Source organism: Sphingomonas sp. NFR04 (assembly GCF_900114095.1).
Lineage (GTDB): Bacteria > Pseudomonadota > Alphaproteobacteria > Sphingomonadales > Sphingomonadaceae > Sphingomonas.
The window spans coordinates 742,665-852,871 of the sequence record NZ_FORV01000001.1 but is presented as its reverse complement, the minus strand read 5'-3'; the positions used below and the strand labels follow the sequence as shown (position 1 = coordinate 852,871).

Here is a 110,207-nt window from a genome sequence, read left to right as displayed (position 1 = left end):
CGCCAAGGCGATCAGCATCAACGCCCTCGCAGCGTCGCTCGGGCGCCCGTTCGAGACGATGCGGCGGCACATTCATGCGCTGTGCGCGGCAGGCCTGTGCGAGCGTGGCCCTGCCGGGGTGACGGTGCCCGAGGCGGTACATGCGCGCCCCGAGATCGTCACGCTGTTCCGCGGCAACCACGATGCGCTGGTGGCGATGATCGAGGACATGCGCAGCTTCGGCGTGACGCTGCCGGAGACGCGTGCGCACGTCTGCTATGACTGGCACACCGGGCTCGCCGCCGCGCACGACGTGCTGCTGACCGGCATCGAGTTCCACGCGCATCGCTTCCAGTCCTGGACCGATCTGGTGCTGGCCAACGCGATCCTGTGCGCCAATGCGCGCCCGCTCGTCGAGAATCGCGATCTTGCGCTCGCCTATGCCGAGTTCGGCACCGCGCCGCCCGACGGCCTGTGCCAGCCGGTCTCGACCGGATCGGTCGCGCGGGCGCTGGGCCTCCCCCCGTCGACCGCACACCGCCGCGTCGCCGCAATGATCGAGAGCGGCTGCCTCGCCCGCCGGTCGCGCGGCGTGGTGCTCACCGAAAGGGCGATGACCGACCCCGAGCGGATCGAGGAACACCGGACGAGCATGCTGCACGTCCGCCAGATCCTGATCCGCCTGGCGGCCGGCGGCTTCCGCTTCGACCAGCCCGCCGCCAACTATCTCGACGGGCGCCCCGCGCCGCTGCAGATCGCGTAGACGCGCGCGGCCGGGGATTCTACAGCCCGGCCATGACCTTCGCGCTCCCCGGTTTCGATTGCGACTCGTTCGTCCGCGCCACGCTGGCCGAGGATCTCGGCAGCGGCGGCGACATCACCGCTGCGGCGGTGATCCCCGCTGAGGCACGCTTCGAAGGCGTGATGGACAGCCGCGACCCGATCACCGTCGCCGGGCTGCCGATCGCCGAGGCGTTCTTCCGCGCGCTGGATCCCGACGTCGCGCTCGAACGGCTGGTCGAGGACGGCGCGCAGGTCGCCCCCGGCACCGCGCTGCTGCGGCTGCGGGGCAAGGCGCGGGCGATGCTCACCGCCGAGCGGTCGGCGCTCAACACCGTCCAGCATCTCAGCGGCATCGCGACGATGACGCGGACCTATGTCGATGCGATCGCCGGCACCGGCGCGACGCTGCTCGACACCCGCAAGACGCTGCCGGGCCTGCGCGTGCTCGAGAAATACGCCACCCGCATGGGCGGCGCGACCAACCATCGCATGGGCCTGTGGGACGCGGCGATGATCAAGGACAACCATGTCGCCATCGCCGGATCGGTGGAGGCGGCGGTGGCGCGCGCGGTCGCGGCAGGAATCGAACGAATCATCGTCGAAGTCGATCGGCTCGACCAGATCGAGCCCGCGCTCGGCGCCGGCGCGACGCATCTGCTGCTCGACAATATGGGTCCGGCGATGCTGCGCGAGGCGGTGGCGCTGGTCGCCGGGCCGGTGCCGACCGAGGCCTCGGGCGGGGTGCGGCTCGATACGATCCGGGCGATCGCCGAGAGCGGCGTCACCTATGTCAGCGTCGGCCGGCTGACCCAGTCGGCCCCGGCAGCCGATATCGGCCTCGATTTCGCGAGCGTGTGAGGGAGATGGGCATGAAGGCGGTATTGGGAAGCGTGGTCGGCCTCGCGGCGCTGTTGCCGGGAGCGGCGCTGGCACAGGCGCAGATGTGCATGGCGCCGAGCAAGGTCGAGCGGCCGCTGCCCGACCTGCCCAGCGCCAAGGAGCCGCAGCGCATCCTGCCGATCGGCAGCTACACGCTGGCGCTGACCTGGGCGCCGGGCTTCTGCCGCGCGCATGGCGACGAGCCCGGCAAGGCCTTCCAGTGTGGCGGCAACAACCACTTCGGCTTCACGCTACACGGGCTGTGGCCCGACGGACGTGGCAAGCTGTGGCCGCAATATTGCAAGGCCACCCCGATCCTGCCGCCCGCCTTGATCCGCAAGACGATGTGCGCCACGCCTTCCGAGCAGCTGATCCAGCACGAATGGGCCAAACACGGCACCTGCATGCAGACGACGCCCGAGGCCTATTTCCAGCGCTCCACCAGCCTGTACCGGGCGATCCGCTATCCCGACATGGAGGCGCTATCGCGCGGCGCCGTTACCGTGGGCGACTTCAAGCAGGCCTTCGCCGCGAAGAACCGCGCGATCCCGGCGAGCGCGATTCGGGTGACGACGACCCGGGAGGGCTGGCTCGACGAGCTGTGGCTCTGCCTCGACACCCGCTTCCGCTACGATCGCTGTGAGGCCGGGACCGGCGGGGCTGCGGACGATGCGGCGCTGAAGATCTGGCGCGGGCGGTAAGGCAAAACGTCTAAGCCCCTCCTCCTTGGAGGAGGGGTAGGGGATGGAGGGATTCCAGAACGTCGGTCGGTCTCTGCGAGACACTGCCCCACCCCAACCCCGCATCAGGTGAACAGCGCCTCGCGCTGTTCAGGCGCTGCCGGGGGCAGCGCTGACCTGATGCGCCTGAAGGAAAGGGGCTAGAATAGGTAGAACTAGCCCTCGATCACCACGCTCGCGGGATGGTGCTTGTCCAGATAGCGCTTGATCAGCCGCACGTTGCGGGTGTTCGAGCGGAAGAAGAAGTCGGGCACCGCGCCGACGAACGGGATCATCCCCAGCGCCCAGTCGACGCCGATATTGCCCGCCATTCGCGCGATCGTGCGCTTGGGCATGCCCAGATTGCGCGCTTCCCAGGCCAGATAGGCACCCATCGCCGCCGCCACGCTGGGGCCCACCGCCGGCACGAAGTCGAGCAGCACGTCCAGCCCCAGCTTGCGGCGGGTCCCCGGAATGGTCACCAGGCCTTCCAGCAGATGCTCCATCGCCTCGATCCGCTGGCGCACCGCCACGGCATCGGTGCCGATCGGCAGCCGCTGTGCGAAACCCTCATTCAATCTCGTTGCCCGTGCCATTCCCTGACCTCACTGCTTGCGCAGGTGATTCAACGGGTGCCAGGCGCGCGCGTTCCCCTGCCAGTTGGACAGGCGCAGCGCGACGATCGACCAGCGCAGCGGGCGCGCGATCGGGAGGAAGGCAACGTCGCTCGCCAGCATCGCATCGGCCTCGGCGATGCGATGGGTGCGGTTGTAGAGATCGGGCGCGTCGCGCGCTGCCGCGATCAGCGTCGCGGTGTCGTCGGAGCAGGCGCGGCAGGCGTTCGCCAGATACCAGCGGCCGCTGTCATAGGGCGCCACGTCGTCGACCAGCTCGAGATCGGCGCGCGGATCGCCCAGTCCCACGCGGTGCGGGGTGAGCCCGATGGCGATCATCGAGGAAGCCAGATGGCCCCAGAGCAGCGTCGCGCCTGCGCCGGAGGGCAAGGCGAGGGTGATGTCCACCGGCCCGCGATGCACCGCCTGCCATTCGCGCACCCGCTGGCTGGCGAGCGCGCGGCGCTGGTCGGGCGCGACCGTCATCCAGCTGCCGGGGGCAGGGGGTGCTGCCGAATCCATCTGCGCGGGGAGGATCGTCTCGGCGGGTGCCCAATCGGGGGCGATGGCCGAGGTGAGGGCATTGCGATCGATCGCCATGGCGATGGCCGCGCGGTTCTGCGGGGTGGAGAGAAAGCCGTCGCGGTGGAGCACCGCCAGTCCGAACAGGCCGACCGCGGCATCGACCCGGACATTCTCCGGCGCGATCCCCGCCGCCTCGATGATCGGCCAGTCGACCAGCGACCCGCCGAGCACCAAGTCGGACGCGCCCGCGCGGAACCGGGCGATGGCCGCCGCCGCGCGCTCGCCGCGCAGCCGGACATATTCCTGCGGGGCGGGCGTGACCTTGGGGTCGTCACCGGGCTCCTCTGCCGGGCGGAGCAACAGCCCATCGCGCTTGCCCGCCACGATGCGGAACGGCCCCGATCCGGCGAAATTGCGCCCGCGGAACACCGCCATTTCGGGCTGGGCAAACAGGTTGAGCAGGTCGGGGCGGGGGCTCTTCAACCGCACCTCGATCACCTGCGGGGTCATTTCCACGATCTCGTCGATCACCGCGAGATAGGGCGAGAGGCGGCTCTTGCTGTTGGCCGCGATCGCGCGGCGCAGCACCCGCACAATCTCACCGGCGGTGACCGGCTGGCCATCGGGCCACGCCGCCTCGCCCAGGCGGAAGATATAGCTGCGCGCATCGTCGAACACCGCCCAGCGCTCGGCCAGCGCCGGCTCGATTTGGCCGTTGTGATCGAAGCGGACCAGGCCCTCTGCGGTTGCGGCCAGTGCGACGGCCTGCGCCGTATCGATCGCGGTGATGCTGGGATCGACCAGCAGCCGATCGCTGCCAATCGCGCTGACGACCACCGGCGTCGTGTCCTTGCGCTGCCCCGCAGGCCCCCCGCACGCGGTGGCGGTGAGCAGCAGGGCGATCACGGGCAGGCACAGGCGTGGCATCGGCGGGTCCCTGGCGGTGAAACCCAAGCTCTATGGGAGTGGGCCCATGCTGCCAACCCCGGTGGGTTCCGCGGGCGCACTTCGCCGCCTATCAGGCTGACATGGCATCGAATCGGCTCCATTCGAACCCGGTCGTCGCGTCGGCGATCACGCTCGCGCTACGCAGCTATCTGGCGGTCCGGACGGTCGGCTGGTTCGTCACCCGCCCGCAGACGCGCGGCGTGCGGGCGATCGCGCTGACACCGGCAGGGCAGGTGATCCTCGTCCGGCACAGCTATATCCCAGGCTGGCATCTGCCGGGCGGCGGCCAAGAGGCCGGCGAGACCGCCGAGCAGGCGGTGCTGCGCGAGCTCCGCGAGGAAGCCGGCATGGTGTCGCATGGCGCGGTGCGCGTGCTCGGCACGTTGCAGCATCGCCCCAATTTCCGGCGCGACACCGTGACGATCGCGCTGGTCGAGCAGGTCTCGTTCGCCTTTCGGCCGTCGCTGGAGATTGTGGAGGCGCGCGCCTTCGACCTGGATGCGCTGCCCGCGGACGTCACCACCGGCACCGTCCGCCGCCTCGCCGAATGGCGCGAGCGACGCCCGGTTGCGACGGACTGGTAACGCGCCTCCCGCTTGCCAGGCTGGCGTTCGCGGACTACCCGGCGCACATTCGGCTACGGACTTCGTCCGCAGCCGAACCATGATCGCGCTGGTGCCCTGAGAGGGGCTTAAAAGGGAACGCGGTATGGGCGCTTGCGCCCGAAGCCGAGGCTGTCCCTGCAACTGTAAGCGGCGAGCGAGATGCGCGGGCTTCCTTTTACGGAAGCAGCCACTGGGCCCCGAGCCTGGGAAGGCGTGCATCGAGCGACGACCCGTAAGCCAGGAGACCTGCCAGCGAGAGGTCGCTCTTGCCCTGGCCCAGGGGATGGCCGTGGCACGGTTCTCCGTCTGAGCGACGAACGAGCGGTGGAGGCCGCATCGGTTCGTCTCGTGGCGCTCCCCGGCGTCTGCGCCCGAGGCGTGCCGGCCGTTCGCGAACGGCAGGACTCCGCCGCGTGTCGCACGACGCCCGGAGAAGACGCTTGAGAGCATTGCTATTTTCCAGCCTGGCGGTGGCATCCGCGGGCCTTGCCACCCCGGCATTCGCGCAAGAGGCGGAGGGCGAAGACATCCTCGTCTTCGGGCGCGGCGAGACCAAGGTCGGCGTCGCCCAGGCGGCGAGCGAGGGCACGGTTTCCGGCGCGGACCTGCTGGTGCGGCCGCTGCTGCGCGTCGCCGAACTGCTCGAGGCGGTGCCCGGCATCATCGCGGCCCAGCATTCGGGCAGCGGCAAGGCCAACCAATATTTCCTGCGTGGCTTCAACCTCGACCACGGTACCGATTTCACCACGCTGGTGGACGGCGTGCCGATGAACCTGCGCTCGCATGGCCATGGCCAGGGCTATCTCGATCTCAACGGCCTGATTCCGGAAATCGTCGGGCGTGAGGACTTCGGCAAAGGGCCGTATCGCGCCGAGGGCGGCGATTTCGCGCTGGCAGGGGCAGCGGCGATGGCCACGATCACGGGGTTCGAACGGCCCTGGCTGTCGGTGGAGGGCGGTTCCTATGGCTATCGTCGCATCGCGGCCGGGGGTTCGGCGAAGGGCGTGGGCGCTGGCACGCTCACCCTGGTCGGCCAGCTGCGCGCCTATGACGGGCCGTGGCAGGCGCCCGAGCATCTCCGCCACGCCTCGGGCTTTGCCAGCTATGCGGCGCCGCTGGGCACCGGCACGATCGCCGCGACACTGCACGCCTATCACGCCAGCTGGCGCCCGACCGAGCAGATTCCCGAGCGCGCGATCGGCACCCCGGCCTGCCCGGACGTGTTCTGTTCGCCCGATCCGAGCGCGCGGGGCCGGACGACGCGGCTGATCGGCAATGTCGCGATCCGCCAGCAGGGCTGGGACGGCAATGTCTATGGCCAGTTCTACGACTGGTCGATGACGTCGAACCCGACCTATGCCGATCCGGACGGCACCAGTGCACAGATCCGCCAGTTCGACACGCGGTGCATTCTGGGCGGACGCGGCGAGAAACGCTGGCAGCTCGCGTCGGCGCTGGCGCTGTCGGTCGGCGGCGAGGGGCAGTACGACCATATCGGCGATGTCGGGGTGGCGCGGACCGACCAGCGGAGGCCGCTCTTCTCGCTCGGCCGCTATCATGTCGAGGAAAGCTCGGCCGCGATCTATGGCGAGGCGCGCTGGACGCCGCTGGCCGGGCTGCGGCTGATCGCGGGCTTGCGCGGCGATGGTTACCGTTACGCCGTCCGCGCACGCGATGCCGAGGCGGCGGCGCTGGGGACGGGCACGGGAAGCGACGGCATCGTCTCGCCCAAGGCGTCGCTCGCCTATGCGCTCACCCCGCATCTGGAGCTGTACGGCAATTGGGGGCGGGGCTTCCATTCCAACGACGTGCGCGGCGCGGTTAACGTCGAGACGCCCGTGCCGGTGCTGGTCCGCGGCACCGGCAAGGAGCTCGGCGCGCGCTGGCAGCGCGGCGGGCTGACGCTCACCGGCAGCTACTGGTGGCTGGCGGTGGGCAGTGAGCTGCGCTTCGTCGGCGATTCCAATGCGGTCGAGCCGACGGGTGCGAGCCGGCGGCGCGGCTATGAACTGGTCGCCTTCTGGCGGCCTGCGTCTTGGCTGGCGATCGACGGCAACATCGCCGCCAGCCATTCTCGCTACGACAATGGCGATCGTATTCCCAACGCCTTCGAGAATGCGGCATCCGCCGGCGTGGCGGTGGTGCGGGGCGGCTGGGAGGCGAGCCTCCGCGTCCGCCACCTCGGCCCTTATCCGCTGATCGAGGACGATAGCGCGCGGGACAAGGGCAGCACGGTGGTCAACCTGCGCGCGGCGCGGTCGCTGGGCCGGCTCCAGCTCTATGGCGAGCTGCTCAACCTGCTCGACAGCCGCGACAAGGATATCGCCTATTATTACGAATCCTACCTGCCCGCGGTCGATCGCGGCGGCCCGGTGGAGGGGCGGCTGAGCCGCCTCGTCGAGCCGCGGACGTTGCGGCTTGGCGCGCGCGTGCGCTTCTAGGGGCCGGGATGCGACAAGGCCCGGGTGTCGGCGTCGATGCCGATACCCGGGCCTTTTCAGCGTGGAATCAACGCCATGCTGGTGCGGACGGCGGGACTCGAACCCGCACGCCTCGAAAGGCAGAAGATTTTAAGTCTCCGGCGTCTACCGGTTCCGCCACGTCCGCGTGGGCGGCAGGCAAGACGCTGCCGCACGCCGCGTGTCAAGCGCGCATCACATGTTGAGGCGGATGCGCATCTCCTTGCCCGGCTTGAAATAGGGGACGCGCTTGGCGTCCACTTCCACGGACTCGCCCGTCCGCGGGTTGCGACCCGTGCGCGCATCGCGCGCCCGCGTCGAGAATGCGCCGAAGCCGCGAAGCTCCACGCGCCCATCTTCACTCAGCCGGCCGACAATCTCGTCGAAGAAGATCGAGACGATCTTTTCGACTTCCCGGATCGAAAGACCCGGATTTTCCTGTACCAGCAATTGAACCAACTCAGACCGGATCATCCGGGCCCCTCCCTTGGCGAAACGCGCCCCCCAATGGCCGCGCAACGGCTATCCCCAAGGAAACCTTAGCGCTTTTTCCCAATCTGCAGCAACCAGAAGATGTGGTTGATGCTGTCCTAAAATCAAAAAAGAAGGGCCCGGGAACCGCTTTCGCGGCGCCCGAGCCCCTCTTCAGGTCGCAAAATTAGTTGTTCTGGCTGCGGGCCTTGAGGGCCTCACCCAGAATGTCGCCCAGCGACGCGCCCGAGTCGGACGAGCCATACTGCTGCACGGCCTGCTTCTCTTCGGCGATCTGCATCGCCTTGACCGAGAAGGTCGGCTTCTTCGAACGATCGAAGCCGGTGACCATCGCGTCGAACTTCTGGCCGACCTGGAAACGCTCCGGGCGCTGCTCGTCGCGGTCGCGGCCGAGATCGGTGCGCTTGATGAAGCCGGTCGCGCCATCGTCGCCAACCTGCACTTCGAGGCCCGCGTCGCGGACTTCGAGGACGGTGACGGTGACGACCGAGTTCTTGCCCAGACGATCGGCACCACCGGTCGAACCGGCAGCGGCGACGCCGCCACGCTCGAGCTGCTTCATGCCGAGCGAGATGCGCTCCTTGTCGGCTTCGACGGCCAGAACGATCGCGGTGACAGTCTCGCCCTTGCGATGCAGGGCCAGCGCGTCTTCACCCGAGATGCCCCAGGCGATGTCGGACATGTGGACCATGCCGTCGACGTCGTTGTCCAGGCCGATGAACAGGCCGAACTCGGTGGCGTTCTTGACTTCGCCCTCGACGGTCGAACCGACCGGATGCTCTTCGGCGAAACGCTCCCACGGATTCTGCTGGGCCTGCTTGAGGCCGAGCGAGATGCGGCGCTTTTCCTGATCGACCTCGAGGACGACCACATCGACTTCCTGCGAGGTCGACACGATCTTGCCCGGGTGGACGTTCTTCTTGGTCCAGCTCATCTCCGAAACGTGGACCAGGCCTTCGATGCCCGGCTCCAGCTCGACGAACGCGCCGTACTCGGTGATGTTGGTCACGCGGCCCGAGAGCTTCGCGCCGACCGGGTACTTCACGCTCGCGCCATCCCACGGATCGCTCTCGAGCTGCTTCATGCCCAGCGAGATGCGCTGCGTGTCACGGTTGATGCGGATGATCTGAACGCGGACGGTGTCGCCGATGTTCAGCACTTCCGACGGATGGTTGACGCGCTTGTAGCTCAGGTCGGTGACGTGCAGCAGGCCGTCGATGCCGCCCAGGTCGACGAACGCACCGTAATCGGTGATGTTCTTGACGACGCCGTCGATCACCTGGCCCTCGGCGAGGCTCTGGATCAGGCCCGAACGCTGCTCGGCGCGGGTTTCCTCGAGCACCGCGCGACGCGACACGACGATGTTGCCGCGCTTGCGGTCCATCTTGAGGATCTGGAAGGGCTGGGCGATGTCCATCAGCGGGGTGACGTCGCGCACCGGGCGGATGTCGACCTGGCTGCCCGGCAGGAAGGCCACGGCGCCGTTGAGGTCGACGGTGAAGCCGCCCTTGACGCGGCCGAAGATGACGCCTTCGACGCGGGTGTTCTGCGCGAATTCCGCTTCCAGCTTGTCCCAGGCGGCTTCGCGGCGGGCGCGGTCGCGGCTGAGCATCGCTTCGCCGTTCGCGTTCTCGACGCGATCGACATAGACTTCGACTTCGTCGCCGACCTTGAGGTCCGCCTTCTGGCCGGGGGCTGCGAATTCGCGCAGCGGCACGCGGCCTTCGGACTTGAGGCCCACGTCGATGACGGCGAGGTCGTTCTCGATGCCGGTGACGGTGCCGATCACGACGCGGCCTTCAAAGCCGTCCGCCTGACCGAAGGTTTCGTCGAGCAGTGCCGCGAAATCGTCGCGGGATGGGGTTGCCGTAGTGGCCATAGAAAAGAGGTTCCTAACGTTCGTTTTTCCGGCCAGCCGGTTGGATCCGGCGGTCTTGAGGGCCAGAATCGCCGCGGCGGCCGAATGCCGTTCGCGACATCCCTTGCGCGGGTTCCAGTGGAGGACGAGCAAGTCGCGTCGAAACGCGAAAAGGGCGCATGGAAGCACGGCTTCCAGCGCCATCCCCCACGAGCACCCGCCCGCAGGATGCGCGCGCCTTACTGCGGATGGGGTGGAAACGCAAGGTTTTCGGGGGTGGGACACCTTCTTAGCCCCTCCTCCTTGGAGGAGGGGTTGGGGGGTGGAGGGATTCCAGAACAGAGGTTGGTCTCTGCGAGACACTGCCCCACCCCCTCCCCTCCCCTGAAGGGGAGGGGCTTAGAAGGCTCAGCCCGCTACCTTCCGCTTCTCGACGATCTCGATCGCCCGCTGCACCGCCGCGTCGATCGACAGGAAGCTGGTATCCAGCGTCACTGCGTCCACCGCCTGCACCAGCGGCGCCTCGCTGCGCTTCGAGTCGCGCTCGTCGCGGGCGCGGATGTCTGCCAGCACCTTGTCGAGGCTGACGTTGATGCCGTTCTTGCGCAGCTCCAGGTGCCGGCGCTGGGCGCGGATCATCGGGGTGGCCTTCACGAACAGCTTCACGTCCGCATCGGGCGCGATCACCGTGCCGATGTCGCGGCCGTCGAGCAGCGCGCCGCCGGGCTGCTGGGCGAAGCGCTTCTGCCGGGCGAGCAGCGCGGCGCGCACCAGCGGATGCGCCGAGACGATCGAGGCGGTCTGGCCCACCTCGTCGGTGCGCAGGAACGGATCGGCCAGCAGCGAGTCGTCGAAGCTGCAGGCGGCGACCGCGTCGGCTTCCTTGGCAGGGTCCAACCCTTCGCGCAGTACCGTTGCGGCAACGGCACGATAGAGCAGGCCGGTATCAAGATGCGGCAAGTTGTACTGGCGGGCGAGGGCGCGTGCGATGGTGCCCTTGCCCGAAGCTGCCGGGCCGTCGACTGCGATAATCATGCGGTTCCCTCGCGAGACCGGCGCCGCGCGTCAAGGGACTTGCCGTGAACTTGTCGCATCAGCTGTTGGTCAGTGCGTCCAGCGTGGCGAAGAAGTTCGGATAGCTGGTGGCGACCGGCGCGACGTCGTCGATCGCGATCGGCTGTTCGGCGGCAAGCGCGGCGACGGTCATGCTCATCGCGATGCGATGGTCGAGCAGCGTCGCGACCTTGCCGCCGCCGGCGAGCGGCTTGCCGGCCGAACCCTGGATGGCGAGTCCGTCCTCAAACTCCTCGGTCACCACGCCGCAGGCTTCGAGCGCGGTGCGCATCGCGGCGATCCGATCCGATTCCTTCACCCGCAGCTCGTGCGCGCCGCGGGCGACGGTGCGGCCCTCGGCGAGCGAGGCGGCGACGAACAGCACCGGATATTCGTCGATCATGCTCGGCGCCAGATCGGCGGGCACGTCGATCGCCTTGAGCGGCGCGTGGCGCACGACCAGGTCGGCTACCGGCTCGCCGCCGACGGTACGGGCGTTGGTCTCTTCGATGTCGGCGCCCATCAGCCGAAGCGCGGTAATCAGGCCGGTGCGCGTGGGGTTCATGCAGACATTGGCGATGGTGATTTCCGAGCCCGGCACGATCGAAGCCGCGACCATCCAGAAGCCGGCCGAGGAGGGATCGCCCGGCACGACGATATCCTGCGGCTTCAACTCGGCCTCGCCGGTGATCGAGATGATCTTGCCTTCGGGAGAGTCCTCCACGGTCAGCTCGGCGCCGAAGCCGCGCAGCATCCGCTCGCTATGGTCACGGGTGGGGACGGGCTCGATCACGCGGGTGATGCCGGGCGTGTTGAGGCCGGCCAGCAGCACCGCCGACTTCACCTGCGCCGAGGCGACGGGCAGGGTATATTCGATCGGCACCGCCGGGCACATGCCACGGAGCATCAGCGGCAGGCGACCGCCCGGGCTGGCGGTGATCTCGGCGCCCATGCGGGCAAGCGGCTCGATCACGCGGCCCATCGGGCGGCCCGAGAGCGATGCGTCGCCGGTGAACGTCGCGGTGATGCCATGGCTGGCGACCAGGCCCATCAGCAGGCGGGTCGAGGTGCCGCTATTGCCCATGTCGAGCGCCTGGGCCGGCTGCTGCAGCCCGCCGACGCCGACGCCGTGGACGCGCCAGGTGCCGTCCTCGCCGCGCTCCACCTGTGCGCCCATCGCCCGCATGGCCGCGGCGGTGGCGAGCACGTCCTCGCCCTCCAACAGGCCTTCGATGCGGCTTTCGCCGACCGCAAGCGCGGAAAACATGATCGCGCGGTGGCTGATCGATTTGTCGCCGGGGACGGTAACGGTGCCGCGCAGCGGGCCGCGGGCGGAGAGGGTGAGAGGGCGGGGATCGGTGTTCGACATGGGCGCGGCTTTGACAGGCGGCTTGCAGCATGGCAAGGCGCGCCCCACTTTCCGGGATCACATCCCGAAATCTCCGAACACAGCGAAAGGCGAAGAGGCAACACATGGTGAAGCCGGAATGGGGCACCAAGCGCAGCTGCCCGAAGTGCGGTACGCGCTTCTACGATCTGACCAAGGACGAGCCGGTCACCTGCATCAACTGCGGTTTCGCCTGGGAGCCCGAGCCCATCCTGAAGTCGAAGCAGCCGCTGCCGTTCGAGGCAGTGAAGGCCAATCCCGACAAGCCGGAAGCGGAAGATTCCGATCTGGTGGGCGATGACGATCTGGACATCGGTGCGGACGACGAGGAGCCATCGCCGGACGACGACGTCGATCTGGGCGGCGACGACGACCTGGGCGTGGAGACCGTCAACGACGACGACGAGCAGTAAGTTCGAAAAAATCTGGCAAGCGCGAAAAAGGCGCTTGCCAACCCCGCGAGGCCCTTATAGAGGGGCCGCCTTCCCGGGGAATGGGGCCGTAGCTCAGCTGGGAGAGCGTCGCAATGGCATTGCGAAGGTCAGGGGTTCGATCCCCCTCGGCTCCACCATTTCCCCCGGAATTTCCTGGCTAGGCCGGGCGTCGGATCGGCGAGATCGATCCTTTCCACACAGAATGAGAGTGCGCATAGCCTAGCGGAGCTGCTCCTCCAGGCTGCGGGTGCGATCGGTCGTCTCGGCGCCGGTGTGCAGGGTCGAGGCAGGCTCGATCAGCAGGATCCAGCATTCCTCGTCCGCAACCGGATTGTGCCGTACGCCCTTCGGGACGGTGAGGAAGTCGCCCTGCCGCAGCGTCGTCGCGCCATCCTCGAACTCGATGCGCAGCGTGCCCTTCACGACGTAGAACAGCTCGTCCTCCGCATCATGTGCATGCCAGACGAGCTCGCCCTTCAGCTTGGCGGCCTTGAGCAGCTGGTCATTCACGCGGCCGATCACCTTGGGGGACCAGTATTCGGTCACGCGTTCAAACGCTTCGACGAGATTTGCAGCAGGCAACATGGGTGGTTCTTTCTGCCGATCGGGCGGTTGGCGATGCGGCCGGCCTAATCCATCGCCGTGGCGGCGCCAATTCCGGTGCGCGCGCGGGGACGGGCGGGTGGCAAGGATGCCACCCGCCGCATTGTCATGCAGCATCGAGCGTTGGATAGTCGGTATAGCCCTCCGCGCCGCCGCCTGCGTAGAATAGTGCGGGCCGCGCCGCGTTCAGGGGGGCGCCCGTCTTCAGCCGCGCTGTCAGATCGGGGTTTGCCAGCGCCATCATGCCCAGCGCTTCGATATCGGCGAGGCCCGCTGCCACGTCGGCACCGATCTGCTCACGCTGGCGGCCGGGGCGATTGAGGACGAGGGTGCCGCGGAAGAGCCCGCGCAGGTCGCCGAGCAGCGGATCCTCGCCCCGCACGAACAGTAGGTGCAGATAGGCAAGGCCCATCGTGCCGAATGCTGTCGCGAGGTAGCGGTAGAGATCGTCATTGTCGGTGCCCTCGGCGATGCCGCCGGTCGGCACGCCAGGCGAGAGGCGGATGGCAGTGCGCTCCGGACCGATGGCATCCGCTACGGCGCGGACCACCTCGATCGCGAAGCGCGCGCGATTCTCCATCGAACCGCCATATTGGTCGGTGCGATGGTTGGCGTTCGGTGCCAGGAACTGGTGCACCAGATAGCCATTGGCCCCGTGGATCTCGACGCCGTCCGCACCCGCTTCGATCGCGCGCCGCGCGGCATGGGCGAAATCCGCGACCGTCTGCTCCACCTCGGCAGGGGTGAGCGCGCGCGGTTCCGGCACCGGCTGCATCCCCGTCATCGTGAACATGTCGTCCCCCGGAGCGATCGCCGAGGGCGCGACGGGTTGGCGGTGATGCGGCGTGTTGTCAGGATGCGCGCGGCGGCCGACATGCATCAGCTGGAGGAACAGACGCCCGCCGGCATCGTGCACGGCATCGGTCACCTTGCGCCAGCCGGCAACATGCGCGTCGGTGTAGATGCCCGGCGTGGCGAGATAACCCTGGCCGTCGTCCGAGGGCTGGGTGCCTTCGGTGATCAGCAGGCCCATGCCGGCGCGCTGGGTATAGTAGAGTGCGGCGAGGTCGCCCGGCGTGCCGTCGGGCTTGGCGCGGCTGCGAGTCATCGGCGCCATGGCGAGCCGGTGCGGGAGTTGCAGCGTGTCGGTGGCGAGCGGAGTCCAGATGTCGGTCATGATACGTCTCCTGGGGGATGTGGGGATCAAAGGCGGCCGTCGGCCAGCAGTTCGCGGGTGCGCTTGAGCGTGGAGAGCAGCGCGGCCTTGTAGCCGCGGTCGCTGTCGAAGCTGGCCTGCTCGGCCTGTTCCTCGGGACTGCCCGGCGCCTTGTCGCGCAGGCCGAGATAGCAATAGAAGCGGAGCTGCAGTGCGCCCGCTTCGTCCTCGAACAGTTCGTTGACGATAGCACCTTCGCGCGGACCCTTCGCCTGGAAGAAGGTGACCTTGCGCTGCGGCTCCAGTGTGATGATCTCGCGCAGATCGGCGCCGGCGATGGTTGCCTCGCGGACGAAGTGGGTGGCGCTTTCCTCGGTCACGTCGCAGCGCGTGCAAAGGCCCTCGGGGAGGAACAGCCGGGCATCGCGTGCCTTGGCTTCGAGTCCCTTCCAGACCTGGTCGCGGGTGAGCGGGGTTTCGCCGGCGGCGTTCACGGGGACGGTGGCGGTCGAGTAGATCATGGCGGAGGTCCTTGGCTGGCCTTGATTGGCTGACCCCGAAATTAGTGATCCACAGGCGATCCAATAGCCGCTATATCTGGACGCGCCGTCTCATGGGTGGAACGAATGGACCTGCTGGCGCTAGCCGATTTCAACCTCGTCGCCCGGCATGGCGGATTCGGAAAGGCAGCGCGGGCGACCGGCCGGCCCAAGGCGACGCTGTCGCGCCGCGTCGCCGAGCTGGAGGCAGCGTTGAACCTCCGGCTGTTCGAGCGCGGCGCGCGCACTCTCCAGCTGACCGAGGAGGGCAGGGCGTTATTCGCGCGCACCGGCCAGTTGCTCACCGAACTGGAGGAGACGGCGGCGGCCATCGCCTCGGGCGGCGATCGTCCGCGCGGACGGCTGCGGATCAGCGCGCCCCTGCTCTTCTCGCAGGCGGCGATGGGCAAGATCGCGGCGGGCTTCGCGCTGGCCTATCCCGAGGTGCGACCGGAGATCATCGTCGAGGATCGCCCGGTCGACATGATCGAGGAAGCCTATGATCTGGTGATCCGGGTCAACCCGCGGCCCGACGTCAGCCTCGTCGGCCGCGCCTTCCTCCACGACCGGCAGGTGGTGGTCGCCGCGCCCGGGCTGGCGCTGCCGGCGGCGGGGGAGACGGTGCCGGCGCTGGTGCGCGGGGCGCTGGGCGGGGCGGATCTGTGGAACCTCGACACGCCGGACGGCCTCGTCGGGTTGCCGGTCATGCCGGTGCTCGCCATGTCATCGAACATGATGCTGCGCGACGCGGTGCGGATGGGGGTCGGCGCGGCGCGGCTGCCGCTGTCGCTGGTGAGCGGCGACATCGCCAGCGGTCGGCTGGTGCTTTGGGGCGATCTTGCCGGGGCGGCGGTGGCCTTGTGGGCGCTCTACCCGTCGCGGCGGCTGCTCAGCGCGCGCGTTTCGGCCTTTCTCGACTATCTGAAGGCGGCGTTCCCGAATGGCACGCCGGAGGAACTCGCCGCGTTCCTCGATGGCTGAACCGCGACAGGCGCACCTACTTGGCCCCAACCGCGGGGTGAGAGAGCCTATACCAGCGTTCGATTTCGCCGCCGTATCAACCCTGCCAAAACTCGTAGCGATCGATCGGGCGCGCTGCGTGCGCTGCCGGATCGGCATTGGTTCGGAGGAGCGCGGGGATGAGCGGAATCGAGACTATGCTGGGCGTCACGCGCCGCGAACTGCTGGAAGGCGCGCTGGCGGTGGGTGCTGTCGCGGCGCTCGCGCCGGCGGCGCAGGCGATGGCGCAGGGCCATTCACATCATGGAGATACGAACATGGCGACGATCACGGTCAAGGACGGCACGACGATCTTCTACAAGGACTGGGGGCCCAAGACCGCCCAGCCGATCGTGTTCCACCATGGCTGGCCGCTGAGCGCGGACGACTGGGACGCGCAGATGCTGTACTTCCTGCAGCAGGGCTTCCGCGTGATCGCGCATGATCGCCGCGGCCATGGCCGCTCGACCCAGACCGACACCGGCAACGACATGGCGACCTATGCGTCCGACGTTCTGGAACTGGCCGAGGCGCTCGACCTCAAGAACGCCGTGCATATCGGCCACTCGACCGGGGGCGGCGAAGTCGCGGCCTATGTCGCGCGTTCCAAGCCGGGCCGTGTCGCCAAGGCGGTGCTGGTCGGCGCGATCCCGCCGATCATGCTCAAGACCGCCAACAACCCCGGCGGCCTGCCGATCGAGGTGTTCGACGGCTTCCGCGCCGCCCTTGCCGCCAACCGCGCGCAATTCTACCTCGATGTGCCGTCGGGCCCGTTCTACGGCTTCAACCGTCCGGGTGCGAAGGTCTCGCAGGGCGTGATCCAGAATTGGTGGCGCCAGGGCATGATCGGCGGCGCCAAGGCGCAGTATGACTGCATCAAGGCCTTCTCGGAGACCGATCAGACCGAGGATCTGAAGAAGATCCAGGTGCCGGTGCTCTTCATGCACGGCGACGACGACCAGATCGTGCCGATCGCGGATTCGGCGATGCTGGGCGTGAAGCTGGTCAAGAATGGCGAGCTGAAAGTCTACAAGGGCTTCCCGCACGGCATGCTGACCACGCACGCCGATGTGCTGAACCCCGATCTGCTGGCGTTCATTCGCAAGTGATGCGCTGACAGCAGGGCCGCGCCTGCTCCATCGGCAGGCGCGGCCCTTTTTGCGTGTGCGGACGGTTAAGCATGTTCGGCAACCGCTCGTTCACACCTGGCTGCGACACTGGCGCATCGGAGTAGCGCCATGATCGCCACCAACATTGCCCTTACCGGGGTCCAGGCCAGCGTCGCGCGGATCAACGTCAGCGCGCAGAACGTAGCCAACGCCAACACCACCGGCGAGACCGTCAAGGCGGTGACGGCGGCGAATGCGATCGGCAAGACGGTCAACCATGCCTATCAGCCGATCGCGATCTACCAGGCGGCCGCTGCCGCGGGCGGCGTCAATGCCAAGCCGGTGCCGGCGGTGCCGGGCACGGGCCCCCGCTACGATCCGGAATCGGAGGATGCCGATGCGGATGGGAACATCGAGGCGCCCGACGTCGATTTCGCGAGCGAGGATGTCGAGCAGCGCAAGGCGCTCTTCTCGTTCCGCGCGAACCTCTCGGTGATCAAGACCGACGACCAGATGATGGGTTCGCTGCTGGACATGCGGGTCTGAAGAGGTACGGCCCGCTTCCCTGAAGGAATCGTCATTCCCGCGAAGGCGAGAATCCATTTGCCAGGATGTTGCGGGTAGAACCGCGCCATCAGCGCCAATGGATTCCCGCCTTCGCGGGAATGACAGGATATAGTGCTGTGGGGGATGCCCCTCTCCCCGGAGGGGGAGGGGCTGCCCGCCTTCAGGCCAGAGTCAGGCCGACATTGACGTTGCCGCGGGTCGCGTTCGAATAGGGGCAGACCTGGTGGGCGGCGTCGACCAGCTTCTGCGCTTCTTCGCGGTCCAGGCCGGGCAGGGTGACCAGCAGATCGGCGGTGATGCCGAAGCCGCCTTCCGAACGCGGGCCGATACCCACCGTCGCGGTAACCGTCGTCTCGGCCGGAACCTTGATCTTCATGCCCGCACCGACAGCCTTGAGCGCGCCGATGAAGCAGGCCGAATAGCCAGCGGCGAACAGCTGCTCGGGATTGGTACCGTCGCCGCCGGCGCCGCCCAGTTCCTTCGGGGTCGACAGCTTCACTGCCAGAACGCCGTCTTCCGAGCGTGCGCTGCCGTCACGGCCGCCGGTTGCAGTTGCCTTGGTGGTGTACTTCACATCGACCGACATCGGGTGTCTCCTTCAGTTACTGCGATAATCCTTATCGCGATAAAGACCAAATAGGTGAGGCCGAGCCCCTTGTCCAGCGGATTCGTTATCGCGATATATGATTTTGTCCCGCCGCTGTCCGGCGGGGAGGAGTTTCTGCCCATGCCAGCCCCGCTTCCGCTCGACGGCCAGCTCTGCTTCTCGCTCTACAGCGCGAGCATGGCGATCACGCGCGTCTACAAGCCGATCCTCGATCGGCTGGGGATCACCTATCCGCAATATCTGGTGCTCCACGCACTGTGGGAACAGGACGGCCGCACGGTGGGCGCTATCGGCGAGCGGCTGGCGCTCGAATCGAGCACGATCACCCCGCTGGTGAAGCGGCTGGAGGCCGCCGGGCTGGTCGAGCGCAAGCGCAACCCGGAGGACGAGCGCCAGGTCCAGGTGTTCCTCACCGACCAGGGCCGCGCGATTCGCGAGGAGTGCGGCTGTCTGGGCGAGGCGATACTGGAGAAGACCGACCTGACGCTGGAGCGGCTGGCGGCGCTCAACCGCGAGGCGCAGGCACTGCGCGACTCGCTGGCGCGGGCGTGAGGGCCTCCAGTCCCTTCGCACCCTACACCGTCATCCCCGCGAAGGCGGGGATCCATTGCCGCTGAACCCGCGGTTCTATTCCAAAGCGTCCTGGCAAATGGATTCCCGCCTTCGCGGGAATGACGATGGATTTTGTGGTACGGCTGGCACGCGATCCCAGGTTTGCTGCGCCGTCCCACCACGCTAAGGGACGAACACGCCCCCCCCCCACATCTGCTGGAACCCCCGTTTCGATGCTGCGCCTGTCCGGACTTTCCCTGCCCCTCGACCATCCCGCCGATGCGCTGGCCCCGGCGATCGCGGCGCGGCTGGGCGTGGCGCCGGCCGACGTGCGCGGCTTCACCATATTTAAACGCGGCAATGATGCGCGGCGGCGCAGCGCGATCCTGCTGGTCTACACGGTCGACGTCGACCTTGTTGACGAAGCCGAAGTGCTGGTGCGCCTCGCGGGCGACAAGGACGTGCGGCCGACGCCGGACATGACCTACCGCCCGCCGGTCCAGGCGCCGCAAGGCTGGCAGGGCCTGCGCCCGGTGGTGATCGGCGCGGGCCCCTGCGGGCTGTTCGCCGGCCTGATCCTCGCCCAGATGGGCTTCCGCCCGATCATCGTCGATCGCGGCAAGATCGTGCGCGAGCGGACCAAGGACACCTGGGGCCTGTGGCGCCGCTCCGAGCTCAACCCGGAGTCGAACGTCCAGTTCGGCGAGGGCGGGGCGGGTACCTTCTCCGACGGCAAGCTCTATTGCCGGGTCAAGGACCCGCGCTTCCTCGGCCGCAAGGTGCTGGAGGAGTTCGTGAAGGCCGGCGCGCCGGACGACATCCTCTGGCAGGCGCACCCGCATATCGGCACCTTCCGCCTCGTCACGATGGTGGAGAGCATGCGCCGCACGATCGAGGAACTGGGCGGCGAATATCGCTGGCAGACCCGCGTCGACCGAATCGAGCTCGACGCCGAGCGCAAGATGCGCGGCCTGCACTTGCACGACGGCAGCTTCCTGGAAGCGACCCACGTCGTCCTCGCGGTGGGCCATAGCGCCCGGCCGACCTTCGAGATGCTGCATCAGGTGGGCGTGCATCTGGAGGCTAAGCCCTTCTCGATCGGCGTTCGGATCGAGCATCCGCAGAGCTGGATCGACCGGGCGCGGTTCGGCAAGTGCGCCAAGCATCCCGACCTCGGCGCGGCCGCCTATGCGCTGTCGCACCACTGCGCAAATGGCCGCACCGTCTACAGCTTCTGCATGTGCCCCGGCGGGCGGGTGGTGGCGGCGACCTCCGAGGAGGGCCGCGTCGTCACCAACGGCATGAGCCAATATTCGCGCGCCGAGTTCAACGCCAATTCCGGCCTCGTCGTGGCGATCGATCCCGCGCGCGACTATCCCGGCGGTCCGCTGGCTGGCATCGAGCTCCAGCGGAAATGGGAGGACGCGGCCTTTATCGCCGGCGGCTCCAACTACAACGCGCCGGGGCAGCTGGTCGGCGACCTGCTCGCAGGGCGCCCCTCGACGGCGCTGGGCCAGGTGGTGCCGAGCTACAAGCCGGGGGTAACGCCCACCGATCTTTCCGCCTGCCTGCCGGACTTCGTGATCGAGGCGTTCCGCGAGGCGCTGCCGGTATTCGGCCGCCAGATCGCCCGCTACGACCATCCCGAGGCAGTGATGACCGGCGTGGAGACGCGCACCTCGTCGCCGCTGCGGATCACGCGGGGGCCGGATTTCCAGAGCCTCAACACGCCGCAGCTGTTCCCGGCGGGCGAAGGGGCAGGCTATGCTGGCGGCATCCTTTCGGCAGCGATCGACGGCATCAAGGTTGCCGAGGCGGTCGCGAAGAGCATCATGGCGGATTAACCACGGCATTTTGGCTTTATAAGAAATCGTGACTTCGCCGCGTCTATAATGGGTGGCGAAGGGAACGATTGTGCAGGATTATCGCGAAGCCGCGCGACTGGACGCGCTGCATCAACTGAAGCTGCTCGACACGCCGCCGAGCGAGCATTTCGATCGCATCACTCGGATGGCGGCGCAGATTTTCGACCTGCCGATCGCGGCGGTGTCGCTGACCGACAGGGACCGGCAATGGTTCAAGTCGCGTGTCGGAGTCGAACATGACAGCATCCCGCGTGACAAGGCGCCGTGCTCGGAAGTCGCCGAGGCGCGGGACCTGGTGGTGATCGAGGACTTCACGACGCATCCCTGCTACTCCGACAGCCTGCTTGCCGAGCATGGCACGCGCTTCTATGCCGGGGCGCCGCTGGTGACCAAGGACGGCTATGGGCTCGGCGCGCTCTGCGTGCTGGGTGCCGAGCCGCGCATCGCCAAGCCCGAGGAACTGGCAGCGCTGACCGATCTCGCCGCGATGGTGATGGAGCAGATCGAGCTGCAGCATTCGTTCGGCCGGATCGACCCGATCAGCGGACTGCCGACCCGCGCGCAGTTCCGCGACGACCTCGCCGATCTCGCGCTCGACTGCCCCGGCCAGGCGCATGTCGCGGTGGTGGCCGATCTTGCGCGCGACGATCAGATCGCCAAGATCGTCGGCGCGATGGGCGCGGCGCGGCTGGACGAAATGGTGCGCGAGGCGGCGCATGCGATCCAGGCGGCATTGGGCGCAGACCGCACCGCCTATCATGTCGGCACCACCCAGTTCGCCTTCCTCTCCCCGCCGGACGTCGATGTACAGGCCTATGTCGCCGTGCTCGAACGCGGTTTTGCGGCGATCCGCGCCACCTCCAGCGTTCGGTTCGTGACCAGCGTCGCGATCGGGGTGCGGCCCTTCCGGCTGGGCGAGGTGCCGCCCGAGGACGTGCTGCGCGGCGCCGCCAGTGCGGCGCAGGACGCGCGGCGCAATGATGGTGCGATCGCGCTCTTTTCCGCCGCGCGGGACAACGAGATGCGCCGCCATTATGATCTGCTCCAGGATTTCGGCGCAGCGCTGGAGTCGGGGGACCAGTTGCGACTGGTTTTCCAGCCCCGCGTCGACCTTGCGACCGGTCGCTGCCTAGGGGCGGAGACGCTGCTCCGCTGGCGACACCCGACGCTGGGCGACATATCGCCCGCCGAGTTCATCCCGATCATCGAACAGACCGCGCTGGCGCGCCCCGCCACCCAATGGGTGGTGGAGCACGCGCTCGACCAGCTCGCGTCGTGGAGTGCTGCGGGGCTGGACCTGACGCTCTCGATCAACATCTCGGCCGCCAACCTGATGGAGGCCGATCTGATCCAGCGCATCCAGCTGGCGCTGATCACGCGGCAGCTGCGCCCGTCGCAACTGGAGATCGAGCTCACCGAAAGCGCGATGATGGCGCAGCCGGAAAAAGCGCTGGCGATGCTGCGCGAACTGGCCGAGGCCGGCATCGCGCTGGCGATCGACGACTTCGGTACCGGACACAGCAGCCTGGCCTATCTGCAGCAGGTGCCTGCGCACGTGGTGAAGATCGACCAGGCGTTCGTCCGCGGCCTCACCGCCGCCTGGGGCGCCGATTACGTGCTGGTCGAGACGATGGTCGGCCTGCTCCACAAGCTCGGCCGCCGCGTGGTGGCGGAAGGCGTGGAGACCGAGGATGCCGCGGCGATTCTCGCGGGCATGGGCTGCGAGGAAGCGCAGGGATACTGGTTCGCGCGGCCGCTGGAAGTAGCGGCCTTCGCGGAGTGGATCGCGGCGCGAAAGGCGCTTGCGGCTTGAGTGTTTCCTCCCCCGGCGTGCCGGGGGAGGGGGACCGCGCCGCACCGCGGCGTGGTGGAAGGGGCGCGCCGCTAGGCGCGGCCGGCGGTCGGCCCCCTCCACCACCGCCTTCGGCGGCGGTCCCCCTCCCCCGGTTCGCGAGGGAGGAAATGCTCATGGTGTTGGTGGGCTAAGCGGCTTCGTTGAACTGCAGCGCCGCCAGCCGGGCGTAGAGCCCGCCTTGCGCCACCAGCTCGGCATGGGTGCCCGTCTCGACGATCCGTCCGCCGTCCATCACGATGATCCGTCCTGCCGCGCGCACCGTCGCCAAGCGGTGGGCGATCACCAGTGTGGTGCGGCCCTGCATCAGGTGCTCGAGCGCGTCCTGCACCAGCTTCTCGCTCTCGGCATCCAGCGCGCTGGTCGCCTCGTCGAGCAGCAGGATCGGCGCGTCGCGAAGCAGGGCGCGGGCAATGGCGAGCCGCTGGCGCTGGCCGCCCGAAAGCCGCGCGCCGCCCTCGCCGAGGAAGGTGTCCAGCCCGTTCGGCAGGTTGCGCAGGAACTCGGCGGCGTTGGCCGCCTCGGCCGCGGCCCAGATCGCATCGTCGCCCGCTTCCCATGCCCCGTAGCGGAGATTGTCGCGGGCGCTGGCGGCGAAGATAACCGTTTCCTGCGGCACCATTGCGATGCGGGCGCGGACGTCGGCCGGATCGGCCTTGGGGATGGCGACGCCATCGACCCGGATCTCGCCGCTTTCGGGATCGTAGAAGCGCTGGAGCAGCTGGAACAGCGTCGACTTGCCGGCGCCCGAGGGGCCGACCACCGCGACCGTCTCGCCGGGCGCCACGAACAGCGAGAAGTCCTGCAGCGCCGAGACTTCGGGCCGCGTCGGGTAGCGGAAGGTGACGGCGTCGAACGCGATTGCGCCCTCGGCCGGGCTGGGCAGCGCGACCGGGTTGGCCGGTGGCGCGATGTCCGACTCCTGCTGGAGCAGCTCGGCGAGCCGGCTCGCGGCGCCCGAGGCGCGGAGCAGGTCGCCATAGACTTCGGTGAGCGCGCCGAACGATCCGGTGACCAGGCCCGCGGTGATGACGAAGGCGGTGATCGCGCCGCCGCTGATCTGCCCGGCGGCGACGCCCGACACCGCATCCCACATGATCAGCGTGATCGCGGTGAACAGCAGGCCGATCACCAGCGCGGTCATGATCGCGCGGAGGGCGAAGCGCTTCTGCGCGGCGGCGAAGCTGCGCACCACGGCGTCCTGGAAGCGCTGGCTCTCGCGGCCCTCCTGCCCGAAGGCCTGGACGATCCGCATCGCCCCCAGCGTTTCGGAGGCGATCGCGCCGATATCGGCCACCCGATCCTGGCTCGCCCGCGAATATTGCCGCACCCGTCCGCCCAGCCAGACGATCGGCAGCACAGTGAGCGGCATGCCGACGATCAGATAGGCGGCGATCTTGGGCGACAGCACGAACAGATAGATCACCCCGCCGATGCCGGTCAGCAGGTTGCGCAGCGCGATCGACACGGTGGAGCCGACCACCTGCTCGACCAGCGCGGTATCGGAGGTGAGTCGCGAGGCGATTTCCGAGGGACGGTTTTCCTCGAACCATTTCGGCGGCAGGCGCAGCAGATTGCGGTGCACTGCAACGCGAAGGTCCGCCACGGTCCGCTCCGCCACCCAGGAGATGAAGAAGAAGCGGATCGCCGTCGCCACCGACAGCAGCAGGATCACGCCCAGCAGTCCCTCGAAATAGACGCCGATGCGGCTGGTATCGACCCCCTTGGCGAAGCCGTTGTCGACGATCTTCTGGAAGGTCCGCGGGATCCACAGCGTGGCCAGCGACGAGGTTACCAGCGCAATCGACGCGATGACGATCTGCAGCGGATAGCGGCGGGTGAACTGCCAGATGACGAGCAGGCTGCTGAGCTTGCGGCGTGGCGGCGGCGGGGTCGTGTCGGCCATGGTAACAGCGACTAGCGCGGTTCGCGGGGCAGGGGAACCACCTCCGCTTCTCTCGGTTCCGCATAGGTACGACGTTGCGACGCACAACGCCGCCGTCTATATGAGTGGTAAGACAACCCCCGCTGCAGGGATCGGGGCACGGGGAAGGAATTTTATGCTGTACGACGCTTACGAATTCCAACGTTCTATGCTCGCAGGCGCGAGTGCTCTGGCCAATTTTGGCGCCGGCCTGCTCAACAATCCGGCCAATCCGTTTGCCTATTTTGGCGGCGGACCAGTGATGGCCTCCGCGCTGGAAGTGTTCGCGCACGCCTCGGCGCCGCGCGGCAAGCCGGACTTCGCGCTCGACTTCACCGAGATCGACGGCCGCCGGGTGGAGGTGCGCGAAGAGATCGTGCTGCGCAAGCCGTTCGGCCAGCTCAAGCGCTTCGTGCGCGACGGCGTCGAGGGCGGCCCGAAGCTGCTGATCGTCGCGCCGATGTCCGGCCACTATGCCACGCTGCTGCGCGGCACGGTGCAGCGGATGCTGCCGGTGGCCGACGTCTACATCACCGACTGGCGTGATGCGAAGCTGGTGCCGACCAGCGAGGGCCGCTTCGACCTCGACGACTATGTCGATTACGTGATCGACTTCCTGGCGCATATCGGCGCCGAGGGCGCACCGCGTCCGCACATGCTGGCGGTGTGCCAGCCCTCGGTGCCCTGCTATGCCGCCGCGGCGGTGATGAGCGCGGACAACCATCCCAATCGCCCGGCGACGCTCACCATGATGGGCGGCCCGATCGATACGCGCGAGGCGCCGACCGCGGTCAACACGCTGGCGACCGAGCGGCCGTACAGCTGGTTCGAGCACAACGTCATCGCCACGGTGCCGATGACCTACGCGGGCGCGGGCCGGAAGGTGTATCCGGGCTTCCTGCAGCTCGCCGGCTTCATGACGATGAACCTCGGCAACCATCTCATTTCGCACTGGGAGATGTTCAAGCATCTCGTCCAGGGCGACGACGAGAGCGCCGATTCCACGATGAAGTTCTACGAGGAATATCGCTCGGTCTGCGACATGACCGCCGAATTCTACCTTCAGACGATCGCCACCGTGTTCCAGACGCATGCGCTGCCCAAGGGCGAGATGCTGCATCGCGGCCGCAAGGTCGATCCGGCAGCGATCACCGACATCGGCATCCTCGCGATCGAGGGCGAGCGCGACGACATCTCCGGCATCGGCCAGACCAAGGCGGCGCTGACCATCGCGACCAAGCTGCCGGAATCGCACAAGCAATATCATCTGGCCGAAGGCGTTGGCCATTATGGCATCTTCAACGGCTCCAAGTGGCGCAACCGCATCGCGCCGGTCGTCGAGCAGTGGATGGCCACGCACGGCGGGTGAGCCGATTGCCAACCCTCTCCCCACCGGGGAGAGGGCCGTAGCTACCCAGAAAATACACCGTCATCCCCGCGAAGGCGGGGATCTATTGGCGCTGAAGCCGCGGTTCTTTCCCCGAACGTCCTGGCAAATGGATTCCCGCCTTCGCGGGAATGACGGTTGATGTGTGGGCGGTCTGCCCCATCCCCCCACGAGGGAGGATGGGATCGGCGGCCTCAAATCCCCCCTTCGTCCAGGCTGAGCAGCGTCGCGTTGCCGCCGGCGCTGGTGGTATCCACCGACACCGCCCGCTCCGCGCAGAAGCGGTGCAGATAGTGCGGGCCGCCCGCCTTGGGGCCGGTGCCCGATAGGCCCTCGCCGCCAAAGGGCTGCGAGCCTACTACCGCGCCGATCATCGAGCGGTTGATGTACAGGTTGCCGACGCGCGCCTCCGCCTCAACCAGCTCGGCCGAGCGCGCGATGCGGCTGTGCAGGCCCATGGTAAGGCCGAAGCCCTTGGCGTTCACCCGTGCCACCGTCTCGCCCAGCGTGCCCGCCTTCCAGGTGGCGACGTGGAGGATCGGGCCGAACCATTCGCGGGTCAGGTCTTCCGGGCGGTCGATGCGGATCATCGTCGGCGGCACGAACAGCCCGGTGGCAGGCACCGGCACGGTCTTGATCCACTGGGCCTTGGCGCTGTCGCGATAGGCCATCAGCTTGTCATAGGCCGCCTGGTCGATCACCGGGCCGATATCGGTGCGCGGATCGGCGGGGTCGCCGAGGATCAGCAATTCCATCGCGCCGCGCAGCATCTCGATCACGCCCTCGGCGATCTCCTCCTGCAGCAGCAGCAGGCGCAGCGCCGAGCAGCGCTGCCCCGCCGAGCGGAAGGCCGAGGTGAGCACGTCGGCCACCACCTGTTCGGGCAGCGCGGTGGAATCGACGACCATCGCGTTGATGCCGCCGGTCTCCGCAATCAGCGGCACCAGCGGGCGATCCTCGCCTTCGAGCAGCGACGCAGCGATCTTCTTGGCGGTCGGCGTCGAGCCGGTGAACGCCACGCCGGCGATGCGCGGATCGGACGTGAGCGCGGCGCCTACTTCCGGCCCGCCGGTCACCAGCACCAGCGCGTCCTCCGGCACGCCCGCCTGATGCGCGAGGCGCACGGCGGCGCGGGCGATCTCCGGCGTCTGCGGCGCGGGCTTGGCGACCACGGCGTTGCCCGCGACGAGCGCCGCCGCGGTCTGGCCGAGGAAGATCGCCAGCGGGAAGTTCCACGGCGCGATCGTCGCCCAGACGCCGCGACCTTCCATGCGCAGTTCGTTGCGCTCGCCCGTCGGCCCGGGAAGGGTGATCGGGGCGAGGCCGGTGCGGGCCTGGAGGGCGTAGTAGCGGCAGAAATCGGCAACTTCGCGGACTTCGCCGAGCGCGTCGGGGAGGGTCTTGAAGGCCTCCTTCACGGCCAGCGCCATCAGCTCGATGCGGTTCTCCTCGAGCAGGTCGGCAAGGCGCTCGAGGATCGCGGCGCGGGTGGCGAGCGGGGTGGCGGACCAGCCGGGGAAGGCGGCGGTTGCGCGGTCGATGGCACCACGTACAAGCCCCTCCCCTTCAGGGGAGGAGTTGGGGGTGGGGGCTGAGCTGGGAGCGAGTCCTTCGCTTGAGGCTACAGGCCCCACCCCAACCCCTCCCCTGAAGGGGAGGGGCTTTTGCTGGATGGCCATCGCGGTATCCGCCAGCACCGTCCGCTCGGCGAGATCGATCCCGCCCGAATTCTTCCACGCACCAAACAATTCCACCGGCAACGGAATGCTCGGGTGCCGCGTGCCGCCCACCGCCGCGATCTTCTCCACCGGATCGGCGAGCAGTTCCGCTTCGCTCAGCTGCTCGTCGGCAAGCTGGTGGACGAAGCTGGAGTTCGCGCCATTCTCGAGCAGGCGGCGGACGAGATAGGCCAGCAGGTCGCGATGCCCGCCCACCGGCGCGTAGATGCGGCAGTGATAGCCTTGTTCGTTGACCAGCCGCTCGTACAGGCCTTCGCCCATGCCGTGGAGGCGCTGGAACTCGAAGTCGCGGCTGTTGCCGGCCCAGTCGAGGATGGTGGCGACGGTCAGCGCATTATGGCTCGCGAAGGCCGGCACGATGTTTTCCGCCGCAAGCATGTCGCGCGCGCAGGCAAGGTAGGAGACGTCGGTCGCCGCCTTGCGGGTGAACAGCGGATAGTCGGACAGGCCTTCCACCTGGGTGCGCTTGATCTCGCTGTCCCAATAGGCGCCCTTGACCAGCCGGACGTGCATCGGGCGGCCGAGATCGTCGGCCCAGCCGATCACCGCGCGGGCGCGCTTGCCATAGGCCTGCACCGCCATGCCGAAGCCGTTCCAGCCCTTCAGCTCCGGCCGCCGCGCGACCGAGCCGATGATGTCGAGGCTCATCTCCAGCCGCTCGCTCTCCTCGGCGTCGACGGTGAGCGGGATGCCCTGCGCCGCCGATTCCGAGGCCAGCTGCGCCAGCATGTCGGTGAGTTCCGGCACGCAGCGATCATATTGCGCGACTTCGTAGCGCGGGTGGAGCGCGGAGAGCTTCACCGAGATCGAATGCCCCGCCTTGGGATCGCGGCCGACCGCGCGGATCGCCTCGAAATAGGCCTGGAAATAGCGTTCGGCATCGGCCTTGGTCCGCGCCGCCTCGCCCAGCATGTCGAAGCTGGCGGTGAAGCCCTTATTCTCCGGCTTCTTCATCCGCTTCATCGCCTCGTCGATGGTGCGACCCATCACGAAGACCTCGCCCATTCGCTTCATCGCCGCGCCCACCGCCTGGCGGACGAAGGGCTCGCCGGCGCGCGAGATCAGCCGGCGGAGCGCCCCGGTCTTCTCGTCGCCGACCAGCGCGCGGCCGAGCATCAGGCCCCAGGTGGCGGAGTTCACCAGCACCGAGTTCGACTTGCCCGAATGCGCCTTCCAGTCGGCATCGCCCAGCTTGTCGGCGATCAGCAGGTCGGCGGTCTCGGGATCGGGGACGCGCAGGAAAGCCTCGGCGAGGCTGAGCAGCGCGACGCCCTCGGACGAGTTGAGCCGATATTCCTGGAGGAACTGGTTCACCCAGCCGCGGGTCTGCGCCGCGCGCAGGTCCGCCAGCGCCGCCAGGGCATGATCCATCACCCGCTCGCGCGAATCGGGCGTGAGTCGCGCGCGCTCCAGAAGCGGTTTTAGAACATCGGGTTCGGCCGCGCGGTGCAGCTTGGCCATCAATTCGCGGTGGTGTGACGGTACGGCAGTCGGCATTTTCCAGTTTCCGGTCGGCTAAAGCTTGCAGGGAGGCGGGTGGCCCCACTAGATATGGCGTGCCTATGAAAGATAATTACGCGAGAGGATAGTGTTGGCGGCGACCCTCACCCCGCAGGCGATGGCCGAACGGATCGGCGCCGAGCATGTCTCGGACTGGGTGGAGGTCACCCAGGCGATGATCGACCAGTTCGCGGAAGCGACGGGCGACCACCAGTTCATCCATGTCGATCCCGTGCGCGCGGCCGAGACACCGTTCGGCGGCACGATCGCGCATGGCTTCCTCTCGCTGTCGTTGATGCCGGTGCTGGCGGCGCGCACCGATGCGCCCGCCATCGAAGGCGCGCGGATGGGCGTGAACTATGGGGGGAACAAGGTGCGGTTCCTCACCCCGGTTCGCTCGGGCAAACGGGTGCGCGGGCGGTTCACGCTGAAGAAGTTCGTCGAGCGGCAGCCCGGCGTCTGGGAACAGGTGCAGGAATATCAGCTCGAGATCGAAGGCGAGGAGAAGCCGGCGGTAATCGCCGAGTGGATCGCGCTGGTGTACACGTAACGCAACGTAGCCCCTCCCCTTCAGGGGAGGGGTTGGGGGTGGGGGATGAGCGATCCGCCAGCCCTTCGCTGTTAGAAAGTGCCCCACCCCAAACTCCTCCCCTGAAGGGGAGGGGCTTAAGAATTCAGAAGAGAGGAACCCTATGCGCTCCGCAGTCATCGTTTCCACCGCCCGCACGGGCATCGGCCGGGCCTATCGCGGGGCGTTCAACGCCACGCCGGCCCCGACGCTGGGCGCGCACGCGATCCGCGCCGCGGTCGAGCGGGCGGGCATCGAGCCGGGCCAGGTCGACGACGTCGTGTTCGGTGCCGCGCTCCAGCAGGGCAGCCAGGCGCCCAACATCGCCCGCCTTGCGCTGCTCCGCGCCGGCCTTCCGGTGGAAGTGCCGGGCATGTCGATCGACCGCCAGTGCGCCTCCGGCCTGATGGCGATCGCCACCGCCGCCAAGCAGATCGTCGTCGACAATATGGACATCACCCTGGGCGGCGGCGTGGAATCGATCAGCATCGTCCAAACCCCGCAGATGCGCGTCGAACCCGATCGCTCGCTGATCGCGATGCACAACGATACCTATGTGCCGATGCTCCAGACCGCCGAAGTGGTCGCCGCGCGCTACGGCATCGGCCGTGACGCATGCGACGCCTATGCGCTCCAGTCGCAGCAGCGCACCGCCGCCGCGCAGGCAGCGGGCAAGTTCGACGACGAGATCGTGCCCGTCACCGCGACGATGAACCTGGTCAACAAGGAGACCAAGGAAGTCTCGCAGAAGGAGATCACGCTTTCCAAGGACGAGGGCAATCGCCCCGAGACGACGCTGGAAGGCCTGCAGGCGCTGCAGCCGGTGGTCCCGAACGGCACCGTCACCGCGGGCAATGCCAGCCAGCTGTCGGACGGTTCTTCGGCCGCGGTGCTGATGGAGGAGAAGCTCGCCGAGAAGCGCGGGCTCACGCCGCTGGGCCGCTATATCGGCATGGCGGTGGCGGGCACCAAGCCCGACGAGATGGGCATCGGCCCGGTCTATGCCATCCCCAAGCTGCTCGAGCGCTTCAATCTGAAGATGGACGATATCGGCCTGTGGGAGCTCAACGAGGCGTTCGCGGTGCAGGTGCTCTACTGCCGCGACAAGCTGGGCATCCCCAACGAGCTGCTCAACGTCAACGGCGGGGCAATCTCGATCGGCCATCCCTATGGCATGTCGGGCGCGCGGATGACCGGCCATGCACTGATCGAAGGCAAGCGCCGCGGCGCGAAGTACGTCGTCGTCACCATGTGCATCGGCGGCGGCATGGGTGCAGCGGGTCTTTTCGAGACGCTGTAACTACTTGACCGGAGGGTGCGGCGCGCTGCACCCTCCCTCCATGACAGCAGCCAGCTATCGCGACGGGGTGTCGCTGCGGAACGGCCTCCGCGCCATCGGCCAGAGCTTCGTGTTCCACGGCCGCTCGACCCGCAGCGAGCTGACCAGCGCGCTGATCCTGATTGCGATCGGCGAGCTGCTGCTGTTCCTCGGCTTCCATTTCCTCCATCCGCCGACGGCGCTGGGCGTCACCGTCTTCTGGCGCCGCGTGGCGGTGGAGGAGGCGCTGGCGCTGCTGCTGTTCGTGCCGCTGATCGGGCTGATCGTGCGGCGGCTGCACGATGTCGGTCTGCCGGCGATCCCCGGGTTGCTGCTCGCGGCGATCGGCGTGGCGGGGGATCTGGACCGCACCCAGGTGGCGATCGGCCTGCATCCCGGCGTGCCGATGCTGCCGCTGGCGGGGCAAGTCGCGCTCGCGATCCTGGCAGTCGCGCTCTATTGGTCCCCGGCGATCGGCGCCAATCGTTTCGGTGCGGACCCGCGCGCCGCGTGAAATGGGTGCGTAAAGCACACTAATCGTCGCTTATTTATTGCTACGGTAACCATTGTTAGCGATATCGCCTGTCCGAGTTTCGAGAAGAAGCCGGCAGGGGAGAGAGGGCTCGATGGAAGATGGCGTGGCGCTGGTGGCCGATATCGGCCGACAATCGGTTCGCTTCGGCCTGACCGGCGGCGGCGACGACGCCGAGCCGCGCGAGATCAAGCGCTTTTCCAACGCCGACCATCAGACCTTTACCAGCGCCCTGGTGGCGTATCTTTCCGGCGTGGGCCTGCGCGATGCGCGACTGCCCAGCGTGCTCGCAGTCGCAGGCGCGGTGCGGGGCGACCTGATCAATCTCACCGGCAGCCGCTGGTACATCTCGCTGGCGGGCGTGGAGGCGGTGCTGCGCGAAAAGCCGGTCGCGCTCAACGAATGCGCCGCCAATGCGCTTGCGCTCACGCGGTTGCCGCCGACAACGTTTACTGCGCTCCCCGGTGCGGCGCCCAAGCCGATCACCCCGGGCGGCAATTACGCCGTTATCGGCGTCGGCACCGGCCTCGGCGTCGCGGCGCTGATCAGCGCCGATGGCCGCCATGTGCCTGTGCAGAGCGAGGCAGGGCATATCGGCTTCGCGCCCCAGAACGGCGACGAGGAGCGGTTCGCCACCTTCTGCAAGGCGCGCGGCGGGCTGGTCGAGGTCGAGACGCTGCTCAGCGCCAACGGGCTGCTGCTGGCCTATGAGGCGCTGTCCGGCGGCAAGCGGCTGCCCGCGCCCGAGGATGTGACCCGCAATGCCGGCCGAGATCCGATCGCCGGCGCGGTGGTGCGCATGTTCGTCGAGCATCTCGGCGCGTTCGTCGGCGATCTGGCGCTGACCTTCGATGCGTGGGACGGCGTGTTCCTCACCGGCGCGATCGCCCGCGCGCTGGAGCCGCAACTGAAGCAGCCGGGCTTCCGCAGGCGGATGGAGGCGCGCACCGCCTTTCGCCGCCAGCTTGCCGAAACCCCGGTGGCACTGGTCAACCGCGCCGACCTCGAACTGATCGGCGCCGCCGCTGCGATCCGGAACGCCTGAGCGGACCTGCACGTTACCCGCAGGTATCCAAACTCGGGAGACGATCATGGCCGACAAGGTCGAACTGAAGAAGCATTTCTGGTCCAAGCTGGCGGACAGCCCCTTCATGATGGCGGGCCTGCAGGACGGCCAGCACAGCGAACCGCTGACCGCGCAGCTTGACGAGGATCAGGTCGACACGATCTTCTTCTTCATCGGCAAGGACAATCGCATGGCCCAGGGCGGCAAGGCGATGCTCCAGTTCGTGTCCAAGGGGCATGACTTCTTCGCCTGCCTCTCCGGCACCGCGCGCGTCGACAACGACTTCGCGATGATCGACAAGCTGTGGAACAGCCAGGTCGAGGCCTGGTTTCCGGGCGGCAAGCAGGACCCGAATCTCGCGCTGCTCCGCGTCGACATCGACGATGCCGAGCTGTGGGAGACCGATATGTCGCTCACCGGGAAGGTGAAGATGCTGTTTGGCGGCACGATCAAGTCGGACGAGACCGGCAGCCACGCCAAGGTCGAGACGACCGCGGAGCGCTGAACCCACATTGACCTGCGGACGCGGCCGCGCGATTCAGGGACATGGGTCCTTCGCTCGCACACCGCGTCCGCACCGAGGCGCATGCCGTATGGCTCGCCATCCGCGATCCGCGTACGCCCCTGGCTGCGCGGATCGTTGGCATATTGGTCGCGGCATATGCGTTGTCGCCGATCGACCTGATCCCCGATTTCATCCCCGTGCTCGGGCTGGTCGATGACGCCATCCTGATCCCGCTGGGCGTATGGCTGTTCGAGCGGCTGATCCCGGCCGAGCAGTTCGCCGAGCACCGTGCGGCGGCCGAAGAAGCGAGCCACCGACCGGTGAGCTGGGGCGGGATTGCCATCGTGCTGGGGGTATGGGCGCTGCTGGCGTGGAGCGTGTGGAGCTGGCTGGTGACGAAGTATGATTGAGGATTTGATCGCCTCATCCCTCCAACTTCGTCATTCCCGCAAAGGCGGGAATCCATTTGCCAGGACGCTGGGGGCTGGAACCGACGATTCAGCGCCAATGGATCCCCGCCTTCGCGGGGATGACGGCGGATAGCGCAGGGGCGGCCCCTCAGCGCTCGCCGTCTTCCTTGTCGACGCGCATCACCGGCGTCACCTCCGGATAGGGCATGATGATCCGCCCGTCGGGGGCCGCGGTGTAGGTGGTCTGGGTCGGGTAGGGGATGCTGATCCCCTCGTCCGCCAGCCGGCGGACGATGCCGATCAGGATGCGGTCGCGAGTGGGGTGGCCAACGTCCCAGCTGCCGGTCGCGACCTCGGCAATCAGCTCATAATCGATCGAGCTGTCGCCGAATCCCGAAAAGCCGTTGCGCACCGCGGTCGCGCCGTTCGCCTCGACGATCTCCTTGAAGATGTCGTGCAGCTTTTCCAGCTTCTCCGGCGGCGTTTCGTACGCCACGCCGATCTTGAACGGCAGCCGGATGCGCGTGCGATCGGTGAGGTTCTGCAGTTCCTTGTCGAGCAGCTGACGGTTCGAGATGATGTGCATCTCGCCGTCGAACGAGCGGACACGGGTGGACTTGAGGCCGATTTCGGCCACCGTGCCGCTGGTCTGGTCGAACTTGATGTTGTCGCCGACGCGGAAGGGGCGGGTGAACAGGATTGAGAGCGCCGCGATCAGGTCGCCGAAGATGCCTTGCGCGGCAAGACCGATGGCGATGCCGCCGACGCCCAGACCGGCGATCAGGCCGGTCACGTTCACCCCGACATTGCCGAGCACCATCACCAGCGCGATGGCGAACAGCGCGATCGAGATGAGCAGGCGGATGATGCCGACGGCGCTCGCCAGGCTTTCGCTGGGGCTATCGCCGCGGGTGCGATGCTCGATTAGCCCGAAGATTACCTCGCGGATCCAGATCGCGACCTGGAAGGTGACCGCGATCGTGAACAGGAAGGTGATCGTCTTGTCGAGCAGCGGTGGTGTCTCGGCGACGTTCACCACGAGCCGGATCGCGGTCATCACGATGAAGAAATTGTTGGTCCGCGAAATCGTGCGGCCAAAGATCGTGTACCAGTTGGCGCCGTTGCCATCGCTGTTCCGGCACAGCCGCATGCCCCAGGAGCGCAGCGTGTGGAGGAACAGCGCAATGCCGACCGCGATGCCGATCGCGACCAGTATGCTCAGCCAGTGATCGGCGATCCAGTCGGGCGTGTCGCCGATGAACGCCTTGAGCTGGCTTTCGAAATGGGTCGGCTTGGTGCGTGCGGTGATCAGCATCGGGTCTCGTCAGGCTGCCTTGGCGGGCTGTTCGGCCGGATCGGTCTCCAGGAAGACGATCAGGCCGCGTTCGTAGCGGTCGAGGTACTGTGTCGTGCGGGGCAGGCGCAAGCCGGCACGGAACAGCGCCTGCCCCGGCTTGTCGCGCGCAAGCTCGATCAGCCGCGGATGGACATAGGATTTGCGGGCGATGGCGGGGGTGTTGCCCAGCGCCTCGGTGACCGGTTCCAGCAGCGTCTTCAGGCCGACATAGTCCTCGGCCTGCGCCAGCGTGCGGAAGGCGATCACGCTCGCCCCCCAGGTGCGGAAATGCTTGGCGCTGAAATGCTCGCCCATCGCCTCGCGGATATAGGCGTTCACGTCGCTGGAGGTGACGGGGTGCGCCTCGCCCGCGTCGTCGATCCAGCGGAACAGGTTCTGGCCGGGCAGATCCTGGCAGCGCTTGACGAAGCGGCTGAGCGACTTGTCGGTCACCGTCATCACCCGCAGCTTGCCGGACTTGGCGCGGAACTGGAGCTTGAGCGTGCCGCCGGCGACCTTCACGTGGCGCTTGCGCAGCGTGGTGGCGCCGAAGCTCTTGTTCTCCTGCGCATAGGTCTCGTTGCCGACACGGATCGAGCCGAGGTCGAGCAGGCGGACGACGGCGGCCACCGCCTTGTCCTTGCACAGCCCGCGCAGCCGGAGATCGCTCTCCACCTTGCGACGGAGGCGGGGCAGGCGCTCGCCGAACATCCCGCAGCGATCGTACTTCGCCGCCTCCTGCGCCTCTCGAAAGCCATTGTGGTAGCGATATTGCTTGCGGCCCTTCACGTCATAGCCGGTTGCCTGGATATGGCCGTTCGGATCGGGGCAGAACCAGGCGTTCTCATAGGCGGGCGGCAGGCCGATGGCGTTGAGCCGGTCGATCTCGTCGCGGTCGGTGATGCGGGTGCCGTCCGCGTCGAAATAGCCCCAGCCATGGCGCATCTTGCGCCGGGTGATGCCGGGGGCCTGGTCTTCGACATAGACGATGTCGGCGCTGTCCATCGCGGTTCCTTGGGGCAGAGCCTAGGCAAATGCGCCGCAGCAACAATTCGTTCCGGAACAAGGGGCAGGGGCTCCGGGTTGGCCAGGCATAATTCGAATGACGGGAAAGGATGCCCCCATGGCCAATCTCCAGAATGCGCGGGTGCTGATGCTCGCCACCGACGGCTTCGAGGAGTCGGAGCTGTTCGAACCGCGCCAGGCGCTGCTCGATGCCGGCGCGCAGGTGACGCTCGCCTCGATCAAGACCGATCCGATCACCGGCGAAAGCGGCGGCGAGAAGGGCAAGAGCATCACGCCGGACACGACGCTCGACCAGGTCGAGCTCGATCAGTTCGACGCGCTGGTGCTGCCGGGCGGTGTCGGCAATCCGGACAAGCTGCGGATGAACGAGAAGGCGGTCGAGATCGCCCGCAATTTCATGGATTCGAAGCGGCTGGTCGCGGCGATCTGCCATGCGCCGTGGCTGCTCGCCGAAGCCGATGTGGTCGCCGGGCGCCGGCTGACCAGCTGGCCGTCGATCCGCACCGATCTTGCCAACGCCGGCGCCGATGTGGTCGACGAGGAAGTGGTGAGCGACGGGAACCTGATCACCAGCCGCAAGCCCGACGATATCCCCGCCTTCAACCGCGCGGTGATCGCCGCGTTGGAAGACGTGACCGCCCCGGCCTGAACCCGAGGGCGTTGATCCAGCGCTGTGCGGGGCGCTCCACCCAGCGGTGGAGCGCCACCGACGCGGCGAGGACCAGCACCAAGTACAGCGCCGCGAGTGGCCAGCCGATCGTCGCGGTGCGGACAAAGGCGAGCTTGAAGGCGAACCACAGCAGGAAGTGGCTGAGATAGGTGGCGTAGCTGATCTCGCCGAGGCGGTGGAGCAGCGCGCCTTCCAGCGCATTGCCGCGCTGCCCGGACGCGGTTGCCAGTGCCCATAAGATCGCCGCCAGCAGGGCCGGTGCCACCGCGGTTTCCGGCATTCCGGCAGCCCAGGCGGCTGCAAGCATCGCCGCTATAGCCAAGGCATTGTGCCCGGGGCGCTCTGCCCGCTGGCGGTTCCACAGCGCATACAACATGGCACCGGCCGTGAACTCCAGCACGCAGCGGATCAGGCCGACATTCTGAAGATCCTGGCCCAGCTCCGTTGCACCGCGCAGGACGAAGACGCCGTGCAGCAGCGCGAACAACGCCGCGAGGATCGCGATCAGGGTGACGGCGCGTCGGCGGCGCCAGTCGATGGTGACGACCCATAGCGGAAAGAGCAGATAGGCCATCAGCTCGCAGGAGATCGACCAGGCGGGATCGTTCCAGCAAAGCGGGTTGGTGAAGCCCCAGGCTTGCACTAGCAGCAGGTGCGCGGGCAGCTCGGCCATCGGAAACTGCTGCGTGGCATGGCCGGTGGTTCGCAGCAGGAGGGCGAGCAGCAGCGCGACCCCGAGCATCGCCGCGTGGAGCGGCCAGATTCGCGCGATCCGTCGCCGCAAGAAGTCCAGAATGGCGGGGCGCCCACCGCCGTGCAGGCGCTCGCCATAACCGAAGGCGAGCACGAAGCCGGACAGCAGAAAGAAGAAGTCGACCGCAAGATAGCCCTTGGCGACCAGGGCCTGGGCTGCCGCGGGCAGGTCGGCGAGCGCGCCGCGCAGGTGGTAGAGCACCACCCACCACGCAGCGACGCCCCGCGCGGAGGTAAGCGCACGCAGCTCTGCCCGCCCGCTCATGCGGCGGCGGCGCGCGCCTGGCGCAGCGGTCGCCAGTCCGCCGCCGCACGCTTGCGGGCGCAATAGGTGTCGAGCCCGATCTGCGCGCCGATCAGCATGTAGATGAAGGGCTGAAAGGCGATCGCCACGAACGCCGCGCCGAGCAGGTAGACGATATGCCCGTTCTGCAGCGCGGCGGCGAGCGGCGCGATCCAGGACTCGTCACCCTCGGCGCGGGCATAGCGGCGGCGCAGCACCTCCATGCGGAACAGCCCGGACAGGTTGATCAGCAGCCACAGCGCGAGGCCGGGATAGCCCTGTTCGCCCAGCATCTCGAAATAGGCGCTGTGATAAGCGCGCGCCTTGTCGACCTCCAGCGAGCGATCGACCACCGCCACGCCACCCTGGTCTTCCACTGCCACCTTCTCGTAGCGGATCTGGTTCTGGCGATAGGCCTCGAACCCGCCGCCCAGCGGATGGCTGCGGGCATAGTCCATCGTCCATTGCCACACGGCGAGGCGCGTGGAGGCGGAGGCATCGCCCTGATAGGTCTTGATCGTCCCCATCCGCTCGGTGAAGGCGGAGGGCAGGAAGGGGAGGGCCGCCAGCGCCATCGCCCCCACGCAGCCGAGATACAGCAGCTTCTTCTGGCTGTCCCGCAGCATCAGCAGCGCGACCAGCCCGATGCACAGCAGCCCGGTGCGCGTCGAGGTGCCGATCGGGATCAGCAGGCAGGCGAAGCACAGCGCATAGGCGAAGGCCTTCATCCGCCAGTCGGGCGCGAAGAGCGTGCCGTGGCGGGTGAACCACAGGATCAGCGGCAGGATGGCGATCGCGACGGTGGAGATGGTGCTGCCCTCGTACAGCCCCGAATTGTTCGATACCATCAGGTTCAGCTCGCCATAGCCGCCGCCGGAAATGATGGTCTTGATCGCGCCGACGATGATGATCGAGCTGGCCGACAGCACCATGAACAGCAGCAGCGCCTCGATCCGCAGCCGGGTGCGCAGGGTAAGCGGCAGGAAGGCGGCGAAGGCCAGCGCCTTCCACACCCAGTCCCATTTGTCGCTGGCCTCGACCGGGAAGTCGGCGTGCAGCGTGGTGAAGCCGCAATAGCCGATCAGCGCCACGATCAGCAGCTGGCGGGGCGCCACCCGCACGTCGCGCTTGTCGTCGAACAGCAGGAACCCGCCCAGCGCCAGCGCCGCCGCCATCGCCGAGATCGGCAGGGAATTGAGCAGGAGATAGGTCAGCCGCTGGGGGGCGACGATGTCGATATAGGCATAGACCAGCACGAACAGGAACGGCTTGCGAAAGCCGCTGCCGAACAGCGTCGCCAGGAACAGGACGAAGACATAGTCACGCACCGGGCTTGCCCCAGCGCCCGCGCTTCTTTTCCCGGGGCGCGGCGTCCTCGCGGTCGAGATCCGGTCGGCGGAGCAGCAGGAAGGCCGCGAGCAGCATCAGCCCATGGGTGAGCGCAAGCGAGAGATTGTCGATCATCGGGCGGGCCGTTCCTTCCGCGCCCCTCCTAGCGCAGGCGCAGTTGACGTGCCGTTAAGCGCAGCGTGGCATGCAGGCGGGCATGCGAGTCCTCCATCTTCTGGATCATGGCCTGCCGCTCCACAGCGGCTATGCGTTCCGCACCCGGGCGATCCTGAAGGCGGAGCTGGCGCGTGGCTGGGACGTGGCGGCGGTCACGGGACCGCGGCATGGCCCGGCACCCGCCGAGGAGGAAATCGTCGACGGCCTGCGTTTCTTCCGCACGCGCCCGGTCGCGTCGCGGCTGCCAGGCTGGAGCGAGTGGCGCGAGATCGACGCCTTTGCGCAGCGGGTGCAGCAGGTGGTGAAAAGCTTCCGCCCCGACGTGCTCCATGCCCATTCGCCGGTGCTCTGCGCGCTGGCGGGCCTGCGGGTGCGGCGGTGGAGCGGGGTACCGCTGCTGTACGAGATCCGCGCCTTCTGGGAGGATGCGGCCGTGGGCAACGGCACGGGGCGTGAGGGGAGCTTGCGCTACCGCGTCACCAAGGCGCTGGAGACCCACGCCGTCCGCCAGGCGGACGCAGTCGCGGTGATCTGCGAAGGCCTGCGCGGCGATCTGATCGCGCGGGGCATCGATCCGGCAAAGATCGCCGTCTCGCCGAACGGTGTCGACATGGAACTGTTCGGCCAACCCTTGCCCCAGGATGCCGCACTGGCCGCGGAACTCAAGCTGGCGGGGGCCGAGACGATCGGCTTTATCGGCAGCTTCTACGACTATGAGGGGCTGGACGTGCTGATCGCAGCCATGCCGGCGCTCGTCTCGGCACGGCCCGCCATGCAGTTGCTGCTGGTCGGCGGCGGTCCTGCCGAGCCTGCGTTGCGCGCCCAGGCGGCTGCGTCATCCGCGGCGGACCATATCCATTTCCTCGGCCGCGTGCCGCACGACATGGTCGAGCGCTACTACAGCCTGATCGACGTCCTGGTCTATCCGCGCAAGAAGATGCGGCTCACCGATCTCGTCACGCCGCTCAAGCCGCTGGAGGCGATGGCCCAGCAACGGCTGGTCGCAGCGTCCGACGTGGGAGGGCATCGCGAGCTGATCGAGGACGGCGTCACCGGCACTTTGTTTCCGGCAGATGACCCGGCCGCGCTCGCAACGGCGCTTGAAAATTTGTTTTGCATGCGCAATCAATGGGATGTACGCAAAACAAAGGCCCGCGCGTATATCGAGGCCGAGCGCAACTGGTTTGTAAATATTGCCGTCTATGACGGTTTGTATGAAAACCTTGCCATAAAGATGGCATGAGAACCACGTGGTCGCACACGTATCGGGTGAACGCATGACGGTGCCGCTCGTCCCCTTTGCCGCCCTTTTGCTCGGCGGCGTATCGGCTCTGGCCGTGGCCGCCCTGCCGGCGGCGGACCTGCATCTGCCGACGATCGAAGCGGCGGGCGCAACGCCCCAGCTGACCGGTTTTTCCACGCTTCTGTTTGCGGTCGCGGCCGGTACGATCGGGGCGGGCACGGGAGCGCTGGCCGCGCGCTGGTTCACGCGACGCGATCCTGTCGTCGCTTCGCCGGGAGATCTGGATTCCCTGCCGGCCCCGATCATTCGTCGCGCCGATGCCCATCCCGACGCGCGCCCGCGCCCACCGCTGCGCGCGAGCCACGATCTCGACATGCCTGCCTGGGCGCTGCCCAAGGTGCCGGTGGAGCAGGAAGCGGCGGCAGTCGAATGCGACCTGCCCGTCGATCTCGACCAGCCGCTCGCCGCCTTCGATCCCCAGGCGATCCCTGCGGTGCCGCTGCCGCCCCCCGTCCCGCCGCGCCGCGAGCGGGCGGCGAGCCCCGCCCAGCGGACGCCGGCGAGCCGCGACCCCGGCGACCGGCTGGTCCGCCCCGAAACCGACGCTTCGGTGCACGCGTTGCTCGAACGGCTGGAGCGCGGCGTGGTCCGCCGCAACCAGGCGTCGCCGGTGCGCGGGCGGGTGCGCACCGATCGCGGGCTGGATGACGCGCTCGCTGCATTGCGCAGCCTCGCCCGCCAGGCCTGAGCGCCGCCTCAGCACTCCTCGACGGTCAGCGCCTCGATCGCAGCACGCAGCACGCCGTCCACCGTCTCCACCGTCGCCACCTGCAGATCCGCGACGAGATGGCCGCTGATCGGCAACTCCAGATCGGGCAGCGCGACGAACCAGGCCTGGGCGACGACGCTCGCATCCAGCTCCAGCACCAGATGATGCCGCGCACCGCTGAAGGTGACGCTCGCCCATGGCACCCAGCGTGCTTCGACGATCCGCAGCGAGCAGCTTTCCGCGGCCGCCGCGGCGATCAGCGCCCGTTCGAGCCGCGACCCGACGTCGCGCCGCCGCGCCGCCCGGGCGTCCAGGCCGGCGGGGCGGCGAGGAAGGCGCGCAGCCGCGCCGTCAGGTCCGGCCCCGGTACGCGGCCCTGCCGCAGATCGCCGACCAGTCGCGGATCCCCCGCCGCCAGACGCCCGAACCGCGTCGCCGGCATTCGCGTCCGTACCAGGAACGCTTCGATTTCCCCATGCAAGGACACCCATGTCCTCCTCCTTCGACTCGGATGATCACGATATGTTCTCATCTGAGTCTTGCGTAGGAAAAATCCTAAGTGTAGGAAAGGGGGTATGGAAGCCGATGTACAAAGGGCAAATTTTGCGAAGCTGGTGGCCGCGAAAGGGGTTCGCCTTGCCACCCTGTCGCGCGTGCTGGGGCGCAACCCGGCCTATCTGCAGCAATATCTGATGCGCGGTTCGCCGCGCGAATTGCCCGAGCGCGACCGCGCGCGGCTGGCCGAATATCTGGGCGTCGACGAGACGCTGCTGGGCGGCCGTCCGCAGGCGGAGCTGGTGAAGGTGCCGCGGATCGACCTGGGCGCGTCGGCGGGGCCGGGCGGCTGGGCGGAGGAGGAAACCTTGCAGGCTCCCTTTGCCTTCCCGCCGCTGCTGCTGCGCCAGCTTGGCGTTCGCCCCGAGGCGGCATCGATGGTGCGCGTCGCGGGCGATTCGATGGCGCCGACGCTGAACGACGGCGACGAGATCCTGGTCGACCGCGATCGCTGCCGGATCGATGCGCGCGGCATCTTCGTGCTGCGGGTGGAGGGTGAACTGCTGGTCAAGCGACTGCGGCCCGCGGTGGGCGGGGTGGAGCTGGTGAGCGACAATCCGGCCTATCCGGTGCGGCTCGCGCGTGCCGGGCGCTTCCAGCTGATTGGGCGGGTCGCCTGGCTCGGGCGCGCGTTGTGAGCGCGGACGCGCACATTGCCGCGTTCATCCGGGAGCATCTGCCGGTCGTTGCGGTACCCGGCGTGCCGGAGCTGCGGCTGCACAAGGCAGGGCCCGCGAGCGGCGTCGGCCGGCTGGGCGACGCGGCTCCCTATTGGGCCTATTGGTGGGGCGGCGGGCTGGCGCTGGCGCGGCATGTGCTGGACCATCCCGCGCAGGTCGTGGGGCGCCGTGTGGTCGATCTCGGCGCAGGTTCGGGGCTGATCGGAATCGCGGCTGCGCGGGCCGGCGCGGGCAGCGTAATGGCTTCCGAGATCGACCCGCATGCGCGCGCCGCCATCGCGCTCAACGCGGCAGTCAATCAGGTCACGCTGGCAGGGATTGTCGGCGACATCACGGACGGCCCAGCGCCCGACGCCGATCTGCTGCTCGTCGGAGACGTGTTCTACGCGCCCGAGGTAGCGGCGCGCGTTACCGCCTTCCTCGATCGCTGTGTAGCGGCGGGCCTGGAGGTGCTGGTCGGCGATCCCTGGCGATCGCCGCTGCCGGTCGAACGGCTGACGCTGCTGGCGCGCTACGACGTCGCCGAAACCGGCATGGCCAAGCCCGCGGGGGTATTCGCCTATCGCGCCGGGTGAGGCCGGGGGCGGTCACCCCCGGCTCCCTCTTACCAGACGTGCACCCGCGCTTCGGGCGCGAGGTACAGCGCGTCGCCCGGCTTGACGCCGAACGCCTTGTACCATGCGTCCATGTTCCGGACGATGCCGTTGACCCGGTACTTGTCCGGGCTGTGCGGATCGGACAGCAGCTGCGCCCGCACCGCGCCTTCGCGCGCCTTGCCCTGCCAGCTGGCGGCATAGGCGAGGAAGAAGCGCTGGTCGCCGGTCAGGCCGTCCAGCACCTTGGGCTCGCCGTGGCGGGCGACATAGCGGCGATAGGCGGCATAGGCGACTTCGAGCCCGCCCAGATCGGCGAGGTTCTCGCCGAGGGTCAGCTGGCCCTTGATGTGGACGCCGGGGATCGGCTCATAGGCGTCGAACTGCTTGACCAGCGCCTGGGCGTGCGCGGTGTAGCGCTCGGCCGATTGCGCCGTCCACCAGTCCCGCAGCTTGCCGCCGGCGTCGAACTGGCGGCCTTCGTCGTCGAAGCCATGGCCCATCTCGTGGCCGATCGTGGCACCCGTCTCGCCATAGTTCACCGCCGGATCGGCGGCGGGGTCGAAGAAGGGCGGGGAGAGCTGGGCGGCCGGGAAGGTCACTTGGTTCATCACCGGATCGTAATAGGCGTTCACCGTCTGCGGGGTCATGTCCCACAGGGTACGGTCGACCCGCTTGCCGAGCCGCGAGAGCTGCAGCTTCCATTCGAACTCGTCCGAGGCGAGATCGTTGGCCAGCGGATCAGTGGCGCTGACCGGCATCGACGCATAGTCGATATATTTCTCCGGATGGCCGATGCGTGGGTCGAAGGCGGCCAGCTTGGCGAGCGCTTCCTTGCGGGTGGGTTCGTCCATCCAGACCGCCGCCTTGATCTTGTCCGCATAGGCGGCGCGCAGATCCTCGACCAGTTCCTTGGACAGCGCCTCGGCGGCAGGACCCCAGTGGCGCTCGGCGTAGATCTTGCCGATCGCCTCGCCCAGTGCGCCGTTCACCACGCGCACGCCGCGCTTCCAGCGCTCCGACTGTGCCTGCACGTCGCGCAGCGTATGGCCGTAGAAATCGAACTGCGCGGCGTCGAACGCCTTCGGCAGCACCGCGGCATGATCGCTGATGAAGCGGAAGCGCAGCCAGTCCTTCCAGGTGGCGAGCGGCACATCGCCGAGGCGCTTGGCGGCAGCCGTGACCGCGGTCGTCTCGCGCACGACGACGGTGGGCATCTTGGCCAGACCCATATGCGCGAGCACCGCATCCCAGTCGAACTCGGGCGCCAGCTTGGCGAGCTGAGCACGATCCATCGGGTTATAGGTCTTCTGCGGGTCGCGGCGCGCCTCGGGTGTCCACTGGTCCTTGGCGAGGCTGGTCTCGAGCGCGAGGATCGCATCCGCCTTGGCCTCGGCATCGGGGATGCCGGCCAGCTGCTGGATCTTGACGATATAGGCGCGGTACGCCTTGCGGATCGTCTCGTACTTCTCGCCGGGCAGCAGATAATAGTCGCGGGTCGGCAGTCCGAGCCCGGCCTGTCCCGCCATCACGGTGTAGCGGGTCGGGTCCTTCTCGTCGGCCGAGATACCGATGCCGATCGGGCTGGCATAGCCCTGGTCGGCCATCAGCAGCTCCAGCGCGCGCCGGTCCTGCACGGCGTCGATGCGGGCGAGATAGGGCTTGAGCGGCGCGGTGCCGCGCGCTTCGATGCCCGCCTCATCCATGAAGGCGTGATAGTAGGTGGCGACCTGGCGCAGCACCGGATCGCTGGGCGCCGTGCCGGCATCCTCGATCAGCTTGCGCACCTCGACCTCGGTCTCGTCGGGCAGGTCGTAATTATAGCCGATCCGCGCCTTGTCCGGCGCGATCGGCGCGTCGCGCAGCCAGCTGCCCAGCGCATAGGCATAGAAGTCGTCGCCCGGCTTCACGCTGCGATCCATGGTGGTGAGATCGACGCCCCAGGGGCCGTACTTGGCCGTCGCGGCGGTCTGGGCAAGGGCAGGGGAAGCGAGCAGCGAAGTGCCGAGCAGCAGCGCTGCGAGACGCGGAAGACGCATGGAGGCGGAGTCCTTCTGGGTGATATAGCTGGCTAGCACGGTGATCGGGCGCGCTCAATCGTCTCTCGCGACGTTGCGGCTTCGCGAAACGAGGGTTTTCAAACACTATCGTCATCCCCGCGGAGGCGGGGATCCATTCGCCAGTGCGGTGGGGGGAAAGAACCGCAGCACCAGCGCCGATGGATCCCCGCCTTTGCGGGGATGACGGCATGGTGGCAATGTTCTCGCAGCAGCGCTGCCACACGCGCAAAAGAAAAGGGCGCCCGGATCGCTCCGGACGCCCCTTCTTCAGCCGATCCTGAAAGGATCAGCTCGAATAGTACATGTCGTACTCGACCGGGCTCGGGGTCATTTCCCAACGGGCAACGTCGGCACGCTTGATCTCGATATAGGCCTCGATCTGGTCCTTCGAGAACACGTCGCCCTTCAGCAGGAAGTCGAAATCGGCTTCCAGGCTGTCCAGCGCCTCGCGGAGCGAACCGCACACGGTCGGCACTTCGGCCAGTTCTGCCGGGGGCAGATCGTACAGGTTCTTGTCCATCGGGTCGCCCGGGTGGATCTTGTTCTGGATGCCGTCCAGGCCCGCCATCAGCAGCGCCGAATAGCAGAGATACGGGTTGGCCAGCGCGTCCGGGAAGCGGAACTCGACGCGCTTCGCCTTGCTGCCGGTGCCGTACGGGATGCGGCACGAGGCCGAGCGGTTGCGGCTCGAATAGGCGAGCAGCACCGGCGCCTCATAGCCCGGGACCAGACGCTTGTAGCTGTTGGTCGACGGGTTGGTGAAGGCGTTGAGCGCCTTGGCGTGCTTGATCACGCCGCCGATGAAGTAGAGGCAGGTGTCGCTCAGGCCCGCATAGCCGTTGCCGGCGAACAGCGGGTTGCCCTTTTCCCAGATCGACATGTGGGTGTGCATGCCCGAGCCGTTATCTTCCTTGATCGGCTTCGGCATGAAGGTCGCGGTCTTGCCATAGGCCTGGGCGACCTGGTGCACGACATACTTGTAGATCTGCATGCGATCGGCGGTGGTCACCAGCGTGCCGAAGGTCAGGCCCAGCTCGTGCTGCGCGGCGGCGACCTCGTGGTGATGCTTGTCGCAGGGCAGGCCCATTTCGAGCATGGTCGAGACCATCTCGCCGCGGATGTCGACGGCGCTGTCGACCGGCGCGACCGGGAAATAGCCGCCCTTGGCGCGCGGACGGTGGCCGAGGTTGCCGGCTTCATATTCGCGGCCCGAATTGCCCGGCAGCTCGATGTCGTCGATCTTGTAGTAGCTGGTCGAGTAGCTGTTCTCGAACCGCACGTCGTCGAACATGAAGAACTCGGCTTCGGGACCGACATAGATGGTGTCGCCGATGCCGGTGGTCTTCAGATAGCTCTCGGCCCGCTTCGCGGTCGAGCGCGGGTCGCGGGCATAGAGCTCGCCGGTCGACGGCTCGACGATGTCGCAGACCAGGATCAGCATCGGGGTGGCCGAGAACGGATCGATCCACACCGCGTCCAGATCCGGCTTCAGGATCATGTCGGACTCGTTGATGGCCTTCCAGCCTTCGATCGACGAACCGTCGAACATCAGGCCGTCGGTCAGCTCGTCCTCACCGAGGACCGACGCGACCATGGTCAGGTGCTGCCACTTGCCCTTGGGGTCGGTAAAGCGCAGGTCGATCCACTCGATCTCCTGATCCTTCACCATCTTCAGGATGTCACTGGCCGAATTCGCCATCGTAATGCCCTTTCGCTCTCTTTCGTGTGCCCGACGAATCGGGCAATAAAATTTCTCGTGCGGCGGCCTCATCGCCCCCGCCTTACGCTGCGTCAAACGGCGTTTTCGTTCCGCTCCCCGGTGCGGATGCGCAGCGCGGTTTCGACCGGGATCACGAAGATCTTGCCGTCGCCGATTCGCCCGGTCTGCGCGGCTGCGGCGATCGCCTCCACCACGCGCTCGGCCAGCGTGTCTTCCACCACCACTTCCAGCTTCACCTTGGGCAGGAAGTCGACGACATATTCGGCGCCGCGATAGAGCTCGGTATGGCCCTTCTGACGGCCGAAGCCCTTCGCTTCGGTGACGGTGATCCCCGAGACGCCCACTTCGTGCAGCGCCTCCTTCACTTCATCCAGCTTGAACGGCTTGATGATGGCTTCGATCTTTTTCACATGGTCCCCCAGGCAGCGGTTTCGGGCCGCGACAGGTCTGATTCCTGGGTGTTTAGCAACCTGCATGCCAGAACGGGAATAGCCAGCGTGCCCCCACGCGCCGAACGGATTTCGGCGCAGGAATTTGCCCGATAATCGGGCACCACCTGCCCAATCGCTCGGCAGATCAGGCGACGCGGACCTCGAGCACGAAGCGATCGATTGCGTCGGACAGCGCTTCGGCACCGAAGAGCAGGCCGCCGGAGAGATCGGCAATGGCGTCGGCGTTTCCCGAGGCTGCCTGCGCGGCGGCGCGGACCTGCTCGATATCACTCTGCACCGCGCGCGTGCCGGACACGCTTTCGGCGACGTTGCGCGCGATGCTGCGGGTCGCGTGATGCTGCTCGCGCACCGCGCATTCGATGCTGGAGGAAAGCCCGGCGATGCCGGTAATCGCCTGCTCGACCTGTGAGTGGTTGGTGGTGACCCGGTCGACCACGCTGCGGATGCCGGCCACCTTGGTGCTCACGCTCTGTGCGGCATGGCGCACCTGGCCGGCAAGCGCCTTGATCTCGTTGGCGACCACGGTGAAACCGCGGCCGGCCTCGCCTGCGCGTGCCGCCTCGATCGCGGCGTTGAGAGCGAGCAGGTTCACTTGCCCGGCAATCTCGCCGATCGTTGCAGTGACCGCGCCGACATTCTCGGCAAAAGCGTCGAGCTCGGCGGTGCCCAGCCGACTGTCGTCGACCAGCGCGACGGCTTCGGCGGCCGAGGCCCGCGCCGTGACCGTATCCCGGCCGATCGCGTCGAGCGTTGCGGCCAGGGCTTCGGATTCCCGGGCGATGGCAGCGAGATTGTCGTGGCTCTGCGCTACTGCGGCGGCGAGTGCGGTTGCCGAGGCGCTGTTGGCGCTCGCGCGCTCGACCGTCGCGGCAGCGCTGGAACGGAGCGTGCCCGCCAGATCGCGCAGCTGGCCCGCCATTGCACCGACTTCCGCCTCGATCCGCTCGCTGGCGGCCTCGATGCGCCGGGCGCGGGCGGTCTGCTCGGCGGCCTCGCGCACCCGGTCCTCGGCGGCGAGCTGGATGATGCGGCGGTTGCTGATCGCGGCGAACAGCTGGCCGCCGCGGGTAAGGATCATGCCTTCCTGCCCGTCGGCGGCCGAATAGGCATCGACCAGCGCGCGCGGCGACTGAGCATAATCGGCGACGGGGCAGGGGCGCACCATCGATTCCAGCCGCCGGCCATAGGCCGGGTTGCGCAGCAGCGCATGGCCATAGGGATTGAGCAGCAGCCGGCGCACGTCCTTTTCGAACACCGCGCCCAGCGGTTGATGACGGGCATCGAGCACCGGCAGCAGCCGCAGCGTCGGATCGTCCTGGAAGCAGCGCACCGCCTCGCCGAGCGGGGTCTCCAGCGTCAGCCAGGGCGGCGCGCGCTCGGCCTCGGTGAGCCACGCGAAGAGGAAGCGGAGATGGGCGGGCATGTCGAGCATCGCCGCCTCCGGTAGGGCACGGCGGTAAACGAGCGATTAGTGTTTGATGACAGGTTTACGACATTCGCCCATGAAATCTTCGCACATTTGCGGCTGAAGCTGCGCGTGAACGTTAACCGGCAGACGATCACGCGCTGGACAGGGGAAACTTCGATGCGGTCGCCGCCGATGAATGCACCAGCCGAATTGCGTCGGCGGATCGCCGGTAGCGTTGCGTCGGCGGGCGCGCGTTCGGTGGTGGTGGCGCGGGGCTCGTTGGTGCTTTTGGCGCACGGACTTTCGGCGGTGCAGCCGGAGCAGCGCGGCGAGTGCTGGATCGAGACGGATGGCGCGACGCTGACGGCGGAGGACACGATGGCGCTGCTGCGGCATTGGTCGACCGGGGCCCCTTTCGCACACGGCGTTTAGCGCAGCGAAGCGCTACTTTCTGGACGCGGGCGGCTTCTGATGGCAGAGGGCCGCCTTTCTTTATTTCCAGTCCCGGTATCGCCATGCGGGCGGCCGGGCCGACAGAGCGTTACGAGGACCCGCTTTCATGACCGTCGACACGCGCGCGCCCGCGCTGCTTCCCGAACATCCCGCCTTCGCCACCGCCAAGGTGCTGTGGGTCCGCCACTGGAACGAGCATCTGTTCAGCTTCGCGATCGAGCGTCCGGCCAGCTTCCGCTTCCGCTCGGGCGAGTTCGTGATGATCGGCCTGGAAGGCGAAGGCGGCAAGCCGCTGATGCGCGCCTATTCGGTCGCCAGCCCGTCCTGGGCCGAGGAGCTCGAATTCCTGTCGATCAAGGTGCAGGATGGTCCGCTGACCTCGAAGCTGCAGAAGATCGTGCCCGGCGACGATATCTATCTCGGCAAGAAGTCGACCGGCACCTTGGTCGCCGACGCGCTGCTGCCGGGCCGCCGCCTGTTCCTGCTCTCCACCGGCACCGGCCTTGCGCCGTTCCTCAGCGTCGCGCGCGATCCCGAGATCTATGAGCGGTTCGAGCAGGTGATCGCGGTGCACAGCGTGCGCCGGGTGAGCGACCTCGCCTATCATGACGAGCTCGCCGCCAAGCTGGCCGACGATCCGCTGATCGGCGAACAGGCCGCCGCCCAGTTCCATTATGTGCCGACGGTAACCCGCGAGCCCTTCCACACCAGCGAGCGGATCGGCACGCTGCTGGAGAACGGCAAGCTGTTCGAAGGCGTGCCCGGCGATGCGGTGCTCCATCCGGAGACCGACCGCGTGATGCTGTGCGGATCGATGGACATGATCCGCGATTTCGCCACGCTGCTCGAAGGCAAGGGCTTCAAGGAAGGCTCGAACAACGCGCCGGGCGATTTCGTGATCGAGCGCGCCTTCGTCGGCTAACGCCTGACGCACCCACTAGCGTCTCCTCCACCGCGAAGCGGGGGAGGGGGACCGCCGCCGAAGGCGGTGGTGGAGGGGGGAACGCCCCTCCCGCCGCGGCTGACCCCCTCCACCATTTGCTCGCGCAGATGGTCCCCCTCCCCCGGAGCTGCGCTCCGGTGGAGGAAACACTCAGGCCGCCAGCGCCGTCGTTCCGCTCACCGCGCGGATGTCCGCCGCAAGCTGGTCGACCCGCGCCGGATCTGCATCCCAGGCGAACATGAAGCGGGCGCCCCCGCCGATGAAGGTGTAGAAGCGCCAGCCGCGCGCGCGCAGGCCTTCCAGCACCGGCTCGGGCGCGCGGACGAAGACGCCGTTGGCTTCCACCGGGAACATCAGTTCGATGCCCGGCAGCCCGTCGATCTGTCCCGCCAGCCGCTGCCCGCAGGCATTGGCGTGGCGTGCATTGCGGAGCCAGGCGCCGTTTTCCAGCATGCCGACCCAGGGCGCGGCGAGGAACCGCATCTTGGAGGCGAGCTGTCCGGCCTGCTTGCAGCGATAGTCGAAGTCCTGTGCCAGCGCGCGATCGAAGAAGAGCACCGCTTCTCCCACCGCCATGCCATTCTTGGTGCCGCCGAAGCAGAGCACGTCGACGCCGGCGCGCCAGGTGATCTCGGCCGGATCGCAGCCCAGCGTCGCCACGGCATGGGCGAAGCGCGCGCCGTCCATGTGCAGCTTCAGGCCCAGTTCGCGGCAGACGGCCGAGAGCGCCTTCACTTCGTCCACCGTATAGACCTGGCCGGTCTCGGTCGGCTGGGTGATCGTCACCACGCGCGGCTTGGGGAAGTGGATGTCGGAGCGGCTGGTCGCCACCGCGCGCACCGCCGCCGGGGTCAGCTTGCCGTCCTCGCTCTGCGCGACGAGCAGTTTCGAGCCGTTGGAGAAGAACTCCGGCGCGCCGCACTCGTCGGTTTCGACATGCGCCGCCGCCGAGCAGATCACGCTGTGATAGGATTGGCAGAGCGCCGCCAGCGCCAGCGAATTGGCCGCGGTGCCGTTGAAGGCGAAGAACACTTCGCAATCCGTCTCGAACAGCGTGCGGAAGGCGTCCGCGGCGGTGTGCGTCCAGCGATCGTCGCCATAGGCGGGGGCGTGGCCTGTGTTGGCGGCTTCCATGGCTGCCCATGCCTCGGGGCAGATTCCGGCATAATTGTCGCTGGCGAATTGCTGGGCTTCGGTCGTCACGCTGTACTGCCTTCTTCCTGTTCCAGGAGGCGGGGCGACGACAGGACATGTGGCGTGGACACCGTGTTGCCGGGTTCGGCCACATCCCTCCACTTGGTCATGGAGGCACCACCTTGCACGGGGCAGGTTGGTGCCGGGCGTCGGCCCGACTCTTGATGCTGCAGCAGCGAATAACGGAAGTTGCGAAGCGGCGCAAGATTGTTGCGGGACGCTACTTCATGCGGCGGGGGCTGCCTAGGCTACGCCGTCATCCCCCCGAAGGCGGGGATCCATTGGCGCTGAATCGGCGGTTCTTGCCCCGGCGCACAGGCGAATGGATTCCCGCCTTCGCGGGAATGACGACGATTTTGCGCGACCCGACAGCCTCAGTACGGCGGCTGGTGCAGGCCTTTGGGGCTGGTCGTGAAGATCTCGCAGCCGGTTTCGGTGATGCCGATCGAATGTTCGAACTGCGCCGAGAGCGAGCGGTCGCGGGTCACCGCCGTCCAGCCGTCGTCGAGCAGCTTCACGTCCGGCCGACCGATGTTGATCATCGGCTCGATCGTGAAAAACATGCCCGGCCGCAGCTCGGGGCCGGTGCCCGGGCGGCCGACATGGACCACTTCGGGCGCGTCGTGGAACACCTGGCCGAGTCCGTGCCCGCAGAAATCGCGCACCACCCCGTAGCGATGCTTCTCGGCATGGCGCTGGATGGCGTGGCTGATGTCGCCGAGATGGTTGCCCGGCTTGGCCTGCTCGATGCCGAGCATCAGGCACTCATAGGTCACGTCGACCAGCCGGCGCGCCTTGATCGGCACGTCACCGACCAGATACATCCGGCTGGTGTCGCCGTGCCAGCCGCCGAGCAGCGGAGTCACGTCGATATTGACGATGTCGCCGTCCTTGAGGACCCGGTCGCCCGGGATGCCGTGGCAGACGACATGGTTGATCGAGATGCAGCAGCTGTGCGTGTAGCCGCGATAGCCGAGCGTCGCGGGCACGGCCCCGGCGGCAACGGTCATCGTGCGGACGATGTCGTCCAGTTCCTGCGTCGTCACGCCGGGGACGACATGCGGCACCAGCGCGTCGAGGATCTCGGCGGCGAGGCGGCCGGCCTTGCGCATGCCTTCGAAGCCTTCCGGGCCATGGAGCTTGATCGCATGGCTGCGCGCCTGCGGCATGTCCGCCGTCACGTTCACATATTCGGTCATGCTTGCGATATAGGAGACCCGGGCGCAAAGGGCGAGAGGGCATGGGAGGATGCGGATGCAGGAATCGAGCACGGCGTGGCTGGAAGGCGGATGTGCCTGCGGCGAGGTGCGCTACCGCGTCGCCGCCGATCCGATCCTGGTCAACAATTGCTACTGCACCCTCTGCCAGCGCCAGACCGGCTCGACGAGCGTGGTCAACCTGTTCATCGAAACCGAGAAGCTGGAACTGCTCGCGGGCGAGACCAGCAGCCATGTCGTCAAGGCGGGCTCCGGTGGCCGGCACGAGATCGTCCGCTGCGCGACGTGCGGCACCGCGCTGTGGAGCTTCTACCCGCGGTTGGGTCGGCTGGGCGCCGGCGTGCGCGTCGCGACGCTGGACGAACCGGCGCGCATCCGGCCGGATGCCGCGATCTACACTGCCGATCGCATGCCATGGGTGACGCTCCCCGAAGGCGTGCCGCAGTTCGAGGGCGCCTATGATCCGGCGACGTTCCTGCCGCCCGATCGGCTGGCCCGGATGCGCGCGCTGGCCGAGCGCAAGCGGGCGGCGACCATCTGATGGCCCCGCGGATATGGACCGCCGCCCTGGTGGTGATCGGCGACGAAATCCTGTCGGGCCGAACCCAGGACAAGAACATCGCCCAGCTCGCCACCTGGCTGAACGCGCAGGGCATCCGCCTTGCCGAGGTGCGGGTGGTGGCGGACCAGCAGGCCGCGATCGTCGAGGCGGTCAACACGCTGCGTGCGCGCAACGACTATTGCTTCACCACCGGCGGCATCGGCCCGACGCATGACGACATCACCGTCGACGCCATTGCCGCGGCGCTGGGCGTGCCGGTGGTGGTGCACGAGGGCGCGCGCGCGGCGCTGGCCGACTATTATGCCAGCAAGGGCGGGCTCACCGAAGCGCGGCTGCGGATGGCGCGGGTGCCCGAAGGCGCCGAGCTGATCGTCAACCGCATGTCGGGCGCACCGGGGATCCGCTGGGGCAACATCTTCATCCTGGCGGGCGTGCCGCACATCGCGGCGGGGATGCTCGATGCGCTCACCGGCACGCTGGAAGGCGGCCTGCCGGTGGTGTCGCGAACGATCGGCTGCTGGGTGGCCGAAAGCGAGATCACCGACCTGCTGGGCGATACCGAGCGGGCGCATGACGGCGTGTCGATCGGCAGCTATCCCTTCTTCCGGGAAGGGCGGGTCGGCGCGAACTTCGTCGTTCGCGCGACCGATGCGGCGCTCGTCGACCACGTCCTTGCGATCCTCGCCGAGGGGCTGGAAGCGCGCGGCTTCGAAGCGGTCGACGGCGGGATCTGATCCCCGAGCTGCGCCGGGCGCGGCGCCTCGCGCACCAATGATATCAAAAAAAAGAGCGGCACTCCGAAGAGTGCCGCTCCCATTCCGTCATCCCCTAGGGGAGTGATCAGAACTTGAAGGTTGCGCCCACGTACAACATGCGGCCGTACAGGTCGTAGGTGTCCGCCACCGTCTGCGTGCCCGGCCAGGTGACCTGGTTGGTGTCGCCGAACACCGGCGGCTTGGTGTCGAGCAGGTTGTTGACGCCGGCATACAGCTCCATCTGCTGCTTCTCGCCGACCATCACCTTGCCCTGCAGGTTGTGGTAGAAATAAGCGGAGATGCGCTGCGGGTTGGCGCTGGCGAGGTTGTCGACCAGCGGACCCATATAGTCGAGGCGGTAGTTCAGCTGGAACTTCGGGGCGCTGAACGTGACATTGGCCACGCCCTTGTCCTTGAAGCCCGAACCCAGACGGCCGCAGCTATAGCAATCGGCCTGGCCCAGCTCGTTCTGCGGCGCGGCGCCCGGGAACGGCGTCTGCTGCTGCTTGAAGCGATGGTTGTACATCACGTCGAAGTCGAAGCGCGATGCGCCGACCGGCACCGCATAGCGCGCTTCAACGTCGATCCCCGACACCAGGTACGAGCCGGTGTTGAAGTTGATGGCGTTGACGCGCGTGATGAAGCCGTTGCTGTCACGGATCACGTTGTTGCAGAACTCGGCGTTGCCGGTGGCAAGGCATTCGTCTGCCGATACCTGCTGACCGATGATGCCAATCGCGTTCTTCACCTTGATGGTGTAGTAGTCGACGGTCATGCTGAAGTTCTTGAAGAACGTCGGCGTGATCACGGCACCCGCGGTGAAGGTGTCGGCGGTTTCTTCGCGCAGATTGGCGTTGCCGCCCAGCAGACCGTCGATCGTCTGGATCTGTGCCGTGCTGTACGCGAATGCGCCGCGGGTGGCGATCGTGTTGGCGATGCCCGGGATGTTGCGGCATGCCGGGTTCAGCGCGCCGGTGGGTGCGCCGTCGCCTTCGCCGCCGCGCTGGTCGCACGGGTCGACCACGGCCGGGAAGGTCTGGCTCAGCGACGCGAACAGCTCACCGATGTTCGGTGCACGGGTCGCGCGCGAGTAGACGCCGCGGAAGCGGATGTCCGAAGTCGGCGCGAAGGTCGCACCGCCCTTGAAGCTCCACACGCCGCCGACGGTCGAGTAGTCGGCGTAGCGCGCTGCGCCTTCGAGGCCGAGATACTTGATGCCCGGACGGTCTTCGACGATCGGGGCGACGACTTCGACGAAGCCTTCCTTCACGTTGAAGCTGCCGCGGGTGTTGGTGATCTGGTTGCCCGCGCTCAGGCCCGCCTGGGTGAACGGATCGAAGGTCTCGGTGCTCTTCTCGTGGCGATATTCGCCGCCGAACGAGATCGCGACCGGGCCGCCCCACAGAGAGAACAGATCGCCGTTGATGCTGCCGGAGACGACGTCCTGGTTAACCTTCGCCAGATAGTCGTAGGACACGTTGGTGCCGTTGACCAGCTGCACGGTGCCGCCGTCGACGAGCGTCACATTGCGGGTCGGGCCGGTATACTTCTGCAGGAACTGCGCGGCTGCCGCCGTGACGGTGTTGGCGCCGAAGATGTTGATCGGTACGCAGCCCGCCGCGCGCGCCGCCGCATCCGAACAGCGGACCGTGCCATCGGGGCCGATCTCGTTGCTCAGTGCCGCGCCGTAGTTCGGCGTGTAGATCGACTGGGCGGTGGTGTGGTCGCGGCTTTCCGAGTGCTCGTAATAGATGTCGTACGACCAGTTGGTGCCGGCGGTGAACTGACCCTTCGCACCGAGCACGCCGCGATAGAAATCGCGCTCGTTCTTGTTGCTGCGGCTGAAGATGTCGTTCGAACGACGACGGAACTGGACCACGTCGACGCCGTTGGCGATGGCTGCGTCGCGAATCGCGGCCGGAACATAGGGGCTGCTGATCGGAATGCCCGCATAGGCCGAACCGTCAAAGTTCAGTGCCGCGCCGGCGCTCGTGTTGTCGATCGCCGACGGCTCGAGCGAAGCGTTCGAGTTGGTGCGGCTGTACTGGCCCTGCGCGTAGAGCTTGAACGCATCCGAGAAGTCGTAGTGCGCCAGCACCGCGCCCTGATACCGCTCGACCGGCACCGAGAGAAGGCGGTCACCATTGCGGTTGTACCCGTCGACATTCGCGCCCTGATAGCCCTTCAGGTTGTTGTTCGGGCCGAAGGTGAAGGTGGAGGGGTTGCCGGCCGCGAACTGCGTCACGCCCGGAGCGCTGACGTCGAACAGGCCCTGCGCGGGGTAGGAGCTGCGGTTCGGCAGATCGCGCGACGAGAAGGCGCGGTCGCGCGAGCGCAGGCCGTGATCGTTGTCGTAGCTGAAGTTCGCGGTCACGTTGCCGCGGCCGCCGCCGAAATTCTGGCCGCCGGTGATCGTGACATACTGGCGCGCTGCGTCGCCCTTGTCCGAAAGGGTGTTCTGCGCACGGACGCGCAGGCCCTGGAAGTCGTTCTTCAGGACGAAGTTGACCACGCCCGCGATCGCTTCCGAACCATAGACGGCCGAGGCGCCGCCGGTGACGACTTCAACGCGCTGGACCAGGTCGGTCGGGATGTTGTTGACGTCGACGGCCGAGCTGCCGGCGATGCCGAGCGTACGACGACCGTCGATCAGCACGAGGGTGCGCGACGAGCCGAGGTTGCGCAGGTTCACCGTTGCGGTGCCGTTGCCGGTGTTCGAGAAGTTCGAGCTGGTGCGGCTGACATTCTGGCCGACCGACGGCAGCGTGGCGAGCACGTCCTGGACGTTCGACGCGCCGGTCTGCTCGATGCGCTCGGCGCTGACGACGGCGACCGGGGTCGACGACTGGAGGTCGGGGCGCGCGATGCGCGAGCCGGTCACGACGATTTCGGAGCCGGCACCCTGCTGTGCGGCATCGGCCGTGCCATTCTGGTCCTGGGCAAATGCGGGCGCGGCGAACAACGCCACGGCGCCCATTCCTGCCAGCGCCGTGCCGGCGCGAAGGGCATACGCGATACGAGACATACCTACTTCTTCCTTTGCTGCGCGCGCCGGCGTTCCGGACGGAGGGGCACGCGCTCTCCCTACAAGGTGTCGGCAGCGCTGCTGGCGACGACACTGCGGCGGCGCATGAGCCGCTGTAACCAAGGTGTAAAGAAGGTCTCCGTCGGCGGCATGGCTTTGTTTTGGTGTTGTGGCTTATGCAACACAGTTGCGGTTGCACCAGACGTGAGGAAGGTAAGAAATCTGCTATATTCGATGTGTTTACGCAGTAATATTTCACTGTTACCTAACGGCAACAATCTGTAACGCGAAGTAGCATGGCGTAACACCACGATAGGACCATCGCTGCCAAGGGCTGCGTGGCCGGCATAGGGGCATGCATGGGGAAGGAACGCCGCAGGGGCGGGGTCAGGCGCGCGCGGAAAGCAGCTGCCGTGCGCGGGCGGCGTCCTCGTCCATCTGGACGGTGAGGGCCTCGAGGCTGTCGAACTTGGCCTCGGGCCGGAGATAGGCGATCAGCTCGACCTCGAGCGTCTGGCCGTACAGGTCGCCGCTGAAATCGAAGAAGAAGCTCTCGAGCAATTCGATCGGCGGATCGAAGCTGGGGCGGATGCCCAGATTCGCCACGCCGTTCAGCACGCGCCCGTCCGGCAGGCGCCCGCGGACGGCGTAGATTCCGTATTTCGGGCGGAGATACTTGCCGACCTGCATGTTGGCGGTGGGATAGCCGAGCTGGCGGCCCAGCTTGGCGCCGCCCTCCACTTCCGCCGCGATCGCGAACGGACGCGTGAGCAGCGCGGCGGCGGCGCCCGGGTCACCGGCCTGCAGCCGCTCCCGGATGCGGCTGGAGGAAACGATCTGGCCGTCGAGCGCCACCGCGCCCACCGTCTCCGCGGTGAAGCCGAGGTCGCCGCCCAGCGCGGCCAGAGTCGCGACATTGCCTTCGCGGCCCGTGCCGAAAGTGAAGTCCTCGCCCGTCACCACGCCGGCGGCGCCGACCGTCTCGACCAGTTGCTCGGCGAACTGGCGCGCGGTGAGGCGGGCAAGGGTGGCGTCGAAGTGGAACACCAGCATGCCGTCGGCGCCGGCGGCGGCGAACAGGCGCTCGCGCTGGTCGAGCGTGGTCAGCCGGAAGGGCGGGGCGTCGGGCTGGAAGAAGCGGCGCGGATGCGGATCGAAGGTCGCGACGATCGCCGGGCGTCCCTCGGCGCGGGCACGCGCCACCGCGCGGCCGACGACCGCCTGGTGCCCAAGATGGAAGCCATCGAAATTCCCGAGCGCGACGATCGCGCCCCGGAGAGGAAGCGGAACCGCCGAGCCGCCGTCCAGCCGCTGCATGCGGTGGCTATAGGGATTGGCCGGGGCGATGCCAATGGGGGGGGAGCGCGCGCATACTAAAGCCCCTCCCCTTCAGGGGAGGGGTTTGGGGTGGGGCTGTGTCTCACCGAGACTAACAGGCGTTCTGGAATCCCTCCACCCCAACCCCTCCTCCAAGGAGGAGGGGCTTAGATTTTGGAACGCCGCATCCCCACCCGCAGCACCCGCAGCACATTACCCCCCATCACCTTGGCGATCTCCTGCTCGGAAAAGCCGCGATCGACCAGCGCCTGGGTCACCACCACCAGCTGCGACGCGTCGAACCCGGTCGTCACCGCGCCGTCGAAGTCCGAGCCGAGGCCGACATGGTCGATTCCCACCAGGTCGCGGAGATGCGCGATCGCCGCCGCGACGGCGTCGGGGCTGGTCGAGCAGACCGCCGCCTCCCAATAGCCGATCCCCACCACCCCGCCGGTGCGGGCGATACCGCGGATCTCGTCATCGGTGAGGTTGCGGTTGACCTTGCAGGTTGCCTGCACGCCGCCATGGCTAGAAACGACCGGCCGCCGCGCCATGGCGAGGATGTCGGCTACCGCCGCATGACTGGCATGGGCGACATCGACCACCATGCCGAGCGCCTCCATCCGCCGCAGCACCTGCCGGCCGAGCGGCGTCAGCCCGCCCTTGGCGGTCCCATGCATCGAGCCCGCCGCTTCGTTGTCGAAGAAATGCGCGAACCCGGCCATGCGGAACCCCGCCGCGTAGAGCCGATCGAGATTGGCGGGATCGCCCTCCAGATCCTGCAGACCTTCGATCGAGAGCAGCCCGCCGGTCACCTTGTGCCCGGCGGCGCGATCGGCGAGCAGCCGGTCGAGCTCGGCGGGGGTGCGGATCACGCGCAGCGTGCCGGCCGAGGCGGCGGCGGCACGCTCCAGCTTCTCCGCATGCCAGAGCGAGCGCTGGAGCAGCGAGCCCCAGGTTCGCGGCGGCTGCAGCTGCGCAATGGCTAGCAGCGTGATGTTGTCGCTGTCCGCACCATTGGCGTCGTAATTCTGGTGCCGCGGCGTCTTGGTGACCGAGGAGAAGACCTGCAGCGCGACATTGCCCGCCTGCAGCCGCGGCAGGTCGACCTGGCCGCGATTGGCGCGATCGAGCAGGTTGCGCCGCCACAGCAGCGTGTCCGCATGCATGTCAGCGATGGCGAGGCTTGCATGCAGCGCGCGGGTCTGCGGCGTGACATGGGGCAGGGGCACCGGCACGACGCGGTTCATCCCCGCCTCCACCGCCGCCGGCGCGATCCCGAAAAAGCCGAACGCGGCGATGGCCAGCACCGCCGCGACGCCGATCAGGATCGGGTGCTTCATCGCCGCCGCAGGAGGGTCACAAAGTCATAGGCGGGGCGGTCGCCGTCCGCCGGATGCGGTTCGCGCGCGGTCTCCTCCCAATCGGCGGGGTCGAACGCCGGGACATGGGCATCGCCCTCGGCTTCGAGATGCACCTCGGTCAGCTCGATCCGAGCGGCGCGATCGAGGAAGATCGCGAACACCTCCGCGCCGCCGATCACCGCGACGTCTTCGCCCGCCAGCGCCAGCGCCCGCTCGACGTCGTGCGCCACTTCGGCACCGTCCGCCTGCCAGCGGGTATCGCGGGTCAGGACGATGTGGCGCCGCCCGGGCAGCGGGGCAGGGAAGGACTCGAAGGTCTTGCGGCCCATGATCATCGGCCGGCCCAGCGTCTGCGCCTTGAAGCGCTTGAGATCTGCCGGCAGCCGCCAGGGCAGCTGGCCGTCGCGACCGATCACGCCATTGTCCGCGCGGGCGAGGTGGAAGCTGATCATATCGCGACCGGCGCCTTGATGTGCGGCTGCGCGACATAGTCGTGGATCGCGAAGTCCTCATACTCGTACGCGTCGATCGACGGCGCCTTGCGGAGGATCTCCAGCCGCGGCAGCGGACCCGGCGTGCGGCTGAGCTGCTCCTGCGCCTGGTCGAGATGGTTGAGATAGAGGTGGCAGTCGCCGCCGGTCCAGATGAAGTCGCCCACTTCCAGCCCCGCCTGCTGCGCGAGCAGATGGGTGAGCAGCGCATAGCTGGCGATGTTGAACGGCACGCCGAGGAAGATGTCGGCCGAGCGCTGGTAGAGCTGCAGGCTCAGCCGGCCGTTCGCGACATGGCACTGGAACAGGCAGTGGCACGGCGCCAGCGCCATCGCGCCCAGCTCGCCCGGGTTCCAGGCGGAGACGACCATCCGGCGCGAGGCGGGATTGGTCTTCAGCGTTTCGAGCAGCTCGGCGATCTGGTCGATATGGCGGCCGTCGGCGGCTTCCCAGTCCCGCCACTGCTTGCCATAGACCGGGCCGAGATCGCCGTTCTCGTCCGCCCATTCGTCCCAGATGCTGACCTTGCGCTCCTGCAGCCAGCGGACATTGGTGTCGCCGCGCAGGAACCACAGCAGTTCGATCAAAATCGAGCGGAGGTGGAGCTTCTTGGTGGTCAGCAGCGGGAAGCCCTGGCGCAGGTCGAAGCGCATCTGCGCGCCGAACACGCTGCGCGTGCCGGTGCCGGTGCGGTCCATCACCTCCACGCCGTCGTTCAGGGCGCGGGCCATCAGGTCGAGATATTGGTGCATGGCCGGAACCTAGCGGGGCCCGCGGTGCGAGTCATCCGGCTTCGCACCATTTCGGAGGTCCGGAGCGGATCGGGTTGCGGTTCGTGGGCGGGGCGCAGGGTGGCATCGCGGGACATGGTGCTAGCGTCTCCGGACCCGTACATCCTCGACTTGCCGGCTGCGCGCGCGCTGTTCGGCGGGCTGGCCGAGGCGCGCACCGAAATCGCGGCGGTCGCCTATCTGGCGCGGGACGGCCGGCTGCTCGGCATGCGGCACATGCACGGCGAGCACGCCGACATGGTCGACATCCCCGTGCGCTGGGTGGTCGCCGACGCGCTGACGTTCGACGCCGCGGCGGTGGTGATGGCGCACAACCACCCGAGCGGCGACCCGACCCCGAGCGCCGCCGACCGCGCGGCGACCCGCCGCCTTCTCGCCGCGCTCGAACCCATCGAGGTGCGGCTGATCGATCACCTCGTGCTCGCCCAGGGCGGCATGGCGAGCTTCCGCGCACTTGGGTGGCTCTAGCGGGTCAGTGCGGTCAGCACGCTGCGATAATAGGTGATCGAGGGTGCGATCTCGCTGAGCGGGGACTTCTCGTTCAGCCCGTGCGCGAAGCTTTCGCCCGGCGTGGTGAACATCGGGCTGACGCCGTAGCTCGGCACGCCCTTGGCGCGGAACCACATCGAATCGCTGGCGCCCGTGCTCATGCCCGGCACCACCGCGACGCCGGGAAAGCGCGCATGGATCGCATCGGTCACCGCGGCGATCAGATCGGGGCGCAGCGGCGAGGCGGGGCTGGCGACCGAGCCGCTGTCCAGCGTGCGGAGGGTCAGCGTCGGTTCGGCGGCCGCGGTGGCCAGCGTCTGCCGCACTTCCTCCACCGGCGTGCCGGGGAAGATGCGGCAATTGATGTTGGCGGTCGCGCGCTGGGGCAGCGCATTGGTCGCATGGCCGCCATTGATCATGGTTGCGACGCAGGTGGTGCCGGTCTGTCCGACCAAGCTCGGCTCCGCGCGCAGCGCCGCGAGTGCCTCGGCATCGTTCGGGTTGGCGAGAAAGCGGCGGATCATCGCGGCGCGGGCAGGTTCGGCCTTGGCGGCCTCGGCTTCCCAGCTGCCGCGGGTGATCTCGTTGATCTGGCCCGGAAAGGCGTGCGCCTCGATGCGGGTGAGCGCATGGGCGAGCGTGTAGATCGCGTTGTCGCGGCGCGGGGCGCTTGAATGGCCGCCGGGATTGGTGACGGTGAGCTCGAAATCGGCATAGGTCTTCTCGGCGCCGTCGATGCCGAAATAGGTTGGCTTGCCGGCGGCATCGAGCGCGCCGCCGCCGCCGTCGACGTTGAGCAGCAGTTCGGCATCGGGGAAGCGGTCGGCCATCAGCGCGGTCGTCTTCATCGCCGTCTCCTCGTCGCCGGAGAGCAGCAGCACGATGTCGCGCGCAGGCCGGAAGCCGGTGCGCTTGAGGTCGATCAGCGTCGCGACCATCGTTGACAGGTCGTATTTCATGTCGGCGGCGCCGCGGCCGTAGATGAAGCCGTTCTCGATCACCGCGGTGAACGGGTCGCGGGTCCAGTCGGCGGGCTTGGCCTCGACCACATCCATATGGCCCGAGATCAGCAGCGGCTTGGCGCCGCCCTTGGCCTTGCCGGTGCCGCGATAGCGGGCGACCAGATAGGCGGTGTCGCCCACCGGCACGATCTCGACATCGCCCTCGGCAAAGCCGCCGGCGACCAGTGTCTGCTTGAGGAAGGCGGCATAAGCGGGCGTCTGGTTGCCGGGGCCGGCGACCGTGCGGAAGGCGATGCCGCGCTTGAGCAGATCGAGCGCCTGCGCCTCGGCCTGCGGATGCTGCTGGGCATGCGCGGCGCCCGTACCGCACGCAAACGCAAGCGCCACCATGGCAAGGCGAAGAGATGCACGCATGAAAAGTCCCCCGATCGGCTGTTGGATCAGGAGCTTATCGGGTTAAGGGGAGGCGTCAATCGGCGCGCTGCGAGGAGATCGAGCTGGGTGCCCCCGGCTTGTGGATGCTTCGAGCGCTCTGGCCGTCGCCCGGCGCCCTATCTAGCCATTGGCGCGCATTCGGTTGCGGGCCCCGGGTATGTTCAGACGGACGCCTGGGCGCAGGGGAGCCAGAGTCTCGGCCACTTCGCGCCACCTCGGCAAAACGCACCACACGCACGTATGTGGCGCATTTCAGCAAGTTCAGAAAAGCATATTCGTGCGAGCGCCAATGTGCATGCGAATGCCAATTGCTGCAATTCCTTCTCTTCTGCCTGAATTTAATCCAGGTGAAAAATAACCGGGAAGTACTAGTTGTACAAACGATCTCGCAAATGGCGGTGATTGCTACGTATACATGGACGGTACCAGAAACATAATATATAGATGTGACGTCGACTCGTAATAAGCTTTGGGGAGGGGCTTGCGATGATCACGGGGTTATGGACCTATCGTAGTTATCATAACGAGACGGCGCTCATCGGGGATAATCCCCAAGCGGCACTCGCGCTTATATTTGGAGAAGGTGTGTTCGAACTGCGTGCCGGGGATGGCTCGCAGTTCGGTGGCACGCTCGATATGGGCAACGACTATGCGCTGACATTGCGGGGGACGGTCGAGCCGGGATCGACGGACGGGCCGATTGGTTTCCACATTATCGGACTGGGGATCGACAATACGCCGACTGCGGGCTGGCGCTACGACTATCGCGGCGTCACCAGCGTGGCGTGGCCAAATGCCGTGGCGCAGATTCCCTGTCTGCTCGGCACCGTGATCCGGGTGCACCCGCACGGGCCAAGCGCTCCCGCTGGGGTAACTGCATCGTTCATCGCGGTCCGCCAGCCGGGTGGTCCCGGGTCGGCCCCTGCGCCGCAAGGCGAGGCGACCCCATGACCTTATCGGCCCTGGCCCCGCATCGTATATCCGTCCGGCGTGGCGGAACGAAGTGGACGCCGGCCTGGTATCTCGTCGTCGCGAGCCTGGGTGCCTGGGCAGCGCTGCCGTTCGCGCCGATGTGGATGGCGCATTCGAGGTTCTGCGGGCCGGAGGGTCTGTGGCTCGCACCGACCAGCCGCTCGATCCAGCTCGCGCTCGCGCCGGCCCGTCCGGCCACGTGGTGCTTCAGCTGGGCGCTGATGACGCTCGCGATGATGGCGCCGATGCTATTGCCGCCGCTTCGCGCGATGTCGGCGGCGGGACGGGTCGGGTGGGGAGGGACGCGCGCCACGCTGTTCGTCGCAACCTACATCGCGTGCTGGGCGATTGTCGGCATCCCGTTGACGCTCGTCGCCGTTCTGCTCCGGCTGTCGCTACCCGCCCCTTGGCCGCTCGCTTTGGTCTGCGCGACCGCGCTCGCCTGGGAAATTTCCCCCGCAAAGCAGTTCCGTAGCCGATTCCGGCCGAAAACGCTGGAGGGCCCGCTGGCCGCTGCGGCGGATGGCCTTCGCTATGCCATCGGCTGCGTGATCTCCTGCTGGGCGCTGATGCTGCTGCCGCTGCTGGCGGACGGCGCGCATATCGGGGTGATGGCGGCCGTCACGATATGGCTCGCCGCTGCGCCCCATGCGGCTGCGGTCGCGCGGCGCCTGCTCGCCTGGCCAATCGGCGACGCCGCCATGGCGGAGATGCCGAGGCCGAGCGCCTTGCGGAGACCCGAAACCCACCATGCTTCCAGGAAAGGCGCGATCGATGCCGCAAGCGAATGACGCCCCCATCGCCAACCCGACCTATCTCGGCAACATCGCCGGCTTCTTCGACCCGGGCGAGATCCAGTGCATGAGCGCGCAAGGCATCGACCTTGGCAGCTACGAAGGCGTGCGGCGGCACGCGACCGACATCTACGAACAGACGAAGGCGGGCAACATGCCGCTGGGCGGCACACCCTGGACGACCGCGAGGGTGCAGACCTTCCTGAACTGGATCAACACCGGCTTTCCGATGGGCGAACCGCCCACCCCCAGCCCGGATGCCGGCACCAGCCCCGCCGGGGACGATCCGCTGGTGGAGAACCCCACCTATATGGGCGACATCCGCTTCTTCTTCCGGTCCACCGACATCGCGTGCATGAAGCCGTACGGCATCAACCTCGGCACCTATGCGGGGGTGCGGGCGAACGCATCGGCCATCTACCAGGCGACCAAGACCGGCGCGATGCCGATGGGTGGCCCCGCCTGGACCGCCAACCGCGTGCAGACCTTTCTCAACTGGATGAACGCGAACTACCCGAAGGGGTCGGCGCGCGCCCCGCAAGCGCACGCCACCGCGGCGTTGCGCGTCGCTGCTGCGGCGCCGGACGTGCGGCTGCGCAAGAATCTCGCATCGCTCAGCCCGGCCGAGATCGATCAGCTCAAGCTTGCGTTCGGCGCGATCATGGCGCTCGAGCCAGAGGATCCGAAGAGCTATTTCGGCGTGGCCGCGCTGCACGGGCTGCCCAATGCCTACTGCATGCATCACGTTGACGGCTACAATCCGTGGCACCGCGTCTACGTCAATACCTTCGAGGACGCATTGCGCGCCGTGCCGGGCTGTGCCGACATCACGCTGCCCTATTGGGACATCACCGAGCCCGTCCCGCCGGTGCTCTACGAAGCGCCCTTCGCGTCCTACACGCTGCCGGTCGGGCTGAATGGCGACTATCAAAAGGGCTATGTCACCCAGCGCAGCGACGCTGCGACCATCGAGGCGGCGCTGCGGGTCGCCCCCAGCGTCGCGTCCCGCATCACGGCAGCGCTCGCCTCCTCGCGTTGGGGCGCGTTCCAGGCGGGGCAGTTCCAGGGCAATATCATCGCAGCGCATGACGACGGCCATGATTCCTGCGGCGCGACGATGAGCGACCAGAGCGTGGCGGCCTATGATCCGATTTTCTGGTTCTTCCACTGCAACTGGGAGCGGATGTGGCAGAGCTGGCAGGTGCTGGCGAGCGCCGACACCGTCCCGGGCTTCATTTCGACGCTGGATGGCGACACCGATTGGCTGGGCCTTGCGCTCGATCCCTTCCCGATCGACGGCGAGCAGACGATCGTCTGGCCGAACGTCACCTATGAAAAGCTGGCGGGCGGAGGCGCATTGATGGCGCAGGACGTTGCGGGCCATGCCGCGGGCGAACGCGCGTTCCGCATCGCGGCGCCATCACTGGTATCGCTGCGCGTCAAAGATATCGACCGGATGAACATCGAAGGGACGTTCACCGTGTGGCTGCTGGCCGACGGCAAGCCGATTGCACGCCGCGCCTTCTTCCAGCCGCGCGCGCCGCGCGAGTGCACGACATGCCGGAAGCAGGCGCTCGTCAGCCTCGACTTCCCGCTCGAACAGGACCTGATCGCCGGGCGATCGCTGTCGATCGAGATCAAGGCAAGGGCGCCGGCCGGAGGGCCCGAGGTAACGGTGCCGCTGGCGCAGGCCGGCAATCCGACGATCAACATCAGGCTGCTTCTCAGCGAGGACTGACACGCAACGACACCGGCGCATTCCGAAGGGGGCGAAGATGAAGCATGTGACCGCAGTGAATTTGGGCTTGGTCGGCGGATTGATGCTGGCGACCCCCGCGGGGGCACAAACGGTCGTGCACGCCTTTCAGCCACCACCCCTGCTCCCGGGGCAGGACGGGGTGCCGGACGCCGCGCGGCTGCTGGCCGCGAGCCAGGCGCCGGGCTGCCAGGTCAACGGATCGATGTCGCGCAGCGGATCGGTCGTCTCGGTCCGGCTCAACTTCGTCCGGGCGCGCTTCACCATCAACAATCCGGATCCGACGGATCCGCAGCCGCATGGCGAGGATCCGGTCGAGCTGCGTTCCTATGGCGGTTGCCGCTCGGGACCGGTGATCTTCCTCAAGCCGGGCGACACGCTGCGCACCGATCTCGTCAACGACACCTCGACCGATGATCCGAGCTGCCTCCAGCCGCCGCCATCGGGGCTGAGCATGCCGGCGTTGGTCGGCTGCTTCAACACGACCAACATGCACACCCACGGCTTCCATGTCTCGCCTGCGGGCAACAGCGACAATGTGCTCCTGAACATCGCGCCGCAGACGCGCTTCCCGTACGAAGTGAACATCCCGGCCGACCATGCCGCGGGCACCTTCTGGTACCATGCGCATCGTCACGGCTCGACGGCGGTGCAGGTCGCGAGCGGGGCATCGGGCGTGCTCGTCATCAAGGGCGACCGGCCGTATCGCGCACCGACTCCGAGCGACCCGCACCCGATCGCGGATGTCGATACCATCCTGCACGATGTCGCGGGCACGCCGCTGCCCGAACAGATCTTCCTGCTCCAGCAGATCGCCTATGCCTGCTTCCAGAACCTGCCCGGCCAGAAAGGGGGCCCCTGGCAGCAGATCTACACGACGACCGGGCTGTACAACAATGACAGCGACAACAAGAACGGCAATTCGCCCTGGGTCTGCCCGCTGGCGAAGCCGGGGCAACCCGTCTCGCCGGGCGTGGTCGAGAACTTCACGCTGCAGCTCGACTCGTCCTCGATCTGGGACACCAACGGGCGCTTCACCAGCGTCAACGGCGTGGTGCAGCCGACGATCACCGTGCCGGCCGGGCAGATCCAGCGCTGGCGCTTCGTCCATGCAGGGATCCACGACACGGTGAACCTCCAGGTCGTCCGCGCCAGCCCGATCGGGAAGACCAACCTCATCGCCGCGTCTGCGCTGACCGGCAACCGCCAGCAACAGCGCTCCGCCGTCCTGGCGGCCTGCAATGCGACGCCCGCCACGCTCGTCCCCCAGTTCGAGATCGCGACCGACGGCCTGACCCGCACGCACCTCCACACGATCGGCACCGCCCCGAGCAGCGGCGCGCTGCCGTCCAACTTCCTGCAGCCGGGGTATCGCAGCGACGTGCTCGTCGTCTTCCCCGCCGAGGGCGATTATTGCCTGCTCAACCAGGCCGCACCCGCGCCCGAGCGCGTCAGCAACGGCGGGGGCGGCGGGCAGGGGCCCTCGACCCCGCAATTGCTCGCCTATGTCCATGTCCGCGGCGGCACCGCGGTGACGACCGACCTGGAAAGCTATGTCGAGAAATCGCTGTACGACGCGAACCCGCAATTGCCCGCGCCGGTGCGAACCGGCCTGCGCACGGGCGATCTCACCGCCTGGGCGCCCTATCGCGACCTGCCGCCGGCGGACAGCGGCGCGCTGCAGCATGCGGACTTCGCGATCAACTTCCCCGCCTTCACGGTAAACGGCAAGTCCTACGATCCCGACGTCGTCAACATCACGCGCCAGGTCAACACGACGGACGACTGGATCCTCACGGCGCAGGGCGAGCCGCACATCTTCCACATCCACGTCAATCCGTTCCAGATCATCGACGTGACGACCGACGACGGCCACAACAATCAGGTTTCGATCTACAATCCGGACGGCACTTGCAAGAGCGGGCTGGTCGGCGCGGACAAGCAGAAGCTGGCGACCCAATATTGCGGCATGTACCATGTGTTCAAGGACACCGTCGTCGTCGAGAACGGCTATCAGGTACATGTCCGTACGCGCTATGAACGCTATATCGGTGAATTCGTCCTGCACTGTCACATCCTCGACCATGAGGATGCTGGGATGATGCTCAACATCAGCATCGTCCCCGATCTGAACGCGCCCGCCGGCGGATTGGGGATGCCCGGCATGCACCATCCGGGAATGAGCGGTGCGACCGACGCGAGCAAGAAGATGCCGTGACGTCGGCGGCTCGGTGCGGGCAGGGGCATGCGGCGCTTGTCGGCAGCGCCCCTGATCGCCGCGCGGGACTTTCCGGAACGCGGCCTCACCGCAAGTCTTGCCTTGGGCATTGCCAGGTCGGCCATCGCCATGATGCGGCCGTGGATTGCGAATCCCCGCGCGGTGGCCGCCCTGCAAAATTGGAGCGGTAATCCTGCTAGATCCGCAGGTATCGGGAATCGAGAACGCGAATGCGGCGCTGGCCGTCCTCGTCCCAGGCATCACTGCGCGCGGCGTTCTTGCCTCCAACAAGTCCTGACCGTCGATAGTCGTAGATAAACACGACATATCCGCTATGCTGGATATATGGAAAACGAATCGGCCATCGCCGCGCTTGGCGCGCTCGCCCAGGGAACACGCCTCGATGTTTTTCGCCTGCTGGTGCAGCACGAGCCGAGCGGCTTGGCGGCTGGGGAGGTCGCCCGCCGACTGGATGTGCCGCAAAACACCATGTCCGCGCACCTCGCCATCCTCGCGCGGGCCGGCCTCGTGCGATCCGAGCGGCAGAGCCGCTCCATTATCTACCGTGCCAATCTGGAGGGCCTGCGCGCCCTGACGCTGTTTCTCGTCAGGGATTGCTGTGCGGGCAGCGTCGAGCTGTGCGCGCCGCTTGTCGCCGAACCTGCCCCCTGCTGCTGAAAGGACGCGCAATGACCGTCGACATCATCATTTATCACAATGCCGAATGCGGCACGTCGCGCAACGTGCTCGCGATGATCCGCAATGCCGGCATCGAGCCGCACGTCGTCGAGTATCTGAAGACCCCACCTTCGCGGGAGATGCTGGTGGCGCTGATCGATCGCGCCGGCATCAGCCCGCGCGCGCTGCTGCGGGAGAAGGGCACCCCCTATGCGGAACTGGGCCTGGGCGACCCGCTGCTGGCCGACGACGCGCTGGTGGACGCGATGATGGCGCATCCGATCCTCATCAACCGGCCGCTGGTCGTCTCGCCGCTGGGCGTGAAGCTGTGCCGCCCCTCCGAAGCGGTGCTCGACCTGTTGCCGACCGCCCAGCGCGGTGCCTTTGCCAAGGAGGATGGCGAGCAGGTGGTGAATGCCGCCGGCGAGCGGGTGCGCTGACGCCATGTCGACGGTCTCTCGCACACCGGATGTTGCACCTGCGCGCGCCGGGATCGGCACCTTCGAGCGCTATCTGACGCTGTGGGTGGCGCTCTGCATCGTGGCCGGCATCGGCCTCGGGCAGTTGCTGCCTGGCGTGTTCGCATCGATCGCGGCGGCGGAGGTCGCGCGCGTCAATCTGATCGTCGCCGTGCTGATCTGGCTGATGATCATCCCCATGCTGCTCAAGATCGATCTCGGCGCGCTCGGCTCGGTCCGCCAGCACTGGAAGGGCGTCGGTGTCACCCTGTTCATCAACTGGGCGGTGAAGCCCTTCTCGATGGCGGCACTGGGCACGCTGTTCATCGGCTGGCTGTTCACACCGCTTCTGCCGGCGGGCGAGGGCCCATCCTACATCGCCGGCCTCATCCTGCTCGCCGCGGCGCCTTGCACGGCGATGGTCTTCGTCTGGTCGAACCTCTGCGGGGGGGAGCCGACCTACACGCTGTCGCAGGTCGCGCTGAACGACGTGCTGATGGTGTTTCTCTTCGCGCCGCTGGTTGGCCTGCTCCTCGGCGTGGCGTCGGTGACGGTGCCGTGGGACACGCTGCTGATTTCGGTCCTGCTCTACATCGCCGTGCCGGTAATCGCTGCCCAGCTCGTCCGTCGCGCCGTGCTGGCGAGCGGCGGGCAGATCGCGCTGGATCGATTGCTCGGCCGTCTCGGTCCCGTGTCGCTCGTCGCACTGTTGACGATGCTCGTTCTGCTGTTCGGCTTCCAGGGCGAGGCGATCGTCGCGCAGCCGCTGGTGATTGCGCTTCTGGCAGTGCCGATCCTCCTCCAGGTCTATCTGAATGCCGGTCTGGCCTATTGGCTGTCCCGCCGGTTCGGGGTGGCCTGGTGCGTGGCCGCACCCGCAGCGCTGATCGGCGCGTCCAACTTCTTCGAGCTGGCGGTAGCCGCCGCCATCTCGCTGTTCGGGCTCAAATCGGGTGCGGCGCTGGCGACGGTCGTGGGCGTGCTGGTGGAAGTGCCGGTGATGCTATCGGTCGTCGCATTCGTGAAGGCCTCTCGGGGCTGGTACGAACGGGGATCTGCTGCCTGATATCGCTCGCACGTCGGATGATCCGCATGTGCTGCCGTCCCTCGCTGCCGCCCATGCCCATTCGCGGCCGGCATTTGGGCTGGGCATGCTCCACCCGTCCACCGCATCCTGCTGCTCCACGCCGCGCCGGCGCTTGCGCTTCGATCGAACCAGACGCGCGATCACGAACCCGGCAGATCCGAAAATGCCGCGGATTGGAGCGGCTTACCAGCGGTATGGAATTTCGTGCAATCGGAAGATGGAGCGGGTGAAGGGAATCGAACCCTCGTCGTAAGCTTGGGAAGCTTCTGCTCTACCATTGAGCTACACCCGCGTGCGCGCCACAGGGCTGTGGTTCGGCAGCGTTGCTGGTGGGCGGAATAGCGTCGCTTCGCTGCAGTGGCAATGGGGTAGATGACGCTATTGGCGCATCTGCGCGCCGGCAATATGGCACGCCGGGCGGCGCGGCGCTTGGCACGCGTTGCTATGCGATATAGCAATCTGGCGCATGGGATCGCATGGGGAGTGGATTGTTGGACAGGTTCGATATTCTGATCGTCGGCAGCGGCCATGGCGGGGCGCAGTGCGCGGTGGCGCTGCGGCAGGCGGGGTTTGCGGGCACGCTCGCGGTGATCGGCGAGGATCCCGAGCTGCCCTATGAGCGCCCGCCGCTCTCCAAGGACTATCTGAAGGGCGAGAAGAGCTTCGAGCGCATCCTGATCCGCGCGCCCGCTTTCTGGGAGGAGCGCGCGATGACGATGCTGACCGGCCGCCGCGTCGTCGCGGTCGATGCCGGAGCGAAGACCGTTACCGACGCGACGGGCGTGCAGATCGGCTATGGCGCGCTGGTCTGGTCCGCGGGCGGCAGCGCGCGGCGGCTGGCCTGCAGCGGGCATGATCTCGCCGGGGTCCATGCGATCCGCACGCGCCGCGACGTCGACCAGCTGCTCGCCGAGCTGCCGGCCACCCGGCGCATCGTCGTGATCGGCGGCGGCTATATCGGGCTGGAGGCGGCGGCAGCGCTGGTCAAGGCGGACAAGCAGGTGGTGGTGCTGGAGGCGATGGACCGGGTGCTCGCCCGCGTCGCCGGCGCGCCGCTGTCGCGCTTCTACGAGGCCGAGCACCGCGCGCACGGCGTCGAGATCCGCACCGGCGCGATGGTCGAGTGCCTGGAGGAGCGGGACGGCCGCGTCTGCGGCGTGCGGCTGGCGGGCGGCGAGGTGCTGCCGGCCGACATGGTGATCGTCGGCATCGGTATCGTGCCCGAAGTCGCGCCGCTGCTCGAAGCGGGGGCGGCCGGCGCCAACGGCGTGCGGGTCGACGCGCAGTGCCGCACCAGCCTGCCGGACGTCTATGCGATCGGCGACTGCGCGCTGCACGTCAACCTCTACGCCGACGATGCCGAGATCCGGCTGGAATCGGTGCAGAACGCCAACGACCAGGCGAATGTCGTCGCCAAGCTGCTCACCGGGCAGGACGCGCACTATGACGCGGTGCCGTGGTTCTGGTCGAACCAGTATGACCTCAAGCTGCAGACCGTCGGCCTGTCGATCGGCCACGACACGACCGTGCTGCGTGGCGATCCGGCGGCGCGCAGTTTCTCGGTGATCTACCTCAAGCAGAGGCAGGTGATCGCGCTCGACTGCGTCAACGCCACCCGGGATTATGTCCAGGGCAAGCGGCTGGTGGCCGAGCGGATGACGGTCGAGCCCGCGGTGCTCGCCGATCCGGCGACGGTGCTCAAGGAGCTTTGAGTTGCGCAAGCCCGCCCGCGCGGGCATCCCGTTTCCCAACCAGAAGGAGAAGTGAGGATGTCCGACGCGCCGGTGCTGCTTGCGATGGAAGGCGATGTCGCGGTGGTGCACCTGAACCGCCCCGATCGGCTCAATGCGCTGACGCCCGACATGCTCGATCTGCTTGCAGCGACGCTACGGCGCGCAGCGGAGGACGGCGCGCGGGCGGTGCTGCTGACCGGCGAGGGACGCGCCTTCTGCGCGGGCGCGGACCTCACCGCCAGCGTCGGCATGCGCGATTCGGGTGAGGCGCTGCGGCGGCACTATAATCCTGTGATCGCGACCATGGCGGAGCTGCCGATCCCGATCGTCGCCGCGGTCAACGGCGCGGCGGCGGGAGCGGGGGCCTCGATCGCGCTGGCGGCGGACATCGTGGTGATGGCGCAATCGGCCTATCTGCTGCTCGCCTTCGCCAATATCGGGCTGGTGCCCGATGCCGGGGCGACCTGGCTGATCGGCAAGGCGGCGGGCCGGGCGCGGCTGCTGGAGATGGCGCTGCTCGGCGAGCGGATGCTGGCCGAGGAGGCGCTTGCCAACGGGCTGGTCACCCGGGTGGTTGAGGATGGCGCGCTGCTGCAGGTGTCGCAGGGTCTGGCGACCAAGCTGGCGGGGATGCCTACCGTTGCGCTGGGGCTGATCCGCAAGCAGGTTGGCGCGGCGCTGTCCGGGACGCTGGCCGAGACGATGGAGATCGAGGCCGATCACCAGAGCATCGCCGCCAGGACCGAGGATTGCCGCGAGGCGATCGCCGCCTTCCTCGAAAAGCGGGAGCCGCGCTTCCACGGGCGCTGAGCGCGCGCGACGAAATCGGTTCTCGGGCGTTACGAGGGCCATGCAGAAGCTCTGGTTCATCACCAATCCCAATTCCGGCACCACCTCGCAGGCCAAATGCGAGGCGATGGAAGCGGTGTTCGAGGAGCGCGGGCTGACGCTCGCCGGCCGCACCCGCTTCCCCGAAGACACGCTGCCCGAGGCGGCGAGGCTCTATGCGGCAGACGTCGACACGGTGGTGCTGTTCGCAGGGGACGGCACGATCAACGCGGCGCTGCGCGCGCTCGCCGATTGGGAAGGGGCGTTCCTGATCCTGCCCGGCGGGACGATGAACCTGCTCGCCAAGGCGCTGCACGACGAGACCGATCCGCACAAGATCATCCATGCCGCGCATGGCTGCGATCGCCGGGTCGCGCTGCCGTACATCGTCGCCGGCGAGCATCGCGCGTTCGTCGGCCTGATCCTCGGCCCGGCGGCGAGCTGGTTCCGTGCGCGCGAGGTCGTGCGCAAGGGGCGGTTCGGCCGCCTGCTGGCGGCGGTGCGCGGCGCGTGGCGGAGCACCTTCCACCGGCGCGGCGTGCGGGTGCACGGCGCGCGCGCGCTCGGCGACAGCTACCAGGCGGTGTTCGTCACGCCGACGCTTGAGGGGCTGGACGTCGCGGCGGTCGATGCGCGCGACTGGGGCTCGATCGCGCAGCTCGGCTGGGAATGGGTGACGGGCGATTGGGTCGCCGCGCGCGCGGTGACGGAGAGCCGCACCGAGCAGCTCAAGCTCGCCGAGCGCAAGCCGGTGCTCGCGCTGTTCGATGGCGAGCCCGAAACGCTCGACCCCGGCACCACCATCCGCGCCGGGCGCAGCCTGGAGACCTTCATCGCCACGCGCGCGGAGGTGCCTGCCGCATGACCCGCTTCTTCCATGTCAGCGACGTGCATTTCGGCCGCGAGAATCGCGAGGCGGTCGACTGGTTCAACGCCAAGGTGCGCGACGAGAAGCCCGCCGCGGTGATCATGACCGGCGACCTCACCATGCGCGCCCGCGCCAAGGAGTTCGCCGCCGCCGCCGAATGGCTGGAGAGCCTGGCGGTGCCGACTACGGTAGAGGTGGGCAACCACGACCTGCCCTATTTCAATCCCTTCGCGCGCATGGCGATGCCGTACCGCCGCTACCGCGCACTGGAGCGGATGATCGAGCGGCCGCTCGATATTCGCGGCGTCTCGATCGTGCCGCTCAAGACCACCGCGCGCTTCCAGTTCCGCACCAACTGGTCGAAGGGCCATGTCAGCCACCACGCGCTGCAAAAGTCGCTGGCGCTGGCCGAGGCAGTGCCGGCGGGCGGGCTGGTGTTCGTCGCCGCGCATCACCCGCTGGTCGAGGCGGGCACCCGCGCCACCTCGCGCACCCGCGGCGGCCGGCGGGCACTGGAGGCGCTGGCGCAGGCGGGCGCGAATGCGGTGCTAACCGGGCATGTCCATGACCCGTTCGATATCGAGCACGCCGTCGGCGACCGCGTGGTGCGGCTGATCGGCGCGGGTACGCTTTCCGAGCGCACCCGCGACCAGCCGCCCTCGTTCAACGAGATCACCGTGGACGGCACCAGCTTTTCCACCCGCGCCCGCTTCCTGGGCGAGCCGAGCGTCGCGCTCTAGCGGAACAGCGGCAGCGGCCCGCGCCCGGCGGTCGACCAGGTCTGCCAGTTGGGGAAGACATAGGGCAGATCGGCATTGCTCACCCCGTGCCAGCGGGCGATCGCGCCGAGATACTCCTCCTGCGCGATGCCGGGGATGAAGCGGCCCTCGTTGGTGATGTCGTCGGCCCCGCCCAGCACCGGATCGGGATAGGTGCCGAAGATGCCGCCCTTCGCCACGTCGCCGCCCATCACCAGATGGTTGTTGCCCCAGGCATGATCGGTGCCGTTCTGCGCGTTGCTGGCATAGGTGCGGCCGAAATCGCTCATCGTGAAGGTAGTGACGTTGGCGCCGACGCCCAGCGCCTTCATCGCGCGGTGGAAGGCCGCCATCGCGTCCGCCAGGGCACGCAGCTGGTCGGCATGGTCGCCGGCGGTGGGGCTGCCCTGGATCTGGTTGGCATGGTGATCGAAGGTCGCCATGCTGAGCAGGAAGGTCTGGCGGCTATGGCCGAGCGTGCCGCGCGCCTCGATCATCTTGGCGGTGCCGAGCAGCTGGGCTGCGATGTCGCTGGTGAGCGCGCGGCCGTTCGCGTCGACGAAATAGCGGGAGACGCTGTTTGCGCCCGACAACACGCTGTTGGCGAGATCGGCCTGGTCGAAGGTGTCGCTGAGCGTCGTCTTGACGCCGTCCATGATCGGGCCGCCCTCGCTCGCCGCGAGCAGGGAGGTAGCGAGGTTCTTGGCGGTATCGCGGGTGCTGTAGCCCGCGCGGCCCGGCAGGCCCGAGGCCGGCAGCACCAGCGGGACCGCGGTCTTGCCGATCAGCGCCAGTGTCGAGCCGCTGAGCGAGATCAGCGGCGGCAGCCGGCCACCGGGCATGCGATCGGCCATCCGTCCGAGGAAGCCGTCAGTCGCGGCGTCGCGGGCACGCAGGCCCTGCCAATGCGCCTGCTCGTCCGAATGGCTCATCAGGTTGCTCGGGCGCAGATCGGGCCGCGACAGATAGGTCGCCTTGGTCAGCGGCGCGAACAGCGTGCCGGTATTGAGTACGAGCGACAGCGCGCCTTCGTCCCAGATCGGCCGCAGCGCCGCCATCGCCGGGTGCAGCGCGTAGCTGGCGTTGGTCAACGGCGTCAGCGTGTCGCGCGGCAGGGCCACGACACCGCGCGCGGCCTGATAGGCAGCGTGTCGCGCGTCGGTGGGTACCACCATGTTCCAGCCGTCATTGCCGCCATAGAGGAAGATGCCGACCATCGCGCGGTAGCTGCCGCTGGGGGCGGCGATGGCGGCGGTACGGCCCAGCTGCGCCATGGCGGCGGCCGCGCCGGTACCGGCGGTGAGGCGCACGAAATCGCGTCGGGAAAGCGTCATCGGATCGGTTCCTTACCGGTCGACCAGGAATTGCGGGCTGGTGGCAGCGATGTAAACCAGCATCTGCGCGCGCTTGCGGGCGCGGACTTGCGAGTTCTTGTCATTAATGGCGAGCGCGGCGGTGCGCAGTGCAGCCCGCTGTGCGGGTGTAATGCTATTGCCTAGCAATAACACATCCACGCCTGCGACCATGGCGTCGACATTGTCTCCGAACGACGCCCAGGTCGCCCATGCGGACCGCGTGCCGGAAGCGGCGCCAAACCCGGTGGGTGCCTTGAATTCGGCGGTTGCGACGTCGCTGCGCACCGTCCACTCGTACATCATGTTGTGGAGGCGCAGCACCGTGCTGCTGTTGAGCAGCTTCGACGCCGGGTTGTAGAGCGTCGCGCTACCCTGCAGCGGATAGTCGATGGGATAGAAGTTGAACACCGAGGGCGCGTTCATCACCGGCTGGCCAAGGCTGGTGTCGCGCATCGCAAACGCGAAGCCGTCGGTCGTCATGCCGATCGCGCGGGCGAGCGATACCATCGCCAGCACCGGCTCCTTCAGCTTGCCGCGATCGTTGCGGGGGGCGGTGCGCGCTTCCGGATCGGTGAGGACCGCGCGAACCACCGCCTTCAGGTCGCCGCGGATACCCTGGCCGTTGTTGGCGAACACCGCCGCCACCCGGCCGATATAGTTGGGGCTGGGGTTGGCGGTCACCAGATGGACGATCAGGTGGCGCGACACGAAGGGCGCGGTGGAGGGATGGTTGAACGCGGCGTCCACCACCGCATCGACGCTCGCCTCCTGGCTGGCCCCGGCCGGCACGCGGGTGCCGAGGAACTGCTTCTCGCCCGCATCATAGCGATCGGGCACCGGGATCATCTGCTTGACGTCGTCGCCGGCCAGCTGGTTGGTGATCGCGGCATTGCCGATCCGTGCGCGGTCCCAGCCGGTCAGCGCGCGGGCGACGCCGCGAATATCGTCGGGCCCGTAATTCGGCACGGTGCCGCCGGTGGCATCCCGACGCGGCGAGCCGTTCTGGTTGAGCATGTTCGGGCCCATCGAGAACAGCTGGAGCATTTCGCGCGCGTAATTCTCGGACGGGGCGGTCTTGTTGCTCCCCGCCATGTTCAGATAGCGGCCCATATAGGGGTTGAGCGTCACCGCCTTGAGCAGCGTGCGGTAATTGCCGAAGGCGTTGTCGAGGAACAGCTGGTTGAACGCCGCGATTCCTGCCGCGGAGCGCACCTCCTGCTCGGATGCGACGATCATCTGCGACAGTGCGAATGCCACGCGCTGGCGCAGCTGGTCCGGTGCCGAGACGGCGTTCGCATAGAAGCGCATCGCCACCGTCGTACGGCTGAAATAGCGGCGATTGCAGGGAACGTCCTTGCAGTAATCGATCCGCCGCGCGACCGCGAGATCGGCATAGGTGCTGCCGCGCGCGGCGAACTGCTGGTCGAGCCAGCCGTCGGTGCCCAGCTTCGAGATCTGTTCCAGCACCTGCGGCGTGGGGCCGAAGGTCGTCTGGCGCGCCAGGCGGATGCCGTCGGTCACCTGGGATTGTGCCGGCGAAAGGCCGGCATTGGCCGCCGACAGGTCGACCAGCCCGCTGGTCATCCGGCTGTCCGCCAGGTTGATGTTGTCGCTGCTGCCGTCGCAAGCCGACAGCAGGCCCGCCGCGCCAAGCGCAGCCGCCGTCCATATCCGTCGCATGTCTGAAAATCCCCGCCCGCAGGTTTTGCCGCGTTGCACCCAAGCTGTACGGGGTAGCGGTTTTTTAAGAAAGACCTGTCCCAGAGTGGGATAGTCTGCAACATCATGAAGAAAACAGCGTTTCTGGGGAACGATACGGTGCCGTATCGAGAATCGATGCGGTCGGCCGTTGCGGTTCAGCGGCGGCTAGGCGGGAACCGCTGCATCCGAAAAGCATTTCGCGACGTGGCGATGTCGCGTCCAAGCTGCGTCGGCAGCGGAGGCGGCATCTTGCCGCGGCGCGTGACGGGTGCGTTGCACCAATTCGGGTAGGGTTGCGGGCTCTCCGCTGCGAGCGCGGGAACGCCACGCACGAAAAAGGGCGGCCCGTTGCCGGACCGCCCCTTGTTCCTGGCCGAAGCCGAGACGCTTAGCGCTTCGAGAACTGGAAGCTACGACGGGCCTTCGCCTTGCCGTACTTCTTACGCTCGACGGCGCGGCTGTCGCGGGTCAGGAAGCCGGCCTTCTTCACCGGGGCGCGCAGCACCGGCTCATACTTGGTCAGCGCCTGCGAGATGCCGTGCTTGACCGCACCGGCCTGGCCCGAGAGACCGCCGCCCTTGACGGTGCAGATCACGTCATACTGGCCCTCACGCTCGGCGACACCGAACGGCTGGTTGATGACGAGACGCAGCGTCGGACGCGCGAAATAGACTTCCTGGTCACGACCGTTGATCGTGATCTTGCCGGTGCCGGGCTTCAGCCAAACGCGGGCAACGGCGTCCTTACGACGGCCGGTGGCATAGGCGCGGCCATACTGGTCCAGCTCCTGCGCGCGCAGCGGCATGGTCGGGGCAGCCGGCTCGGCGATTTCGCCGGCCAGATAGGCCTCGGCAGCGGCGGCAGCCGGAGCGGCGGGCTGGCCTTCGGTCGGCGCGGCGGCGGGCTGGCCGAGCGCTGCACCCAGGTCGGAAAGCGACTGGCGGTTGTCAGACATTATGCACCCACCTTGTTCTTGCGGCTCATGCCGGCGATGTCGAGAACCTCGGGGTTCTGGGCTTCATGCGGATGCTCCGAACCGGCGAAGATGCGCAGGTTGCGCATCTGCTGGCGGCCGAGCGGACCGCGCGGGATCATGCGCTCCACGGCCTTCTCCAGAACGCGCTCCGGGAAGCGGCCTTCGAGAACCTTGGCGGCGGTGATGCCCTTGATGCCGCCCGCATAGCCGGTGTGCTTGTAGTACACCTTCTGGCCGAGCTTCTTGCCGGTGAAACGGATCTTGTCCGCGTTGATCACGATGACATTGTCACCGCAGTCGACGTGCGGGGTAAAGCTGGTCTTGTGCTTGCCGCGCAGGACGTTCGCGATCACCACCGCTGCACGACCGACGACGAGCCCTTCGGCGTCGACGATGTGCCACTTCTTCTCCACCTCGGCCGGCTTGGCCGACTTGGTGGTCTTCATCAGCGCCTTCATGGCCTGTGACCTTTCGCGTAGGAAATGCATTCGCGCCACCGTTGCCGGCAGCGCGATTGATGCCCCTCTGACGATTTGGGCCCTGAAAGTCAAGAAATGCGTGGGTTTGCTGACGGGTAAAATAATACCTGTCGGTTCAGCGGGTCTCTTCGGCGATCCAGCGGGTGACGGCATTGCCCGCTTCGACCGGCCATTGCTCGATCACCGGCAGGTCATAGCCATGGATCGCGGCGATCCGCTCGCGCAGGCGCAGCGCCAGGGCAGGGCGGGTCTTGAACAGCGCGGGCACTTCCTCGCCGCGCTCGATGCCACCCTGCCAGCGATAGATCGAGGTGCAGGGAGCGAGGATGTTGACGCAGGCCGCCAGCCGCTCCGCCAGCACCGTCTCCGCCACCCGCTCGGCATCGGCGCGGCTGGCGAAGGTGACGTACAGCAGCGCGGTGTCGCTCACCGCGCCCGGCCGACGGCGTGGACGCCCCAGACGGTGGCGCACACCAGCAGCGCGCCGACCAGCTGGTGGGTGGCGGCGACATGGAGGCTTACACCGGTCATCACCGTGGCGATGCCGAGCAGGATCTGGATGCCGAATGCGGAGTGGATCGCGATCGAGGCGCGGCGATCGCCGGCGGCCTTGGCCTTGCGGGCGAGAACAATCAGCCCTGCGACGACCACCCAGGCCCACCAGCGATGGATGAAGTGGACGATCGCCGGATCGTACAGCGCGGCATGCAGCGGGCTCTCGCCGATCTGGCTGACGCCGGGGAAGAGGCGGTCGTTCATCAGCGGCCACTGGTTCGTCACCAAGCCGGCATCGAGCCCTGCTACCAGCGCGCCGTAGAAGAGCTGGATCGCCAGCAGCACCAGCACGCCCGCGCCGAGGCCGGTCAGCCGAGCGGGGCGCTCGGCATGGTTGGCGGCGAGCGCGCGCAGGTCGAGCATCGTCCAGACGATGCCGCCCAGCGTGAACAGCGCGGTCATCAGGTGCGTCGCCAGCCAGAAATGGCTCACCGAGGTGCGGGTGTGGTTGAGGCCCGACTTCACCATCCACCAGCCGAACGCGCCCTGCAGCCCGCCCAGCGCGAGCAGCGCGACCAGCCGCCAGCCATAGCCCTGCGGGATCTGCTTGCGGATCCAGAACCACAGCAGCGGCAGCGCGAACACCATGCCGATCAGCCGACCGAGCAGGCGGTGGATATATTCCCAGAAGAAGATCGACTTGAACCCGGCCAGCGTCATGCCCTGGTTGAGCTGCTCATATTGGCCGATCCGCTTGTAGTGATCGAACTCGGCCTGCCACTGCGCGTCGTTGAGCGGCGGAATGATGCCGGAGATCGGCTTCCACTCGGTAATCGACAGGCCCGATTCGGTAAGCCGGGTAATACCCCCGACCACGACCATCGCGACGATCATCGCGGCGACGACGAACAGCCAGTGCGCGAGCGCTCTGGGGCGGGCGGTGAGGGGGAGGATGGTCATTTTCAGCACGTACCGCGATGTACGCGCTCGGGGAAGCGGGCGCTAGCTGCCGGCAGGTGGACTTTCGGGAAGCGCGGGCGGCGCGGGCGGGGGTGCCGGCTGGCGCTTCATCGCGATGTCGATCAGCGTCTCCAGGCGGATCACCCGCTCGCGCGTCTCGATCGAGTGGCGGCGGGCCTCCTCGGCAGTGGTCAGCGCCTGCTCGACCTTGTGCTGGAGCAGCGCGACCTGCTGGAGGGCGCGCAGTGCATCGGTCCAGAAGCTCACTGGCGCGCCCAGCCGGAGAGGGCGGTGGACAGCGCATCCCAGTCGATCGTGGAATCGGCCAGCAGTTGCTCGCGGACCTCGGCGCGATAGGCCTCCTCGTCGAAGGCGGTGGCGGCGGTGCGCGCGGCTTCGAGCTGCGCGAAGGCCTCGTCCGTGCGGGCGTTGGCCTGTTCGAGCTGGGCGAGCAGATCGCGCATCAGCGCCATCTCGGCATCGGTCGGTTCGGTATAGCGTTCAGCGGCGGTCCGCATGAAGTCGCTCACCGTCATGTCTGCGGCTTCCGCATTGGCGGAAATGCGCCGCTTTTCCTCGGGCGATACCAGCACGACGACACGGCTGGAGCGAGTCTGGGGAAGCTGCGTAGCCATGTGCATGTACATGGCATGTGCATGTAGGAGGTTCAAGGATGCAAGTGTTTCCTCCCCCGCCAGGGGGAGGTGGCGCCGACGGCGACGGAGGGGGAGGATGCCAGAACCTCTCGGGCCGTCGTGCTACCTCCCCCTCCACCATGCTTCGCATGGTCCCCCTCCCCCTGGCGGGGGAGGATACGGAATCCCTTACGCCCGCACGCCGTCGGCCAGCTCGGCTTCGTTGTAGCGGAGCGCCTTCAGTACCGTGTCGACGATGTTGGCGGCGTTGAGCCCGGCTTCGTCATACTGCTTTTCGGGCTTGTCCTGGTCCTGGAACGCGTCCGGCAGGCGCATGGTGCGCAGCTTGAGGCCGGCGTCGATCAGCCCGGTGTCGCTCGCCAGCGTCAGCACATGCGCGCCGAGACCGCCGATTGCGCCTTCCTCGATCGTCACCGCCACTTCATGCGTAGTCAGCAGGCGGCGGATCAGGTCCTCGTCGAGCGGCTTGGCGAAGCGCAGGTCGGCGACCGTCGTCGAAAGCCCCTTGGCCTCGAGCGTGTCGGCGGCCTTGAGCGCCTCCGCGAGGCGCGTGCCGAGCGACAGGATCGCCACCTTCTTGCCCTCGCGGACCACACGACCCTTGCCGATCTCCAGCCGCTCCGGAACCTTGGGAAGTTCCAGCCCGACGCCGTTGCCGCGCGGATAGCGCAGCGCGATCGGGCCGCTGTCGTGCAGCGCGGCGGTGTGGGTCATATGGACGAGCTCGACTTCGTCCGCTGCCGCCATCACCACGAAATTCGGCAGGCTGGCGAGATAGGTCACGTCGAAGCTGCCGGCATGGGTCGCGCCGTCCGCGCCGACCAGCCCGGCGCGGTCGATCGCGAAGCGGACCGGCAGGTTCTGGATCGCGACGTCGTGGACCACCTGGTCATAGGCGCGCTGCAGGAAGGTCGAGTAGATCGCGCAGAACGGCCGCATCCCCTGCGCCGCGAGGCCCGCAGCGAAGGTGACTGCGTGCTGCTCGGCGATGCCGACGTCGAAGGTCCGATCGGGGAAGGTCGCCTGGAACTTGTCGAGACCGGTGCCCGAGGGCATCGCCGCGGTGATCGCGCAGACGGCGGGGTCGCGCTCCGCCTCGGCGAGCAGCGCATCGGCGAAGACCTTGGTATAGGCCGGCGGGCCCGGGGGCGCCTTGGCCTGGGCGCCGGTGATCACGTCGAACTTCTGGACGCCGTGATATTTGTCCGCCGCCGCTTCGGCCGGGGCATAGCCTTTGCCCTTCTTGGTCACGACATGGATCAGGATCGGGCCCTGCTCGCTGTCGCGCACATTCTCCAGCACCGGGATCAGGTGCTCGAGATTATGGCCGTCGATCGGGCCGACATAATAGAAGCCCAGTTCCTCGAACAGCGTGCCGCCGGTCGCCATGCCGCGGGCGAATTCCTCCGCCTTGCCGGCCGCGACGGTAAGGCGGCGCGAGAGCTTGCGGGTGAAGCGCTTGGCCAGCTCACGCAGGCCCAGATATTCGGACGAGGAGATCAGCCGCGCCAGATAGGCCGAAAGCCCGCCCACCGGCGGCGCAATCGACATGTCGTTGTCGTTGAGGATTACCACCAGCCGGTTGCCGGCCGCCTCGGCGTTGTTCATCGCCTCATAGGCCATGCCCGCGCTCATCGCGCCGTCGCCGATCACAGCGATCGCCTTGCCCGGCGCCTCGTTCAGCTTGTTGGCGATCGCGAAACCCAGCGCCGCCGAGATCGAGGTCGACGAGTGCGCCGCGCCGAACGGATCGTACTCGCTCTCGCTGCGCTTTGTGAAGCCGGAGAGGCCGCCGCCCTGGCGGATCGTGCGAATCCGGTCGCGGCGGCCGGTGAGGATCTTGTGCGGGTAGCATTGGTGCCCGACGTCCCAGATCAGCCGGTCGTCGGGGGTGTTGAACACATAGTGAATCGCCACCGTCAGCTCGACGACGCCCAGGCCGGAGCCGAGATGTCCGCCGGTGGAGCCCACCGCACTGATGGTTTCGGCGCGGAGCTCGTCGGCCAGCTGGCGAAGCTGGGCGGGGGCGAGCTTCCGGAGGTCCTGCGGCGTGTCGACCGTGTCGAGCAGCGGCGTCTTGGGTAGGTCAGCCATGGGCTTTGTTAGCGCAACGTTAGTCTCAAGTCGAACGGTCTGTTGGGCAGGTCAGTCGCACTTGCCGCACTTGCCGCGCACCTCGATCACCGGGCGGACCGGCGAAAACCCGGCGTGCTGCGCGGCGGACCGTACGTTCTTGGTGATCGAATCGTCGTCGATATGGGTGGTCTGGCCGCAGCTGTCGCACACCAGGAAGATGCAGTCGTGCAGGCATTCCGGGTGCGCATTGGCGACATAGGCGTTCGCGCTTTCCACCCGCCGCGCCAGATTGGAACCGACGAACAGGTCGAGGATGCGATAGACGCTGTTGGCGGCCACACGGCGCCCCTCGGCCTTCGACACCGCCTCGGCGATGTCATAGGCCGAGGCGGGCTTTTCGAACCCGGCCAGCGCCTCGAATACGCGCTCGCGCATCGCCGTCCACTGCTCGCCGGCCTCTTCCAGCCGGGTGCGGGCCGCCTTGGTGAGATCGGCCCCGTGGTGCTCGTGATGATTGTGCGCGGACATGCAGAAGATTTAGGCGTTGCGGGGCGCTGCGGCAAGCAGCGGCCAATACGGGTTCAATAGGTGGCGCGGCGATTGAGGTCGTGGCCGAGCGCGACCAGCGACACGCCGACCAGCGTCCAGAAGGTCTCGAACCCGCCATGCGGCAGGCTCAGCGCGCCGCCCATGATGCCGAGTCCGAACGCGCCCACCGCAGCGGGCGCCATATAGCCATGATGGACGATGCCCCGGCCCAGCGCATAGATGCCGAAGCCGATCGCCAGCACCAGGCCATATTCATGGATGTGCGGGTTGAGCAGACCGCCCGCGGTCGACACGAGCGTCAGCAGCACCGTCGTCGCGATGCAATGAATCAGGCACAAGCCGCTGATCCCGATCGCAATGCGATCGAAAGCGCCATCCAGGCCCGCCCACCAGCGGGCTAGAGGGGTGCTCAACGACATGGGCGCCATATAGACCCGCCTTCGCGGCGGTACAATATATCATGGCGCAATTTCGTGATGGATCGCGGAAGGCGCGCGTGTGCTGGCTACGGTAGCAACCTCGGTGCCGCGACGGCCGTTATCGAAGAAGGATCGAGGACGCGCAGAGATGGCCATATGCGTTGCAATAACTGCAACTGCACTTTACCAAATCGTACGACGCGTTGAGCAAGTGGAGGCCGTGTCGGCAGGGTAGGCCGGATGACGCTCTAGGGTACGTCACCCGACCATGCCCATGCTGATTATTATAGGTTATCCTCCCTGCTTTTACCAGCGTGCTTGCGTCGATTTGATCGTGTTTTGTGCGGCGTTGGCTGAGCGGCTTCCGAGATAATGTACCTGCGCCGCGTCGGTGGCGTTCACCGCGAGGAGCGAGCGTGCTTCGGCGGTGGTGCGCACCGATCCGCTGCGCTCGGCTGCGGTATCGAGCAACCGGTCGAGCAGCGCCTGGCCTTCTTCCCACCAGCCGATTCCGCTGGCGGCGTTGAGATGGCCCTGCGGCCCGGCGTTGACGAACAGGCTGCCCCAGCCGCGCGCCAGATCCTCGGAGCGTTCGATCGACATCCATGGATCATCGCTGCTCGCCACCACCACGCTGGGGAAGGGCAGAAGAGTCGCCGGCGTCGGGCGGAAGGCATGCAGTTCCGACGGCGCCGAGTCGCGGTCGACATCGGCGGGCGCGACCAGCAGCGCGCCGGCAACCGGGGTGCCGAAGGTCTGCCCGGCAAGCGCCGCCCACCAGGCGACGGCGAGACAGCCCAGGCTATGCGCCGCGAGCACCACGGGCGCCTGCGCCTGCCGGATCGCCTGGTCGAGCTTGGTCACCCAGGCGTTGCGATGCGGTGTATCCCACATGCCGAGTTCGACTCGGTGCGTGTCGGGGCGGGATTGCTCCCACAGCGTCTGCCAGTGCGACGGCCCGGAGCCGCCGAGGCCGGGGACGGTGAGGATGATCGGCGAGCGATCATCGATCGGCGAAAAGATCGTCATTGCGTTCCTCTCCTTGGTCCTTGGAGGGACTGGCCGGACCTCTTCTATAATCCCTACCAGATTAGTGGGCAATAAGGCGTGCGTCGAACGGAGGAGCGGTTGCGCCGAGGCGTTGGCGGCGCCTAAAGGGCGAGCATGGCAAAGCTTCGCGCCGATCAACTGCTCGTCGACCGCGGGCTCGCCGAGAGCCGCACGCGGGCACAGGCGCTCATCATGGCCGGGCTCGCCTTCACCGGCGAGCGCAAGATCGAGAAGGCGGGTCAGATGCTCGCCGAGGATGCGGCATTGGAGGTGCGCGGCCGCGACCATCCCTGGGTCTCGCGCGGCGGCATCAAGCTGGCGCACGCGCTGGAGCATTTCGCCTGGGACGTGACCGGCGCGGTGGCGATCGACGTCGGCTCGTCGACCGGCGGATTCACCGACGTGCTGCTGACCAACGGCGCGGCGCGTGTCTATGCGGTGGACAGCGGCACCAACCAGCTCGCCTGGAAGCTGCGGCAGGACGAGCGGGTGGTGGTGCTGGAACAGACCAGCGCGCGCATCCTCACGCCCACGCATATCCCGGAGCCGCTCGATGTGGTGGTGTGCGATGCGAGCTTCATCGGGCTGGCCAAAGTGCTCGACGTGCCTTTGGGCTTCACCCGCCCGGGCGCGCGGCTGGCGGCGCTGATCAAGCCGCAGTTCGAGGCAGGGCGCGAGGAAGTGGGCAAGGGCGGGGTGGTCCGCGATCCTGCCGTGCACGAGCGGGTCTGTGCGGAGGTGGCGGCCTGGCTGGAAGGCAAGGGCTGGCAGGTGCTGGGCGTGACGCGCAGCCCGATCACCGGGCCGGAGGGCAATGTTGAATTTTTGATCGGGGCTGTCTCCGCTGCTTAGCTCACGATCAGCGGACCTTAAAACCGGGTTTCTCAGGTGGAGTGGCTTAGAGGGGTGTGTCGTGGCGAACTGGTCAATTCATTCTAGGTGGATCATTGGAATACTTGTAGCCCTATTGATCGGCGTTTTGTCGGTAAATTGGGTCGCAGTGAAAGATCTTTCAAGTATTATCTCGTTTGCCGTTGGTCTTTCGTCATTGGTTTTGGCGGTTATAGCGATATTTCAGTCGCTAACGTCAAATGCCAACGTAGAAAGCACCTTGGTATCTGCTCGTGATGCTGCTTCTCAAGCTTCGATTGTTTCTCAAGGTCTTGTCGATAGTTCGAATCTAATAAGGGAAATCGCTGCAGAGGCTCAGGCGGCTTCCTCTTCCGCGCTAGATGCAGTGAAAGATCTGTCTTTGGCGGCAAGTAAAATAATCGATAGTAACGAGCAAAATAGTAATGCTATAAGGCAAATTCAAGACGGTCTTAAGGGGCGTTCCCCCGAAGCTGATAATGTTTTGCCAGGCAAAAATAATGAGGTAAATTATAATCTTAAAAGCTTCTCGATGGGCGGGGCTGCTTTGGTTTATGCGCTTGCTTTAGCATATAAGAATAGAGTGTCATTCAAATTGAAAGATGTTTTAAAATCTGAGCGGGATCTTAATTTTGAGCTTTGATATGTAACAGCGTTGCAGAACTTGGGCTTCGGCGACATTAAATTTGATGGTGAGATCATTTCGGTGGGTTCGCTACCCGAAGAAATTTTAAGTACTATGATGAGAGCTAAGTCGGCATCTTACACCGGGGTCTCTACGCAGGATAGCCATAAGAGGCGCGTGGCTGATGTCGATGCCTACTTCGAGGCCCTACATGCGGAGTAGGAAATATTTGTTCCGGCTGAGGATGGTTGCATGAACGCATTGGCATCGAAGGCGCAGCTGCGGCGTGGTTTCTGGCGCCGCGCGCTGGTGACGGTGCCGGTGGTGGTACTGCTCGGCTTCGGATCGGCGATGGTCGCGCCCGCCGGGGACCAGAACCCCTGGTTCACCGCGCTCGCCAAGCCGGCCATCCAGCCGCCCAACATTGCCTTTCCGGTCGTCTGGACGATCCTCTACGTGCTGATGGGCCTGGCGCTTGCCCTCGTGTTGAGCGCGCGCGGCGCGCGGGGGCGAGCGGCGGCGGTCGCGCTGTTCGTCCTCCAGCTTGCCGTCAACCTCGCCTGGTCGCCGATCTTCTTCCGCTTCCACATGCTCGATCTCGCGCTGATCGTGATCGTGGCGCTGGCGGTGCTGGTGGCGGTGACGATGGTCGCCTTCTGGCGCGTCCGCACGCTCGCCGGGCTGATGCTGCTGCCCTATCTTGCCTGGGTGTGCTTCGCGAGCGTGTTGTTTTCGCAGGTCCGCGATCTCAATCCGGATGCGGAAAAGATTGCGTCGGCGGCCCCGAACGCCCACATCCACCTCGAAACGCTTTGACTGGGATTCTTTGACATGCAGACCGACAACCGCCTGTTCGACGATCTGGTGAAGATGGTGAACGGCGCCGCCGGCACCTTCGCCGGCGTGGCGCGCGAAGCCGAGGCCGGCGCCCGCGAGCGCGCCCGCGAATGGATCGGCGGGCTCGATTTCGTCAGCCGCGACGAGTTCGAGGCGGTGAAGGCGATGGCGGCCGCGGCGCGCGACGAGGCCGATGCGCTGAAGGCGCGCCTCGATGCGCTCGAGGCGAAGCTCAACCCGCAAGGGAATGCGTGACGCTGGCTAGGCTTTCCTTGTCCACAGCTTTCGGCAGCGGGGCGCAGGCGCAAGCTTGTGCCCCGTCCGCGCGCTTGGCACTAGCGGGCATGGCTACACGACCGGGGGCGACATGGGCATGCTAGACGAAGCGGAATTCGACCGCGACGCCGCGGCGCCCATCGACATGCTCGAAACCTATTTCGCCGCCCATGGCTGGTCCCATGAGCGCGAGGACGACGAGATCGTCGCCAAGGTGAAAGGCAGCTGGACCCAGTACGAGCTCCGCGCGATCTGGCGCGAGGACGATGGCGTGCTGCAGTTCATGGGCTTCCCCGACGTACGCGTGCCCGAGGAGCGGCGCGGGCTGGTCTACGAGACGATCGGGCTGGTCAACGAGCAGCTCTGGATCGGCCATTTCGAGCTCTGGTCGTCGACCGGCATCCTGCTGTTCCGCCACGCCGCGCTGATCGACGGCGACGAGGGCGCGTCGCTGACGCTCGCCCAAGCCGAGCTGCTGGTGGAAAGCGCGATCGACGAGTGCGAGCGCTTCTACCCCGTCTTCCAGTTCGTCCTGTGGGGCGGCAAGACGCCGAGCGAGGCGATCGCCGCGGCGCTGATCGAGACCCAGGGCGAGGCCTGACATGACGGCGCTGCTCGAACGGATCTGGCTGGTCGGTGCCGGCAATATGGGCGGGGCGATGCTCCGCCGCTGGGCCGGGGCGGGGATCGACGCGTCCGCGATCACCGTCATCGATCCGGGCAGTCCCGCCATTCCCGAAGGCGTGCGGCATGTGACCGCGCCGCGCGAGGGCGAGCGGCCGACCGCGCTGGTGCTGGCGGTGAAGCCGCAGCAGCTCCACAATGTCGCGCCGGTGCTGGCGCCCTTCGTGGCGGGCGTGCCGCTGCTCGTGTCGATCCTTGCGGGCGTGGAGGTTGCGACGCTGGCGGATGCGCTCGGCGCGAAGACCGTGGTGCGCGCGATGCCCAATCTGCCGGTGGCGATCGGCAAGGGTGTCGTCGGCTTGACCACGCCGAGCGACGATGCCGAGGCGCGCGCGGCCGCCGAGACGCTGATGGCGCCGCTCGGGCTCGTCGAATGGGTGCCGAGCGAGCCCATGCTCGATGCACTGACCGCGCTCGCCGGCTGCGGCCCCGGCTTCGTCTTCCGCTTCGTCGATGCGCTGGCCGCGGCCGGCGCGGCGCTGGGACTGCCCGCCGACCAGGCGCAGCGCCTCGCGCTCGCGACGGTGGAAGGTTCGGGCCTGATGGCGGCAGCGGCGAGCGAAAGCCCGGCGGTGCTCGCCGACCGCGTGGCGAGCCCGGGCGGCTCGACCCGCGAGGGGCTGAATGTGCTCGACCGCGACGATGCGTTGAAGACGCTGCTGCGGGAAACCCTTGCAGCCTCTGCCCGCCGCAACGCCGAGATGGCCGCCGAAGCGCGCAAATAGCGCGTTACTTTACGGAACGCCTAGTATTCCCAGCGGTTAAGCCTCCGATCCCACGTATCGACGGAGGCTGACATGGCTACGACGACCGAACCGAAGCGGACTGCGAAGACCAGCGCCAAAGACAACGGCAAGACGAGCAACAACGGCACCAGCCTGGGCGTGATCGCCGGCGCGGCGGCTGGCGGCGCGGCGCTCGGCCTGCTCGCGATGCTCGGCCGCAAGGCGGCGGTGCAGGCGCCGAGCGCGCTTGCCGGCAATTGGGACGATGCGCTCAAGGCCGAGCACAAGGCGGTGCTCAAGGTATTCGACACGCTCGAAGCGACCGACGACAAGGCGACGATCCGCCGCAACATGCTCCTCGCGCACATCAAGCATGCGCTGGTGAAGCATGCGATCGAGGAAGAGAATGTCATCTACCCGGCGCTCCGCGAAGCGGGGAAGACCGAGCAGGCGGACGAGCTCAATGCCGAGCATGGCTATGTGAAGCAGTTCCTCTACGAACTGGAGAACATGCCGAGCACCTCGCCCAAGTGGCTGGAGAAGGTGAAGGAATTCCGCGCCGCGCTGGAAAAGCACATCCGCGAGGAAGAGGACCAGCTGTTCCCCGAACTCCGCGCCCAGCTGAGCGAGGAAAAGAACAAGGCACTGACCCTTGCGATGAACAAGGAAGGCTTCAAGGTCGCCTGATCGACCCTTCCCGTCATTCCGGCGAAAGCCGGAATCCATTGGGGCCTCCGTCTCGGCTCTTGCCTTGAACGAATGGCGTCTGGATCCCGGCTTTCGCCGGGATGACGGCTTCCAGGAAATGACGGGCGCTCAGCGCCCCAGCGTCGCCACCCGGCCGCGCTCGTCCTCGGGCATCAGCCCTTCGAGCACGGCCCAGAAACCCCCGACGGCTCCCTGGCCGGCGCTCGAATAGGCGCCGGCCATTTTTTCGCGCAGCGCCTCGAACAACTCCGATTCCAGCTTCGCGCCTGCTTCGGTGAGCCGCAGCAGCCGCTGCCGCCGGTCGCGCGTGCCCGCGCGCGTCTCGACCAGTCCACGCTCGGCCAGCTCGCCCAGCACCCGGCCCAGCGACTGCTTGGTGATCGCCAGCAGCGAGAGCAGTTCGCTCACCGTCAGATCCGGCTTGCGCGCGATGAAATAGAGCGCGCGGTGGTGCGCGCGGCCGAGCCCCTGGCGCGCCAGCCCGTCGTCAATCGAGCGGGTGAGGTGCGAGTAGCCGAAATAGAGCAGCTCGATGCCGCGCCGGATTTCGGGTTCGCGCAGGAAGAGGGGAGAGGCAGGAATTGGGGCAGCCATGTTGACCGTTTCTGCCACCGCGCCTAGTCCTGCGCAACCCGAGGCTCTGGGGACGAGAAAGACCGAGTGATGGAAGACGCGACGATCCTGGATTTCGAATTCGAAGCCCACACCAACCCGCGCAGCGGCGACGACCGCGCGACGATCCTCGCGAACCCCGGCTTCGGCAAGGTATTCACCGATCACATGGCGGTGATCCGCTATTCGGCCGACAAGGGCTGGCACGATGCGCGCGTCCAGCCCTATGCCCCGCTCCAGATCGACCCCGCCTGCGCGGTGCTCCATTATGCGCAGGAGATCTTCGAGGGCCTCAAGGCCTATCGCCTGCCCGATGGCGGCGCGGGGCTGTTCCGCCCGGGCGAGAACGCCCGTCGCTTTCGCGAATCCGCCGAGCGCATGGCGATGACGCCGCTGCCCGAGGAGCTGTTCCTCGCCTCGATCCGCGCGCTGGTCGAGGCCGATCGCGACTGGATCCCGGAAGGCGAGGGCGCGTCGCTGTATCTGCGCCCCTTCATGTTCGCGAGCGAGACCTTCCTCGGCGTGAAGCCGGCGAGCGAATATCTTTACTTGGTCATCGCCTCGCCTGCGGGCGCCTATTTCAAGGGCGGCGCGCCGTCGGTGACCTTGTGGGTGTCCGATCATTACACCCGCGCGGCGCCGGGCGGCACGGGCGCGGCCAAGTGCGGCGGCAACTATGCCGGCAGCCTGGTCGCCCAGGCCGAGGCGATCCGCCAGGGCTGCGACCAGGTCGTGTTCCTCGATGCGGTCGAGAACCGCTATGTCGAGGAGCTGGGCGGCATGAACGTGTTCTTCGTCTTCGACGACGGCAGCATCGCCACCCCGCCGCTTGGCGGCACGATCCTGCCGGGCATCACCCGCGAATCGCTGATCACGCTGGCGCGCGGCGCCGGTGTCGAGGTCCGCGAGGAACGCTATTCGATCGACCAGTGGCGCGAGGACGCCAAGAGCGGCCGCCTGCGCGAAGCGTTCGCCTGCGGCACCGCCGCGGTGGTGACGCCGATCGGCGCGGTGCGTGGATCCGGCCTCGAGTTCCAGATCGGCAATGGCGGCCCCGGCATGCTCACCGAGAAGCTGCGCGAGCAGCTGGTGGGAATCCAACGCGGGGTGGCACCGGACCCGCACGGGTGGCTTGAACGTCTGTTCTGAGGCTCTATAAGCCCGCTTCCCGTTGGGGCGTCGCCAAGTGGTAAGGCAACGGTTTTTGGTACCGTCATTCGGAGGTTCGAATCCTCCCGCCCCAGCCAGTTTCTTGAAATCCTGATCCGAAGTGGAGCGCGCCCGCAGGGGCGCGCTCCCTCGGTTTATCCGCGCAGCTGCTTCACCGCATGGTCTGCCGCGCGCATGGTGAGTGCCATGAAGGTCAGCGACGGGTTGACGCAGGAGGCGGAGGCCATCTGGGCGCCGTCGGTGACGTAGAGGTTCGGCGCGTCGTGCGCCTGGCTGAAGCCGTTGAGCACCGAATTGCGAGGATCGGTGCCCATGCGCGCGCCGCCCATTTCGTGGATGGCGTCGCCGGGGACGTGCTCGCCTTCGTTGCTCGTCACGTTCTGCAGGCCCGCGGCGCGCAGCATTGCCTCGCCCTGCACCTTGGCGTCGGCGATCAGCTTCAGCTCATTCTCGCGGAAGGTCACGTCGAAGCGCATCAGCGGCACCCCGAAGCGATCGACCTTGCTCGGGTGGAGCGAGACGCGGTTGTCCTTGTAGGGCAGGCACTCGCCGAACGCCCCCATGCTGAACCGCCACGGGCCGTAGCGGCGCATGCCGTGCTTCATCTCGGCACCGAAGCCCACCGGGCCCGCCGGCTGGCGCCAGGCGCTGCCCTGATAGCCATAGCCGCGCTTGAAGCCCACGCCTTCCTCGCCGCCGATGTTGCGGAAGCGGGGGATATAGACGCCGCCGGGTCGCCGGCCATATTCGATCAGGTCGGTCATGCCCGGGATCTCGCCGTCGATGCCGACGCGGAAGATATGGTCCATGACATAGCGGCCCAGCGTGCCGCTGCTGTCGAAATGGCTGCGCTCGCTGCCCGGCGCGCGCGAGTTGAGCAGGATCTGGTTCGATCCCATCGCCGAGGCGCAGAGGAAGACGAGGTCGGCATTCACCACCTGCGCCTGGCCCGTCTTGGCATCGACATAGCGGACGCCGGTGACGCGCTTCTTCGCCGCGTCATATTCGAGGTTGGTCACCACTGCATCCGACTGGAGCGTCAGCTTGCCGGTCGCGCGCGCGGCGGGGAGGGTGACCGCCTGGGTGGAGAAATAGGCGCCGAACGAGCAGCCATTGCCGCACTGGTTGCGGAACTGGCACTTGGTGCGGCCCTGGTCCGGCTTGTCCTCGGTCATGTTCGACAGGCGGGTGTTGATCAGCTTGCGGCCGGGGAATTTGGACTCCAGCCGTTCCTTCAGCCACTTCTCGGCGATGTTCATCGGCATCGGCGGCTGGAAGTTGCTGTCCGGCAGATAGGGCAGGTTCTCGCGCGAGCCGGAGACGCCGATATAATCCTCGACCTTGGCGTACCACGGCGCGATGTCGTCATAGCCGATCGGCCAGGCGCCATCGACGCCCTCGCGCTTGTTCGCGTCGAAATCCTCGGGTGCCCAGCGGAAGCTCCAGCGGCCCCAGATCAGCGACTTGCCGCCCACCGCGCCGGGGCGGATCCAGTAGAATTTGCTGCCCTCGTCGAACGCATAGGGGTTCATGCGGTCGTTATTGTAGAAGCCCATGTTGCTGGGCTGCACATAGCCGCGCTTGGCGATGAAATAATCGCGTTCCTGCAGCGGCTTGGGCATGATGTTGTGCGCGGGCACCTCATAGGCGGGCTTGCCGTCATACGGATAGTCCTCGCCATGCTCGACCATGCGGCCGCGATCGAGCATCAGCACGCGGAGGCCCTTTTGAGTCAGTTCCTTCGCGGCGAAGCCGCCGCTTACGCCGGAGCCGATGACGATCGCATCGAACCTGTTGGTTGCAGCCATGATGTTTCCCTCTCCCAGGGAGTGTTGTTGGTTTAGAAGCGCAGCGTCTGCAGTGTCTTGAAGCTGGTGGTGATGTCCGGAAGATAGGGCGCGGGCGCCTCGTCATTCTCGACATAGAAGTGGCGGACATGCGCGCTGGACGGACGCTTGAACAGCGCCGCGAAGTCGATCGTGCCGGTGCCCACCGCGGTCATCTTGCCATCGGGGCGCATGTCCTTGACGTGGTACGAGTAAAGACGCTTGTTGAGTCGGTCGATCAGCGCGGCCAGGTCCTGGCCCGCGCGCTTGGCCCAGTAGAGGTCGAGCTCCACCTTCACCAGCGCGGGGTCGGTCGCCTTGAGCAATCGGTCGTAGAGGCTAACGCCGCCGGGCTTGTTGGTGAACTCGAAATCATGGTTATGATAGGCGAAGTCGAAGCCCGCCTTCTTGAGGTCGCGCGCGAACTTGTTGAAGTTCGGCAGCGCCGCGTTCCAGCCCGCCTCGGTGCGATGCTCGTCGCTCATGTAGGGCAGCACCACGGTCTTGGCGCCGAGCGTGCGCGCCATCGCCACCGACTTGTCGAACTGGCCCAGCAGCGAGTCATAGGGGATGTGCAGCGAGGGGCAGCGCAGGCCGGCCTTGTCCATCGTGGCGCGGAGCATCGCCGGGTCCATGCTGTCATAGCCGCCACCGCCGAACTCGATCTCGCGATAGCCGATCTTCGCGATCGCATTGAGCGTGCCGACCGGATCCTTCTGGAAAATGTCGCGGACGGTGTAGAGCTGGATGCCCACAGCGGGGATCTGCGCGGCGAAGGCCTGCGGGATCAGGCGATCCATCAGCGCGAGGGCAGTGACGCCGCCCGCACCGGCGAGCAGGGTACGACGGGTGATCATCATGCGCTGTACACCTTGTTGACCTGGGAATAGGGGAAGGCGCCGTTATATTCGCCCGGCACCGGCAGATATTCGCGTTCCTGGGTGATGCCGATCTCCGAGGTGTAATACCCCGTGATCACCAGCTGACGGAACGCCTCGAAGAAGGTCTTGCCGCCCGGGATCTGGCCGTTCATCGCCAGGGTGAGCAGCGCGTCCTGCTGCGCAGGCGTCGCCTTGGCGGCGGCGACCTTGTAATCCTGCTGGGAGCGCGCCTCGATCGCGTCGAGCCCGGCGACGATCGGCACGCGATCGTCCGGCATCGCCCAGTCGGCGAGCAGCTTCTCGATGAAGGCGGGCACGCCCGCGGAAATCGCGCCCGGGGTGTCGGTGGTGGGGATCACCCGCTCGCTCAGCGCCGTCATCAGCGCGCGCTGGGCAGGGGTGAACACGGCGACGCTGGGCGGGCCCTCCTGGATCATCTGCGTCGCGGTCATCTGCGCGGCGCGGGCGATGGGGGCGAACACGCCCGCCCCGAACAGGGCGAGCACGCCGGTCAGTGCGGCGCGACGGTCGATGTTCATTTGCGGTCTCCCGGAAGGTCCTGGGCGATCGCGCTTTCCGGCAGCGGGCGCACCCAGATATTGCGGAACGACACCGGCGAGTCATGGTCCTGCAGCTGGATCGGCAGGGCATCGGCATGCGCGGTATATTCGGCGACATGGCGCCAGTTGGTGGTGCCGAGCATCGCCTGGTGATTCTGCACCAGCACGCCGTTGAGGAAGGCGGTGATATAGGCCGGGCGCAGCAGCTTGCCGTCGGCGGCGAAGCGGGGGCGCTCGAACACCACGTCGTAGCTCTGCCACTCGCCGGGCTTGCGCGACGGGTTCACCAGCGGGGGCTTCCAGCCATAGACGCCGCCCACCGTGCCGTCGGCATAAGTGGGGTTCTGATAGCCGTCGAGGATCTGGATCTCGTAGCGCTGCATGAACCAGATGCCGCTATTGCCGCGATCCTGCGAGCTCTTGGTCGGCGGGTTGGGCGAGCGGAACTCCAGGTGGAGCTGGACGTCGCCGAAATTCTGCTTGGTGATCAGCGCATTCTCGCCGCCGCTGCTGGCGCGGGTCGGCACGGTGAGCACGCCGTTCGCGATCGGCCACAGCTTGCGCTGCGCAGTCCAGGCGTCGAGCGAGCGGCCGTCGAACAGCACGATCGCGTCCGAAGGCGCGCCGCCGGGCTGCGCCGCGGGGGTGACGACGGTCGGGTAGGGGCGGTCCGAGTCATGGACGTGCCAGTTCCCGCCGCCCGGCAGGATCGGGGTGTCCTTGAATCCCGGCTTTTCCTGTGCCGCAGCGGGCGTCGCGGCAAGCACCGCCATACCCGCGAGCAGCAGCTGTGTGCGTCTCGTCATGCTTCTCTCCCTGAATTCTTCAGGCCGTCGGGCGTCCCCATCCAAACCGTCATCCCCGCGGAGGCGGGGATCCATTTGCGCCGGTGCTGCGGTTCTTTCCCCGAGCGCACAGGCCAATGGATTCCCGCCTCCGCGGGAATGACGGAGGTTGCTTGGTGGGGCGTCGTCCCGAAAGCCCATCCTTATCCTCTCACAGGGCGTCGATCGTGCGATAGGCGGCGATCAGCCGCTCCTCGCCCGCGCGCCCTTTGACCGAATTGCCATGTTCCATGCCGATCGTTCCGGCATATTTCCGCTCGCGCAGCCAGCGGACGATGTTCGTGAAGTTGATTTCGCCGGTGCCCGGCTCGTTGCGGCCGGGATTGTCGCCGAACTGTATATAGCCGATCTCGCTCCAGCAGGTGTCGAGCACCGGGATCAGGTTCCCGGACTGGATCTGCTCGTGATACAGGTCGGCGAGGATCTTCACCCCGGGGCTGTTCGCCCCGCGCGCCACGGCATAGCCCTGCGCGATGCTCTGCATGTAGACGCCCGGATGGTTGGTGCGGGTGTTGAGCGGCTCCATCACCAGCGCCATCCCGTGCGGGGCGACGAGATCGCCGGCGCGGCGCATCAGGTCGATCACCCGCGCCGTCTGGATGTCAACCGGCACCTTGGGATCGAGGAAGCCGGTCACCACCGTCATCCGCGTGGCGTTCAGCCGCTTGGCGACGTCGATCGAGGCGCGGATGTCGGCCAGGAACGCTTCGCGCTCGGCGCCGTCGTTCGCGCCGAGGATCGGGCGGGACTGCCCCCATTTGGGCATCGAGGCGACGAACACGCCCATCGTCATGCCGCGGCTGGACAGCGCCTTGGCCATCGCCACCTGCTCGTCGACCGGACGGGTGGCGGCCTCATTGTCCTCCCAGGCGGTAAAGCCCTGGTCGGCGGCAAAGGCGATCTGCTCCAGACGACTGCCCCGGCTGGCGAAGCTGCCCTCGTGCGGCGCGAAATGGAGCGAGAAACGCGCCGCATTCGACTGGCTGCGCGCCGAGGATGCCACCAGGGGCATCGCCGTCGCGCCGGCCAATACGGTGCGGCGCGTCACGCTCATTTGCCGCCCATCGCCTTGAGGTACGCGATGATCTGCTGGCGCTTGGCCGGATCCGCCATGCCGATCGGCATGCGGGTGCCCGGCACCTTCTTCATCGGCGCGGCGATGAACTGGTCGAGCGTCGCCGGGTCCCAGGTCAGCTTGGAGTTCTTGAGCGCGGTCGAATAGTTGAAGCCGGGCGCAGACGCCGCCGGACGGCCGACCACGCCGTTGAGATTGGGGCCGACGCCGTTCTTGCCGCCCTTCTCCACGGTGTGGCACGCCTTGCACGCGGCAAAGGCGGGCGGGGCGGTCTGCGCCCAGGCGGGCGCGCTCGCCGTCAGCGCCGCGGTTGCGGCTAGTGCCATCCAGAACTTCATCTACGCTCTCCGGTTACGATCTCGGTCCATTTGGTGTCGGCCTTCGCATTGGCGATCATCGCCTCGACAAAGGCCATCGTCCGCAGCCCGTCCGCGAGACCCGGTACCTGCGCCGAATCGCCGCGAAGAAGGCTGGCGAACCCACGATAAAGGTTTGCAAACGCTTCGATATAGCCTTCCGGATGTCCGGCAGGTGTACGAAGCAGGGGCATGGTGCTCGCGCCCAGGCCGGGCCCGCCGGCGCGGAGCGTTTCCGCGGGGCGATCCAGCCAGCGCAGCGTGAGCGTGTTCGGCTCCATCTGCGCCCATTCCAGCCCGCCGCGCTCGCCATGGATGCGCAGGCGCAGGCCGTTTTCCTCGCCGGCGGCGACCTGGGTGGCCTTGAGCGTACCGCGCGCGCCGCCCTCGAAGCGGAGCAGCGCGCTGACATCGTCGTCCAGTCGCCGACCGGGGACATGGGTCGCGAGTTCGGCGGACAGCGTCTCGACGCGCAGGCCGGAGACCAGCTCTGCCAGATGGAAGGCGTGCGTGCCGATATCGCCGAGGCAGCCGCCAAGACCAGCGCGTGCCGGATCGGTGCGCCACTCGGCCTGCTTGTTGCCCTCGGTGTCGAGCGAACCGCTCAGCCAGCCCTGGATATATTCCACCTGCACCAGCCGGATCGCGCCGAAATCGCCGCGGGCGACGCGGGCGCGCGCCTCCTCGACCAGCGGATAGCCGCTGTAGGTGAAGGCGAGGGCGAACTGCTTGCCGCTCGCCTGCGCGGCGGCGGCGATGGCGCGGGCCTCGTCGCTGTTCATCGCCATCGGCTTTTCGCAGAAGACGTGGAAGCCGGCGTTCAGCGCAGCGATGGCAACGGGGGCGTGGAGATGGTTCGGCGTGACGATCGCGACGGCGTCGATGCGCTCGCTTTCCGGCAGCGCCGCTTCGCCGGCGAGCAGGGCGTCATAGGTCGCATAGACCCGCGCCGGATCGAGCCCGAGCAGGTCGCCGGTCCGCGCATTCTTGCCGGCATCGGTGCTGAACGCGCCGGCGGCCAGCCGCCAGTCACCGTCCAGCGCCGCCGCCATGCGGTGCACGGCGCCGATAAACGCGCCTTCGCCGCCGCCGACCATGCCGAGTTTCAGCGGATGCCGGATCATGCGTCGCGGCTTCCCAACCCGAGCAGATTGCGGATGGCGGTCTTGTCGACGCCGCTCGACGCGAAATCGTCGAATGCGCGCTCGGTGACGCGGATGATATGGTCGCGGATGAAGGGCGCGCCCTCGCGGGCGCCGTCCTCGCTGTTCTTCAGCGCGCATTCCCACTCGATCACGGCCCAGCCGCGATAGCCGTACTGGGCAAGCTTGCTGAAGATGCCGACGAAATCGACCTGCCCGTCGCCGGTCGAGCGGAAGCGGCCGGCGCGGTTCACCCAGCTCTCATAGCCGCCATAGACGCCGCTGCGCCCGGTGGGGTTGAACTCGGCATCCTTCACATGGAAGCACGAGATCCGATCGTGATAGCGGTCGATGAAGTCGAGATAGTCGAGCTGCTGCAGCACATAATGCGACGGATCGAACAGGATGCGCGCGCGGGGATGGTGACCCACCGCCTCGAGGAAACGCTCCCAGCTTGCGCCGTCATGGATGTCTTCGCCCGGATGGATCTCGAAGGCGCAGTCGACGCCGGCTTCCTCGAACACATCGAGGATCGGCAGCCAGCGGCGGGCGAGTTCGGCGAAGGCCTCTTCGACGAGGCCTGCGGGACGCTGAGGCCAAGGATAGACATAGGGCCAGGCGAGCGCCCCCGAGAAGGTGGCGTGCGCCTTCAGCCCCAGCCGGCCGCTGGCGCGGGCGGCGAGCTTGACCTGCTCGACGGCCCAGGCCTGGCGCTCGGCGGGCTTGCCGTGCAGCTCGGCCGGCGCGAAGCCGTCGAACAGCGTGTCATAGGCGGGATGCACCGCGACCAGCTGGCCATGCAGGTGGGTCGAAAGCTCGGTCGGCTGGATGCCGAACTTGTCGAGCCGGGCGCGGAGATCGTCGCAATAGGCCTGACTCTCGGCAGCCTGTTTGAGGTCGATCAGCCGCGGATCGCACGGGATCTGCACGCCTGCATAGCCGAGGCCTGCGGCCCATTCGGCCATGTGGTCGAGCGTGTCGAACGGCGCGGTGTCGCCGAGAAACTGGGCGAGGAAGATGCCCGGACCCTGCATCGCGGTCATGCCTGCACCTCGTTACGATTGTTCTTGAAGGTCAACTGGAAGAGCAAAGCGATCACCGCCGCGGCGATCGCCGGATACCACCAGAGATGGTGCCAGTCGGCGACGGTCGCGTTCGCCGGCAGCTGCGCATAGAGCAGCCCGCCGATCTGCGAGCCGAGCAGCATGCCCACGCCGTAGGTGAACAGCGTCAGCATGCCCTGCGCCTGGGCGTTGACGCCCTTGGGGGTAGCGATGGTGCCGGTGTAGATCGCGCCGGCGACGAAGAAGAAGTCGTAGCACACGCCGTGCAATGCGACGCCGAGATAGATCGCCCAGATCCCCGCGGCGCCGTCGCCGATCGCGAACAGGGCATAGCGCAGCGCCCAGGCGACCATGCCGACGAGCAGCAGCGGCTTCACCCCAAAGCGGCGATACAGCCACGGCATCGAGAACATGAAGACCAGTTCGGACATCTGGCCGATCGCCAGCGTGCCACCGACATTCTCGATCCCCGCCGCGCCGACATAGGGCGAGGCATAGGCATAATACATCGCCAGCGGGATCGAGATCAGCGTCGCGCAAAGGATGAAGATCAGGAAGGAGCGGTTGCGCATCAGGCCGAAGGCTTCGGTGCAGAACACCTCCGCAACCAGGCTCTTGCCCTGCGGCGCATCGGGCTGAACATTGGGCAGGGTGATGCTGTAGAGGCCGAGCGCGAGCGAGACCACGCCCGCCACTTCGAAGATATGCGGGCTGGCGGAAAGACCCGCCCAGCCGATGATCAGCCCGGCGACGATCCAGCCCAGCGTGCCGAAGGCGCGGACGAAGGGGAAGCGATCGACCCGCTCGCCGAAGCTCTTGAGCGCGATCGTGTTCGCCAGACCCACCGTCGGCATGTAGAGGATCATGTAGCCGAGCAGCAGCCAAACGAAGCTGGCGCCATGCTCGGGGGTGAGCAGCCGGGGCAGGACGAAGAGCAGCACGCCGCCGACGAGGTGGAGCACCACCATCAGCATCTTGGGGCTGAGGAACCGCGCCGCCGCCATGCCGAGCAGGAACGAGCCGACGATCGAGGCGATCGGCCCGACCGAAAAGGCGTTGGCGATCAGGCTGCCGACGCCGACGGTCTGCATCACCAGACCCAGCGTGACGTTCCACGCGCCCCAGACGAAGAACTGCATGAACATCAAGGCGCTGAGCCGCCCGGTGAGCAATCCCGATACGGGCTGCGTACTGTTCATGGTGATCCCTCCAGCAGCGACCATGCGCTTCCTCTCCCCGTGCGGCTTTGCCGATGCTCGACTTGCGCGGCTGTGCCGCTGTTCGAATCGCAGCCTATGCAGAGCCGGATACGATGTAAAGGATTACATTCGCGGGGCTCGACACGGCGCGTCGCACGCTACAAAGATATCTGCATGGCTACGATTATCGAAGTCGCCGCAGCCGCAGGCGTTTCCACCGCCACGGTATCGCGCGTGCTCAGCCAGCCGGGGCGGGTGGCGGACGCGACGCGGGCGCGGGTGATGGAGGTGGTCGAGGCGCTCGATTACCGGCCCAATGTCGCGGCGCGGACGCTGCGCACGCTGCGTGCCGCCAAGATCCTGCTAACCGTGCCGGACATCTCCAATCCCTTCTTCGCCAGCGTCATCCGCGGCGCCGAGGAAGCGGCGCGCGACGCGGGCTATGCGGTGGTGCTGGGCGACACGCGGCACGATCCCGAAGTCGAGGACCAGTACGCCGAGATGCTGTCGCGGCGCGAAGTCGACGGGCTGGTGTTTCTCGGACACCGGTTGCCTGCCAGCCTGGAGGCACTGGTCGCGCGGCAGGGTGCCTCGGCGCCGATCGTCAATGGCTGCGAATATAGCCCGGAGATCGGCGTGCCGAGCGTGCATATCGACAATGCCGCCGGCAGCGCCGATGCGATCGAGCATCTGGTCGAGCTCGGCCATCGCGAGATCGGCATCATCACCGGGCCGCCGATCAGCCCGATCAGCCGGGATCGCCTGGCCGGTGTGCTGCGCGCCGCCGATCGCCACGGCCTCAAGGACCGGCTGCACCTGCGCGAAGGCGATTACGGTGCCGATTCGGCCCACCGCGCGGCGCGGGCGCTGCTCGCGGAGGGCGTCACCGCGCTGTTCTGCTTCAGCGACGAGATGGCGCTGGGCGCGATCAGCGCGGTGGGGGCGGCGGGGCTGTCCTGCCCCGGCGACGTCTCGGTGATCGGCTTTGACGACCTGCCGCTGGCCCGCTTCTTCCACCCGGCGCTGACCACCATCGCCCAGCCCAAGGGGATGATCGGCCGGCGCGCGGTCGAGCTGCTGGTCGGCATCCTGCGCGGCACCGAACCCGTCGAGCGGCAGCTGACGCTCGCCCATGAACTGATCCTCCGCGCCAGCACGGGGCCTGCGCCGAACCCCCGGTGACAGGCAGCGCGCGCGTGCTATGCTCCTGGAAAGGCGATCGAAAGCATCGCCTCCCAGGAGAGACACGATGCCGATGTTCCGCAAGCTTGCCGCGCTCGGTCTGATCGCCGCCATGATGATCGGCGCCGCGTCGCCGGACGCAGGGCGACCGCCGATCATCGGCATCTCGCACCTTGCCGTCTATGCGACCGACATGGCGGCGACCGATCATTTCTATCGGGTGGTGCTCGGCGCGCGGAAGGGCGCCGATCCGGAGGATGCGGCAGGCGTCCGCTATTATTTCAGCCCGCGTCAGTTCGTCGAGGTGCTGCCCGCGCCCAAGGACCATGGCCCCAGCATGCTGGCCCATGTCGGCTACGTCACCGCCGATGCCGCGCGGCTCCGAACCTGGCTCAGCGCTCACGGCGTCCGCGATCTCAGCCCGGTGCAACACGGGCAGGGAGGCGACCAATGGTTCGGCGGTCGCGACCCCGAGGGCAACCAGGTCCAGTTCGTCCAGCCCGGCAGCAGCGTCACCACGGCGGAGAAGGGCGCGATCAGCGGCCGGATCATCCATGTCGGCCATGCGGTGCACGATCGCGCCAGGCAGGACGGCTTCTACCGCACGCTGCTCGGCTTCCGCCCCTATTGGTTCGGCGCGTTCCACCCGGACAAGGTTGACTGGGTTTCGCAGCAGCTGCCCGACGGGCGCGACTGGCTCGAATATATGATGGTGGGCGAAGGTTCGGACGTGACGGCCGACAAGGTCGATGCGCGGCAATTGGGCGTGCTCAACCATTTGTCGCTAGGCGTGGTCAACATGGAGGCCGCGGTGACGACGCTCTACCGCGAGAACCGGCTGAGCCCGCGGCACGACGGTCCGCAAATGGGCTTGGACGGCAAGTGGCAGGCCAATTTCTACGATCCCGACGGCACGCGGGTGGAGCTGATGGAGTTCAAGCCCGCAAGCACGCCCTGCTGCTCGCCTTTCACCGCCGAAAGCCCGGAGCCGTAACACCCTCTGTCCAAGCCTGGGACGGCAATCCTGTGCAAAACGCAACGCACGCGTTACAAATGCAAGGTAGATGGAGGGGGTGGAGGAACAGCGGAATCTGCGGGTACGGGCGGGGGCGCCCGGCGTGCCCTATTTCACCCTCTCGAACGCGCCGCCCGAATTGCGCTTCGATGCCTATGCGGAATCGGTCGATCCGATCTTCGACACGCGGCGCGAGGCGGTGTCGGGCGATTTCAGCGTCGGGCTCGACGGGTTCAACGCCGGCCCGGTGCTGATCGGCCGCTCGCGCATGTGGGGCGCGGGGTTCCACTATGACCGCGATATTCGCAAGGTGGCCCGGACTGGCGTCGAGGCGGTGCTGGTCCAGATCATCACCCGCGGCGGCGACGTGCGGCTGCACGACGGCGAGGCGACGGTGACGCGCCCCGGCGACATCTGCGTCGCTGACATGACTCGCCCCTTCGCCACCCGCACCGATGGCTGCGAGAATATCAGCATGGTGGTGCACCACAGCGCGCTCGGCCTCGACGAGCCGCGGCTCGACCGGCTGCACGGGCTGGTGCTCCGCCGCGAAACGCTGGCCGCGCAGCTGCTGGGCGAGCATGCCCGGATGCTGGTCGAGCGGCTGCCGCAGGCGGGCGCGGACGATGCGCTGGCGGTGGCGCGCGCGACGGGACTGATGATGGGCGGGCTGATCGCGCCCACTATCCCGGACGGCGGCCCCCGCGCCGCGGTGGCGGTGGCGGCGCTGTTCCGGATCAAGCGGTTCATCCGCGCCAATCTCGCCAATCCGGAGCTGGGGCCGGACTTGGTCGCCCGGGCCATGGGCATGTCGCGCGCCTCGCTCTACCGCATCTTTGCGCCGCTGGGCAGCGTCGGCGATTTCATCCGGCGCCAGCGGCTGGAGCGGGTGTTGAGCGATCTGGGCGATCCGGTGCAGCGCGGGAGGTCCATCGCCGAAATCGCCTATGGCTGGGGGTTTGCCGACTGGTCCACCTTTTCGCGCGCATTCAAGGCGGCGTTCGGGATCACTCCCAGCGAGGCACGATCCGGTGCCGGGCTGGCGCTGCAACGGCCAACGGGCGGGGCAGGCGACGTGCTGCTGCCGCAGTGGATCCGCACGCTGGAGATGCTTCGCCTCCCCGCCTGACCCGCGGGGCTTAGCCGTTGGTATAGGTCTGCGCGGCAGGCCTATGCGCCAGGGCGTTCCATCGCCTATGCGGGCCGAATTGCGAGTCCGGAAGCTCGGGCTTGTGGTGCCACGCAACCAAAAGGCCGCTCGGGTCTTTGGTGCGCCGCGATATAAAAGGATGTAAAATGAAGCGTGGGAGCTGGCGCGTGGGGCAGGGGGCCTTGCTCGCGATCATGGCGTTCGGAGCAACGGTGCCCGCCGTGGCGCAGCAGGTGGACGTGGGCGCGCCGCCGCCGCCGGCCGACGAGTTGAACAAGCCCAAGCCCGACGCGACGCAGGCGGATGCCGGCTCCGGCCCGCGTGCCGATACCCAGCGCCGCGCGCGCAGCCACATGCTCCACCCACGCGACCCCTCGCCTTCGTCGCTGGCCGGTGACACCCAGAGTTCGCCGCCGCCGGGGCTGATTGGCGATTGGCAGGACATCCGCACCCGCATGGGCGAGCGCGGCATCGGCCTGTCAGCGCGCTATGCTTCGGAAACGGCGTACAATTTCACCGGCGGCGATCGCAACCTGGTGGCCGAGACCGGCCAGTTCGACTTCGGCGCGCTGCTCGATCTCGACAAGCTGGTCGGCTGGAGCGGGGCGGCGCTGCAGGGCACCGTCACCTGGCGGCGCGGCATCGATCTTACCACCACCGCGGGCCTTGGCGCGCTGCAGCAGGTGCAGGAAGTCTATGGCCGCGGCCAGACGGTGCGCGTGACGCAGCTGTGGCTCCAGCAGAAGCTGGGCGACAAGGTGGAAGTGAAGCTGGGCCGCACCAATCCGGGCGAGGACTTCGCCGTCTTCTCCTGCCACTTCCAGAATCTCAGCTTCTGCGGCGCGCAGCCGGGCAATCTCGTCGGCGATTACTGGTATAATTGGCCGGTCAGCCAATGGGGCGCGAACGTCCATGTCGACGTGGCGCCCGGCGTCTATGTGCAGGGCGGCGCCTATGAGGTGAACCCGCGGAACCTGGAGAACACCTTCTTCATCGGCCATTTCAAGGGCGCGACCGGCGTGCTGCTCCCCGCCGAGATCGGCTGGACACGCGGTGGCGACAAGGGCCATGTCGGCTCGTACAAGCTGGGCGGCTGGGTCTCCACCGCCGATGGCGACGACCTGGTGCTCGACATCAACCGTCAGCCGCGCGCGGTGACGGGGCTTGCGCCGCTCCAGCATTCGAGCCGCTACGGCGTGTTCGCCAGCGTCCAGCAGCAGCTGACCGGTGCCTCGAAGGATGGCCGCTCGCTGACCGGTTTCAGCATGTTCGCCAACGTCACCTTCGCGGATCGCGCGACCTCGCTGACCGACAACCAGGTATCGGTGGGGCTGTTCTACAAGGGGCTCGCGCCGAGCCTGCCGGGCGACGTGATCGGCCTGGCGGTCGCGCGGACCAATGTGAACGGGCGGATCGACACCGCGGATCGCCTCGCAGGCAAGCCGGCGCGCGATGCGGAATATGCGGCGGAGCTCTACTACAGCGTCTCGCCGACCGAGTGGCTGGTGGTGCAGCCCAACGTCCAGTGGATCCACCAGCCGGGCGGGGTGAAGAACGCCAAGGATGTCGGCGTGCTCGGCCTGAAGTTCGCGCTGACGTTGTGAGCCGAAACTAAGCCCCTCCCCTTCAGGGGAGGGGTTGGGGTGGGGGCTGTGTCTCACCGAGACAAACCTCTGTTCTGGAATCCCTCCACCCCCAACCCCTCCTCCAAGGAGGAGGGGCTTAAGTCCTGTCACCCCTCCACCACCGCCGCGAGCTGCTCGAACTGCTCGGCAATGCCGCCTTCCATCCCCTCGAACGCTTCATCGAGCGCTTCCTTCGAGCCATGCCGGTCGTGATAGGTGACCAGCGTCTTGCCGTCGGCCTCCTTGAAGGTGACGGTGGTCAGCGCGCCGTCGGTGCTTTCCTCGTTGGTCCAGACGATCTTCTCGTTCGGCACCACCTCGACATAGCGGCCGAAAAAGGCGTGCACCGGCCCTTCGTCCGCGCCGAATTCGAGCCGGTAGCTGCCGCCGGTGCGCACATCCATCTCGCAGGTGCGCAGGCGGACGGGCGCGGATGCCGGCACCCACCAGCGGCGGAACAGCTCGGCATCGCTCCACGCCCGGAAGACGAGGCGCGCGGGGGCGTCGAAGCTTCGCCGGACCACCATGTCCACGTCCGAGGTACGCTCCACCTTGGTCCGCGACGATGCGGCGTCATGCATGCTCAGGCCCATCCGACTGCTCCTTGCGTTTGAGTTCCTCTACGAGTCCGTCCAGCGCGTCGAACCGCGCATCCCAAAGTTGCTGCACGCCGTCGATCCAGGCGGCCTCGCCCCGCAGGCCCCGGCCGCCCAGCCGGCAGGTCCGCACCCGCCCGACCTTCTCGGTGGTGACGAGGCCCGCCTGTTCCAGCACGCCGAGATGCTTCTTCATGCCCGTGAGGGTCATGTCGAACGCATCGGCGAGCGCCGAGACCGAGCTTTCCTGCCGCCCGAGCCGCTCCAGTATGCCACGGCGGGTAGCATCGGAGAGCGCGGCGAACGATGCATCCAGCGCAGCGCTGCTATACTGAACCATGTGGTTCAGTGTTACGTGGATTTTGGCGAAGAGGCAAGTGCATTCAAGCCCCTCCCCTTCAGGGGAGGGGTTGGGGTGGGGCAGGGTCTCACCGAGACCAACCTCTGTTCTGGAATCCCTCCACCCCCAACCCCTCCTCCCAGGAGGAGGGGCTAAAGTTGTGGTCACCCCAGCGTCCGCCGCAAGGCGTCATGCCACCCGGCCAGCAACGTCGTGCGATGCCCCGCCTCCATCGCCGGCTCGAAGCACGCCTGGCGCGACCAGATCGCCGAGAGCTCGTCGAGCCCGGACCACAGCCCCACCGCCAGCCCGGCATGGAAGGCGGCGCCGCGCGCGGTCGTCTCCAGGTCGTCCGGCCGCTCCACCGCGACATCCAGCACATCGGCGAGGAACCGGCACAGCCAGTCGTTCGCCGCCATGCCGCCGTCGACGCGCAGCATCGCCGGTCGCACGCCGCCATCCTGCACCATCGCGGCAACGAGATCGTAGGTCTGATAGGCCACCGCCTCCAGCGCGGCACGGGCAAGGTGCGCTTGCGTGGCGCTGAGCGTCAGCCCGAAGATCGCGCCGCGCGCCTCGGGATCCCAGTGCGGCGCGCCGAGGCCGACGAACGCTGGCACCATGTAGACGCCGTGACTGTCCGACACCCGCGTCGCCATGTCGTTGGTCTGGCGGGCATGGGTGATCACCCCGATACCGTCGCGCAGCCATTTGATCGCCGCCCCCGCGACGAAGATCGAGCCTTCCAGCGCATAGGCGGTCCGGCCGTTGATGCGATAGGCGGGGGTGGTCAGCATCCGGTGTTCGGACGTCACCGCCTTGTCGCCGGTGTTGAGCAGCAGGAAGCAGCCGGTGCCATAGGTCGACTTGGCAGTGCCCGGCGCGAAGCAGCATTGGCCGAACAGCGCCGCCTGCTGGTCCCCCGCCATGCCCGCGATCGGGATCGGCAGGCCGAACCATTCGGGATCGGTCATCCCATAGACATGGGCATTGTCGTGCACCGCGGGGAGCAGCGCCATCGGAATGCCGAAGAGCCGGCACAGCTCGGCGTCCCACTCGCCCCTGTGGATATTGAACAGCGAGGTGCGCGAGGCATTGGTCACGTCGGTCGCGTGTACCGCGCCCCTGGTGAGCCGCCAGAGCAGGAAGCTGTCGATCGTGCCGAAGGCGAGTTCGCCGCGCTCCGCCCGCGCCCGCGCACCCGGCACATGATCGAGGATCCAGCCGAGCTTGGTCGCCGAGAAATAGGGATCGACCAGCAGCCCGGTACGCGCCCGCACCTCGGCCTCGACACCCTCGGCCTTGAGCTCGGCACAGCGATCGGCGGTGCGGCGGTCCTGCCAGACGATCGCGCGGTGGATCGGCGTGCCGGTGGCGCGGTCCCAGACGAGCGTCGTCTCGCGCTGGTTGGTGATGCCGATCGCGGCGATGCTGGCCACGCCGACGCCGCTCTTGAGCAACGCCTCGCGCGCGGTGGTCAGCGCATCGTGCCAGATCGTCTCGGGATCATGCTCAACCCAGCCCTGGTCGGGATAATGCTGCTCGAACTCGGTCTGCGCGGTGGCGACGCGGCGGCCCGCCGAATCGAAGATCACGCTGCGCGTCGAGGTGGTGCCCTGATCGATCGCGAGAATGTGATTCCGGTCCACCAAAGCCCCTCCCAATGTTCGCTCGGACGCTCGTAGATTTTCGTTCGCGCGTCAACGCTTTCGTTTATGTTCGCTTGGTGCTATAAACGAACAATAGCGAACATGAGGCGAAGCATGGCGGCCGCACATTCCGACGAGCGTTTCGATATGCTGGTGGTCGGCGGCGGCATCAACGGTGCCGGCATCGCCCGCGACGCCGCGGGACGCGGCCTGTCGGTGCTGCTGGTCGAGAAGGAAGACCTCGCCAGCCACACCTCCTCGGCCTCGACCAAGCTGATCCATGGCGGCCTGCGCTATCTCGAATATGGCGAGTTCCGCCTGGTGCGCGAAGCGCTGATCGAGCGCGAGCGGCTTTGGGGCATGGCGCCGCACATCATCTGGCCGCTCCGCTTCGTGCTGCCGCAGACCCAGTCGCCGCGGCCCGCCTGGATGGTGCGGCTGGGGCTGTTCCTCTACGACCATCTCGGCGGCCGCAAGAAGCTGCCCGGCACCGACACAATCGACCTCGCCCGCACGCCGTTCGGGCGCGGGCTGAAGACCATGAAGGGCAAGGCCTTCGTCTATTCGGACTGCTGGGTGGAAGACAGCCGGCTGGTGGTGCTCAACGCGATGGACGCGGCGGAGAAGGGCGCGGACATCCGCACCCGCACCGCGCTGCACGGGGCCCGCCGCGAGGGCGGCGAATGGATCGCGACCATCGCCGATGATGCGGGCGAGCGCACGGTGCGTGCCAGGGCGCTGGTCAACGCCGCGGGCCCTTGGGTGGCGGACGTGCTGGGCCGCGTGCCGGACGTGGTCGCCGATCGCGGGTTGCGGCTGGTCAAGGGCAGCCATCTCGTCGTGCCGAAGCTCTATCCGGGCGACCATGCCTTCATGTTGCAGAACCCGGATCGCCGGATCGTGTTCACCGTGCCCTATGAGGGCAAGTACACGCTGATCGGCACCACCGACCAAGTGTGGGAAGGCGCGCCGGGCAAGGCGCAGATCAGCGTGGAGGAAACCCGCTATCTTCTCGATACCGCCGCGCGCTATTTCGACGATCCGCCGTCCGAGAAGGACGTGGTGTGGAGCTATGCCGGCATTCGCCCGCTCTATGACGACAAGGCGGGCAACGCCTCGGCGGTGACGCGCGACTATGTGCTCGACCTGGACGGCGACGACGATCGCGCGCCGATGCTCAGCATCTTCGGCGGCAAGATCACCACCTATCGCAAGCTGGCCGAGCACGCGATGGCCGAACTGGCGCGCTTCTTCCCGGAGGCAGGGCAAGCCTGGACCGCAGGCGCGGTGCTGCCCGGCGGCGACCTGCCCGAAGGCGACTTCGACCGCTTCGTCGCCAATCTCCAGCATGCGCGCCCGGGCCTGCCGGCCGACCTGCTCCGCCGGCTTGCCCGCGCCTATGGCACGCGGGTCGACGCGCTGCTCGGCGACGCGATGACGATGTTCGATCTGGGCACCGATCTCGGCGGCGGGCTGACGTTCCGCGAAGTCGACTATCTGCGGGCCCAGGAATGGGCGGTGACCGCCGAGGACATCCTCTACCGCCGCAGCAAGCTGGGGCTGCACGTGCCGCCGGGCACCGCCGAGCGGCTCGCCGAATATCTTGGCGGCGAGCCCCGGCGGATGGCGCGATCGGCCTGATGGCCGAAGACCTGCCCGATCTGGTCGCCGGCCGCCACGCGCGCATCCTCGACCTCGCCCGCCGCACCGGCAGCGTTAGCGTCGAGGCGCTGGCGACCGCGCT

110 protein-coding genes, 4 tRNA genes and 2 riboswitches (2 of these 116 cut by a window edge) are annotated in these 110,207 nt (G+C 67.4%); of the genes, 56 read left to right on the top strand and 58 right to left on the bottom strand.

Annotation, left to right across the window (positions count from 1 at the left end):
• The 3 genes in view from BM009_RS03825 to BM009_RS03815 are tightly spaced (at most 32 nt apart) and all read left to right on the top strand, a layout consistent with a single transcriptional unit that may run on beyond the window.
• Positions 1-742, top strand: partial view of a helix-turn-helix domain-containing protein gene (locus BM009_RS03825; RefSeq protein ID WP_254772132.1) — the 3' portion only. It extends 221 nt beyond the left edge of the window; the window shows 742 of its 963 coding nt (coding positions 222-963); its start codon lies off the left edge, out of view; its stop codon occupies positions 740-742.
• Between the two features lie 32 nt (positions 743-774).
• Positions 775-1,620, top strand: a complete 846-nt coding sequence (gene nadC, locus BM009_RS03820; RefSeq protein ID WP_093293945.1) for a carboxylating nicotinate-nucleotide diphosphorylase — start codon at positions 775-777, stop codon at positions 1,618-1,620.
• A gap of 11 nt (positions 1,621-1,631) precedes the next feature.
• Positions 1,632-2,342 carry a ribonuclease T2 family protein gene (locus BM009_RS03815; protein ID WP_093294624.1) on the top strand — a complete coding sequence of 237 codons (711 nt, stop codon included), beginning with the start codon at positions 1,632-1,634 and terminating at the stop codon, positions 2,340-2,342.
• A gap of 194 nt (positions 2,343-2,536) precedes the next feature.
• Here BM009_RS03815 and BM009_RS03810 read toward each other — a convergent pair whose 3' ends face one another.
• Both BM009_RS03810 and BM009_RS03805 read right to left on the bottom strand, forming a co-directional pair.
• Positions 2,537-2,956 (bottom strand): DUF4112 domain-containing protein, encoded by a 420-nt coding sequence (locus BM009_RS03810; protein ID WP_093293944.1) that lies wholly within the window; start codon positions 2,954-2,956, stop codon positions 2,537-2,539.
• A 9-nt stretch (positions 2,957-2,965) separates the two neighbouring features.
• Positions 2,966-4,426, bottom strand: a complete 1,461-nt coding sequence (locus BM009_RS03805) for an ABC transporter substrate-binding protein (RefSeq protein ID WP_093293942.1) — start codon at positions 4,424-4,426, stop codon at positions 2,966-2,968.
• A 101-nt stretch (positions 4,427-4,527) separates the two neighbouring features.
• Between BM009_RS03805 and BM009_RS03800 the strand changes: the two genes are divergently transcribed.
• Complete coding sequence (locus tag BM009_RS03800) at positions 4,528-5,031, top strand: NUDIX domain-containing protein (RefSeq protein WP_093293941.1); 504 nt, start codon at positions 4,528-4,530, stop codon at positions 5,029-5,031.
• A 72-nt stretch (positions 5,032-5,103) separates the two neighbouring features.
• Positions 5,104-5,321: riboswitch (cobalamin riboswitch) on the top strand.
• A 201-nt stretch (positions 5,322-5,522) separates the two neighbouring features.
• Positions 5,523-7,493: a TonB-dependent receptor gene (locus tag BM009_RS03795; protein WP_254772174.1), complete on the top strand. Its 1,971-nt coding sequence runs from the start codon at positions 5,523-5,525 to the stop codon at positions 7,491-7,493.
• A gap of 79 nt (positions 7,494-7,572) precedes the next feature.
• On the opposite strand, the gene BM009_RS03790 is transcribed toward BM009_RS03795, so the two are convergent.
• The 5 genes from BM009_RS03790 to aroA all read right to left on the bottom strand — a co-directional run bounded on the left by BM009_RS03790 (position 7,573) and on the right by aroA (position 12,283).
• A tRNA-Leu gene (locus BM009_RS03790) sits at positions 7,573-7,659 on the bottom strand.
• A gap of 47 nt (positions 7,660-7,706) precedes the next feature.
• Complete coding sequence (locus tag BM009_RS03785) at positions 7,707-7,985, bottom strand: integration host factor subunit beta (protein ID WP_093293938.1); 279 nt, start codon at positions 7,983-7,985, stop codon at positions 7,707-7,709.
• A gap of 184 nt (positions 7,986-8,169) precedes the next feature.
• On the bottom strand, positions 8,170-9,882 hold the full coding sequence (gene rpsA / locus BM009_RS03780; protein ID WP_093293936.1) for a 30S ribosomal protein S1: 1,713 nt from the start codon (positions 9,880-9,882) through the stop codon (positions 8,170-8,172).
• A gap of 387 nt (positions 9,883-10,269) precedes the next feature.
• Positions 10,270-10,896 carry a (d)CMP kinase gene (gene cmk, locus BM009_RS03775; protein WP_093293935.1) on the bottom strand — a complete coding sequence of 209 codons (627 nt, stop codon included), beginning with the start codon at positions 10,894-10,896 and terminating at the stop codon, positions 10,270-10,272.
• Between the two features lie 58 nt (positions 10,897-10,954).
• Positions 10,955-12,283, bottom strand: coding sequence for a 3-phosphoshikimate 1-carboxyvinyltransferase (aroA, locus tag BM009_RS03770; protein WP_093293933.1), 1,329 nt, complete (start codon positions 12,281-12,283; stop codon positions 10,955-10,957).
• Positions 12,284-12,387: 104 nt separating this feature from the next.
• Between aroA and BM009_RS03765 the strand changes: the two genes are divergently transcribed.
• Both BM009_RS03765 and BM009_RS03760 read left to right on the top strand, forming a co-directional pair.
• The gene (locus tag BM009_RS03765) at positions 12,388-12,714 is read left to right on the top strand and encodes a TIGR02300 family protein (RefSeq protein ID WP_093293932.1); all 327 of its coding nucleotides are present in this window, start codon (positions 12,388-12,390) and stop codon (positions 12,712-12,714) included.
• Between the two features lie 82 nt (positions 12,715-12,796).
• Positions 12,797-12,872: transfer RNA gene (locus tag BM009_RS03760), tRNA-Ala, on the top strand.
• Positions 12,873-12,954: 82 nt separating this feature from the next.
• Here the strand turns inward: BM009_RS03760 and BM009_RS03755 are convergent.
• The 3 genes from BM009_RS03755 to BM009_RS03745 form a co-directional block, all read right to left on the bottom strand.
• Positions 12,955-13,320 carry a cupin domain-containing protein gene (locus BM009_RS03755; RefSeq protein WP_093293930.1) on the bottom strand — a complete coding sequence of 122 codons (366 nt, stop codon included), beginning with the start codon at positions 13,318-13,320 and terminating at the stop codon, positions 12,955-12,957.
• 124 nt (positions 13,321-13,444) lie between these two features.
• A complete protein-coding gene (locus BM009_RS03750; protein WP_093293929.1) occupies positions 13,445-14,515 on the bottom strand; it encodes an alkene reductase in 1,071 nt (356 codons plus the stop codon).
• 26 nt (positions 14,516-14,541) lie between these two features.
• A complete protein-coding gene (locus BM009_RS03745; protein ID WP_093293927.1) occupies positions 14,542-15,015 on the bottom strand; it encodes an AtaL-like protein in 474 nt (157 codons plus the stop codon).
• Positions 15,016-15,120: 105 nt separating this feature from the next.
• Here BM009_RS03745 and BM009_RS03740 point away from each other — a divergent pair, with 105 nt between their 5' ends.
• The 3 genes from BM009_RS03740 to BM009_RS03730 all read left to right on the top strand — a co-directional run bounded on the left by BM009_RS03740 (position 15,121) and on the right by BM009_RS03730 (position 17,687).
• Positions 15,121-16,014: a LysR family transcriptional regulator gene (locus tag BM009_RS03740; protein ID WP_093293926.1), complete on the top strand. Its 894-nt coding sequence runs from the start codon at positions 15,121-15,123 to the stop codon at positions 16,012-16,014.
• 296 nt (positions 16,015-16,310) lie between these two features.
• Positions 16,311-17,141, top strand: a complete 831-nt coding sequence (locus BM009_RS03735; protein ID WP_093294622.1) for an alpha/beta fold hydrolase — start codon at positions 16,311-16,313, stop codon at positions 17,139-17,141.
• Between the two features lie 129 nt (positions 17,142-17,270).
• Positions 17,271-17,687 carry a flagellar basal body rod protein FlgC gene (locus BM009_RS03730; protein WP_093293924.1) on the top strand — a complete coding sequence of 139 codons (417 nt, stop codon included), beginning with the start codon at positions 17,271-17,273 and terminating at the stop codon, positions 17,685-17,687.
• 181 nt (positions 17,688-17,868) lie between these two features.
• Here BM009_RS03730 and BM009_RS03725 read toward each other — a convergent pair whose 3' ends face one another.
• A complete protein-coding gene (locus BM009_RS03725; protein WP_093293923.1) occupies positions 17,869-18,294 on the bottom strand; it encodes an organic hydroperoxide resistance protein in 426 nt (141 codons plus the stop codon).
• Positions 18,295-18,435: 141 nt separating this feature from the next.
• Here BM009_RS03725 and BM009_RS03720 point away from each other — a divergent pair, with 141 nt between their 5' ends.
• The 3 genes from BM009_RS03720 (at position 18,436) to BM009_RS03710 (ending at position 22,545) form a co-directional block, all read left to right on the top strand.
• Positions 18,436-18,867 (top strand): MarR family winged helix-turn-helix transcriptional regulator, encoded by a 432-nt coding sequence (locus tag BM009_RS03720; protein ID WP_093293921.1) that lies wholly within the window; start codon positions 18,436-18,438, stop codon positions 18,865-18,867.
• A 233-nt stretch (positions 18,868-19,100) separates the two neighbouring features.
• Positions 19,101-20,711 carry an NAD(P)/FAD-dependent oxidoreductase gene (locus BM009_RS03715; RefSeq protein ID WP_093293920.1) on the top strand — a complete coding sequence of 537 codons (1,611 nt, stop codon included), beginning with the start codon at positions 19,101-19,103 and terminating at the stop codon, positions 20,709-20,711.
• A gap of 70 nt (positions 20,712-20,781) precedes the next feature.
• Complete coding sequence (locus BM009_RS03710; protein WP_093294621.1) at positions 20,782-22,545, top strand: putative bifunctional diguanylate cyclase/phosphodiesterase; 1,764 nt, start codon at positions 20,782-20,784, stop codon at positions 22,543-22,545.
• Positions 22,546-22,714: 169 nt separating this feature from the next.
• Here the strand turns inward: BM009_RS03710 and BM009_RS03705 are convergent, their stop codons facing one another.
• Positions 22,715-24,490 carry an ABC transporter transmembrane domain-containing protein gene (locus BM009_RS03705; RefSeq protein ID WP_093293918.1) on the bottom strand — a complete coding sequence of 592 codons (1,776 nt, stop codon included), beginning with the start codon at positions 24,488-24,490 and terminating at the stop codon, positions 22,715-22,717.
• A gap of 154 nt (positions 24,491-24,644) precedes the next feature.
• Here BM009_RS03705 and BM009_RS03700 point away from each other — a divergent pair, with 154 nt between their 5' ends.
• The gene (locus tag BM009_RS03700) at positions 24,645-25,877 is read left to right on the top strand and encodes a polyhydroxyalkanoate depolymerase (protein ID WP_093293916.1); all 1,233 of its coding nucleotides are present in this window, start codon (positions 24,645-24,647) and stop codon (positions 25,875-25,877) included.
• A gap of 212 nt (positions 25,878-26,089) precedes the next feature.
• Here the strand turns inward: BM009_RS03700 and putA are convergent, their stop codons facing one another.
• Positions 26,090-29,131 carry a bifunctional proline dehydrogenase/L-glutamate gamma-semialdehyde dehydrogenase PutA gene (putA, locus tag BM009_RS03695; protein ID WP_093293914.1) on the bottom strand — a complete coding sequence of 1,014 codons (3,042 nt, stop codon included), beginning with the start codon at positions 29,129-29,131 and terminating at the stop codon, positions 26,090-26,092.
• A gap of 121 nt (positions 29,132-29,252) precedes the next feature.
• Between putA and BM009_RS03690 the strand changes: the two genes are divergently transcribed.
• The 6 genes from BM009_RS03690 (at position 29,253) to BM009_RS03665 (ending at position 33,533) form a co-directional block, all read left to right on the top strand.
• On the top strand, positions 29,253-29,684 hold the full coding sequence (locus BM009_RS03690) for a MaoC family dehydratase (RefSeq protein WP_093294619.1): 432 nt from the start codon (positions 29,253-29,255) through the stop codon (positions 29,682-29,684).
• Positions 29,685-29,826: 142 nt separating this feature from the next.
• Entirely contained in the window at positions 29,827-31,002 is a 1,176-nt protein-coding gene (locus tag BM009_RS03685; protein ID WP_093293913.1) for an acetyl-CoA C-acyltransferase, read from the top strand.
• 40 nt (positions 31,003-31,042) lie between these two features.
• Positions 31,043-31,534, top strand: coding sequence for a DUF805 domain-containing protein (locus BM009_RS03680; RefSeq protein ID WP_093293911.1), 492 nt, complete (start codon positions 31,043-31,045; stop codon positions 31,532-31,534).
• Between the two features lie 112 nt (positions 31,535-31,646).
• Positions 31,647-32,597, top strand: coding sequence for a glucokinase (locus BM009_RS03675; protein ID WP_093293910.1), 951 nt, complete (start codon positions 31,647-31,649; stop codon positions 32,595-32,597).
• 46 nt (positions 32,598-32,643) lie between these two features.
• The gene (locus tag BM009_RS03670; RefSeq protein ID WP_093293908.1) at positions 32,644-33,123 is read left to right on the top strand and encodes a pyridoxamine 5'-phosphate oxidase family protein; all 480 of its coding nucleotides are present in this window, start codon (positions 32,644-32,646) and stop codon (positions 33,121-33,123) included.
• A 41-nt stretch (positions 33,124-33,164) separates the two neighbouring features.
• Complete coding sequence (locus BM009_RS03665; protein WP_093293907.1) at positions 33,165-33,533, top strand: YkvA family protein; 369 nt, start codon at positions 33,165-33,167, stop codon at positions 33,531-33,533.
• 148 nt (positions 33,534-33,681) lie between these two features.
• Here BM009_RS03665 and BM009_RS03660 read toward each other — a convergent pair whose 3' ends face one another.
• Together BM009_RS03660 and BM009_RS03655 are read right to left on the bottom strand one after the other, a co-directional pair.
• Positions 33,682-34,848, bottom strand: coding sequence for a mechanosensitive ion channel family protein (locus BM009_RS03660; RefSeq protein ID WP_093293905.1), 1,167 nt, complete (start codon positions 34,846-34,848; stop codon positions 33,682-33,684).
• A 9-nt stretch (positions 34,849-34,857) separates the two neighbouring features.
• Positions 34,858-35,874 (bottom strand): DNA topoisomerase IB, encoded by a 1,017-nt coding sequence (locus BM009_RS03655; protein ID WP_093293903.1) that lies wholly within the window; start codon positions 35,872-35,874, stop codon positions 34,858-34,860.
• A gap of 118 nt (positions 35,875-35,992) precedes the next feature.
• On the opposite strand from BM009_RS03655, the gene BM009_RS03650 reads away from it, so the two are divergent.
• A complete protein-coding gene (locus BM009_RS03650; RefSeq protein ID WP_093293901.1) occupies positions 35,993-36,544 on the top strand; it encodes a type 1 glutamine amidotransferase domain-containing protein in 552 nt (183 codons plus the stop codon).
• Here BM009_RS03650 and BM009_RS03645 read toward each other — a convergent pair.
• Genes BM009_RS03645 through BM009_RS22485 form a run of 3 tightly spaced genes read right to left on the bottom strand, consistent with a single transcriptional unit; the run spans position 36,495 to position 39,065 of the window.
• Positions 36,495-37,583, bottom strand: a complete 1,089-nt coding sequence (locus BM009_RS03645; RefSeq protein ID WP_093294618.1) for an acyltransferase family protein — start codon at positions 37,581-37,583, stop codon at positions 36,495-36,497. The genes BM009_RS03650 and BM009_RS03645 overlap by 50 nt on opposite strands.
• Entirely contained in the window at positions 37,580-38,929 is a 1,350-nt protein-coding gene (locus BM009_RS03640; RefSeq protein WP_093293899.1) for a putative O-glycosylation ligase, exosortase A system-associated, read from the bottom strand. The genes BM009_RS03645 and BM009_RS03640 overlap by 4 nt, the downstream gene beginning before the upstream one ends.
• The gene (locus BM009_RS22485) at positions 38,922-39,065 is read right to left on the bottom strand and encodes a hypothetical protein (protein WP_175487879.1); all 144 of its coding nucleotides are present in this window, start codon (positions 39,063-39,065) and stop codon (positions 38,922-38,924) included. The genes BM009_RS03640 and BM009_RS22485 overlap by 8 nt, the downstream gene beginning before the upstream one ends.
• An 82-nt stretch (positions 39,066-39,147) precedes the next feature.
• Between BM009_RS22485 and BM009_RS03635 the strand changes: the two genes are divergently transcribed.
• Both BM009_RS03635 and BM009_RS03630 read left to right on the top strand, forming a co-directional pair.
• Positions 39,148-40,350, top strand: a complete 1,203-nt coding sequence (locus BM009_RS03635) for a TIGR04063 family PEP-CTERM/XrtA system glycosyltransferase (RefSeq protein ID WP_093294616.1) — start codon at positions 39,148-39,150, stop codon at positions 40,348-40,350.
• A 7-nt stretch (positions 40,351-40,357) separates the two neighbouring features.
• Positions 40,358-41,098, top strand: a complete 741-nt coding sequence (locus tag BM009_RS03630) for a hypothetical protein (protein ID WP_175487878.1) — start codon at positions 40,358-40,360, stop codon at positions 41,096-41,098.
• 8 nt (positions 41,099-41,106) lie between these two features.
• On the opposite strand, the gene BM009_RS03625 is transcribed toward BM009_RS03630, so the two are convergent.
• The gene (locus BM009_RS03625) at positions 41,107-41,322 is read right to left on the bottom strand and encodes a hypothetical protein (RefSeq protein ID WP_093293896.1); all 216 of its coding nucleotides are present in this window, start codon (positions 41,320-41,322) and stop codon (positions 41,107-41,109) included.
• A 53-nt stretch (positions 41,323-41,375) separates the two neighbouring features.
• Complete coding sequence (locus tag BM009_RS03620; RefSeq protein ID WP_368085918.1) at positions 41,376-41,606, bottom strand: hypothetical protein; 231 nt, start codon at positions 41,604-41,606, stop codon at positions 41,376-41,378.
• Positions 41,607-41,733: 127 nt separating this feature from the next.
• Here BM009_RS03620 and BM009_RS23070 point away from each other — a divergent pair, with 127 nt between their 5' ends.
• Positions 41,734-42,312: a S24 family peptidase gene (locus BM009_RS23070; protein ID WP_302847346.1), complete on the top strand. Its 579-nt coding sequence runs from the start codon at positions 41,734-41,736 to the stop codon at positions 42,310-42,312.
• Positions 42,309-42,929: a class I SAM-dependent methyltransferase gene (locus BM009_RS03610; RefSeq protein ID WP_093293892.1), complete on the top strand. Its 621-nt coding sequence runs from the start codon at positions 42,309-42,311 to the stop codon at positions 42,927-42,929. The genes BM009_RS23070 and BM009_RS03610 overlap by 4 nt, the downstream gene beginning before the upstream one ends.
• 29 nt (positions 42,930-42,958) lie before the next feature.
• On the opposite strand, the gene BM009_RS03605 is transcribed toward BM009_RS03610, so the two are convergent.
• From BM009_RS03605 to BM009_RS03590, 4 genes are all read right to left on the bottom strand, one after another.
• Complete coding sequence (locus tag BM009_RS03605) at positions 42,959-44,986, bottom strand: M13 family metallopeptidase (RefSeq protein WP_093294615.1); 2,028 nt, start codon at positions 44,984-44,986, stop codon at positions 42,959-42,961.
• 307 nt (positions 44,987-45,293) lie between these two features.
• Positions 45,294-46,706: a type I glutamate--ammonia ligase gene (gene glnA, locus BM009_RS03600; protein ID WP_093293891.1), complete on the bottom strand. Its 1,413-nt coding sequence runs from the start codon at positions 46,704-46,706 to the stop codon at positions 45,294-45,296.
• Between the two features lie 92 nt (positions 46,707-46,798).
• Complete coding sequence (locus BM009_RS03595) at positions 46,799-47,137, bottom strand: P-II family nitrogen regulator (protein ID WP_010544265.1); 339 nt, start codon at positions 47,135-47,137, stop codon at positions 46,799-46,801.
• A gap of 166 nt (positions 47,138-47,303) precedes the next feature.
• The gene (locus BM009_RS03590; RefSeq protein ID WP_093293890.1) at positions 47,304-48,611 is read right to left on the bottom strand and encodes a methyl-accepting chemotaxis protein; all 1,308 of its coding nucleotides are present in this window, start codon (positions 48,609-48,611) and stop codon (positions 47,304-47,306) included.
• 39 nt (positions 48,612-48,650) lie between these two features.
• Here BM009_RS03590 and BM009_RS03585 point away from each other — a divergent pair, with 39 nt between their 5' ends.
• Both BM009_RS03585 and BM009_RS03580 read left to right on the top strand, forming a co-directional pair.
• Positions 48,651-49,019 (top strand): hypothetical protein, encoded by a 369-nt coding sequence (locus tag BM009_RS03585; RefSeq protein WP_139216522.1) that lies wholly within the window; start codon positions 48,651-48,653, stop codon positions 49,017-49,019.
• Between the two features lie 127 nt (positions 49,020-49,146).
• A complete protein-coding gene (locus tag BM009_RS03580) occupies positions 49,147-49,962 on the top strand; it encodes a ferredoxin--NADP reductase (protein WP_093293888.1) in 816 nt (271 codons plus the stop codon).
• A 171-nt stretch (positions 49,963-50,133) separates the two neighbouring features.
• Here the strand turns inward: BM009_RS03580 and BM009_RS03575 are convergent, their stop codons facing one another.
• Positions 50,134-51,186: a threonine aldolase family protein gene (locus BM009_RS03575; protein WP_093293887.1), complete on the bottom strand. Its 1,053-nt coding sequence runs from the start codon at positions 51,184-51,186 to the stop codon at positions 50,134-50,136.
• Positions 51,187-51,238: 52 nt separating this feature from the next.
• A riboswitch (SAM-I-IV-variant riboswitch) is annotated at positions 51,239-51,350 on the bottom strand.
• Positions 51,351-51,551: 201 nt separating this feature from the next.
• On the bottom strand, positions 51,552-52,376 hold the full coding sequence (map, locus tag BM009_RS03570; protein ID WP_093293885.1) for a type I methionyl aminopeptidase: 825 nt from the start codon (positions 52,374-52,376) through the stop codon (positions 51,552-51,554).
• Positions 52,377-52,431: 55 nt separating this feature from the next.
• Here map and BM009_RS03565 point away from each other — a divergent pair, with 55 nt between their 5' ends.
• Both BM009_RS03565 and BM009_RS03560 read left to right on the top strand, forming a co-directional pair.
• On the top strand, positions 52,432-52,935 hold the full coding sequence (locus BM009_RS03565) for a GFA family protein (RefSeq protein ID WP_093293884.1): 504 nt from the start codon (positions 52,432-52,434) through the stop codon (positions 52,933-52,935).
• Complete coding sequence (locus tag BM009_RS03560; RefSeq protein WP_093293882.1) at positions 52,935-53,690, top strand: competence/damage-inducible protein A; 756 nt, start codon at positions 52,935-52,937, stop codon at positions 53,688-53,690. The genes BM009_RS03565 and BM009_RS03560 overlap by 1 nt, the downstream gene beginning before the upstream one ends.
• Before the next feature lie 106 nt (positions 53,691-53,796).
• Here BM009_RS03560 and BM009_RS03555 read toward each other — a convergent pair whose 3' ends face one another.
• From BM009_RS03555 to BM009_RS03535, 5 genes are all read right to left on the bottom strand, one after another.
• Positions 53,797-56,736 (bottom strand): TonB-dependent receptor plug domain-containing protein, encoded by a 2,940-nt coding sequence (locus tag BM009_RS03555; protein ID WP_254772131.1) that lies wholly within the window; start codon positions 56,734-56,736, stop codon positions 53,797-53,799.
• Between the two features lie 387 nt (positions 56,737-57,123).
• Entirely contained in the window at positions 57,124-58,053 is a 930-nt protein-coding gene (locus tag BM009_RS03550) for a bifunctional riboflavin kinase/FAD synthetase (RefSeq protein ID WP_093293880.1), read from the bottom strand.
• Positions 58,054-58,220: 167 nt separating this feature from the next.
• Positions 58,221-59,396: a dipeptidase gene (locus BM009_RS03545; protein ID WP_093293878.1), complete on the bottom strand. Its 1,176-nt coding sequence runs from the start codon at positions 59,394-59,396 to the stop codon at positions 58,221-58,223.
• Positions 59,393-59,869: a dihydrofolate reductase gene (locus BM009_RS03540; protein WP_093293877.1), complete on the bottom strand. Its 477-nt coding sequence runs from the start codon at positions 59,867-59,869 to the stop codon at positions 59,393-59,395. The genes BM009_RS03545 and BM009_RS03540 overlap by 4 nt, the downstream gene beginning before the upstream one ends.
• A complete protein-coding gene (locus BM009_RS03535) occupies positions 59,866-60,660 on the bottom strand; it encodes a thymidylate synthase (RefSeq protein WP_093293875.1) in 795 nt (264 codons plus the stop codon). Before BM009_RS03535 ends, BM009_RS03540 begins: the two co-directional genes overlap by 4 nt.
• A 114-nt stretch (positions 60,661-60,774) precedes the next feature.
• On the opposite strand from BM009_RS03535, the gene BM009_RS03530 reads away from it, so the two are divergent.
• Complete coding sequence (locus tag BM009_RS03530) at positions 60,775-61,167, top strand: JAB domain-containing protein (protein ID WP_093293874.1); 393 nt, start codon at positions 60,775-60,777, stop codon at positions 61,165-61,167.
• Here the strand turns inward: BM009_RS03530 and BM009_RS03525 are convergent.
• The gene (locus BM009_RS03525; RefSeq protein WP_093293872.1) at positions 61,164-62,564 is read right to left on the bottom strand and encodes a M20/M25/M40 family metallo-hydrolase; all 1,401 of its coding nucleotides are present in this window, start codon (positions 62,562-62,564) and stop codon (positions 61,164-61,166) included. The genes BM009_RS03530 and BM009_RS03525 overlap by 4 nt on opposite strands.
• A 606-nt stretch (positions 62,565-63,170) precedes the next feature.
• Between BM009_RS03525 and BM009_RS03520 the strand changes: the two genes are divergently transcribed.
• The 7 genes from BM009_RS03520 (at position 63,171) to arsB (ending at position 70,527) form a co-directional block, all read left to right on the top strand.
• A complete protein-coding gene (locus tag BM009_RS03520) occupies positions 63,171-63,536 on the top strand; it encodes a hypothetical protein (protein ID WP_217644162.1) in 366 nt (121 codons plus the stop codon).
• The gene (locus BM009_RS03515; RefSeq protein ID WP_093293869.1) at positions 63,533-64,348 is read left to right on the top strand and encodes a copper chaperone; all 816 of its coding nucleotides are present in this window, start codon (positions 63,533-63,535) and stop codon (positions 64,346-64,348) included. Before BM009_RS03520 ends, BM009_RS03515 begins: the two co-directional genes overlap by 4 nt.
• Positions 64,332-66,089, top strand: a complete 1,758-nt coding sequence (locus tag BM009_RS03510; protein WP_175487877.1) for a tyrosinase family protein — start codon at positions 64,332-64,334, stop codon at positions 66,087-66,089. Before BM009_RS03515 ends, BM009_RS03510 begins: the two co-directional genes overlap by 17 nt.
• Positions 66,090-66,126: 37 nt before the next feature.
• Positions 66,127-68,325 (top strand): multicopper oxidase family protein, encoded by a 2,199-nt coding sequence (locus tag BM009_RS03505; protein WP_217644161.1) that lies wholly within the window; start codon positions 66,127-66,129, stop codon positions 68,323-68,325.
• Positions 68,326-68,670: 345 nt separating this feature from the next.
• Positions 68,671-69,003 (top strand): ArsR/SmtB family transcription factor, encoded by a 333-nt coding sequence (locus BM009_RS03500; protein ID WP_093293865.1) that lies wholly within the window; start codon positions 68,671-68,673, stop codon positions 69,001-69,003.
• Positions 69,004-69,014: 11 nt separating this feature from the next.
• Positions 69,015-69,443 (top strand): arsenate reductase (glutaredoxin), encoded by a 429-nt coding sequence (gene arsC / locus BM009_RS03495; RefSeq protein WP_093293863.1) that lies wholly within the window; start codon positions 69,015-69,017, stop codon positions 69,441-69,443.
• A gap of 4 nt (positions 69,444-69,447) precedes the next feature.
• Entirely contained in the window at positions 69,448-70,527 is a 1,080-nt protein-coding gene (gene arsB / locus BM009_RS03490) for an ACR3 family arsenite efflux transporter (protein WP_093294612.1), read from the top strand.
• Positions 70,528-70,766: 239 nt separating this feature from the next.
• On the opposite strand, the gene BM009_RS03485 is transcribed toward arsB, so the two are convergent.
• A tRNA-Gly gene (locus BM009_RS03485) sits at positions 70,767-70,840 on the bottom strand.
• A gap of 199 nt (positions 70,841-71,039) precedes the next feature.
• Between BM009_RS03485 and BM009_RS03480 the strand changes: the two genes are divergently transcribed.
• Genes BM009_RS03480 through BM009_RS03465 form a run of 4 tightly spaced genes read left to right on the top strand, consistent with a single transcriptional unit; the run spans position 71,040 to position 74,717 of the window.
• A complete protein-coding gene (locus BM009_RS03480) occupies positions 71,040-72,260 on the top strand; it encodes an NAD(P)/FAD-dependent oxidoreductase (protein WP_093293861.1) in 1,221 nt (406 codons plus the stop codon).
• A 57-nt stretch (positions 72,261-72,317) separates the two neighbouring features.
• Positions 72,318-73,091, top strand: coding sequence for an enoyl-CoA hydratase-related protein (locus BM009_RS03475; RefSeq protein WP_093293859.1), 774 nt, complete (start codon positions 72,318-72,320; stop codon positions 73,089-73,091).
• A 40-nt stretch (positions 73,092-73,131) separates the two neighbouring features.
• Positions 73,132-73,974 (top strand): diacylglycerol/lipid kinase family protein, encoded by an 843-nt coding sequence (locus BM009_RS03470; RefSeq protein WP_093293857.1) that lies wholly within the window; start codon positions 73,132-73,134, stop codon positions 73,972-73,974.
• A complete protein-coding gene (locus BM009_RS03465; RefSeq protein WP_093293855.1) occupies positions 73,971-74,717 on the top strand; it encodes a metallophosphoesterase family protein in 747 nt (248 codons plus the stop codon). The genes BM009_RS03470 and BM009_RS03465 overlap by 4 nt, the downstream gene beginning before the upstream one ends.
• Here the strand turns inward: BM009_RS03465 and BM009_RS03460 are convergent.
• The 12 genes from BM009_RS03460 to BM009_RS03405 form a co-directional block, all read right to left on the bottom strand.
• Positions 74,714-76,069 carry a DUF1501 domain-containing protein gene (locus BM009_RS03460; RefSeq protein ID WP_093293853.1) on the bottom strand — a complete coding sequence of 452 codons (1,356 nt, stop codon included), beginning with the start codon at positions 76,067-76,069 and terminating at the stop codon, positions 74,714-74,716. The two genes, BM009_RS03465 and BM009_RS03460, sit on opposite strands and share 4 nt — an antisense overlap.
• Positions 76,070-76,081: 12 nt before the next feature.
• Positions 76,082-77,770, bottom strand: a complete 1,689-nt coding sequence (locus BM009_RS03455) for a DUF1800 domain-containing protein (protein WP_093293852.1) — start codon at positions 77,768-77,770, stop codon at positions 76,082-76,084.
• A gap of 409 nt (positions 77,771-78,179) precedes the next feature.
• Positions 78,180-78,746 (bottom strand): 30S ribosomal protein S9, encoded by a 567-nt coding sequence (gene rpsI / locus BM009_RS03450; protein ID WP_093293849.1) that lies wholly within the window; start codon positions 78,744-78,746, stop codon positions 78,180-78,182.
• Positions 78,746-79,225, bottom strand: a complete 480-nt coding sequence (rplM, locus tag BM009_RS03445; RefSeq protein WP_019369452.1) for a 50S ribosomal protein L13 — start codon at positions 79,223-79,225, stop codon at positions 78,746-78,748. The genes rpsI and rplM overlap by 1 nt, the downstream gene beginning before the upstream one ends.
• A 136-nt stretch (positions 79,226-79,361) precedes the next feature.
• On the bottom strand, positions 79,362-79,676 hold the full coding sequence (cutA, locus tag BM009_RS03440) for a divalent-cation tolerance protein CutA (RefSeq protein WP_093293847.1): 315 nt from the start codon (positions 79,674-79,676) through the stop codon (positions 79,362-79,364).
• Positions 79,673-80,701 (bottom strand): COX15/CtaA family protein, encoded by a 1,029-nt coding sequence (locus tag BM009_RS03435; RefSeq protein ID WP_093293844.1) that lies wholly within the window; start codon positions 80,699-80,701, stop codon positions 79,673-79,675. The genes cutA and BM009_RS03435 overlap by 4 nt, the downstream gene beginning before the upstream one ends.
• A 42-nt stretch (positions 80,702-80,743) precedes the next feature.
• On the bottom strand, positions 80,744-80,968 hold the full coding sequence (locus BM009_RS03430) for a hypothetical protein (RefSeq protein WP_093293842.1): 225 nt from the start codon (positions 80,966-80,968) through the stop codon (positions 80,744-80,746).
• Complete coding sequence (locus BM009_RS03425) at positions 80,965-81,336, bottom strand: plasmid mobilization protein (RefSeq protein ID WP_093294611.1); 372 nt, start codon at positions 81,334-81,336, stop codon at positions 80,965-80,967. The genes BM009_RS03430 and BM009_RS03425 overlap by 4 nt, the downstream gene beginning before the upstream one ends.
• A gap of 189 nt (positions 81,337-81,525) precedes the next feature.
• A complete protein-coding gene (dxs, locus tag BM009_RS03420; RefSeq protein WP_093293839.1) occupies positions 81,526-83,451 on the bottom strand; it encodes a 1-deoxy-D-xylulose-5-phosphate synthase in 1,926 nt (641 codons plus the stop codon).
• A gap of 51 nt (positions 83,452-83,502) precedes the next feature.
• Positions 83,503-83,961: a Fur family transcriptional regulator gene (locus BM009_RS03415; RefSeq protein ID WP_093293837.1), complete on the bottom strand. Its 459-nt coding sequence runs from the start codon at positions 83,959-83,961 to the stop codon at positions 83,503-83,505.
• 53 nt (positions 83,962-84,014) lie between these two features.
• Entirely contained in the window at positions 84,015-84,401 is a 387-nt protein-coding gene (locus BM009_RS03410; protein ID WP_254772171.1) for a MerC domain-containing protein, read from the bottom strand.
• 306 nt (positions 84,402-84,707) lie between these two features.
• Positions 84,708-85,430 (bottom strand): RBBP9/YdeN family alpha/beta hydrolase, encoded by a 723-nt coding sequence (locus tag BM009_RS03405; protein ID WP_093293832.1) that lies wholly within the window; start codon positions 85,428-85,430, stop codon positions 84,708-84,710.
• 135 nt (positions 85,431-85,565) lie between these two features.
• On the opposite strand from BM009_RS03405, the gene BM009_RS03400 reads away from it, so the two are divergent.
• From BM009_RS03400 to BM009_RS03370, 7 genes are all read left to right on the top strand, one after another.
• On the top strand, positions 85,566-86,303 hold the full coding sequence (locus tag BM009_RS03400; RefSeq protein WP_093293828.1) for a TlyA family RNA methyltransferase: 738 nt from the start codon (positions 85,566-85,568) through the stop codon (positions 86,301-86,303).
• Positions 86,304-86,364: 61 nt separating this feature from the next.
• Positions 86,365-86,964: a hypothetical protein gene (locus tag BM009_RS22105; protein ID WP_139216521.1), complete on the top strand. Its 600-nt coding sequence runs from the start codon at positions 86,365-86,367 to the stop codon at positions 86,962-86,964.
• 234 nt (positions 86,965-87,198) lie between these two features.
• On the top strand, positions 87,199-87,762 hold the full coding sequence (locus tag BM009_RS03390) for a TspO/MBR family protein (RefSeq protein ID WP_093293822.1): 564 nt from the start codon (positions 87,199-87,201) through the stop codon (positions 87,760-87,762).
• A 15-nt stretch (positions 87,763-87,777) separates the two neighbouring features.
• Positions 87,778-88,038: an accessory factor UbiK family protein gene (locus BM009_RS03385; RefSeq protein WP_064310044.1), complete on the top strand. Its 261-nt coding sequence runs from the start codon at positions 87,778-87,780 to the stop codon at positions 88,036-88,038.
• 112 nt (positions 88,039-88,150) lie between these two features.
• Complete coding sequence (locus BM009_RS03380; RefSeq protein WP_093293819.1) at positions 88,151-88,660, top strand: type III secretion system chaperone family protein; 510 nt, start codon at positions 88,151-88,153, stop codon at positions 88,658-88,660.
• Between the two features lies 1 nt (position 88,661).
• Positions 88,662-89,468, top strand: a complete 807-nt coding sequence (gene proC, locus BM009_RS03375) for a pyrroline-5-carboxylate reductase (RefSeq protein WP_093293815.1) — start codon at positions 88,662-88,664, stop codon at positions 89,466-89,468.
• A gap of 72 nt (positions 89,469-89,540) precedes the next feature.
• Positions 89,541-90,155: a hemerythrin domain-containing protein gene (locus BM009_RS03370; protein ID WP_093293813.1), complete on the top strand. Its 615-nt coding sequence runs from the start codon at positions 89,541-89,543 to the stop codon at positions 90,153-90,155.
• Between the two features lie 129 nt (positions 90,156-90,284).
• Here the strand turns inward: BM009_RS03370 and BM009_RS03365 are convergent, their stop codons facing one another.
• The gene (locus tag BM009_RS03365) at positions 90,285-90,770 is read right to left on the bottom strand and encodes a MarR family transcriptional regulator (RefSeq protein ID WP_093293810.1); all 486 of its coding nucleotides are present in this window, start codon (positions 90,768-90,770) and stop codon (positions 90,285-90,287) included.
• A 69-nt stretch (positions 90,771-90,839) separates the two neighbouring features.
• Between BM009_RS03365 and BM009_RS03360 the strand changes: the two genes are divergently transcribed.
• Positions 90,840-91,937 (top strand): branched-chain amino acid aminotransferase, encoded by a 1,098-nt coding sequence (locus tag BM009_RS03360; protein WP_093293808.1) that lies wholly within the window; start codon positions 90,840-90,842, stop codon positions 91,935-91,937.
• A 23-nt stretch (positions 91,938-91,960) separates the two neighbouring features.
• A tRNA-Gln gene (locus BM009_RS03355) sits at positions 91,961-92,035 on the top strand.
• A gap of 57 nt (positions 92,036-92,092) precedes the next feature.
• On the opposite strand, the gene BM009_RS03350 is transcribed toward BM009_RS03355, so the two are convergent.
• The 9 genes from BM009_RS03350 to BM009_RS03310 all read right to left on the bottom strand — a co-directional run bounded on the left by BM009_RS03350 (position 92,093) and on the right by BM009_RS03310 (position 100,906).
• Entirely contained in the window at positions 92,093-93,766 is a 1,674-nt protein-coding gene (locus BM009_RS03350) for a GMC family oxidoreductase (protein ID WP_093293804.1), read from the bottom strand.
• 32 nt (positions 93,767-93,798) lie between these two features.
• On the bottom strand, positions 93,799-94,644 hold the full coding sequence (locus BM009_RS03345; protein ID WP_093293802.1) for a sugar phosphate isomerase/epimerase family protein: 846 nt from the start codon (positions 94,642-94,644) through the stop codon (positions 93,799-93,801).
• Complete coding sequence (locus BM009_RS03340) at positions 94,641-95,204, bottom strand: gluconate 2-dehydrogenase subunit 3 family protein (RefSeq protein WP_093293799.1); 564 nt, start codon at positions 95,202-95,204, stop codon at positions 94,641-94,643. Before BM009_RS03340 ends, BM009_RS03345 begins: the two co-directional genes overlap by 4 nt.
• Positions 95,201-96,031, bottom strand: coding sequence for a 3-keto-disaccharide hydrolase (locus tag BM009_RS03335; RefSeq protein WP_093293797.1), 831 nt, complete (start codon positions 96,029-96,031; stop codon positions 95,201-95,203). Before BM009_RS03335 ends, BM009_RS03340 begins: the two co-directional genes overlap by 4 nt.
• Before the next feature lie 190 nt (positions 96,032-96,221).
• Positions 96,222-97,124 carry a hydroxypyruvate isomerase family protein gene (locus BM009_RS03330; protein WP_093293794.1) on the bottom strand — a complete coding sequence of 301 codons (903 nt, stop codon included), beginning with the start codon at positions 97,122-97,124 and terminating at the stop codon, positions 96,222-96,224.
• Entirely contained in the window at positions 97,121-97,483 is a 363-nt protein-coding gene (locus tag BM009_RS03325) for a c-type cytochrome (protein ID WP_093293792.1), read from the bottom strand. The genes BM009_RS03330 and BM009_RS03325 overlap by 4 nt, the downstream gene beginning before the upstream one ends.
• Positions 97,480-98,625 (bottom strand): Gfo/Idh/MocA family protein, encoded by a 1,146-nt coding sequence (locus BM009_RS03320; RefSeq protein WP_093293788.1) that lies wholly within the window; start codon positions 98,623-98,625, stop codon positions 97,480-97,482. Before BM009_RS03320 ends, BM009_RS03325 begins: the two co-directional genes overlap by 4 nt.
• On the bottom strand, positions 98,622-99,686 hold the full coding sequence (locus BM009_RS03315) for a sugar phosphate isomerase/epimerase family protein (RefSeq protein ID WP_093293786.1): 1,065 nt from the start codon (positions 99,684-99,686) through the stop codon (positions 98,622-98,624). Before BM009_RS03315 ends, BM009_RS03320 begins: the two co-directional genes overlap by 4 nt.
• On the bottom strand, positions 99,683-100,906 hold the full coding sequence (locus BM009_RS03310) for an MFS transporter (RefSeq protein WP_093293783.1): 1,224 nt from the start codon (positions 100,904-100,906) through the stop codon (positions 99,683-99,685). Before BM009_RS03310 ends, BM009_RS03315 begins: the two co-directional genes overlap by 4 nt.
• Before the next feature lie 174 nt (positions 100,907-101,080).
• Here BM009_RS03310 and BM009_RS03305 point away from each other — a divergent pair, with 174 nt between their 5' ends.
• From BM009_RS03305 to BM009_RS03290, 4 genes are all read left to right on the top strand, one after another.
• Positions 101,081-102,088, top strand: a complete 1,008-nt coding sequence (locus BM009_RS03305) for a LacI family DNA-binding transcriptional regulator (protein ID WP_093293781.1) — start codon at positions 101,081-101,083, stop codon at positions 102,086-102,088.
• 67 nt (positions 102,089-102,155) lie between these two features.
• Positions 102,156-103,082 carry a VOC family protein gene (locus BM009_RS03300; RefSeq protein WP_254772130.1) on the top strand — a complete coding sequence of 309 codons (927 nt, stop codon included), beginning with the start codon at positions 102,156-102,158 and terminating at the stop codon, positions 103,080-103,082.
• 124 nt (positions 103,083-103,206) lie between these two features.
• Complete coding sequence (locus BM009_RS03295; protein WP_217644160.1) at positions 103,207-104,232, top strand: helix-turn-helix domain-containing protein; 1,026 nt, start codon at positions 103,207-103,209, stop codon at positions 104,230-104,232.
• 167 nt (positions 104,233-104,399) lie between these two features.
• Positions 104,400-105,857 carry a carbohydrate porin gene (locus BM009_RS03290; protein WP_093293774.1) on the top strand — a complete coding sequence of 486 codons (1,458 nt, stop codon included), beginning with the start codon at positions 104,400-104,402 and terminating at the stop codon, positions 105,855-105,857.
• Positions 105,858-105,985: 128 nt separating this feature from the next.
• Here the strand turns inward: BM009_RS03290 and BM009_RS03285 are convergent, their stop codons facing one another.
• From BM009_RS03285 to glpK, 3 genes are all read right to left on the bottom strand, one after another.
• Positions 105,986-106,471: an SRPBCC domain-containing protein gene (locus tag BM009_RS03285; RefSeq protein WP_093293771.1), complete on the bottom strand. Its 486-nt coding sequence runs from the start codon at positions 106,469-106,471 to the stop codon at positions 105,986-105,988.
• Positions 106,452-106,814, bottom strand: coding sequence for an ArsR/SmtB family transcription factor (locus BM009_RS03280; protein WP_093293769.1), 363 nt, complete (start codon positions 106,812-106,814; stop codon positions 106,452-106,454). The genes BM009_RS03285 and BM009_RS03280 overlap by 20 nt, the downstream gene beginning before the upstream one ends.
• 164 nt (positions 106,815-106,978) lie before the next feature.
• Positions 106,979-108,463, bottom strand: a complete 1,485-nt coding sequence (gene glpK, locus BM009_RS03275; RefSeq protein ID WP_093294609.1) for a glycerol kinase GlpK — start codon at positions 108,461-108,463, stop codon at positions 106,979-106,981.
• 114 nt (positions 108,464-108,577) lie between these two features.
• On the opposite strand from glpK, the gene BM009_RS03270 reads away from it, so the two are divergent.
• Entirely contained in the window at positions 108,578-110,104 is a 1,527-nt protein-coding gene (locus BM009_RS03270) for a glycerol-3-phosphate dehydrogenase (protein ID WP_093293766.1), read from the top strand.
• On the top strand, positions 110,104-110,207 hold the 5' portion of the coding sequence (locus tag BM009_RS03265) for a DeoR/GlpR family DNA-binding transcription regulator (protein WP_093293764.1). The gene runs 679 nt beyond the window's last position; 104 of the gene's 783 nt are visible here — the first part of the coding sequence; the start codon lies at positions 110,104-110,106; the stop codon falls past the right edge of the window. The genes BM009_RS03270 and BM009_RS03265 overlap by 1 nt, the downstream gene beginning before the upstream one ends.

Excerpts from the sequence above, each read along its gene's own strand:
- nadC (WP_093293945.1), top strand. The coding sequence starts at position 775 with ATGACCTTCGCGCTCCCCGGTTTCGATTGCGACTCGTTCGTCCGCGCC.
- BM009_RS03815 (WP_093294624.1), top strand. The coding sequence starts at position 1,632 with ATGAAGGCGGTATTGGGAAGCGTGGTCGGCCTCGCGGCGCTGTTGCCG.
- BM009_RS03810 (WP_093293944.1), bottom strand. The coding sequence starts at position 2,956 with ATGGCACGGGCAACGAGATTGAATGAGGGTTTCGCACAGCGGCTGCCG.
- BM009_RS03805 (WP_093293942.1), bottom strand. The coding sequence starts at position 4,426 with ATGCCACGCCTGTGCCTGCCCGTGATCGCCCTGCTGCTCACCGCCACC.
- BM009_RS03800 (WP_093293941.1), top strand. The coding sequence starts at position 4,528 with ATGGCATCGAATCGGCTCCATTCGAACCCGGTCGTCGCGTCGGCGATC.
- BM009_RS03785 (WP_093293938.1), bottom strand. The coding sequence starts at position 7,985 with ATGATCCGGTCTGAGTTGGTTCAATTGCTGGTACAGGAAAATCCGGGT.
- rpsA (WP_093293936.1), bottom strand. The coding sequence starts at position 9,882 with ATGGCCACTACGGCAACCCCATCCCGCGACGATTTCGCGGCACTGCTC.
- cmk (WP_093293935.1), bottom strand. The coding sequence starts at position 10,896 with ATGATTATCGCAGTCGACGGCCCGGCAGCTTCGGGCAAGGGCACCATC.
- aroA (WP_093293933.1), bottom strand. The coding sequence starts at position 12,283 with ATGTCGAACACCGATCCCCGCCCTCTCACCCTCTCCGCCCGCGGCCCG.
- BM009_RS03765 (WP_093293932.1), top strand. The coding sequence starts at position 12,388 with ATGGTGAAGCCGGAATGGGGCACCAAGCGCAGCTGCCCGAAGTGCGGT.
- BM009_RS03755 (WP_093293930.1), bottom strand. The coding sequence starts at position 13,320 with ATGTTGCCTGCTGCAAATCTCGTCGAAGCGTTTGAACGCGTGACCGAA.
- BM009_RS03750 (WP_093293929.1), bottom strand. The coding sequence starts at position 14,515 with ATGACCGACATCTGGACTCCGCTCGCCACCGACACGCTGCAACTCCCG.
- BM009_RS03745 (WP_093293927.1), bottom strand. The coding sequence starts at position 15,015 with ATGATCTACTCGACCGCCACCGTCCCCGTGAACGCCGCCGGCGAAACC.
- BM009_RS03740 (WP_093293926.1), top strand. The coding sequence starts at position 15,121 with ATGGACCTGCTGGCGCTAGCCGATTTCAACCTCGTCGCCCGGCATGGC.
- BM009_RS03735 (WP_093294622.1), top strand. The coding sequence starts at position 16,311 with ATGGCGACGATCACGGTCAAGGACGGCACGACGATCTTCTACAAGGAC.
- BM009_RS03730 (WP_093293924.1), top strand. The coding sequence starts at position 17,271 with ATGATCGCCACCAACATTGCCCTTACCGGGGTCCAGGCCAGCGTCGCG.
- BM009_RS03725 (WP_093293923.1), bottom strand. The coding sequence starts at position 18,294 with ATGTCGGTCGATGTGAAGTACACCACCAAGGCAACTGCAACCGGCGGC.
- BM009_RS03720 (WP_093293921.1), top strand. The coding sequence starts at position 18,436 with ATGCCAGCCCCGCTTCCGCTCGACGGCCAGCTCTGCTTCTCGCTCTAC.
- BM009_RS03715 (WP_093293920.1), top strand. The coding sequence starts at position 19,101 with ATGCTGCGCCTGTCCGGACTTTCCCTGCCCCTCGACCATCCCGCCGAT.
- BM009_RS03705 (WP_093293918.1), bottom strand. The coding sequence starts at position 24,490 with ATGGCCGACACGACCCCGCCGCCGCCACGCCGCAAGCTCAGCAGCCTG.
- BM009_RS03700 (WP_093293916.1), top strand. The coding sequence starts at position 24,645 with ATGCTGTACGACGCTTACGAATTCCAACGTTCTATGCTCGCAGGCGCG.
- putA (WP_093293914.1), bottom strand. The coding sequence starts at position 29,131 with ATGCCGACTGCCGTACCGTCACACCACCGCGAATTGATGGCCAAGCTG.
- BM009_RS03690 (WP_093294619.1), top strand. The coding sequence starts at position 29,253 with ATGGCCGAACGGATCGGCGCCGAGCATGTCTCGGACTGGGTGGAGGTC.
- BM009_RS03685 (WP_093293913.1), top strand. The coding sequence starts at position 29,827 with ATGCGCTCCGCAGTCATCGTTTCCACCGCCCGCACGGGCATCGGCCGG.
- BM009_RS03680 (WP_093293911.1), top strand. The coding sequence starts at position 31,043 with ATGACAGCAGCCAGCTATCGCGACGGGGTGTCGCTGCGGAACGGCCTC.
- BM009_RS03675 (WP_093293910.1), top strand. The coding sequence starts at position 31,647 with ATGGAAGATGGCGTGGCGCTGGTGGCCGATATCGGCCGACAATCGGTT.
- BM009_RS03670 (WP_093293908.1), top strand. The coding sequence starts at position 32,644 with ATGGCCGACAAGGTCGAACTGAAGAAGCATTTCTGGTCCAAGCTGGCG.
- BM009_RS03665 (WP_093293907.1), top strand. The coding sequence starts at position 33,165 with ATGGGTCCTTCGCTCGCACACCGCGTCCGCACCGAGGCGCATGCCGTA.
- BM009_RS03660 (WP_093293905.1), bottom strand. The coding sequence starts at position 34,848 with ATGCTGATCACCGCACGCACCAAGCCGACCCATTTCGAAAGCCAGCTC.
- BM009_RS03655 (WP_093293903.1), bottom strand. The coding sequence starts at position 35,874 with ATGGACAGCGCCGACATCGTCTATGTCGAAGACCAGGCCCCCGGCATC.
- BM009_RS03650 (WP_093293901.1), top strand. The coding sequence starts at position 35,993 with ATGGCCAATCTCCAGAATGCGCGGGTGCTGATGCTCGCCACCGACGGC.
- BM009_RS03645 (WP_093294618.1), bottom strand. The coding sequence starts at position 37,583 with ATGAGCGGGCGGGCAGAGCTGCGTGCGCTTACCTCCGCGCGGGGCGTC.
- BM009_RS22485 (WP_175487879.1), bottom strand. The coding sequence starts at position 39,065 with ATGATCGACAATCTCTCGCTTGCGCTCACCCATGGGCTGATGCTGCTC.
- BM009_RS03635 (WP_093294616.1), top strand. The coding sequence starts at position 39,148 with ATGCGAGTCCTCCATCTTCTGGATCATGGCCTGCCGCTCCACAGCGGC.
- BM009_RS03605 (WP_093294615.1), bottom strand. The coding sequence starts at position 44,986 with ATGCGTCTTCCGCGTCTCGCAGCGCTGCTGCTCGGCACTTCGCTGCTC.
- glnA (WP_093293891.1), bottom strand. The coding sequence starts at position 46,706 with ATGGCGAATTCGGCCAGTGACATCCTGAAGATGGTGAAGGATCAGGAG.
- BM009_RS03590 (WP_093293890.1), bottom strand. The coding sequence starts at position 48,611 with ATGCTCGACATGCCCGCCCATCTCCGCTTCCTCTTCGCGTGGCTCACC.
- BM009_RS03580 (WP_093293888.1), top strand. The coding sequence starts at position 49,147 with ATGACCGTCGACACGCGCGCGCCCGCGCTGCTTCCCGAACATCCCGCC.
- map (WP_093293885.1), bottom strand. The coding sequence starts at position 52,376 with ATGACCGAATATGTGAACGTGACGGCGGACATGCCGCAGGCGCGCAGC.
- BM009_RS03565 (WP_093293884.1), top strand. The coding sequence starts at position 52,432 with ATGCAGGAATCGAGCACGGCGTGGCTGGAAGGCGGATGTGCCTGCGGC.
- BM009_RS03560 (WP_093293882.1), top strand. The coding sequence starts at position 52,935 with ATGGCCCCGCGGATATGGACCGCCGCCCTGGTGGTGATCGGCGACGAA.
- BM009_RS03555 (WP_254772131.1), bottom strand. The coding sequence starts at position 56,736 with ATGTCTCGTATCGCGTATGCCCTTCGCGCCGGCACGGCGCTGGCAGGA.
- BM009_RS03550 (WP_093293880.1), bottom strand. The coding sequence starts at position 58,053 with ATGCAGCGGCTGGACGGCGGCTCGGCGGTTCCGCTTCCTCTCCGGGGC.
- BM009_RS03545 (WP_093293878.1), bottom strand. The coding sequence starts at position 59,396 with ATGAAGCACCCGATCCTGATCGGCGTCGCGGCGGTGCTGGCCATCGCC.
- BM009_RS03540 (WP_093293877.1), bottom strand. The coding sequence starts at position 59,869 with ATGATCAGCTTCCACCTCGCCCGCGCGGACAATGGCGTGATCGGTCGC.
- BM009_RS03535 (WP_093293875.1), bottom strand. The coding sequence starts at position 60,660 with ATGCACCAATATCTCGACCTGATGGCCCGCGCCCTGAACGACGGCGTG.
- BM009_RS03530 (WP_093293874.1), top strand. The coding sequence starts at position 60,775 with ATGGTGCTAGCGTCTCCGGACCCGTACATCCTCGACTTGCCGGCTGCG.
- BM009_RS03525 (WP_093293872.1), bottom strand. The coding sequence starts at position 62,564 with ATGCGTGCATCTCTTCGCCTTGCCATGGTGGCGCTTGCGTTTGCGTGC.
- BM009_RS03515 (WP_093293869.1), top strand. The coding sequence starts at position 63,533 with ATGACCTTATCGGCCCTGGCCCCGCATCGTATATCCGTCCGGCGTGGC.
- BM009_RS03510 (WP_175487877.1), top strand. The coding sequence starts at position 64,332 with ATGCCGCAAGCGAATGACGCCCCCATCGCCAACCCGACCTATCTCGGC.
- BM009_RS03505 (WP_217644161.1), top strand. The coding sequence starts at position 66,127 with ATGAAGCATGTGACCGCAGTGAATTTGGGCTTGGTCGGCGGATTGATG.
- BM009_RS03500 (WP_093293865.1), top strand. The coding sequence starts at position 68,671 with ATGGAAAACGAATCGGCCATCGCCGCGCTTGGCGCGCTCGCCCAGGGA.
- arsC (WP_093293863.1), top strand. The coding sequence starts at position 69,015 with ATGACCGTCGACATCATCATTTATCACAATGCCGAATGCGGCACGTCG.
- arsB (WP_093294612.1), top strand. The coding sequence starts at position 69,448 with ATGTCGACGGTCTCTCGCACACCGGATGTTGCACCTGCGCGCGCCGGG.
- BM009_RS03475 (WP_093293859.1), top strand. The coding sequence starts at position 72,318 with ATGTCCGACGCGCCGGTGCTGCTTGCGATGGAAGGCGATGTCGCGGTG.
- BM009_RS03470 (WP_093293857.1), top strand. The coding sequence starts at position 73,132 with ATGCAGAAGCTCTGGTTCATCACCAATCCCAATTCCGGCACCACCTCG.
- BM009_RS03465 (WP_093293855.1), top strand. The coding sequence starts at position 73,971 with ATGACCCGCTTCTTCCATGTCAGCGACGTGCATTTCGGCCGCGAGAAT.
- BM009_RS03460 (WP_093293853.1), bottom strand. The coding sequence starts at position 76,069 with ATGACGCTTTCCCGACGCGATTTCGTGCGCCTCACCGCCGGTACCGGC.
- BM009_RS03455 (WP_093293852.1), bottom strand. The coding sequence starts at position 77,770 with ATGCGACGGATATGGACGGCGGCTGCGCTTGGCGCGGCGGGCCTGCTG.
- rpsI (WP_093293849.1), bottom strand. The coding sequence starts at position 78,746 with ATGTCTGACAACCGCCAGTCGCTTTCCGACCTGGGTGCAGCGCTCGGC.
- rplM (WP_019369452.1), bottom strand. The coding sequence starts at position 79,225 with ATGAAGGCGCTGATGAAGACCACCAAGTCGGCCAAGCCGGCCGAGGTG.
- BM009_RS03435 (WP_093293844.1), bottom strand. The coding sequence starts at position 80,701 with ATGACCATCCTCCCCCTCACCGCCCGCCCCAGAGCGCTCGCGCACTGG.
- BM009_RS03425 (WP_093294611.1), bottom strand. The coding sequence starts at position 81,336 with ATGGCTACGCAGCTTCCCCAGACTCGCTCCAGCCGTGTCGTCGTGCTG.
- dxs (WP_093293839.1), bottom strand. The coding sequence starts at position 83,451 with ATGGCTGACCTACCCAAGACGCCGCTGCTCGACACGGTCGACACGCCG.
- BM009_RS03415 (WP_093293837.1), bottom strand. The coding sequence starts at position 83,961 with ATGTCCGCGCACAATCATCACGAGCACCACGGGGCCGATCTCACCAAG.
- BM009_RS03410 (WP_254772171.1), bottom strand. The coding sequence starts at position 84,401 with ATGTCGTTGAGCACCCCTCTAGCCCGCTGGTGGGCGGGCCTGGATGGC.
- BM009_RS03405 (WP_093293832.1), bottom strand. The coding sequence starts at position 85,430 with ATGACGATCTTTTCGCCGATCGATGATCGCTCGCCGATCATCCTCACC.
- BM009_RS03400 (WP_093293828.1), top strand. The coding sequence starts at position 85,566 with ATGGCAAAGCTTCGCGCCGATCAACTGCTCGTCGACCGCGGGCTCGCC.
- BM009_RS03390 (WP_093293822.1), top strand. The coding sequence starts at position 87,199 with ATGAACGCATTGGCATCGAAGGCGCAGCTGCGGCGTGGTTTCTGGCGC.
- BM009_RS03385 (WP_064310044.1), top strand. The coding sequence starts at position 87,778 with ATGCAGACCGACAACCGCCTGTTCGACGATCTGGTGAAGATGGTGAAC.
- BM009_RS03380 (WP_093293819.1), top strand. The coding sequence starts at position 88,151 with ATGGGCATGCTAGACGAAGCGGAATTCGACCGCGACGCCGCGGCGCCC.
- proC (WP_093293815.1), top strand. The coding sequence starts at position 88,662 with ATGACGGCGCTGCTCGAACGGATCTGGCTGGTCGGTGCCGGCAATATG.
- BM009_RS03370 (WP_093293813.1), top strand. The coding sequence starts at position 89,541 with ATGGCTACGACGACCGAACCGAAGCGGACTGCGAAGACCAGCGCCAAA.
- BM009_RS03365 (WP_093293810.1), bottom strand. The coding sequence starts at position 90,770 with ATGGCTGCCCCAATTCCTGCCTCTCCCCTCTTCCTGCGCGAACCCGAA.
- BM009_RS03360 (WP_093293808.1), top strand. The coding sequence starts at position 90,840 with ATGGAAGACGCGACGATCCTGGATTTCGAATTCGAAGCCCACACCAAC.
- BM009_RS03350 (WP_093293804.1), bottom strand. The coding sequence starts at position 93,766 with ATGGCTGCAACCAACAGGTTCGATGCGATCGTCATCGGCTCCGGCGTA.
- BM009_RS03345 (WP_093293802.1), bottom strand. The coding sequence starts at position 94,644 with ATGATGATCACCCGTCGTACCCTGCTCGCCGGTGCGGGCGGCGTCACT.
- BM009_RS03340 (WP_093293799.1), bottom strand. The coding sequence starts at position 95,204 with ATGAACATCGACCGTCGCGCCGCACTGACCGGCGTGCTCGCCCTGTTC.
- BM009_RS03335 (WP_093293797.1), bottom strand. The coding sequence starts at position 96,031 with ATGACGAGACGCACACAGCTGCTGCTCGCGGGTATGGCGGTGCTTGCC.
- BM009_RS03330 (WP_093293794.1), bottom strand. The coding sequence starts at position 97,124 with ATGAGCGTGACGCGCCGCACCGTATTGGCCGGCGCGACGGCGATGCCC.
- BM009_RS03325 (WP_093293792.1), bottom strand. The coding sequence starts at position 97,483 with ATGAAGTTCTGGATGGCACTAGCCGCAACCGCGGCGCTGACGGCGAGC.
- BM009_RS03320 (WP_093293788.1), bottom strand. The coding sequence starts at position 98,625 with ATGATCCGGCATCCGCTGAAACTCGGCATGGTCGGCGGCGGCGAAGGC.
- BM009_RS03315 (WP_093293786.1), bottom strand. The coding sequence starts at position 99,686 with ATGACCGCGATGCAGGGTCCGGGCATCTTCCTCGCCCAGTTTCTCGGC.
- BM009_RS03310 (WP_093293783.1), bottom strand. The coding sequence starts at position 100,906 with ATGAACAGTACGCAGCCCGTATCGGGATTGCTCACCGGGCGGCTCAGC.
- BM009_RS03305 (WP_093293781.1), top strand. The coding sequence starts at position 101,081 with ATGGCTACGATTATCGAAGTCGCCGCAGCCGCAGGCGTTTCCACCGCC.
- BM009_RS03300 (WP_254772130.1), top strand. The coding sequence starts at position 102,156 with ATGCCGATGTTCCGCAAGCTTGCCGCGCTCGGTCTGATCGCCGCCATG.
- BM009_RS03290 (WP_093293774.1), top strand. The coding sequence starts at position 104,400 with ATGAAGCGTGGGAGCTGGCGCGTGGGGCAGGGGGCCTTGCTCGCGATC.
- BM009_RS03285 (WP_093293771.1), bottom strand. The coding sequence starts at position 106,471 with ATGGGCCTGAGCATGCATGACGCCGCATCGTCGCGGACCAAGGTGGAG.
- BM009_RS03280 (WP_093293769.1), bottom strand. The coding sequence starts at position 106,814 with ATGGTTCAGTATAGCAGCGCTGCGCTGGATGCATCGTTCGCCGCGCTC.
- BM009_RS03270 (WP_093293766.1), top strand. The coding sequence starts at position 108,578 with ATGGCGGCCGCACATTCCGACGAGCGTTTCGATATGCTGGTGGTCGGC.